This is a genomic window from Faecalibacterium hominis (ex Afrizal et al. 2022) (assembly GCF_049545105.1).
GTDB classification, from domain to species: Bacteria; Bacillota; Clostridia; order Oscillospirales; family Ruminococcaceae; genus Faecalibacterium; species Faecalibacterium duncaniae.
Map to the genome: position 1 here is coordinate 113,691 of NZ_CP186860.1, position 113,530 is coordinate 227,220.

General features: G+C 58.2%; 107 protein-coding genes, 1 tRNA gene and 2 pseudogenes (2 of these 110 only partly in view). 82 read left to right on the forward strand and 28 right to left on the reverse strand.

Translation table 11 applies throughout. The annotated features are described in order from the left end of the window. The 8 genes from ACKXGA_RS00570 to ACKXGA_RS00605 form a co-directional block, all read left to right on the forward strand. Positions 1–182, forward strand: partial view of an alcohol dehydrogenase gene (locus tag ACKXGA_RS00570; protein ID WP_423729839.1) — the final stretch only. The gene continues 853 nt to the left of window position 1, outside the view; 182 of the gene's 1,035 nt are visible here — the last part of the coding sequence; the start codon falls outside the window, past its left edge; the stop codon is at positions 180–182. A gap of 172 nt (positions 183–354) precedes the next feature. After that, positions 355–2,094 carry an adenine deaminase gene (gene ade / locus ACKXGA_RS00575; protein WP_423729840.1) on the forward strand — a complete coding sequence of 580 codons (1,740 nt, stop codon included), beginning with the start codon at positions 355–357 and terminating at the stop codon, positions 2,092–2,094. A 155-nt stretch (positions 2,095–2,249) separates the two neighbouring features. Continuing rightward, positions 2,250–2,522: a hypothetical protein gene (locus ACKXGA_RS00580; RefSeq protein ID WP_005946321.1), complete on the forward strand. Its 273-nt coding sequence runs from the start codon at positions 2,250–2,252 to the stop codon at positions 2,520–2,522. Positions 2,523–2,589: 67 nt separating this feature from the next. After that, positions 2,590–2,733, forward strand: coding sequence for a hypothetical protein (locus ACKXGA_RS00585; RefSeq protein WP_223385157.1), 144 nt, complete (start codon positions 2,590–2,592; stop codon positions 2,731–2,733). Positions 2,734–2,735: 2 nt separating this feature from the next. Beyond that, complete coding sequence (locus ACKXGA_RS00590; protein WP_005922551.1) at positions 2,736–3,248, forward strand: NAD(+) diphosphatase; 513 nt, start codon at positions 2,736–2,738, stop codon at positions 3,246–3,248. 138 nt (positions 3,249–3,386) lie between these two features. Continuing rightward, positions 3,387–4,580, forward strand: coding sequence for a Fic family protein (locus tag ACKXGA_RS00595; protein WP_423729841.1), 1,194 nt, complete (start codon positions 3,387–3,389; stop codon positions 4,578–4,580). Between the two features lie 468 nt (positions 4,581–5,048). Further along, a complete protein-coding gene (locus tag ACKXGA_RS00600; RefSeq protein ID WP_005922522.1) occupies positions 5,049–5,285 on the forward strand; it encodes a hypothetical protein in 237 nt (78 codons plus the stop codon). A gap of 323 nt (positions 5,286–5,608) precedes the next feature. Then, on the forward strand, positions 5,609–6,694 hold the full coding sequence (locus tag ACKXGA_RS00605; RefSeq protein WP_339395922.1) for a hypothetical protein: 1,086 nt from the start codon (positions 5,609–5,611) through the stop codon (positions 6,692–6,694). Between the two features lie 122 nt (positions 6,695–6,816). On the opposite strand, the gene ACKXGA_RS00610 is transcribed toward ACKXGA_RS00605, so the two are convergent. Then, on the reverse strand, positions 6,817–7,296 hold the full coding sequence (locus tag ACKXGA_RS00610) for a helix-turn-helix domain-containing protein (protein WP_242990280.1): 480 nt from the start codon (positions 7,294–7,296) through the stop codon (positions 6,817–6,819). Positions 7,297–7,486: 190 nt separating this feature from the next. On the opposite strand from ACKXGA_RS00610, the gene ACKXGA_RS00615 reads away from it, so the two are divergent. Beyond that, positions 7,487–7,843, forward strand: coding sequence for a sigma factor-like helix-turn-helix DNA-binding protein (locus ACKXGA_RS00615; protein ID WP_117477492.1), 357 nt, complete (start codon positions 7,487–7,489; stop codon positions 7,841–7,843). Positions 7,844–7,906: 63 nt separating this feature from the next. On the opposite strand, the gene ACKXGA_RS00620 is transcribed toward ACKXGA_RS00615, so the two are convergent. The 3 genes from ACKXGA_RS00620 to ACKXGA_RS00630 all read right to left on the reverse strand — a co-directional run bounded on the left by ACKXGA_RS00620 (position 7,907) and on the right by ACKXGA_RS00630 (position 10,940). Further along, positions 7,907–8,707: an SDR family oxidoreductase gene (locus tag ACKXGA_RS00620; protein ID WP_423729842.1), complete on the reverse strand. Its 801-nt coding sequence runs from the start codon at positions 8,705–8,707 to the stop codon at positions 7,907–7,909. Positions 8,708–8,918: 211 nt separating this feature from the next. After that, positions 8,919–10,151 (reverse strand): L-lactate MFS transporter, encoded by a 1,233-nt coding sequence (locus ACKXGA_RS00625; RefSeq protein ID WP_423729843.1) that lies wholly within the window; start codon positions 10,149–10,151, stop codon positions 8,919–8,921. Positions 10,152–10,163: 12 nt separating this feature from the next. Then, positions 10,164–10,940 carry an SDR family NAD(P)-dependent oxidoreductase gene (locus tag ACKXGA_RS00630; RefSeq protein WP_117477495.1) on the reverse strand — a complete coding sequence of 259 codons (777 nt, stop codon included), beginning with the start codon at positions 10,938–10,940 and terminating at the stop codon, positions 10,164–10,166. Positions 10,941–11,088: 148 nt separating this feature from the next. Here ACKXGA_RS00630 and ACKXGA_RS00635 point away from each other — a divergent pair, with 148 nt between their 5' ends. From ACKXGA_RS00635 to ACKXGA_RS00675, 9 genes are all read left to right on the forward strand, one after another. Beyond that, a complete protein-coding gene (locus ACKXGA_RS00635) occupies positions 11,089–11,973 on the forward strand; it encodes a LysR family transcriptional regulator (RefSeq protein ID WP_117477496.1) in 885 nt (294 codons plus the stop codon). Positions 11,974–12,311: 338 nt separating this feature from the next. Further along, positions 12,312–13,817: a DNA methylase gene (locus ACKXGA_RS00640; RefSeq protein WP_423729844.1), complete on the forward strand. Its 1,506-nt coding sequence runs from the start codon at positions 12,312–12,314 to the stop codon at positions 13,815–13,817. After that, entirely contained in the window at positions 13,798–14,295 is a 498-nt protein-coding gene (locus ACKXGA_RS00645; RefSeq protein WP_423729845.1) for a hypothetical protein, read from the forward strand. Before ACKXGA_RS00640 ends, ACKXGA_RS00645 begins: the two co-directional genes overlap by 20 nt. Positions 14,296–14,392: 97 nt before the next feature. Next, positions 14,393–14,623, forward strand: a complete 231-nt coding sequence (locus ACKXGA_RS00650) for a hypothetical protein (protein ID WP_423729846.1) — start codon at positions 14,393–14,395, stop codon at positions 14,621–14,623. Between the two features lie 25 nt (positions 14,624–14,648). Next, positions 14,649–15,374, forward strand: a complete 726-nt coding sequence (locus ACKXGA_RS00655) for a MerR family transcriptional regulator (protein ID WP_423729847.1) — start codon at positions 14,649–14,651, stop codon at positions 15,372–15,374. Further along, positions 15,365–15,439 (forward strand): desulfoferrodoxin family protein, encoded by a 75-nt coding sequence (locus ACKXGA_RS00660; RefSeq protein WP_423730376.1) that lies wholly within the window; start codon positions 15,365–15,367, stop codon positions 15,437–15,439. Before ACKXGA_RS00655 ends, ACKXGA_RS00660 begins: the two co-directional genes overlap by 10 nt. Before the next feature lie 269 nt (positions 15,440–15,708). Further along, on the forward strand, positions 15,709–16,374 hold the full coding sequence (gene sfsA / locus ACKXGA_RS00665; protein ID WP_423729848.1) for a DNA/RNA nuclease SfsA: 666 nt from the start codon (positions 15,709–15,711) through the stop codon (positions 16,372–16,374). Positions 16,375–16,399: 25 nt separating this feature from the next. Next, positions 16,400–16,672 carry a macro domain-containing protein gene (locus ACKXGA_RS00670; RefSeq protein WP_423729849.1) on the forward strand — a complete coding sequence of 91 codons (273 nt, stop codon included), beginning with the start codon at positions 16,400–16,402 and terminating at the stop codon, positions 16,670–16,672. Beyond that, complete coding sequence (locus tag ACKXGA_RS00675) at positions 16,623–17,135, forward strand: ADP-ribosylglycohydrolase family protein (RefSeq protein ID WP_347475184.1); 513 nt, start codon at positions 16,623–16,625, stop codon at positions 17,133–17,135. Before ACKXGA_RS00670 ends, ACKXGA_RS00675 begins: the two co-directional genes overlap by 50 nt. A 141-nt stretch (positions 17,136–17,276) precedes the next feature. On the opposite strand, the gene ACKXGA_RS00680 is transcribed toward ACKXGA_RS00675, so the two are convergent. The 5 genes from ACKXGA_RS00680 to ACKXGA_RS00700 form a co-directional block, all read right to left on the reverse strand. Beyond that, complete coding sequence (locus tag ACKXGA_RS00680) at positions 17,277–18,878, reverse strand: glycoside hydrolase family 36 protein (RefSeq protein ID WP_423729850.1); 1,602 nt, start codon at positions 18,876–18,878, stop codon at positions 17,277–17,279. After that, positions 18,871–20,256, reverse strand: a complete 1,386-nt coding sequence (locus tag ACKXGA_RS00685; protein WP_423729851.1) for a glycoside-pentoside-hexuronide (GPH):cation symporter — start codon at positions 20,254–20,256, stop codon at positions 18,871–18,873. The genes ACKXGA_RS00680 and ACKXGA_RS00685 overlap by 8 nt, the downstream gene beginning before the upstream one ends. Next, on the reverse strand, positions 20,247–22,628 hold the full coding sequence (locus ACKXGA_RS00690) for a glycoside hydrolase family 2 TIM barrel-domain containing protein (protein ID WP_423729852.1): 2,382 nt from the start codon (positions 22,626–22,628) through the stop codon (positions 20,247–20,249). Before ACKXGA_RS00690 ends, ACKXGA_RS00685 begins: the two co-directional genes overlap by 10 nt. Beyond that, on the reverse strand, positions 22,625–23,188 hold the full coding sequence (locus tag ACKXGA_RS00695) for a TetR/AcrR family transcriptional regulator (protein WP_097770693.1): 564 nt from the start codon (positions 23,186–23,188) through the stop codon (positions 22,625–22,627). Before ACKXGA_RS00695 ends, ACKXGA_RS00690 begins: the two co-directional genes overlap by 4 nt. Positions 23,189–23,397: 209 nt before the next feature. Next, the gene (locus ACKXGA_RS00700) at positions 23,398–24,051 is read right to left on the reverse strand and encodes an NAD(P)H-hydrate epimerase (RefSeq protein ID WP_223385171.1); all 654 of its coding nucleotides are present in this window, start codon (positions 24,049–24,051) and stop codon (positions 23,398–23,400) included. A 202-nt stretch (positions 24,052–24,253) separates the two neighbouring features. On the opposite strand from ACKXGA_RS00700, the gene ACKXGA_RS00705 reads away from it, so the two are divergent. The 7 genes and pseudogenes from ACKXGA_RS00705 to ACKXGA_RS00735 form a co-directional block, all read left to right on the forward strand. Next, positions 24,254–24,496: a hypothetical protein gene (locus ACKXGA_RS00705; protein ID WP_223385172.1), complete on the forward strand. Its 243-nt coding sequence runs from the start codon at positions 24,254–24,256 to the stop codon at positions 24,494–24,496. Between the two features lie 97 nt (positions 24,497–24,593). Beyond that, positions 24,594–24,803, forward strand: a complete 210-nt coding sequence (locus ACKXGA_RS00710) for a hypothetical protein (protein ID WP_097772305.1) — start codon at positions 24,594–24,596, stop codon at positions 24,801–24,803. A 377-nt stretch (positions 24,804–25,180) separates the two neighbouring features. Then, the gene (locus tag ACKXGA_RS00715) at positions 25,181–25,948 is read left to right on the forward strand and encodes an EFR1 family ferrodoxin (RefSeq protein ID WP_423729853.1); all 768 of its coding nucleotides are present in this window, start codon (positions 25,181–25,183) and stop codon (positions 25,946–25,948) included. Between the two features lie 17 nt (positions 25,949–25,965). Continuing rightward, a complete protein-coding gene (locus ACKXGA_RS00720) occupies positions 25,966–26,592 on the forward strand; it encodes an alpha/beta fold hydrolase (protein ID WP_423729854.1) in 627 nt (208 codons plus the stop codon). 32 nt (positions 26,593–26,624) lie between these two features. Then, positions 26,625–27,014 carry a C-GCAxxG-C-C family protein gene (locus tag ACKXGA_RS00725; protein WP_423729855.1) on the forward strand — a complete coding sequence of 130 codons (390 nt, stop codon included), beginning with the start codon at positions 26,625–26,627 and terminating at the stop codon, positions 27,012–27,014. Between the two features lie 212 nt (positions 27,015–27,226). After that, the gene (locus ACKXGA_RS00730; RefSeq protein WP_156057662.1) at positions 27,227–27,754 is read left to right on the forward strand and encodes an isochorismatase family protein; all 528 of its coding nucleotides are present in this window, start codon (positions 27,227–27,229) and stop codon (positions 27,752–27,754) included. 82 nt (positions 27,755–27,836) lie between these two features. After that, positions 27,837–28,013, forward strand: a pseudogene (locus tag ACKXGA_RS00735) (low molecular weight phosphotyrosine protein phosphatase); the annotation flags it as partial. A gap of 212 nt (positions 28,014–28,225) precedes the next feature. Here the strand turns inward: ACKXGA_RS00735 and ACKXGA_RS00740 are convergent. Next, positions 28,226–29,062, reverse strand: coding sequence for a hypothetical protein (locus tag ACKXGA_RS00740; RefSeq protein ID WP_423729856.1), 837 nt, complete (start codon positions 29,060–29,062; stop codon positions 28,226–28,228). Positions 29,063–29,352: 290 nt separating this feature from the next. Between ACKXGA_RS00740 and ACKXGA_RS00745 the strand changes: the two genes are divergently transcribed. The 4 genes and pseudogenes from ACKXGA_RS00745 to ACKXGA_RS00760 form a co-directional block, all read left to right on the forward strand. Then, positions 29,353–30,135: a ZIP family metal transporter gene (locus ACKXGA_RS00745; RefSeq protein WP_097770701.1), complete on the forward strand. Its 783-nt coding sequence runs from the start codon at positions 29,353–29,355 to the stop codon at positions 30,133–30,135. Between the two features lie 246 nt (positions 30,136–30,381). Further along, entirely contained in the window at positions 30,382–30,993 is a 612-nt protein-coding gene (locus tag ACKXGA_RS00750) for a class I SAM-dependent methyltransferase (RefSeq protein WP_117477513.1), read from the forward strand. Positions 30,994–31,081: 88 nt separating this feature from the next. Then, positions 31,082–31,924, forward strand: a complete 843-nt coding sequence (locus ACKXGA_RS00755; RefSeq protein ID WP_423729857.1) for a class I SAM-dependent methyltransferase — start codon at positions 31,082–31,084, stop codon at positions 31,922–31,924. Positions 31,925–31,944: 20 nt separating this feature from the next. Then, positions 31,945–32,121, forward strand: a pseudogene (locus tag ACKXGA_RS00760) (L-2-amino-thiazoline-4-carboxylic acid hydrolase); the annotation flags it as partial. 14 nt (positions 32,122–32,135) lie between these two features. On the opposite strand, the gene ACKXGA_RS00765 reads toward ACKXGA_RS00760, so the two are convergent. The 4 genes from ACKXGA_RS00765 to ACKXGA_RS00780 all read right to left on the reverse strand — a co-directional run bounded on the left by ACKXGA_RS00765 (position 32,136) and on the right by ACKXGA_RS00780 (position 35,355). Beyond that, the gene (locus ACKXGA_RS00765) at positions 32,136–33,266 is read right to left on the reverse strand and encodes an SLC13 family permease (RefSeq protein WP_423729858.1); all 1,131 of its coding nucleotides are present in this window, start codon (positions 33,264–33,266) and stop codon (positions 32,136–32,138) included. Positions 33,267–33,331: 65 nt separating this feature from the next. Next, positions 33,332–33,565, reverse strand: coding sequence for a hypothetical protein (locus tag ACKXGA_RS00770; RefSeq protein WP_423729859.1), 234 nt, complete (start codon positions 33,563–33,565; stop codon positions 33,332–33,334). Then, positions 33,541–33,696, reverse strand: coding sequence for a hypothetical protein (locus tag ACKXGA_RS00775; protein ID WP_243137916.1), 156 nt, complete (start codon positions 33,694–33,696; stop codon positions 33,541–33,543). The genes ACKXGA_RS00770 and ACKXGA_RS00775 overlap by 25 nt, the downstream gene beginning before the upstream one ends. A 267-nt stretch (positions 33,697–33,963) precedes the next feature. Further along, positions 33,964–35,355 (reverse strand): sodium-dependent transporter, encoded by a 1,392-nt coding sequence (locus ACKXGA_RS00780; protein ID WP_423729860.1) that lies wholly within the window; start codon positions 35,353–35,355, stop codon positions 33,964–33,966. 116 nt (positions 35,356–35,471) lie between these two features. Between ACKXGA_RS00780 and ACKXGA_RS00785 the strand changes: the two genes are divergently transcribed. Further along, complete coding sequence (locus ACKXGA_RS00785; protein ID WP_423729861.1) at positions 35,472–36,368, forward strand: LysR family transcriptional regulator; 897 nt, start codon at positions 35,472–35,474, stop codon at positions 36,366–36,368. A gap of 129 nt (positions 36,369–36,497) precedes the next feature. Beyond that, a complete protein-coding gene (locus tag ACKXGA_RS00790) occupies positions 36,498–36,686 on the forward strand; it encodes a sigma factor-like helix-turn-helix DNA-binding protein (RefSeq protein ID WP_423730377.1) in 189 nt (62 codons plus the stop codon). 32 nt (positions 36,687–36,718) lie between these two features. Here ACKXGA_RS00790 and ACKXGA_RS00795 read toward each other — a convergent pair whose 3' ends face one another. After that, the gene (locus ACKXGA_RS00795) at positions 36,719–37,384 is read right to left on the reverse strand and encodes a Crp/Fnr family transcriptional regulator (RefSeq protein WP_097770708.1); all 666 of its coding nucleotides are present in this window, start codon (positions 37,382–37,384) and stop codon (positions 36,719–36,721) included. Positions 37,385–37,483: 99 nt separating this feature from the next. On the opposite strand from ACKXGA_RS00795, the gene ACKXGA_RS00800 reads away from it, so the two are divergent. After that, positions 37,484–38,203, forward strand: coding sequence for an ATP-binding protein (locus ACKXGA_RS00800; RefSeq protein ID WP_423729862.1), 720 nt, complete (start codon positions 37,484–37,486; stop codon positions 38,201–38,203). Positions 38,204–38,243: 40 nt separating this feature from the next. Here ACKXGA_RS00800 and ACKXGA_RS00805 read toward each other — a convergent pair whose 3' ends face one another. Beyond that, positions 38,244–39,200, reverse strand: coding sequence for a pyruvate kinase (locus tag ACKXGA_RS00805; RefSeq protein WP_117477520.1), 957 nt, complete (start codon positions 39,198–39,200; stop codon positions 38,244–38,246). Positions 39,201–39,527: 327 nt separating this feature from the next. Here ACKXGA_RS00805 and ACKXGA_RS00810 point away from each other — a divergent pair, with 327 nt between their 5' ends. From ACKXGA_RS00810 to ACKXGA_RS00855, 10 genes are all read left to right on the forward strand, one after another. After that, positions 39,528–39,992: an Hsp20/alpha crystallin family protein gene (locus ACKXGA_RS00810; RefSeq protein ID WP_117503829.1), complete on the forward strand. Its 465-nt coding sequence runs from the start codon at positions 39,528–39,530 to the stop codon at positions 39,990–39,992. A gap of 170 nt (positions 39,993–40,162) precedes the next feature. After that, the gene (locus ACKXGA_RS00815; protein WP_117503832.1) at positions 40,163–40,360 is read left to right on the forward strand and encodes a DUF6019 family protein; all 198 of its coding nucleotides are present in this window, start codon (positions 40,163–40,165) and stop codon (positions 40,358–40,360) included. Between the two features lie 263 nt (positions 40,361–40,623). After that, entirely contained in the window at positions 40,624–41,436 is an 813-nt protein-coding gene (locus ACKXGA_RS00820; protein WP_423729863.1) for a M15 family metallopeptidase, read from the forward strand. Positions 41,437–41,455: 19 nt separating this feature from the next. Then, positions 41,456–42,739 carry a M16 family metallopeptidase gene (locus tag ACKXGA_RS00825; RefSeq protein WP_423729864.1) on the forward strand — a complete coding sequence of 428 codons (1,284 nt, stop codon included), beginning with the start codon at positions 41,456–41,458 and terminating at the stop codon, positions 42,737–42,739. Further along, the gene (yfmH, locus tag ACKXGA_RS00830; protein ID WP_117533037.1) at positions 42,732–44,051 is read left to right on the forward strand and encodes an EF-P 5-aminopentanol modification-associated protein YfmH; all 1,320 of its coding nucleotides are present in this window, start codon (positions 42,732–42,734) and stop codon (positions 44,049–44,051) included. The genes ACKXGA_RS00825 and yfmH overlap by 8 nt, the downstream gene beginning before the upstream one ends. Continuing rightward, positions 44,048–45,106, forward strand: a complete 1,059-nt coding sequence (gene lgt, locus ACKXGA_RS00835) for a prolipoprotein diacylglyceryl transferase (RefSeq protein ID WP_423729865.1) — start codon at positions 44,048–44,050, stop codon at positions 45,104–45,106. Before yfmH ends, lgt begins: the two co-directional genes overlap by 4 nt. A 131-nt stretch (positions 45,107–45,237) precedes the next feature. Then, a complete protein-coding gene (gene rplU, locus ACKXGA_RS00840; RefSeq protein WP_035394408.1) occupies positions 45,238–45,549 on the forward strand; it encodes a 50S ribosomal protein L21 in 312 nt (103 codons plus the stop codon). Between the two features lie 14 nt (positions 45,550–45,563). Continuing rightward, positions 45,564–45,815 (forward strand): 50S ribosomal protein L27, encoded by a 252-nt coding sequence (gene rpmA, locus ACKXGA_RS00845; RefSeq protein WP_005923362.1) that lies wholly within the window; start codon positions 45,564–45,566, stop codon positions 45,813–45,815. Positions 45,816–45,911: 96 nt separating this feature from the next. Further along, a complete protein-coding gene (gene obgE / locus ACKXGA_RS00850) occupies positions 45,912–47,195 on the forward strand; it encodes a GTPase ObgE (protein WP_117533039.1) in 1,284 nt (427 codons plus the stop codon). 173 nt (positions 47,196–47,368) lie between these two features. Next, positions 47,369–47,773, forward strand: coding sequence for a Mini-ribonuclease 3 (locus tag ACKXGA_RS00855; RefSeq protein WP_242885724.1), 405 nt, complete (start codon positions 47,369–47,371; stop codon positions 47,771–47,773). 70 nt (positions 47,774–47,843) lie between these two features. Here ACKXGA_RS00855 and ACKXGA_RS00860 read toward each other — a convergent pair whose 3' ends face one another. Then, a complete protein-coding gene (locus ACKXGA_RS00860; protein ID WP_005933941.1) occupies positions 47,844–47,999 on the reverse strand; it encodes a hypothetical protein in 156 nt (51 codons plus the stop codon). Positions 48,000–48,088: 89 nt separating this feature from the next. Here ACKXGA_RS00860 and ACKXGA_RS00865 point away from each other — a divergent pair, with 89 nt between their 5' ends. The 5 genes from ACKXGA_RS00865 to ACKXGA_RS00885 all read left to right on the forward strand — a co-directional run bounded on the left by ACKXGA_RS00865 (position 48,089) and on the right by ACKXGA_RS00885 (position 53,154). Then, positions 48,089–49,624 carry an RsmB/NOP family class I SAM-dependent RNA methyltransferase gene (locus tag ACKXGA_RS00865; RefSeq protein ID WP_423729866.1) on the forward strand — a complete coding sequence of 512 codons (1,536 nt, stop codon included), beginning with the start codon at positions 48,089–48,091 and terminating at the stop codon, positions 49,622–49,624. Between the two features lie 178 nt (positions 49,625–49,802). Then, positions 49,803–50,540 (forward strand): YebC/PmpR family DNA-binding transcriptional regulator, encoded by a 738-nt coding sequence (locus ACKXGA_RS00870; protein WP_097770719.1) that lies wholly within the window; start codon positions 49,803–49,805, stop codon positions 50,538–50,540. A gap of 217 nt (positions 50,541–50,757) precedes the next feature. Further along, on the forward strand, positions 50,758–51,024 hold the full coding sequence (locus ACKXGA_RS00875; RefSeq protein WP_154276333.1) for a hypothetical protein: 267 nt from the start codon (positions 50,758–50,760) through the stop codon (positions 51,022–51,024). Then, positions 51,017–51,295 carry a DUF4160 domain-containing protein gene (locus tag ACKXGA_RS00880; RefSeq protein ID WP_117503854.1) on the forward strand — a complete coding sequence of 93 codons (279 nt, stop codon included), beginning with the start codon at positions 51,017–51,019 and terminating at the stop codon, positions 51,293–51,295. Before ACKXGA_RS00875 ends, ACKXGA_RS00880 begins: the two co-directional genes overlap by 8 nt. A 134-nt stretch (positions 51,296–51,429) precedes the next feature. Then, complete coding sequence (locus tag ACKXGA_RS00885) at positions 51,430–53,154, forward strand: PASTA domain-containing protein (RefSeq protein WP_423729867.1); 1,725 nt, start codon at positions 51,430–51,432, stop codon at positions 53,152–53,154. Between the two features lie 153 nt (positions 53,155–53,307). Here ACKXGA_RS00885 and ACKXGA_RS00890 read toward each other — a convergent pair whose 3' ends face one another. From ACKXGA_RS00890 to ACKXGA_RS00920, 7 genes are all read right to left on the reverse strand, one after another. Next, the gene (locus tag ACKXGA_RS00890) at positions 53,308–54,786 is read right to left on the reverse strand and encodes a glutamate synthase subunit beta (protein ID WP_156070217.1); all 1,479 of its coding nucleotides are present in this window, start codon (positions 54,784–54,786) and stop codon (positions 53,308–53,310) included. Between the two features lie 13 nt (positions 54,787–54,799). Continuing rightward, positions 54,800–59,335: a glutamate synthase large subunit gene (gene gltB, locus ACKXGA_RS00895; RefSeq protein ID WP_156061380.1), complete on the reverse strand. Its 4,536-nt coding sequence runs from the start codon at positions 59,333–59,335 to the stop codon at positions 54,800–54,802. Between the two features lie 329 nt (positions 59,336–59,664). Next, the gene (locus ACKXGA_RS00900) at positions 59,665–62,376 is read right to left on the reverse strand and encodes a DUF7601 domain-containing protein (RefSeq protein ID WP_423729868.1); all 2,712 of its coding nucleotides are present in this window, start codon (positions 62,374–62,376) and stop codon (positions 59,665–59,667) included. A 298-nt stretch (positions 62,377–62,674) separates the two neighbouring features. Further along, the gene (hcp, locus tag ACKXGA_RS00905) at positions 62,675–64,252 is read right to left on the reverse strand and encodes a hydroxylamine reductase (RefSeq protein ID WP_423729869.1); all 1,578 of its coding nucleotides are present in this window, start codon (positions 64,250–64,252) and stop codon (positions 62,675–62,677) included. Positions 64,253–64,366: 114 nt separating this feature from the next. After that, positions 64,367–65,719 (reverse strand): NADP-specific glutamate dehydrogenase, encoded by a 1,353-nt coding sequence (gdhA, locus tag ACKXGA_RS00910; protein ID WP_097772279.1) that lies wholly within the window; start codon positions 65,717–65,719, stop codon positions 64,367–64,369. A 152-nt stretch (positions 65,720–65,871) separates the two neighbouring features. After that, positions 65,872–66,123: a DUF1653 domain-containing protein gene (locus ACKXGA_RS00915; RefSeq protein ID WP_097770725.1), complete on the reverse strand. Its 252-nt coding sequence runs from the start codon at positions 66,121–66,123 to the stop codon at positions 65,872–65,874. 77 nt (positions 66,124–66,200) lie between these two features. Continuing rightward, on the reverse strand, positions 66,201–67,034 hold the full coding sequence (locus ACKXGA_RS00920; protein WP_154276326.1) for an Mrp/NBP35 family ATP-binding protein: 834 nt from the start codon (positions 67,032–67,034) through the stop codon (positions 66,201–66,203). A gap of 177 nt (positions 67,035–67,211) precedes the next feature. On the opposite strand from ACKXGA_RS00920, the gene ACKXGA_RS00925 reads away from it, so the two are divergent. The 16 genes from ACKXGA_RS00925 to ACKXGA_RS01000 all read left to right on the forward strand — a co-directional run bounded on the left by ACKXGA_RS00925 (position 67,212) and on the right by ACKXGA_RS01000 (position 85,454). Further along, positions 67,212–68,822, forward strand: coding sequence for an oligosaccharide flippase family protein (locus ACKXGA_RS00925; protein ID WP_423729870.1), 1,611 nt, complete (start codon positions 67,212–67,214; stop codon positions 68,820–68,822). Between the two features lie 117 nt (positions 68,823–68,939). Then, a complete protein-coding gene (locus tag ACKXGA_RS00930; protein WP_097770727.1) occupies positions 68,940–70,838 on the forward strand; it encodes a polysaccharide biosynthesis protein in 1,899 nt (632 codons plus the stop codon). A gap of 174 nt (positions 70,839–71,012) precedes the next feature. Further along, on the forward strand, positions 71,013–72,308 hold the full coding sequence (locus tag ACKXGA_RS00935) for a diaminopimelate decarboxylase family protein (protein ID WP_423729871.1): 1,296 nt from the start codon (positions 71,013–71,015) through the stop codon (positions 72,306–72,308). A gap of 28 nt (positions 72,309–72,336) precedes the next feature. Then, entirely contained in the window at positions 72,337–72,735 is a 399-nt protein-coding gene (locus tag ACKXGA_RS00940; RefSeq protein WP_097770729.1) for a hypothetical protein, read from the forward strand. A 146-nt stretch (positions 72,736–72,881) separates the two neighbouring features. Then, positions 72,882–73,223 (forward strand): hypothetical protein, encoded by a 342-nt coding sequence (locus ACKXGA_RS00945; RefSeq protein WP_423729872.1) that lies wholly within the window; start codon positions 72,882–72,884, stop codon positions 73,221–73,223. A 52-nt stretch (positions 73,224–73,275) separates the two neighbouring features. Beyond that, positions 73,276–73,350: transfer RNA gene (locus ACKXGA_RS00950), tRNA-Gly, on the forward strand. Positions 73,351–73,476: 126 nt separating this feature from the next. Further along, entirely contained in the window at positions 73,477–73,836 is a 360-nt protein-coding gene (locus tag ACKXGA_RS00955) for a type II toxin-antitoxin system RelE/ParE family toxin (RefSeq protein WP_156057749.1), read from the forward strand. Beyond that, on the forward strand, positions 73,833–74,114 hold the full coding sequence (locus ACKXGA_RS00960; protein ID WP_035394514.1) for a helix-turn-helix domain-containing protein: 282 nt from the start codon (positions 73,833–73,835) through the stop codon (positions 74,112–74,114). The genes ACKXGA_RS00955 and ACKXGA_RS00960 overlap by 4 nt, the downstream gene beginning before the upstream one ends. A gap of 164 nt (positions 74,115–74,278) precedes the next feature. Beyond that, positions 74,279–74,989, forward strand: a complete 711-nt coding sequence (gene pyrH, locus ACKXGA_RS00965; RefSeq protein ID WP_005933880.1) for a UMP kinase — start codon at positions 74,279–74,281, stop codon at positions 74,987–74,989. An 87-nt stretch (positions 74,990–75,076) separates the two neighbouring features. After that, the gene (frr, locus tag ACKXGA_RS00970; RefSeq protein WP_097772273.1) at positions 75,077–75,631 is read left to right on the forward strand and encodes a ribosome recycling factor; all 555 of its coding nucleotides are present in this window, start codon (positions 75,077–75,079) and stop codon (positions 75,629–75,631) included. 112 nt (positions 75,632–75,743) lie between these two features. Next, positions 75,744–76,457: a polyprenyl diphosphate synthase gene (gene uppS / locus ACKXGA_RS00975; protein WP_423729873.1), complete on the forward strand. Its 714-nt coding sequence runs from the start codon at positions 75,744–75,746 to the stop codon at positions 76,455–76,457. Between the two features lie 30 nt (positions 76,458–76,487). Beyond that, positions 76,488–77,348, forward strand: a complete 861-nt coding sequence (locus ACKXGA_RS00980) for a phosphatidate cytidylyltransferase (RefSeq protein ID WP_317393483.1) — start codon at positions 76,488–76,490, stop codon at positions 77,346–77,348. A 16-nt stretch (positions 77,349–77,364) separates the two neighbouring features. Next, complete coding sequence (dxr, locus tag ACKXGA_RS00985) at positions 77,365–78,516, forward strand: 1-deoxy-D-xylulose-5-phosphate reductoisomerase (protein ID WP_423729874.1); 1,152 nt, start codon at positions 77,365–77,367, stop codon at positions 78,514–78,516. A gap of 9 nt (positions 78,517–78,525) precedes the next feature. Further along, a complete protein-coding gene (locus tag ACKXGA_RS00990) occupies positions 78,526–79,713 on the forward strand; it encodes a M50 family metallopeptidase (RefSeq protein ID WP_423729875.1) in 1,188 nt (395 codons plus the stop codon). Positions 79,714–79,732: 19 nt separating this feature from the next. Next, positions 79,733–80,779 (forward strand): flavodoxin-dependent (E)-4-hydroxy-3-methylbut-2-enyl-diphosphate synthase, encoded by a 1,047-nt coding sequence (ispG, locus tag ACKXGA_RS00995; protein WP_005933865.1) that lies wholly within the window; start codon positions 79,733–79,735, stop codon positions 80,777–80,779. 421 nt (positions 80,780–81,200) lie between these two features. Beyond that, the gene (locus ACKXGA_RS01000) at positions 81,201–85,454 is read left to right on the forward strand and encodes a PolC-type DNA polymerase III (RefSeq protein ID WP_423730378.1); all 4,254 of its coding nucleotides are present in this window, start codon (positions 81,201–81,203) and stop codon (positions 85,452–85,454) included. A 68-nt stretch (positions 85,455–85,522) separates the two neighbouring features. On the opposite strand, the gene ACKXGA_RS01005 is transcribed toward ACKXGA_RS01000, so the two are convergent. Further along, positions 85,523–87,307 (reverse strand): Na/Pi cotransporter family protein, encoded by a 1,785-nt coding sequence (locus tag ACKXGA_RS01005; RefSeq protein WP_423729876.1) that lies wholly within the window; start codon positions 87,305–87,307, stop codon positions 85,523–85,525. A gap of 268 nt (positions 87,308–87,575) precedes the next feature. Beyond that, complete coding sequence (locus tag ACKXGA_RS01010; RefSeq protein ID WP_255536694.1) at positions 87,576–87,698, reverse strand: hypothetical protein; 123 nt, start codon at positions 87,696–87,698, stop codon at positions 87,576–87,578. Positions 87,699–87,881: 183 nt separating this feature from the next. Between ACKXGA_RS01010 and ACKXGA_RS01015 the strand changes: the two genes are divergently transcribed. The 3 genes from ACKXGA_RS01015 to ACKXGA_RS01025 all read left to right on the forward strand — a co-directional run bounded on the left by ACKXGA_RS01015 (position 87,882) and on the right by ACKXGA_RS01025 (position 90,140). After that, positions 87,882–88,139 (forward strand): type II toxin-antitoxin system HicA family toxin, encoded by a 258-nt coding sequence (locus ACKXGA_RS01015; RefSeq protein WP_117476854.1) that lies wholly within the window; start codon positions 87,882–87,884, stop codon positions 88,137–88,139. Beyond that, a complete protein-coding gene (locus ACKXGA_RS01020; protein WP_117535192.1) occupies positions 88,123–88,485 on the forward strand; it encodes a type II toxin-antitoxin system HicB family antitoxin in 363 nt (120 codons plus the stop codon). The genes ACKXGA_RS01015 and ACKXGA_RS01020 overlap by 17 nt, the downstream gene beginning before the upstream one ends. Positions 88,486–88,664: 179 nt before the next feature. Beyond that, positions 88,665–90,140: an AAA family ATPase gene (locus ACKXGA_RS01025; protein WP_423729877.1), complete on the forward strand. Its 1,476-nt coding sequence runs from the start codon at positions 88,665–88,667 to the stop codon at positions 90,138–90,140. Between the two features lie 171 nt (positions 90,141–90,311). Here ACKXGA_RS01025 and ACKXGA_RS01030 read toward each other — a convergent pair whose 3' ends face one another. Then, a complete protein-coding gene (locus tag ACKXGA_RS01030) occupies positions 90,312–90,779 on the reverse strand; it encodes a CBS domain-containing protein (protein WP_215665843.1) in 468 nt (155 codons plus the stop codon). Between the two features lie 372 nt (positions 90,780–91,151). Here ACKXGA_RS01030 and ACKXGA_RS01035 point away from each other — a divergent pair, with 372 nt between their 5' ends. Together ACKXGA_RS01035 and ACKXGA_RS01040 are read left to right on the forward strand one after the other, a co-directional pair. Then, on the forward strand, positions 91,152–91,502 hold the full coding sequence (locus ACKXGA_RS01035) for an Asp23/Gls24 family envelope stress response protein (RefSeq protein WP_005933848.1): 351 nt from the start codon (positions 91,152–91,154) through the stop codon (positions 91,500–91,502). Between the two features lie 28 nt (positions 91,503–91,530). After that, entirely contained in the window at positions 91,531–93,225 is a 1,695-nt protein-coding gene (locus ACKXGA_RS01040) for a DAK2 domain-containing protein (protein WP_005933847.1), read from the forward strand. Between the two features lie 73 nt (positions 93,226–93,298). On the opposite strand, the gene ACKXGA_RS01045 is transcribed toward ACKXGA_RS01040, so the two are convergent. Then, positions 93,299–93,688, reverse strand: coding sequence for a hypothetical protein (locus ACKXGA_RS01045; RefSeq protein WP_423729878.1), 390 nt, complete (start codon positions 93,686–93,688; stop codon positions 93,299–93,301). Positions 93,689–94,130: 442 nt separating this feature from the next. On the opposite strand from ACKXGA_RS01045, the gene ACKXGA_RS01050 reads away from it, so the two are divergent. From ACKXGA_RS01050 to ACKXGA_RS01115, 14 genes are all read left to right on the forward strand, one after another. Beyond that, positions 94,131–96,581, forward strand: coding sequence for a transglycosylase domain-containing protein (locus tag ACKXGA_RS01050; protein ID WP_423729879.1), 2,451 nt, complete (start codon positions 94,131–94,133; stop codon positions 96,579–96,581). Positions 96,582–96,901: 320 nt separating this feature from the next. Continuing rightward, a complete protein-coding gene (locus ACKXGA_RS01055; protein ID WP_035394385.1) occupies positions 96,902–97,342 on the forward strand; it encodes an ACT domain-containing protein in 441 nt (146 codons plus the stop codon). Positions 97,343–97,383: 41 nt separating this feature from the next. Continuing rightward, positions 97,384–98,538 carry a homoserine dehydrogenase gene (locus tag ACKXGA_RS01060; RefSeq protein ID WP_423729880.1) on the forward strand — a complete coding sequence of 385 codons (1,155 nt, stop codon included), beginning with the start codon at positions 97,384–97,386 and terminating at the stop codon, positions 98,536–98,538. A 16-nt stretch (positions 98,539–98,554) separates the two neighbouring features. Further along, positions 98,555–99,460 carry a homoserine kinase gene (thrB, locus tag ACKXGA_RS01065; protein WP_005933837.1) on the forward strand — a complete coding sequence of 302 codons (906 nt, stop codon included), beginning with the start codon at positions 98,555–98,557 and terminating at the stop codon, positions 99,458–99,460. Between the two features lie 36 nt (positions 99,461–99,496). Further along, a complete protein-coding gene (locus tag ACKXGA_RS01070; protein WP_423729881.1) occupies positions 99,497–100,696 on the forward strand; it encodes an aspartate kinase in 1,200 nt (399 codons plus the stop codon). A gap of 318 nt (positions 100,697–101,014) precedes the next feature. Then, positions 101,015–103,291 carry a hydratase gene (locus ACKXGA_RS01075; RefSeq protein ID WP_423729882.1) on the forward strand — a complete coding sequence of 759 codons (2,277 nt, stop codon included), beginning with the start codon at positions 101,015–101,017 and terminating at the stop codon, positions 103,289–103,291. 393 nt (positions 103,292–103,684) lie between these two features. After that, positions 103,685–104,533: a PHP domain-containing protein gene (locus ACKXGA_RS01080; protein ID WP_423729883.1), complete on the forward strand. Its 849-nt coding sequence runs from the start codon at positions 103,685–103,687 to the stop codon at positions 104,531–104,533. Positions 104,534–104,778: 245 nt separating this feature from the next. Beyond that, entirely contained in the window at positions 104,779–105,039 is a 261-nt protein-coding gene (locus ACKXGA_RS01085) for a TIGR03905 family TSCPD domain-containing protein (RefSeq protein ID WP_154276315.1), read from the forward strand. A gap of 278 nt (positions 105,040–105,317) precedes the next feature. Continuing rightward, a complete protein-coding gene (locus tag ACKXGA_RS01090) occupies positions 105,318–107,621 on the forward strand; it encodes an ATP-dependent Clp protease ATP-binding subunit (RefSeq protein WP_423729884.1) in 2,304 nt (767 codons plus the stop codon). A 480-nt stretch (positions 107,622–108,101) separates the two neighbouring features. Beyond that, the gene (locus ACKXGA_RS01095) at positions 108,102–109,091 is read left to right on the forward strand and encodes a diacylglycerol/lipid kinase family protein (protein WP_423729885.1); all 990 of its coding nucleotides are present in this window, start codon (positions 108,102–108,104) and stop codon (positions 109,089–109,091) included. 256 nt (positions 109,092–109,347) lie between these two features. Then, on the forward strand, positions 109,348–109,632 hold the full coding sequence (locus ACKXGA_RS01100; protein WP_005932536.1) for a co-chaperone GroES: 285 nt from the start codon (positions 109,348–109,350) through the stop codon (positions 109,630–109,632). Positions 109,633–109,680: 48 nt separating this feature from the next. Beyond that, the gene (gene groL, locus ACKXGA_RS01105; RefSeq protein ID WP_215665834.1) at positions 109,681–111,321 is read left to right on the forward strand and encodes a chaperonin GroEL; all 1,641 of its coding nucleotides are present in this window, start codon (positions 109,681–109,683) and stop codon (positions 111,319–111,321) included. Positions 111,322–111,609: 288 nt separating this feature from the next. Beyond that, on the forward strand, positions 111,610–111,825 hold the full coding sequence (locus ACKXGA_RS01110; protein ID WP_192918718.1) for a hypothetical protein: 216 nt from the start codon (positions 111,610–111,612) through the stop codon (positions 111,823–111,825). Between the two features lie 67 nt (positions 111,826–111,892). Then, a protein-coding gene (locus ACKXGA_RS01115; RefSeq protein WP_129873121.1) for a P-loop NTPase fold protein crosses the window boundary here: on the forward strand, positions 111,893–113,530 show its 5' portion. 24 nt of this gene lie beyond the right edge of the window; 1,638 of the gene's 1,662 nt are visible here — the first part of the coding sequence; the start codon lies at positions 111,893–111,895; its stop codon lies beyond the right edge, outside the window.

Consider the following 113,530-nt stretch of genomic DNA (forward strand, 5'->3'; position numbering starts at 1 on the left):
CCTTTAAGACCGGCGGCGTGGACGGCTGCGATTGTGAAGAAACGCTGCGTCTCATCGCAGAAGGCAAGATCGATACCGAACCGCTCATCACCCACACCTACCCCCTGCGCCGGATCGCAGAGGGCTACGAGCTGTTTGAAAAGAAACGGGACGGCGTGATCAAGGTGGCAGTGGAGTGCTGACGGTGTGCGCCAAGTCACACACGCACATAAGGTGGCCCCGGAGAGCTGCAGCAAGCCCTCCGGGGCCATTTTTGTTCCTGGCATCTTTTCCGCAGCGGCAAGGCGTGGTAGAATAAGGGCAGAACCAATCCACAGGTGAGAAAATCGAACTTCAGAGAGAGGAGATGTTTCTATGCAGTCTGATGAGCTGAAACGCCGGATCTCGGCAGGCAGAGGAGATGCTTTGGCTGATCTGGTTTTGAAAAATGCCAGAATTGTCAATGTGTTTACCGATGAGATCGACACCGCTGATATTGCCATCAGCGGAAATTCGATCGTGGGCGTGGGCACGTATCATGGCCGGAAAGAAGTTGATTTGCACGGCAAATATGTCTGCCCGGGCCTGATCGATGGGCATATCCACATCGAAAGCTCCATGCTCTGTGGTCCGGCTTTCGAGCAGGCAGTGCTGCCCCACGGTACCACTGCGGTGGTCACAGACCCACACGAGATCTCGAACGTTGCGGGGCTGGAAGGCTTGGATTTTATGCTGGAAACGACAAAAAATCTGACCCTTTCGGTTTATTTCATGCTGCCCTCCTGTGTTCCGGCCACGGATCTGGATGAATCCGGTGCGGTGCTGAACGCAGAACAGCTCCGGCCTTACTACGGCGATCCCCGTGTGCTGGGGCTTGCAGAGCTGATGAATGCCTATGGGACGGTGCGCTGTGACCCGAAGATCCTGCAGAAGATCAGCGACTGTACCGAAGCAGGAAAGATTGTGGATGGACACGCACCGCTCTTGAGCGATAAGGACCTGAATGCTTATATTGCGGCAGGCGTTCAGTCCGATCACGAGTGCTCCAACATCGAGGAAGCTATGGAAAAACTCCGGCTCGGACAATACATCATGATCCGGGAAGGAACGGCTGCCAAAAATATGGAGGCCCTGATGCCGCTGTTCCGGGAGCCCTATTGCAGCCGCTGTATGCTGGTGACGGATGATAAGCACCCCGGTGACCTGCTGGACAACGGACACATCGATTCCAACATCCGTAAAGCGATCCGGTTGGGGGCGGACCCGGCAGTGGCCGTCAAAATGGCGACGCTGGTTCCGGCACAGTATTTTGGGTTCAAGCAGCGCGGTGCCGTAGCACCGGGGTACCGGGCAGATCTGGTTGTGGTTTCTGATCTGGAATCCTTTACGGTCGAACAGGTTTACAAGAACGGCACGCTGGTGGCCGAGCACGGAAAAACGCTGAAACCCGCACCGCTTGACATCGACCGTGTGAGATTTTCCCACGTTATGGATTCCTTTGATCTGGATGAGATCACACTGCAGGACCTGGAACTTCGGGAAAGCGGGGAGCAGGAGCGTGTCATCTGCCTGAACCGGGGCGAGCTGCTTACGGAGAAAAAAATCATCCCGTTCCAACGGCATCCGGGCAAAGCTCCCGGTGTGGACCCGGAACACAACGTCGTAAAACTGGCCGTTTTTGAGCGGCATCATCACTCCGGCCATGTGGGCATTGGCTTTTTAGAAAACTTCAGCCTGAAATGCGGAGCCGTTGCATCGAGCATCGCACATGATTCCCATAACCTGATTGTGGCAGGGGACAACGATACCGATATGATGTTGGCCGGCAACACTGTGCGGAAAAACAAAGGCGGACTTGCGTTTGTGGCAGATGGACAGGTCGTGGCAGAACTTGCGCTTCCGGTGGCCGGATTGATGAGCACCGAAAGCGCAGAGAGCGTTGCGGCGAAAATGCAGGCGCTGAACGATGCCCTCAAGGCACATGGTGTAGCGGAAGACATCGGCATTTTTATGACCCTCGCCTTCGTCAGCCTTCCGGTCATTCCCAAACTCAGACTGAATACATACGGCATCATCGATGTAGCGCAGCAGAAAGTCGTTCCGGCTGTTTTTTAATACGCGATAACAAAAATACTGCCGGAGATCGACCTGAATGGTCCGTCTCCGGCAACAGAACAGTTCGTTCCTACTCTTAGAAACGAGCCGCATCAAGAGAAAAATTGACGGAAATTCTTATTTGATAAATCGTAATTTAATGGAGGGATGTTTCTATGAAATCTTTTGTTTGCAGTTTGTGTCACAATGGCATACTTGGAGGAGGTCTGTACCTCGATAGTCAGTCGCTTACTTACAAGACAAACAAGCTTACAGTTGACAAAAAATACAGAAATTTAGTTTTGCCGATGCAGGAAATAAAAGAAATCTCTTGGAAGTGGATAGTCTTTCCAATTGCAACAGTTAATATGAAAAATGGAGAACTATATAAATTCATTATTTTCAATAAATCACGCTTTACAAAATGGTTTCAAGAGTATTCTCGATAAATACAAAGTGTCAAATTCGCGTTTATCAAGGTGAACATTTAAGTATTAAAAACGGGAGTGAAAACAAATGATGACCATTGCACAGATCATGGAAAAGATGATCGCCTTTTCCGAAGGGAATATCCATGACATCACGCACCTGAGCTGCGTGTGGACCTATGCCAAAACGGCAGCAGGTATCCGGCTGACGAAAACAGTGTTTGGAGTGTAAAAATGATTCAGAAGCATTGCTTTGAATGCGGTACGGCATTGATTGAAAAAGAACTGGAAGAAGAGGGCATTGTGCCTTATTGCCCGAAATGCCAGCAATACCGGTTCCCGATGTACAATGTGGCAGTCAGCATGATTGTTGTGGATGAGGAAACCGGGAAAATTCTGCTCATCCAGCAGTACGGCAAGCCCTCTTATATTCTGGTGGCTGGATATGTGAACCGCGGTGAGGCAGAAGAACACGCCGTGGTGCGGGAAGTCCGGGAAGAAACCGGGTTGGAAGTAGAGCACCTCCGGTTCAACCGTACCAAGTTTTTTGAGCCGTCTAACACGCTGATGTGCAACTTTACGGCTTTCGTCAGAACCGCAAAGGCGCTGCATATCAACCACGAAGTGGACCGCTGCAAGTGGTTCACCCCACAGGAAGCCAGAGAAAACATCCGTCCCAACAGCCTTGCAGCGGAATTTTTGAATGCGTATCTGGACGAAGTGGGGAATAAGCCGATGGAGATGTGATGCGTGGCTGTGCCGCGGGAATTTTGACGGAAAGTATGGAAAAAAGTTGGTTCGGCCTGTTTCGGTTGACTTTTTTATAAAGAATCGGTATATTGATACTATGTAGTATCAATAAGTATCAACTGCGAGGTGGACAGAATGGATGGGGCACAGTTTGCCAAAATGCTTTCAGATAAGCATTTGTTTGAACTCAATCGGATGGAATACAAGTACTCGACTGTCAGCGTCAAAGAATTTGCCGAATTGCTGCGGCAAAACTTTGCGCAGCCTCTGCCGTTGACTGATTTTTCTGGAAATAAGCTGTTTTACCTGCCGAACCTCGCGCAAATTTCAACAAATGGTATGAAGCAGTTGCTCTCTGTCCCTGTCAGTGGACAAAATTTCGGCTTGTCGGCGATGACCGAGGAAATTTATGCGACTTTTCAAATTGAAAGTATCCGCTCGACCCGCAGCAGTATCCGTTATATCCTCGATGGTTATGCCCCTCGTGATGAACAAGAAGCCCGCATCTATGGTATGAAGCGCGGACTGGAGTTTATCGCGGATCGTCAGAATATGATCACCGAGGAGAATCTGCATCACCTATATCAGATCAGCACAGGGGATTATCTCCCGGATGAAGATCGATTACTGCCAAACCACTTTTATCGGCATGGCGAGGTTTTTATTGTGGGCGGTGAAGAACCCAGACCGGGACTTCCGGCAGAGCGGCTTCCCGGTGCCATGAAATGTCTTGTCGATTTTGCGAATGCCAATGACGGCATCAATGAGCTGCATAAGGCTGCCATTCTGCACTTTGCCTTTGCGTACTACCACCCCTATTTTGACGGGAATGGACGCACTGCACGGCTATTTCACCTCTGGTATCTTGTTCAGCAGGGCTATCCTGCGGCACTGTTCACGCCGTTTTCCCGATACATCGCTGAAAACAAGGACGCATATTACAAAGCCTACGAACGCGTGGAGAGAAATGCTCTGATTTCCGGCTATACGGATGTGACTCCCTTTCTGTTCTACTTCTGCAATGAGGTCTATAACCGCCTGCAGGTGGATGCAGTCCCGCCGAAAACTGATCTTGAGGTATATCAAACTGCTCTTGCGGAAGGAAAAATCACAGAAAAAGAACGGCTGCTCTGGGAGTATGTTCTGTCTGCTTATGGTGCAGAGGAGTTTACCACAAAGCAGCTGGAAAAGGATTTCCGAAACGCTGCGTATGCAACCATTCGGACGTTTGTGATGAAATTCCATGAGATGGGGCTGCTTACTGCAAGAAAAGCAGGAAACAGGGTGTTCTATCATGTCGGTGGGACTTCTGACGGTCGGCCATTATAATGAATTCTCCTTTGTCATCATGCCTGCCGCATAAGAACGGCAAAAATTTTTCTGACAGGTTCAGTATAATCCTTAAAGTTGACTGCAGGTCAAGAGCTTTTTTGAATTTATAACAGTCGTGTCGAAAGACATCCCGTCTGAGGGCAAAGCGAAGGTTTTGCTTTTCAGGCGGGATTTTTTTGCTTTTTGGGACTGTTGTATACAATATATGGACTAAGAGGGTGGGTGACTTGGACTACGAGTCCATAAACTTTTGCTCGAAAGTACGATACACTATTGTCACGGCAGCGGCCCAGCTCCGAAAGGGAGCGGGAGCCGCAGCCGGGCGGACCTTGAAAATTGAATATTGATATGGCTTTGCTGGTCAGTCTGGCTCTGAATGTTCTGAGCGGAAACCGCAGCGAATAGCGGACAACCAGTAACCCGTAAAAATGAGGTGATAGCGATGTAACCGGAGGTGAGTGAGCCATGCGAAAGAGTGCCCCCATTGAAGTGGTGGTACATTACCCCAAAACGAAAGAGGGATGGGACGAACTCGGAAAACGGGTCGCAACCGCCCACGCCAACTATGTGATCGAAAAAATCGACCGTCTGAACTGCCCCACATGGCAGAAGCTCGAATTGCTGCAGGCGGTGATCGATACTACCAAAGGAACTTACAAACCCAAAGAACACCAAAAGCCCGGCTGGCAGCCGAGCCGATAAACAAAGCCCCACGCTCAACATATGCTTTTCTGCTCTGACCAGAGACGGTCAGATTCAGAGGCAGTGTTGAGCGTGGGGCTTTTTGTGTTATATAAGTTTTTTGAAATACGGCTGACACAACAAAACTGTTGATTGTTGGCAGCCAATATGGCATCCTGTGACATTGCGTAACACGCAAAACAGTTCCACTTTTTGCTGAAAGAGCGTATCGAAACCGTCCTGATGGAGCAGCAGAAAAAGCTTTTTGAAAAGTAAAAGCTCTTGCGTCCCGTGAAAAAAGAAGGTAATATAAATACAGAGCAAGACACAGAACGCAGGGAGGGATGAAGACCATGTTTTACGAGATCATGCACCGGGAAAGCTGTGTGGCACAACTCAGCACGACAGGGGAATGCAGGGTCTGCCTCGAGGATTTCATGCCCTATGATCTGGTTCTGGTGGAATCGGATGATTTTGACGAGCGCATCAATAATGTAACGAACTTTTACTATTGGTGCGCCTCCCGGATGTTGACGTTGGATCGCACCTACGCCAAGGAAATCCTGAACAGTATCGGTGCATCTCAGAGTGTTACGGACAGGGAACGAGCACAGATTGCATTATCCTACCATTGTCTGTCTTTGCTGGATGTGTTCTGGGTGAAAGAAGAAAACGAGAAGATTCGATTCGAGGATATCAACCTTTTTGCACACTCCTTAAGCAATGCGCTTGTGGATATTGCGCTGCGGGGGCACCAAATGACGGTGACAAACGCCCATCTTCTGGCAAATGACCTGTCTACGGGCGGCTTGTACCCCAAGGCGTGGGTGCGAAAAGAGGATGGCTTTTATCTTTACAAGGATGGTGGCAGGGAAGCGGTGGAACGTGAAGTGCTGGCAAGCAAAATCTGCCGGTGCTTTGACTGCCATCAGGTACTGTATGAGCAGGGGATGTTTGAAAATGAGCCGGTTTCCATCAGCAAAATCATGACATCCCAGCGATACAGTCTTGTGACCTATGCAGCCTATGACGTCTACTGCACGAACCGTGATTGGAACACGCTGGATAAGATCTTAGAGTTGGATGCTCCCAGCTACTATATGATGAACATTCTGGATTATCTGGTGGGCAATACCGACCGTCATTGGGAAAATTGGGGTCTGCTGGTAGACAACGAAACCAATCAGCCCATCCGTCTGCATGACCTAATGGACTTCAACCGGGCGTTTCAGCAGTACGACACGCCAGAAGGCGCAAACTGTCTGACCGTGGGAAAACGCCATCTGAGCCAAAAAGATGCTGCAGTGGAAGCGGTGCGGAACATCGGACTGAACCAAGTCCGTCAGGTGGAGCACACCGTATTCTCCGAGCATCCGGCATGGAAAGCAACGTTTGAAGAACGACTGCGTGTTTTACGGAACGCCATGTAAGTCAGAGCGAATATCAGAATAATTGAAACAGAATGATTCCATAACGAAAGCCCGTCTGCGCTGCCACATATCGTGGCTTGCAGACGAGCTTTTTCGTTTGGCCGGAGAAAAATTACCATACCTCACATGCGCAGCATAGAAAGAAAATCGGGCCCAAGATTTTCGGCCAGAAGCCGGAAACACTTTTGGCTGATGGTTTTCTGTCCGGTCTCCCAGCAGCGGATGCTTGTCCGGCTGACCTTTGCATGGTCGGCAAGCTGCTGACGGTTCCAGCCTTTTGCCTCCCGGTATCTGCGGAGGAAGTCTCCGCCGCCCCGGTGCAGAAACAGGGTGTAGTCGTCCAGAATGTCTTCCACCGGGATGCCGTAAAGGGCGGCGAGCTTGTCCGCCAGCTCCGGCGTGAAACTGCGGTGAAATGCGCCGCTTTCCAGATCCCGATAGAGCCATTCCTCCATGCCCACCATGGCAGCAACCTCTTTTTGCAGCAGGTCAAGACCATAGCGGCACCAACGCAGACGGTCCCATGGGTTCGGGATGTCGGCGTAAGAATGGTACATACGGTAGAACGCCTGCGCCTCTACGGTGGTGCGGGGACCTGCCAAAGTTACCTGCAAGATGTATAGAGGGGTTAGACCACAACCCTCACATGACACCCTCTGAAGCAGAAAAAAGGAACCGCTCTCTCGGCTCCAAAAAAATCCATTTTGACGTAGATGCGTCATTGCGCGAAAGAGGTGGATTCTCTTTTCCATCCCAAAGTGCGCTGGGGAGAGGATAGCAAATGAGCTGCGGATGCATTTTCGCAGGGAGCGCAGAAATGGTGTGGTCGTTTCCCTGCAGGAAACACTGGAAGCGGGAAAGGAGGACAGCGCACTGACCCTTTCCGATGTACTGCAGGACGGTTTCTGCATGGAGGATGCTTGTGAGCGGCAGGACGAGGCCCGGCGGCTGCGCAGGCTGATCGAGGGCCTGCCCGCCCGGGAGCGCAAGCTGATTCTGCTGCGGTACGGGCTGGCGGGTCAGCCGCCCCTGACCCAGCTGGAAACGGCACAGCTGCTCCAGATCAGCAGAAGTTATGTCTCAAGGCTCGAGCCCCACGCACTGGATCAGCTGCGCAAAGACTGGCTTCAGGAATCATCGGTGGAATAGAGCGTGCCGCCTGCGGGCGGCGTACATATCCTCTTCTAGCAGCTTTGCGGAGCAATGCGCCTGTTACCCGTATATTTTCCCCACGATCTTTCCGCGCGCTGCGGCGGGCAGGAGCTTGCACAAAAGGCTCAGGAATTTATACTGTGCGCCGGCAACATAAACGACTGCCGGGTTCTTTTTCTCCACAATACCGGCGATGTACCGTCCGATGCGTGCCGGGTCCATGCCGTTTTGCTCGTCACGCTCCATCTGACTGACGCTCCGGGAGATGCGCCCGCCGTATTCATCGTCGCCGAGAATGCTTTTCTGACGTGCTTTTGTAAATCCGGTGCAGATGTCACCCAATTCTACGACGGTAATATGGATGCCGTAGGGCTTGACTTCGTTTGCCAGAGCGTAAGAGTAAGAGGAAACGGCGGCTTTGCTTGCGGAGTAGAAGGTCTGGAACGGAATGTGTGCTACGGCGGCAACGGAGCTGATGTTCACAATATGCCCCTTCCCCTGACGGCGTAGGAAGGGGAGAACCGCTTTATTTACAGTGACTGTCCCGAAAAAGTTCACATCGAACTGTGCTTTGGCTTGCTCCATGGACGTAAACTCCACCGCACCGGAAATGCCAAAGCCTGCACAGTTGATCACTGCATCGATTTTAGTTTCTTTTTGGATGACCTGCTGCACAGCGGCGTTGACCGCATCTTCATTGGTCACATCGACGGATAGATGGGTGACGCCCTCCATAGGGATATTTCTGCGGCTGAACTCATAAACGATGCAGCCATTCTCTTTCAGAGCGGATGCCGTGCACCGTCCGATGCCGGAGCTTCCTCCGGTAACAATGACGACCTTGTTGGTTTCTCCTGCCATGACTTTCCTCCTGAAAATGTTGATCTGGTTCGAGTATACCGCATGGCAGAACGGCTGTCTATAGGGAAAGCGTCCCACCCGACTTACTTCAGGCCGACGAACAAAAAACACCGGCCACACATGCTGTGCAGCCGGTGTTCCTGTACGCGCAGCCGGTTACCAATAAAACCGGTGGAAAAGATAGAAAACCTATGGTAAAATGAAAGCGTTCTCAGGCTTTTTCATTTGCTGCCTGCATGGAAGCGGTGAGCTTCTTTGCGGCAAAGACGAGGAGAACGGCAGTAGCGGCCAGAATAGCGGAACCGATATAACCGGCCACATAAGAACCGGTGCTGTCGTAGAAGCTGGCACTGATCTTGGGGCCTACAAAGGCACCGATGCCGTAGCCGATAAAGATAAGGCCGTAGTTCCGGTTGTAGAACATGGAACCAAACACCGTCTTGACGATGGGGGCAAATACCACCAGCAGACCGCCAAAAGAGAAACCCACAAGGCAGATGCAGACGATGAAGTAGAGCAGGCTTTTTGCGACCGTCAGCATACACATGGACAGGCCGTTGAGCACCAGAACAAGGATTAGAGAATTCCAGCCCTTGAGCCTATCGTAGATAAAGCCGAAGCTGATGCGGCCGCACATATTGGCAAGGGTCATAATGCTGACGCACATGGCAGCTGTCATGGCAGACTGACCGATCTGATTCTGTGCAATGGGAGAGGTAGCACTGACCATCATGGTACCGGCGGCATTTGCAAAAATGAACATGATCAGCATTACCCAGAACACCGGGGTCTTGACCATTTCCGGAATGTTGTAGTTCTTGGCGTGGAGCTCCTTTGCCTGGGTTGCGGTGGGCTTCCAGCCTTCGGGGATCCAGCCCTCCGGGCAGGGGACGATCATCCATGCCACAGCACCTACGCCGATAAGGAAGATGACGGCCAGAATGCGGCAGGCCATCTGGGCACCGTAGGTGCTGATGAGCCACTGGGCAATCGGCGACATGATGAAGGGACCGCAGGAGGCACCAGCCTGCACAAGGCCGGAGATCGAGCCGCTCTTATCCGGGAACCATTTCAGCGCAGTGGGCAGGCAGGCGGGGTAAATGGTGCCTGCACCTGCACCTGCCATGACGCCGTAGAACAGATACAACTGCGGAATGGAAGAAGCAAAACCGGTGAGGAACCAGCCTGCTGCAAAGAAGGAGAGGCCCAGATAGATGGCCACCCGAGGCTGGAGTTTTTCTGCCAGCAGTCCGCCGACAAAGCCCATGGCGCAGTAGACGAACATATAAATGGTGTATGCCATGCTGAAGTCGGCGCTGCTCCATCCGAACTGGCTGGTAAGCGGCAGGGCGAACAGGCTGAAGAAGGCAGTGGCGGAGGTAAACAGGCTCTGAATCCAGACACCTGCAAACACACGCCAGCGTGTCATTTTTGTGATCTTCATTGGTATTCTCCCTTACTGCTGCAGCGTGCCGAGGTCCAGACCCAGATCACGACCACTGAACTTACCGGCAGCACGGCTGGTGCCCAGCCAGTAGACCATATCGGAGATGTCTTCCACCTCAAGGAAAGGCACGCCTTCGTACATTTCCTGCCAGTTTTTGAAGTCCTTGCCGGTCAGGTCGTTGATGAACTTGACGTAGCTCTCGGTCTCGCACATGGGGGTCTTGACCTTGGTGGGGCAGACATCGTTGACCACGATGCCGGTGCCCTTTAGCTCTTGTGCCAGCGTTTTGGTCAGACCACGCACGCCCCACTTTGCCATGCAGTAGGTGGCAAGCTGCGGCGTGCCGTACATGCCGGAGGTGGAAGAAATGTTGATGATGCGTCCAAAGCCCTGCTTGCGCATATAGAGTGCAGCGTACTTATCCGTGCGCCAGGTGCCGATCAGGTCGATGTTGATGACCTTTTCCACCTGTGCGTCGGTCAGCTCCCAAGTATAGCCAAAGTTGATGACGCCAGCGTTGGCAATGACCACATCCAAACGACCAAAGGTCTCCCATGCCTTTGCAAAAAGATTCTGCATATCCTCGTCCGAGCAGATATTGCACTTGACAGCCAGTGCCTTTGCACCGGCGGCTTCGATCTCTGCCACGGTCGCCTTGAAGGTTTCGCCTTCGGAATCCTGCATATCTGCCAGAACAACATCAAAACCGTTCTGTGCATACTTCAGGGCGTGTGCCTTGCCCTGACCCATTGCGCCGCCCGTGATCAAAACTACTTTTCGTTCCATTTGTATTTCCTCCAGTTTCCTTTTTTGTTCGTTATTTTTCAAACGAATTGTCGTTGCTCCTAGTATAGGGCTTTCGTTTGATGAAAACAAACGGAACGTATTTATGAAATTCATCAACATTTTTTATTGAATTGAGGAGTGTTACTTCGTGAATTTGGATCATCTGCGCTATTTTGAAGTTCTGGCTCAACTGGAACATTACGGCAAAGCAGCGGAAAAGCTTCATATCAGTCAGCCCAATCTGACCTATGCGGTCTCGCAGATCGAGCAGGAGCTGGGCGCTCCGCTGTTTGAAAAAGCCGGACGCAGCATCCGCCTGACACGCTATGGACACGAATTTCTTCGTGTCGTCAAAAGCTCGCTGGATGTTCTGGACAGCGGAACACGGGCTGTACGGGAAGCCAGTCAGAATGGGGGACTGATTCTGCTGGGAAGTATCCGCACCTTGGGAACAACGCTTGTTCCCGACCTGATGCGGAATTTTCAGGCGCAGACAGATCTTGATGTCCGCTTTCAGCTCCGCAGCGAGAACGGATTCAGCGCAAGTCTGCTCAAAGCCGTAGAGGAAAAACGGTTGGATTTTTGCTTCACGTCCTCACCGGGCAACGCCGCCGTTTTTGAGTCCTTTTCCTTTCATCGGAAGCCCTTTGTGGTGATCACCCCTTTGGGGCACCCACTGAGCAGCAGGCAGAGCGTGGCATTGCAGGACACCCTGCCATATCCGCAGATCTGTTTTGCATCCTGCTCCGGTCTGCGCAAAAATGTGGATGCGCTTTTCAGCCAGATCCATGCAGCACCAACGGTTGCTATGGAAACGGAGGAGGACGCTGTCATTGCAGGGCTGGTGGCATCCGGCTTTGGAATCGCCGTGCTGCCGGATGATCCGCTGTTCCAAAGCCTTCCATTGACGGTTTTGCCTCTTACTTCCCCGGACCCTGGGCGCATGGCCTATCTGTCCCGCCGCCGTGGAATCTGTCTGCCGGACGCTGCCGAACAATTCTGGCAGTTTTGTCAGAAGCAGCTTGTCCGGTGAGCCGGAGATGCTGAGCGAATGGAACGGTTTTCTACATCGCTGTATTCTTGCTATGAATGTCTTTTGTCGGTATATTGCAAAGAGGACCTCTGCAACACCGAAAACGGACGGATAATCGTGGAGCTGTATCTGGGTAAACAGGAACATCACGTTTCGAGGATCTTATATTAAACAGGGCAGCAGCCCTATAAAAAAAGTGACAGCGTTTCAACTTGAAATGCTGCCACTCTTTTTTGTTGTCTATATCACAGATAAAATAGCGTTCCATCTTGAAAACAGTGCAACTATTTATTATAATAAAATAAATAGTTGTGACTTTTGCAAAGGAGGGCTGAAGTATGGCAGCGCAGCGCACCTATCTGGCAATCGACCTGAAAAGTTTCTATGCCTCGGTGGAGTGCGTAGACCGCCATCTGGACCCCCTGACCACGAATCTGGTGGTGGCAGATGCCTCCCGCACCGAAAAGACCATCTGCCTTGCGGTGTCGCCGTCCTTAAAAGCTTACAGGATACCCGGAAGAGCACGGCTGTTTGAAGCCGTTCAGCGGGTGAAAGAGGTCAACGCCCAGCGGCTGCAAACTGCCATCCGGCAGAAAAAAGCAGTCCGGGGAGAGGACGGCAAGTACCACTTTGCCAGAACCTCTTTTGATGCCAACGCCCTGAACGCAGACCCTGCGCTGGGGTTGAGTTACATTGTTGCGCCGCCCCGGATGCAGCGGTATCTGGACGTTTCCACCCAAATCTACAAAACTTACCTCAAATATGTGTCCCCGGCAGATATCTACCCCTACTCTATCGACGAGGTTTTTATTGATGTGACGGGCTATCTGCCCTACTACCACATGAGCGCCCACGAGCTTGCCATGACCATGGTGCGGGAGGTGCTGTGCAACACCGGCATCACCGCAACGGCAGGCATCGGCACCAACCTCTACCTTGCAAAGCTGGCCATGGACATTGTGGCAAAACACATCCCGGCGGACAAGGACGGTGTGCGCATTGCAGAGCTGGACGAGCAGTCCTATCGGTATCTGCTGTGGAACCATCGCCCGCTGACGGATTTCTGGATGACCGGTCCCGGCACGGTCAAGCGGCTGGAAGCTCACGGTATCTACACCATGGGGGACCTGGCACGGTTTTCTATCCACGGGGAAGATCGTCTGTATGAGATTTTCGGCGTGGACGCGGAAATTCTCATCGACCACGCATGGGGTTATGAGCCCTGCGGCATGGCCGAGATCAAAAGCTACAAGCCCAGCACCAACAGCATCAGCGAGGGGCAGGTGCTGACCTGTCCCTACCCCAACGACAAGGCGAAGCTCATTGTCCGGGAGATGGCGGAGATTCTGATGTTCCGGCTCACCGAAAAGAAGCTGGTGACGGAATCCATCACTTTGGAGATAGGCTATGACCGGGAGAATGTGGACAAGGGCGGCTACCGTGGTCTGACCCAGACCGACCGCTACGGCAGGGTCATCCCCAAGGCAGCCCACGGAACTGTCCGGTTCGATGTCCCCACCAATCTGGGCAGCACCCTTATCAACGAAAGCGCAAAGCTGTTTGAGCGCATTACAAATCCGGCGCTGACGGTGCGGCGCATTACCATCAACGCCAATAAGGTCACGCCGGATGAGGGCATCTATCAGGTGGACTTCTTTACCGACACCAGGAAGCTGGAAAAGGAAAAAAAGCTCCAGCAAGCGATGCTGGGCATCAAGAATAAGTACGGCAAAAACGCCGTGCTGAAAGCCAGCAGCTACGAAGAAGGTGCCACCATGCGCCAACGCAATGCGCAAATCGGCGGGCATAGTGCGGGAGGTTCAGATGGAAAACTACAAAAATAGCAAGATCGGGCTGGAGACCGCCCAAAAGTACGGGGACATCCTAGAGATGGAACGCCCCCAGACCGAAGAATCCCTCCGCAAGCACCCCCGCATGACCCTTCAGAACCGTGCCAAAATATTTTCGCCCTTCTCTCCGCTGCGGGGCTACGACGAGCAGCTTGCCGCAGAAAAGCAGCGCACCGAGCGCGTGACCAAGCGCATTCTGACCGAGGAAGAAATGTCCGCCCTGTCCGATCGGCTGATGCAGGTCACGAAAGGCATGACCATTACGGTACGGTATTTCAAGGAGGACACTACCCACCCGGAGATCCCGGCGGTAGGCGATTACCTCACCCTGACCGGCAAAGCAGACCGCATCGACCCGGTGTTCCGCACCTTGCAGGTGGGCGACACCGTGGTGCCCTTTGAAGATCTGGTGGAGGTCAGCGGGGAAGGCATCATGGACATTGATGTGTATCTGGGCATCAGGGAAGAATGAGATGACAAAAAATGCTGAAAGAGATGTTTATGGGACAGCTCTTTCGATAAAATGACCTCAGAAGAAGCAAAACACACTTCGGATGGAGGAAAATACAATGGCAAACGGTGATTACGGCTATTTCGGCAAAGGTGACACGGGCTATGCCCAATACATGACGGCCTTCAACCGCAACTTCGGCGGTTCGTCCGGCGGCGGTGGTGGTCGTGCTGGTGCTTATTGCCATGGGAAGCTGAGGGTATCCCCACGGTGCAGAGCTGCTTGTGGGAAACGGCGGAAAAAACTAAAAAAGCACTTGACCCTGACGTTGCGTCATAGCGTATACTGAGCTTGTCGCAAGGGAGGAAAACAAAATGATGACTGTCAAGGAAGTGAGCAATCTGACCGAGGTGAGCATTCGGACGCTGCAATATTACGATAAAATCGGTCTGCTGCATCCGGCGCATCGGACGCAGGCGGGATATCGCCTGTATGATGATGCTGCACTGGAACGATTGCAACAGATCTTGCTGTTCCGCGAACTGGAATTTTCACTGGAGGATATCCGAAAAATTCTGAAAAACCCGGAGTTTGACCGGGAAAAGGCACTGGAACAGCAGATCACATTGCTGACCCTGAAAAAACAGCATCTGGAAAAGTTGATCGCTCTTGCGGAGAAGATTCGGACAACAGGAGGAAACGTTATGGACTTCAACGCATTTGACACACAGAAGATCAGGGAATACGCCGAACGTGCAAAGAAAGAGTGGGGCGAAACCACAGAGTATCAGGAATTTGAGGCAAAAAATGCCCGGCGGACGCAGAAGGAATCTGACAACATCAACGAGCAGTTGATGGGGCTCGTAGCGGCATTCGGAACGCTGCAAACCAGAGAACCGACAGACCCCGCAGTACAGGCGCAGGTGAAAAAGCTGCAGGACTTTATCACCGAGAATTACTATACCTGCACGAAGCCCATTCTGCATCAACTTGGACAGATGTACGGTGCCGGCGGCGAGTTTACGGAGAACATCAACGCTGCCGGGGGAGAGGGTGCGGCAGAATTTGCTCAGAAAGCCATTGAAATTTATTGCCGATAAGCCAAAAGTCGATGTTAATATACGCCTACTGCAACCTGCATGGTCTGTGGATGACGAAGCTGTAAGAAATAAACGGGCTCCTGCCAGTGGCTAAACGCTTGCAGGAGCCTGTTTTTTGCGTGCAGCCAGAGGATTGATGCAGCGCTGAAAATGTTCTGCTTGACCTTGTGCAGAGGATGAAGTAATATACTCGCAAGAAACCAACGTACGAGGATATTGTACCGTGGTGGATTGGCTGCAAAGCCACGCCGACTACGAGATGAAGGTCATCTTCTGCTGCTTTGATGCCCGGACGGCGCAGTCGTATCAGACAAAAATGAAAATGGAGTAAACATTGAAATACAGAGAGATCGCGGACGGCATTTTTCTTGACCGCCCCAACCGTTTTATTGCCCATGTAGATGTGAACGGCACGGTGGAAACCGTCCATGTCAAAAACACCGGACGGTGTAAGGAACTGCTGCTGTCCGGTGCGGCGGTGCGTCTGGAAGTGTCGGACAACCCGAAGCGCAAGACAAAATACGACCTTGTGGCGGTACACAAGCAGGAACTTGGTTGGGTCAATATGGACAGTCAGGCACCCAACAAGGTGGTAGGAGAATGGCTCTCAAAGCAGGAGTTTGACCTAGTCAGGCCGGAGTTTGCATACGGAAAATCCCGCATTGATTTTTACATGAAAAAGGGCGAACAGAAATACCTGCTGGAGGTCAAAGGATGCACACTGGAAGTGGGCGGCATCGGTTATTTTCCGGATGCACCCACCGAACGGGGCGTGAAGCACTTGCACGAGCTAGCCCAGGCACAGCGGGCAGGGTATCGGTGCGCAGTAGCCTTTGTGATCCAGATGGAAGGCATCACCGAGGTGAGGCCGAATGTTGGCACGCAACCGGAGTTTGGCACAGCGCTGGCCGAAGCGAAAGCCGCAGGTGTGAGCGTGCTGTTTCTGCTTTGCCATGTCGGGCGGGACAGTCTGGAAATCGTGGAGCAGCGGGAAATGTGAAAAACCACATGAGGGAGGAACCACCATGCCTTTTTTGATGATCCGCAACGACATCACCAAGGTAACAGCGGATGCCATCGTCAACTCGGCGAACCGGAACCTTTTGCAGGGCAGCGGCACCAGCCGTGCCATCTATCAGGCAGCAGGGGAGCAGGAGCTGACCGCCGCCTGTGAAGCCATCGGGCACTGCGAGCCGGGCAGGGAAGTGTGTACCCCGGCATTCGGGCTGCCCGCAAAGTATATCTTCCATGCGGTCTGTCCGGCGTGGCAGGGCGGCTGCGGCAGGCTGGCTGTTTGACACGCTGGACAAAACGCTGGAGATGGCAAAGGTGACTGCCGAGGTCACCCACAACCACCCGGAGGGCATCAAGGGCGCACAGGCCACGGCGGCGGCCATTTTTCTGGCACGTACCGGCCACAGCAAGCCGGAGATCCGGCAGTATGTGGAGCAGACCTTCGGCTACGATTTGAGCCGCACCTGCGATGAGATTCGTCCGGGCTATCGCCATGTGGAGACCTGTCAGCAGACCGTGCCGGAAGCTATCATCGCCTTTCTGGAAAGCACCGGCTTTGAAGATGCGCTCCGCAATGCTGTTTCCCTTGGCGGCGACAGCGACACCCTTGCCTGCATCACCGGCGGCATTGCCGAAGCCTTTTACGGGATGCCACAGGAACTGCGGGCAGAGACCTTGAAGCGTCTGCCGGAGGATCTGCGGGCGGCGTACGAGCTGTTCCGGCAGAACCTTGAGCGAAGGATGTGACACCGTCGGCGCTGCACAGACCCAAGCTGTATTTAAAAAATTGAGGATCGTACCGGAAGAACAGCAAAACACCCGCCTGCGTATTGTGTGCAAAGCACAGTACATGGGCGGGTGTGGTTTTGTTGTGGTTTGTTCGCACTGTCAGAACAGGTCGAAACATAATTTTTGTGGAGTTCCGTCCAGCAGATACCGGATATAGAGACGGTCGTTTTCCGCTTCTGCCTGCACCTGCGTGGCGTGCTCAAAGAGGGTGCGCAGACGGCGGTATTCTGCCCGCTGCGCCTCTGTATAGCGGGACGGCATATCCGAGGTAAGGAACACATTGCCCAGCAGGGCGTTGACCGTGGCAAGGGTGCGTTTTTGCTCTGCCGTCAACTTGCAGTTTTCTTCCCGGAGGAAGAACACATCCGGGTCGCTGCCATAGGCACGGCCATTGAGCTGCCGCCGGAATAGCGTGTTGTTGATGGCCTGCTTTGTGGACACCCGCTCCCGATGGAACAGGCGCATATACCACACATCGTCCCAGTCCAGCCCTACGTCACAGCTGACACGGCAGTAATCCACCAGCCCGAAAGCCGGCATCACCGGTACGCCGCAGCCGAGAATCTGCTTTTGCCCGCACCATGTGCGCAAAAGCTCCATAGCACGGTACATCCGGGCTGCCCGGCTCTCGCGGGCGTTGCCAAAGGGGGCAGCACCGTACAGAAAATCCAGCTTGACAAGGTCGAAGCCCCAGTCGTTCAGCACCCGGTCAAATACCCGGCGCAGATAATCCAGCACGGCCGGGTTGTCGATATCCAGCGCATAAAAGCTGCTCCAGTTGCAGCCGCAGCACCACGGTGCACCGTTCACCTTCAGCAGCCAGTCCGGGTGCTGCCGGAAAAGGGCAGAGTCCTTTTCGCACACAAAGGGTGCAAGCCATAGCCCAGCCTGAAATCCGGCGGCGTGAATTTCCTCCACCATGCCTTTCAGTCCGTGGGGGAATTTCTGTGCATCTGTTTCCAGCCAGTCGCCCACCTTGGGCTCCCAGCCATCGTCGATCTGGAACAGGTCTCCCAGACAAAGCAGGCTGCGGCATCCGGTCAGGTCCTCCCGGATGGTATCCTCGGTGATGTCCTGATAGCGGTTGTACCAACTGGAATAGCCTGCCAGCTTCTTTTCAGTCCGGGGCTTGATGCCCATAGCCTGAAACCAGCCGTCGAACACCTCGGTCTCGCCGCCCTCGGCAAAAAACAGGTCAAGGAGTGGGAAACTGCCGCCGGGATGCTCCACCCCGGCGCAGTCACGCTCCAGCGTCAGCAGGGCTTTGCCGCTGTCGTAGCGGAGGATGGTGTAGCCCGGCTTCTCGTCCAGCGATGCCACCAGCCGGAACTGCTTGCCCTTGCGGAAATAGCAGTAGGAAAAGCCGTGGCTCTGCCCCTTTTGATGCCCATAAGGCGCAAAATGATAATCGCCGTAGCGGTCAAAGGCATATTTTTTGCGCAGAAAGCCGGGGATGTGGTCGGTGCCGCGCAGCTTTCCGTTCCGGTCCAGCTCCGGGCTGTAGGTCCATGTCTGGTAGCCGTTCATGAACAGACGCTCGTCTGCTTCCATCGTCCACGGCATCTCGGCACGCACCGCCTTCAGCGTCCCGGCGGGCAGGTCTGCCGTCAGATGCAGCGCACCGCCATTCTCCGTGACCGTGCAGGTGCCTGTTTGCACGCCGCCGGAAGTTTCCGCGTACCAGTGCAGCGTTTCAGTCATGGTGCGTTTCCTCCCCGTGGAGCTGTGCGCTGATCTCGGCAGCGCGGGCATCGGTCAGAACAAACTTGCGGCGGAACAGCACCAGCGCACCAGCCAGCACCAGCATGGGCAGAACGGTCATCATCAGGCGCAGACCCAGCAAGGTTCCGGCACTTTGTAATGCCACCGGGCCGGTCTCCTCCGTGTTGCCCACAAGACCGATGAGGTCCAGCCCGATGCCGGTCAGGAATACCGCCACACCGGAGGCAGCCTTGACCACAAAGGTCTGCATGGAAAAGATGACGCTCTCCTCCCGGCGTCCGGTCTTAAGCTCGCCGTAATCCACGCTGTTGGAAAGGAACAGAGTGGTCAGCACGGTCAGCATTCCGTTGCAGGCGAACACCACCACGCCCGGAATGCACAGCAGGGCAAGGCTGTGGGACAGGCCGGTCAGGCAGAACACCAGCAACGTGCCGTAGCCGCACAGCGCCAGCAAAAGGCTCAGGTAAAATACCTGCGTACTGCTGAACTTTTTGCGCAGCAAGGGGTAAAGCACCATCATGCCAAGGATCTGCGCCGCACCGCCCACGGTGGAAAACAGGGTGTAGGTGGCTTTCCAGCCTGCACCGCCAAGGTCGTACTTGAAGAAATAGATGATGAAGTTGGAGGTAAGGTACAGTGCCGAGTTGATCAGCACGATGCTGCCTACCACTACCATAGCCTGATCGTTGCGGAACAGGGCGGAGAACATCTCCTTTACGGTGGCGGTCTTCATCTCACTGGGGGCGGTTTCTTTCATGGAAATGCAGCACACCAGCTCTGTCACTGCAAAAATTGCCGCTACGATCAATGCCACCCAGCGGAAGCCAGCGCGCTCGCTGTCGCCGCCAAGGGCTCCCACCAGCAGCATGGTGAACATAGCGATGAGGGCAGAGCCAACGCCTGCACAGGTACGCCCCACCATGGAAAGGTTCTCCCGGTCTTTTGGGGTGCGGGTCACGGCCGGGATCATGGACCAGTAGGGGATATCCATCATGGTATAGGTGACGCCCCACAGGATGTACATCACGCTGAAATAGACCATCAGCGCCGCTTCGTCCAGCACCGGGGCGGCAAACAGGGCGTAGAGCACCAGCGCATTGAGCAGCGTGCCGGAAAAGATCCACGGACGGAAACGTCCCCAGCGGGTGCGGGTCTTTGCCACCAGAACCCCCATAAAGGGGTCGTTGAAGGCATCAAAGAACCGGGCAGCCATGAGCACGACGCCCACAAAGCTGGCCGAAAGCCCCAGCACATCCTGATAATAATACATGACGTAAGAAGCCGACAGGGCATATACCATATCCTTGCCCACGGCACCAATACCAAATGCGGTTTTCTGTTTCAGGGTCAGTTCCATACAGCGTCCTCCTTTTCAATGGTGAACCGCAGCACAACGGGCTGGGTCTGCGGTGCAGAAACGGTCAGCAGGGCTTCTCCGGCAGTGCCCACGGTGCGCAGATAGGTTCCGGTCATGCCGCCCTCGGCAACGGAGGTCTGTGGACCCACAAGGGCGGCGCTGCCCTCCACCGCAAACTGCACCGGGAACTGTGCGTAGGGGGCTGGGGTGCCGTTCTCGTCCAGAATGCGCACCCGGACAGCGGCCATATCGTAAGTATCTTTTTCCCGAAGAGCCGTCCGGCTGACCTTGACTTCCAAGTGCAGCTTTGCACTGGGGCAAAGGGTCACGCTGCGCACCACGTTGCCGTCCTGCACGGCATCGAACCGCCAGCGGGTAGCTTCGCCGCCCCAGTTGCCCACATATTTGCCGTAAAGCGCCACGCCATCTTCAAAGCTCATTTTGTAGTGCAGCATACACCAGCCGAATTTGACCTTGTAGGCCAGCGGCAGTCCCGCCAAGCCGTATTTTCCGGCGGCCAGCAGGCAGTCCCGCACAGCGGCTGCCTTGGCGGGGGAAAAGTGCTCCTGCGTTTCCAGCAGCTCGCCAATGGGATCGTCCATCACAAAGGGAGGGTGGGGCAGCGCCGTCCACTCGCTTTGGCGCAGGGCGGTGACGAACACATCGTTTTTGTAAAGCCTTACCTGTTGGGCATTGCTGAAAACATAGGCCGTGCCCAGCTGCCCGGCGGGGTTATCGCCGATGTCCATGGAGGAGCTGACCGCCAGCACCGGGTCAGCGTCACCCTGACTGGCATAGACCGCTGCCGCCAATTTGGGGTTGCGGAAGCTGTCCAGCACCCCGTGGTAGCAGATGCGATCCCCGGAGCCAAAGTCCTTGTGGGTCTGGTAGTCGAACATGCACCAGCCAAAGCACCCGGCGTGCTCCTTGCTGGCATAGGCGGCGTTCTGCACCCGGACGTGCCGCAAGGCGTGCTCCTGTCGATGAGGGCCATCGTCAAAGGCTTTGGTGGGGTACATGTGACCGTTGCACTCCGAGATGAGCAGCGCCTTGCCCATATCCGGGGTCACGTCCTTTTTGGGCTTTGCGCCGGGCGTTGTGCCGTTGTGGGAAAAATCGTTGTAGGCATAGACATCCTCCAGCAGATGGCTTTTTTCCAGATACCGCACACCGGAGGTGGCGCGGCTGGGGTCCAGCTGATGGGCAATTTGATTGGTGCGGGTGTAGAAGGCATCGTCGTCCACGCTCTCGTTGATGCGCACGCCCCACAGGATGATGCTGGGGTGATTGCGGTTTTGCAAGATCATCTCCTGCAGCATCTCGCAGGCGGCATCCTTCCAGTTGTCGTCCCCGATGTGCTGCCAGCCCGGCAGCTCGGTGAACACCAACAGACCCCGCCGGTCGCACTCGTCCAGAAAATATGGACTTTGGGGGTAGTGGCTGGTGCGCACGGAGGTGCAGTGCAGCTCCTCCTGCAAAATGCGGGCATCCTCCCGCTGCAGGCTTTCCGGGGCGGCGTAGCCGATGTAAGGGTAGCTCTGGTGTCGGTTCAGACCCCGCAGGAAGGTCTTTCTTCCGTTGAGGTAAAAGCCATCCGCCCGGAACTCTGCGGTGCGGAAGCCAAAGGTCACCTGTTTGCGATCGATGGGTTGTCCGGCTGCGTTCAAAAGATCTGCCACGGCATGATGCAAAACCGGGTGCTCGGTATCCCACGGCTGTGCGTCCGGGACAGAAAGCTGCATCTTCCCGGTTTCTGCCGCCTGTGCGGTCTGCTCTGCCAGCAGGGTGCCGTCTGCGGTCTCCAGCCGGATGCGGACCGCCACGGCTGCGGGTGTGAGCTCTGCCGTCCACTGCACCACAGCCTCATGCAGGGTGGGTGTGTAGACGAACAGGTCGGTCAGGCGGCTCTCTGCCGTAGCTTCCAGCCAGACCTCCCGGTACAGCCCGCCGTAGGTCAGGTAGTCGATGACAAAGCCAAAGGGTGGAATGGCCGGGTCTTCACGGGTATCCAATTGCACGGTCAGCAGGTTTTCACCCTCCCGGTCCACAAGGCCGGTGATCTCCACCGCAAAGCCCGTATAACCGCCCCGGTGCTGCCCGGCAACCCTGCCGTTGACCCGCACCACCGCCTGATGAGCGGCTCCGTCAAAGCGGAGGAACAGCCGGGGCGCAGCCTGCACCGGCGGCACCCGGAACCGTTTGCGGTAGCCGCAGACCATCTCGTAATCGGCCGGAGAGGCATAGTGCAGCGGCACCTCCCGGCAGGTATGGGGCAAGCGGACGGCTTGTTGTTTTGGCACCGGCAGCCCCTTGCCAAAGGCTTCCGTCCAGTGGTGGGTAAACTCCCAATCATCGCAAAAACTGTGTTTCATCGCGGCAGCACTCCTTCCAGTAAGATCGAGATCATTTCTTCCAGTACAGCCACATACTGCACCCCGCTTTCTGCCAGACTGCGGTCTGCCAGAAAACTCTCAATGGATGCGGTGATCATCTGCCGCAGCACCGGCAGGGATACCGGACGCATGACCCCCTCTGCCACAGCCTGTTCCAGCAGCGCCATGGTGGGTTCCCACCCGTTTTCCAATTGACTGCGCACCCGCGCCGCCACCACCGGGTATTTCTCGTCCAGCTCCTTCATCTGCCGCAGGTCCAGCGCAGCATATTCCGTCGGCATGGCTATGATGACCGCCCGCAGCTTTTCCTGCAAAGTACCGCTGCCTGCCAGAATTTCCTGCTTGCAGTGGTGGATCTCCGCAAAGGCATGGTCTACCATGTCCAGCAGAAGGGCCTCCTTGGAGGGGTAAACGGTGTAGATAGTCTTTTTGCTGATGTGCAGCGGCTCTGCCACCTGCTGCATGGTGAAATGCAGCCCCTGTTGACGGAATAACTGCATGGCCTGTGTGCGCACAAGGGCATCGAGCTTTTCCTGCATGAGCGTCCTCCTTGTGGAAACTGTGCTTGCTTTTCTGGTTTCCATTCTAGTGCGGAAACCCACGCAAATCAAGTAGTTTCCGCATTTTCTGCGTTCTGCCAAGAAAGTGCAGACATTTTGCAGCAGAATGACAAAAAGAACCCCGGCGTGCCTTGAAAGCTGCCGGGGTCTTTTACGTGCAGGTGCTTTTCCGCAGTGGCAAGTCCTCGTCAAAACTCCGGGTGCCATTCATCCCGGATGCCAATGTCGGCACAGACGATTTTTCCGCACAGCGGCGCAGAGGTTTCTGCCATATGCAAAGGCTTATAGCTGTCGAAGGTTACGGTCAGATCCGCATGAGCAGCACCTTCGGCAACCTCGCCGGTATCCGTGGTGATGCCGCTGGGCAGGTCTACGGCAAGCACAAAGGCACCGCTCTTGTGCAGACGACGCAACAGCCCGCAGGCAGTAAGACCGGAAGGCCGCAGTTCACCATGGAACCCGGTGCCGTAGAGGGCATCCACAGCAGCGTCAAAACTCTGGGTTTCCAGTACGGAACCGTCGGCGCAGATGTGCACTGGCAGGGAGTGCAGACGCGCAAAATTGAGGATGGCATCAGCAGTTTTCGGCTCGCCCTCGGCCAGAAGAACGGTCACACTCCAGCCGTCTTTTGCTGCGGCGCGGGCAATCACAAACCCATCACCGCCATTGTTGCCCTTTCCGCAGACCACCAGCAGTCTGCCGGGATGCGGAAACTGCTTTTGCAGTTCGGCGTAAGCCGCCAGTCCGGCATTTTCCATCATTTGCAGGTAGGGCAGACCGTGGGCATCCCCGGCTCGTTCAATTTCCTTCATCTGCGCAGCCGTCACAATGCGATGTTTCATGTTGGCACCTTCTTTCTATCTCTATTATAATGGATGAGAATGTTTGGAACAAGATGAAAGATACCGATGCATAGGATCTGTCCCCGGAGAGTTGGAACAAGCCCTCCGGGGGCATTTTTGTTTTTCACTATCTTTTCCGTAGGGGAAAACCATGGTATACTGGACGCAACGAATCCAAAGTAATAAACCGGGAGGTACCGTTATGAAGTGGGGAATTTTAGCCACCGGCACTATGACGCTGGAAGTGGAGGGCAAAGAGTCGGAGGTCATCCGCTGCCCGGTGGACATCAACGGCTTTGAGTATGAGATCCGGGAAGCAAGCCGCTGCGTCAAGCTGGGACGTACCGGCAGCGACCGCTACACCCCGCAGGACAGCCTTGCCCTGACTCGCCTGATGTACGACACCCGCATGAGCTGGGGCATGAAGTTTGCGGGTGAGGTGTAAGCACACACCTTGCCGCAAAGGGCTTTTTTGGCGTGCGGAGACTATGGCATACGGAGAGCGGCAACTCGGAATTGATATAAAAAAGGAGGACACATAGATGAAAACAGTGGTTCTTTATAATATTATTTCTTTTATCATCCTCGTTGCTTTGATTTTTGTCTTAAGGATTGTTAGTAAGAGTAATTTAAGACAAAATCAACAACTTGTTATTAAAGTCATTGCAACTATTTTAATTGTTTGTGTGATAGCGTTCGTGCTTTTTATTGATGCAATAGCATTTGGCATTATAGGACCAGTTCAAGATTAACAATTCCAGTTTGACAAGGAAGTGCTTTGCATGAAAAAGCGTATATCAAGGATTCTCGGTTTAATAATGCTGATTATAGCTATTGCATTTATAGTGTTTGCATTGAACCATCCAGAAATGAGCTTTCCTTGGAACAATACTATTACTTGGTTACTGTATGGTTTATATATTCTTGTGACAGTCATGCTACTTATTGCGCCTAAGGCGAAGAAGTAAACAATTCGCGTTTGTGGAGCGAAGCGGAACAATGAAAGCCCCAGTGGGGCTTTCAAGCGACCGAACGGTCTTGCGGCAGCAAGATGGAGGGGCCTCGCCCCGACAAGTTCCAGCTTGTCGGGCAGACAGGTAACTGAAAAACACAAAATGAGGGAGCAGCCATGGTACTTTATTTTACGGGAACTGGCAACAGCCGGTATCTGGCACGGCGCATTGCCGAAGGGTTGGAGATGCCGCTTTACGACCTGAACGCCTGCATCAAGGCAGGGGATACTGCCCCGGTGCAGACCGGGCGTGACGTGGTGCTGGTCACACCTACCTACGCATGGCGCATCCCCCGGGTGGTGTCGGAGTGGCTGGACAAGACCGAGCTGACCGGGGCAGAGCGCATCTGGTTTGTGATGGACTGCGGCAGCGAAATTGGCAATGCAGCAGGCTATAACCGGCAGCTTGCGGCGCAAAAGCAGCTGAAGTATATGGGCACAGCCCAGATCATTATGCCGGAAAACTACATTGCCATGTTCAATGCGCCACAAAAAGAGCAGGCAAAGAGCATCGTGGAGCAGGCAGAGCCTGAACTTCAGAAGGTGCTGACCCAGCTCAGAGCCGGGCAGGAGTTTCCCCCGCCGAGAGAAAACCTCTATGACCGCTTTATGAGCGGCCCGGTAAACCCGGTGTTCTATCGCTTCTTTGTAAAAGCCGATGCCTTCCGGGCAACGGAAGCCTGCATCGGCTGCGGTAAGTGCGTGGAGCTGTGCCCCCTGAACAATATCCATCTGGAAAACGGAAAGCCGGTCTGGGGAAAAAAATGCACCCATTGCATGGCGTGCATCTGCTATTGCCCCAAAGAAGCCATCGAGTACGGCAAAAAGAGCAGGGAAAAGCCACGGTATCACTTTGAAGCGCTGGAAAGGAAGCGGGACGTGTGAAGGAGAGCGGAAATTAGATGAAGTATTTATACTTACATGGATTAGGACAAAAACCAGACAGTTGGGACAGAGTAATAAAAGAAACGAAGGTCTCGGACAGCAGCGTCTGCTTGAGTTTGGCAGAGATGCTGGAGGACAAAGCGGCCACTTATGGGGAACTGTATGCTGCATTTTCAGGAGAGTGTGATAGGGAAGATGATGAAATCGTCTTGTGCGGGCTCTCCTTGGGTGCTGTTCTGGCACTTAATTATGCGATAGACCATCCGAATAAAGTAAAGGCACTGGTGCTAATTGCAGCACAATATAAAATGCCTGAAAAGCTATTGAAGTTCCAGAATATGCTGTTTCGCTTTATGCCGAATACAATGTTCAAGCAATTTGGCCTCAAAAAAGCTGATGTGATCAGCTTGTGCGGTACGATGACGGAATTGGATTTCAGGGATTCATTATGTAAGGTGTCCTGTCCGGCATTGATCGTTTGTGGGGAAAAGGACAACGCAAACAAAAAAGCCTCAAAGGAACTTGCCAGTTATTTGAGTGATTCCCACTTCCATGAACTTCTGAAAGCAGGTCATGAAGCAAACATAGAATCTCCGGAGGAATTGGCAACAGTGTTACAGGAATTTTATGATAATGTCGAATAAACTACGATTCATCAAAGAAAGAGGACTGTAAAATGAACATCGAAGAACGGGCGGCACAGGCTGCCGCATGGAAAGCTACTGGACAGTGCAACTGTGCACAGGCGGTGCTGAAGGCATTTGAGGACAAGCTGCCGGTGGATGCCGACACCCTGATGAAGCTGGGCGCAGGCTATGCCGCCGGCATGGGCTGCATGGAGAGCACCTGCGGCGCACTGATCGGCGCTGTGATGGTGGCGGGCATCGTCACCGACGGCAAGGGCACACCCCGCATTTCCAAGAAACTGCTGCAAAACTTTCAGGAAAAGTGTGGTGCTACCATCTGCAAGGATCTGAAGGGGATAGAGAACGGCGCACCGCTGTGCCCGTGCCCGGAGTGCGTCCGCAACGCTGTTCTGGCACTGGGCGAGGTGCTGGGAGAGTAAGATGAAGAAGATCTTGTTTGTTTGCCACGGCATTATGTGATACATACTGTGGGACCGATATGGAATATCCGGGGCAGTTTGATTTAGTGGAATGGGTGCGATTTGATTCTCATACAGAATCGGTGTATGAAGCAGAAGTTACGCTCTATTATAATATACGAATTTAGTTTATTTTGAATCAAAGCAAAAAGCTCAAAAAGGAGAGATTATTCATGGTTTTATTGGTTGTAGATGCACAGAATGGTATCGTGGATGAACGCTTATATGAGTTCAGAAAGTTTGTTGGTAATATCAAAAAGCTGATTGGAGCAGCTCGAGAACAAGGCATAGAAGTTATTTATGTACAGCATGATGATGGACCTGATACCGGATTCTCTATCGGGGATGATGAGTTTGAGGTTTATTCCGAGTTTCAACCGATGCCTGATGAAAAACGGTTTATCAAGTCCGTATGCAGTGCGTTCAAAAAAGAGAGTGGTCTGCTTGAGTATCTGACTGCAAAGGAAGAAAAAGACGTGATGATTTGTGGCATTATGACTGATTTCTGTATCAATGCCACGGTAGAGGCTGGTTTTGAGCATGGCTTACACATGATTGTTCCTGCCTATGCAAATTCTACGCAGGACAATGAGTACATGACGAGGGAACAGGCTTACCATTACTATAATGAATTTCTCTGGCCTGAACGATATGCAGACTGCGTACCAATGGACAGGGCATTGGAATTACTCAAAAAATGATATAGCGTAAACGGTCTTTGCTGAATACCTTTGTTACCGAAATACATTACATAAACTTCAAGATCATGTTGCAGTAAATTCAATAAATCAGTATCATGTGAATATCTGCCGCAGCCCTATGGCGGAATTTGTGATGAAGGACTTAGTGGAAAAGGCGGGGATTTCCGCACAGTTTGAAATTGCCTCGGCGGCCACAAGCACCGAGGAAATCGGCAACCCGGTCTATCCGCCTGCCCGGCGCAAGCTGGCTGGGCGTGGAGCCTGCCAGCATTGCCAAAACGCTGTTGGATGGATCCTTTTGTGATTTGCAGAGTAATGCCGGCAATATTGATTCCGTATTGCAGACGTAAAAACTGTTGACCCTGCGATGGGGCTCCATCTGCAATGAAAAAAGGGCAAAGCCGCCTGCATTCAGGAGACCTTGCCCTTTTGTGTTATATTTTACAATAAATCAGGCAGTTTTCCGCAGCCTCACAGCGCCACGCTGACCGGCAGGACATACACGCCGTCGGCGGCGTAGAAGGTGATCTGAGTAATCGTCTTGCCGATGATGGATGCAAAGTAAGGATCATCGGCATTGAAGCCCAGCTTGGTACCATGCCAGATGTTGGTCACATGATGCAGGCCGTACTCACTGCCATCGGCGGTGGTCAGAACTACGCCGTAGACCTTGTTGGCCTTGTAGTCCAGATCAAAACCGGAGATTTTCATCTCGTAGGTGGCGTGGTGACCGTTGGTATTCAGCTCCACAGCGGCGCCCTCTACGGTGGTCTCGGTGGCGTTGACCTTGCCAAACTCCCACTTGCCGCTCAGCAGGTTATACCATGCGGTGATGTAGCAGGCAGGGGTCTCACTGAGCTTGTAGTAAGCGTAGCTCTCGTTCTCAAACAAGGCATCTGCGCCGGTGTAGGTGGTGGTGGATTCCTTGCCCTTCAGGGTAACGGTAATGTCGTAGCTGTCGGTATCGGTGACCTGCTTTGCGTTCTCCAGCGCCCACGGGGTCAGCACCTTGACCGGGAAGGAAACGCCGGTGATGTCGGTGCCATCTGCGTTGACGTGGTAGGAACCGGCGGCAAGCTTGCCCGCACGGGTCTTGTTCTTGGTGGCGCTGGTCACAGCGTCGATCTCAGATGCGTTGTCCACACCGGCAGCCTTGTAGAAGTCGGCGTAGGGGATGTTCATCTGGACATAGCTGGAGGTCAGGCAGTTTTCCTGTTCTACCTCTTCCGCAGCGAAGGCCGGGACTGCCACAGCGCATACCAGCATAGCGGCCGCAAGTGCACCTGCAAATACTTTTTTCAATCTCATGGTAACACACCTCTATCTCAGTTTTGAAAAAACAGTTAGCTTTGCCTAACAATTGATGCAAAAAAATGCAGAGGCAAAGCGCCTCAGATGGTTAGGCAAAACAAATTCACGAAACAAAAATAGCACTCCCACCGGGCGTTGTCAAGTAGAAACCGGCAAGTTTGCAGAGGTGAATTTTTCGATGCAGGAAACGACCTGCATCCTCTATACCGCAAAGCCCTTGACCTTTTTGCCGGAGCGCAGTATACTGCTTTCATAGTTAGTTATATTTAACCATAAGGAGGTACTACATGATACAAGACGCATTCTGGGGGATTTTGATCCCCTTTCTGGGCACAAGCCTTGGGGCGGGCTGTGTGTTCTTTTTGAAAAACTCTCTGCGTGACGGCATCCAGCGCGCCCTCACCGGCTTTGCCGCCGGAGTGATGGTGGCGGCATCGGTGTGGAGTTTGCTGATCCCGGCCATGGAGCAGGCCGCAGATCTGGGCAGGCTGGCGTTTTTCCCGGCGGCGGTGGGTTTCTGGCTGGGGATCCTGTTTTTGCTGCTGCTGGACCATCTCATCCCGCATCTGCACCAGAACAGTTTGCAGGCCGAAGGGCCAAAAAGCCAGCTCCAGCGCACCACCATGATGGTTCTGGCGGTGACGCTGCACAACATCCCGGAGGGTATGGCAGTGGGCGTAGTCTACGCCGGGTATCTTGCCGGAACTGCTCAGATCACCGCCGCCGGGGCGCTGGCACTTTCCCTTGGCATAGCCATCCAGAACTTCCCGGAGGGTGCCATCATCTCCATGCCCCTGCGGGCGGAAGGAATGAAAAAAGGCCGGGCGTTCTGGGGCGGCGTGTTGTCCGGCATCGTAGAGCCCATCGGGGCAGTGCTGACGATTCTGGCGGCAGGCATCGTGGTGCCCGCTTTGCCCTATCTGCTCAGCTTTGCCGCCGGAGCCATGCTGTATGTGGTGGTGGAGGAGCTGATCCCGGAAATGTCGCAGGGGCAGCACTCCAACGTTGGCACGGTATTTTTTGCAGTGGGCTTCAGCGTGATGATGGTGCTGGATGTGGCACTGGGGTGACGGCTGGGGGTCTTGAAAACGAAATCTCTTTTGGAATCTCCGAAAATGCCTGAACTTCTTGACAGCGACAACAGCAGGGCGTATTATTTTGGCAGAAGGGCCGCTGAGATGCGGCTTTTTATAGAACAGAAAGTTAGCCTTATTTAACTTACGGCACGAGGAATTGCTGGCCTGTCACCCGGAGCAGTGGGCGCATCTGGTAAAAAGCATTGCATTGTGAACGGTAAACAGAAAGAGGGGGGCATTATGTCTTTTTTTGAAAACACCCGAAAGCCCGTAGGCCTTGGCGGGAAGATCATGGTTGCTATGATGAACTTTGGACACAGCGCAATGGCAGAATGGGGGCTGTGCTTTTTACAGCCTGCCCCGGATGCCATGGTGCTGGACTGCGGCTGCGGCGGTGGAGCGAACATTAAAACGCTGTTGAAACTGTGCCCTAACGGCAAGGTGCAGGGCATCGACTACTCAGCCGTCAGCGTGGAAAAAGCGCGAAAAGTCAATGCCAGAGCCATTGCGGCAGGACGGTGTACCGTGCAACAGGCAAGTGTGGCAGAGCTGCCGTTTGAAGCGGAGCAGTTTGAGGTGGTGACCGCCTTTGAAACGGTCTATTTCTGGCCGGAGCTTGCGCAGAATTTCAGAGAGGTTTATCGAGTGCTGAAGCCCGGCGGGGTCTTTTTCATCTGTAACGAAGCGAACGGCGAAACAACAAAAGACGACAAATGGACACAGATCATCAATGGGATGACTATTTACACGGATACTGCACTGAAAGAGTATCTGGAACAAGCAGGATTCTGTAAGATTCAGAGCCACAAAAATAAAAAGAGCTGGCTTTGCGTTACGGCGCAAAAGCGGTGAAGTAGTGCAACCGTAACATTTGGAATAGTGAAGAGCATGGCATGGTTTGCCTGCCGGAAAGCAGAATAAGGAGAACAGGAAGGAACCTATGAAATACAAAATCGAGAAAAACACCGTGCAGGAGACGCTGATCCTCCCGTTGTATTCCCGGAAGCTGTGCACAGAGCTGTATCCGAACCTTTACCGGGACGAAACAGCGGTGCGCCTGATCGACCAGATCGACTACGACTTTTCAGAGGCAGAGAAAAATTCTCGCAGCCTGATGCAGCGCTTCGGTGCGCTGGAGGTCGCTATGCGGCAGAATGACCTTGCGTGGGAAGTACGGAATTATCTGAAAACCCATCCCAGCGCGGCAGTGGTCAATCTGGGCTGCGGGCTGGATAACACCGGCAGAGCCTGCGACAATGGCAGATGCAAGATCTACAATCTGGATTTCCCGGATGTGATCGCCTTGCGGCAGCAGCTGCTGCCCGCCGGGGAGCGGGAGCAAAACATCCCCCGCGACCTGAAAGACCCCGCATGGTTTGACAAGATCGATGCCTCCGGCGGGGCGGTGTTTTTTGCCTCCGGGGTGTTCTATTACTTCCTGACCCAGCAGGTCCGGGATCTGGTGCAGGGGATGGCGGAGGCTTTCCCCGGCGGAGTGCTGGTCTTTGATGCTGCCAACCGTACGGCGGTGAAGATGATCGCCAAAACGTGGCTCAGAACGGCGAAAATCAAGGATGTGGGAGCATATTTCGCGGTTTCGGATGCTCCCAAGGAGATTGGCGAGTGGGACAGCCGGTTACGGGTATCCAGCCGGGGCTATATGCTGGGGTACAACGATTTGAAAGATCCTTCTGTCAGCGGCTTTTTCCGGTTTCTTGCAAGGGTCGGGGACAACGGGATGAAAATGCAGATCGTGAAGATCGGATTTGGAGACAGACAATGAAATACGCAGGGATGCCCTTTGGGATGTGTGTGCTGATGAAGGAGCTGGGTCTGTACGACCTGGCCCCCGCCCTGTGCCGTCTGGACTACACCATGAGCGAAGCAGGCGGTGTGACGAACTTTGTGCGGCAGTACACCCTTGCCTCCGGCGGACCCTACTGCGACTGCGGGTACAAAAAGGGTATAGAAAATCCATAAGTCATCTGCCACGCTCAGCGGAGCAAAAACCACACACCCAGCAGGATCGCAAGGAAGATCAGGTTGGACAGGGTGAACAGCCCAAAATACTGCTTCTTTCCCTGTGGCAGCTCCCGTGTAATCTGCCGGTAGGAGATAAGACTGGCCATGGATGCGATCAAAGTACCAAGACCTCCCAGATTGGTGCCGATGATGAGGGCTTGTGTCTCTGCCGTGAACCCGGACAGCAGCAGGGCGGCGGGAACATTACTGGTGACCTGCGAAGCAAGAACCGCCACCAGCACTTCCCGACCGGTCAGAAACTCCTGCAGCCAGCCGGAAAAGGCCGGAATGCGCCCCAGATTGCCAATGAAGATGAAAAAAGCCACAAAGGTCAAAAGCAGGGAATAGTCCACTGCCCGTAAGGTGTGCGGGTCTGCAAAAAGAACGCAGACGAGTACAGCGGCAAAGGCGATGCCATAGGGCAGCACCCGGATCACGGACAGCAGGCAAACGGCAAACAGAACCAGATACAGCAGGATGATCTTCTGATCTCCCTGAGATGCAGAAGAAACAAGCTCATCCACGGAGAGGGTGGCAGAGGCTTTCCGGCAGACCATTGCTGCCCAAGCCAGCAGCAGGAGCAGAGAGACCAGTGTGTAAGGCAGCATAAGAAGCACAAATCCCCCGATGCTCATGCCGCTTTTTCCGTAAAGATAGAGGTTCTGCGGGTTGCCGATGGGGGTCAGCATGCTGCCAAGGTTTGCCGCAATGGTCTGCATACAGACCACCGGGACCGGAAGGGAGCGGCGGACATCCGCTCCCAGACGGCTCAGGACCACGAACGTAAAGGGAACGAAGGTCAGCAGGGAAACATCGTTGGTGATGAACATGCTTCCGAAAAAGCACAGCCCGACCAGTACCAGCGTCAGCTGAAGGGTGCTGTGGGTGCGGGACAGCAATGCCCGGCCCAGTCCATCAAAAAAGCCCTGCCGCCGCAGCCCGGCCATGACCGTCATCAGGGAAAACAGGATCGCCAGCGTGCGCAGGTCGATGTAGCCGATATACTGCACATCCGGCGGAACAAAGAAGGCGGAGATAACGGCCAGCACAGCGGCTGCGGTGAGGACCGTTTCCTGCTGAATGAATTGTTTGAGTAGTTTCATAGAGACACATCCTTGTAGTTGTAAAGGCTGCCCTGCTACGGTGCCGGACGGCCTTTTTTCGTATTTCAGAGCAACAGATCAAACAACCCGATCATCAGCGGCATGGTCAGGATGGAAAGCAGCGTGCTCAGGACATAGATCGCACTGGAATGAGAAGCATCCCGGTCATAGAGCTGTGCCATGGAGGTGACCGTTGCACAGGCGGCGGCATTGCTGTAAATGATATTGACCTGCTCCACGGCGTCCAGCTTGAGAGCTTTGCGGAACAGCGCATTCAGAAGCAGAAATACAACGTGCATTCCAACGGCGATGCCCATGGAATAAAGCAGCCCGGTGCCTTCAACAAGCCGGTTTTTACAACGGCATATCCCATCAGCAGAATCAGAAATAGCTGCGCGATCTGCTGCATCAATAAAAGGCTGATTTGCATTTGGATCTCCTCTTTTGCAATTCGTTTTTGCAGCACCATCCTACTCCATTGGCGGGACACCGTCAAGAGAAAACAGAAAAAATGCGATCTGAATAAGAAAAAACGGATGGCTCCGCAGAACCATCCGATAAAACTGCTATCATCAGTCTTTCCGATACTTATATGCACCCTCAATGGCGTGGATCAGATGATAACGGAACCAAGCGTGTCGGGGTAAATCCCTTTCTGCTCGTCCGGTTTCCCAAAAGTCCACGGGGGCTTTTCGGCTTAAGAAAGGATCCCGGTGGACTGCAAAAACAGCACCAGCATCATCACCGGAGCAACGTATCGGATCATCACCCGGTAGAGTTTCTTGCGGCGGAAGGTCTCGCCGTTGCGCTGCATCTCGTCAATGACGTAATCCGGTGTCATGACCCAGCCAATCAGGATGGTGGACAGCAGGGCAATGAAAGGCATCATAACACTGTTGCTGACATAGTCCATGATATCCAACAGCTGACCCACCGATCCGTTGGGGAGCTGTACTTCAAAATAGAAGATGCTGTAACCCAGTGCGATGACGGCAGAGGCGGCCAGATAGATGACCGCCAGCACAAGCACCGTCTTTTTGCGGCCCGAGTGGAAGATCTCCATGCAGTTGGCGGTGATGGATTCCAGCACCGAGATGCAGGAGGTCAGGGTGGCAAAAATGGCAGTGACAAAGAACAGGATGCCAACGAACACGCCCGCCTTGCCCATGGCGTTGAATACCTTGGGCAGCGAGACGAACATCAGGCTGGGGCCTGCGCTCATGCCCTCGGTGCCAGAGAAAACATACACGGCGGGGATGATCATGGCACCGGCCAGCAGGGCTACGCCGGTATCGAAGATCTCGATCTGATTCACCGCTTTGTTCAGGTCTACTTCCGGTTTGACGTAGGAACCGTAGGTGATCATAATGCCCATGGATACGCTGAGGGAGAAGAACAGCTGGCTCATGGCATCCAGCAAAATCTGCAAAAAGCGGCTGACGGTCAGCCCTTCCATGTGCGGGGTCAGGTAGTAGCGCAGACCTTCCAGACCGGTGCGCATCTGGCCGGAGGCGTCCTCGTGGCGCAGGGTGAGGGCGTAGCCCGCAATCACCACCACCAGAACCAGCAGAATGGGCATCATGTAGCGGGACACCCGCTCAATGCCTCCCTCCACGCCATTGTACACGATGAAAGCCGTCACGCCCATGAACAGCAGAGCGAACACCACAGGCGACACCGGCGAGGTGATGAAGCTGGTAAAATAACCGTCCTCAGCAGCGGCAGCAGACTGTCCGGTCAGGTAGACTGCCGCATATTTTGTGATCCACCCGCCGATGACGGCATAGTAGGTCATAATCAGAACTGGCACCAGAAAGGTCAGGATGCCGAGGAATTTCCACTTGGGGCGCATACTCTCGTAGGCGCGGATGGCACTCTGCTTGGTGCGGCGGCCAATGGCGATATCCGAGGTGAGCAGCGTGAAACCGAAGGTCAGCACCAGCACCAGATACACCAGCAAAAACAAACCGCCGCCATCTTTTGCGGCAAGGTACGGGAACCGCCACAGGTTGCCGACACCCACCGCACTTCCGGCGGCAGCAAGGACAAATCCGATTTGTCCGGAGAAACTGCTTGCTTTCTTTTCCATGATTCTGAAACTCCTATCCGTATTTCCTATTGTAATATAGGATAACATGGAGTATCATATCAGTAAACCGAATAAAATTACTACGACCTATAAATTTTACTTATGGAGTATTTGAGATGCGGGAACAGAAAGACCGATACGAGATATTCTTGAAAGTGTGCGAAACGGGCAGTTTTTCCAAAGCAGCGGAGGCACTGAACCATACCCAATCCGGCATCAGCCAGATGATGGCGGGGTTGGAAGAAGAACTGGGCGTGAAGCTGTTCGCCCGCATCAACCGGGGCGTGACCCTGACCGACAACGGGACACGTCTTTTGCCCTACGTCCGGGAACTGGCCAACCAGAAGAACCGGCTGCGGCAGGCTGCGTTCAATATCAACCACAAGGTGGAGGGCAAGCTGCGGGTGGGCAGCTTTTCCAGCATCACAACGCTCTGGATGCCGGAAGTGGTGCACTATTTCAAGGAGAACTACCCGAAGGTGAGGATAGAGATCCTGGACGGCAACTATGATGAGATCCGGGAATGGATCATCCATGGGCAGGTGGATTGCGGTTTTCTCTCATCCATTGTGGCAGACAACCTGAAATTCTACCCGCTCTGGGACGACCCGTTGTGTGCCGTGTTCCCGGAGGGGCATCCACTGGCTGCACGACCCAGCGTAACGCTGTCGCAGCTGTTTCAGTATCCGCTCATCATTGAAACGCCCGGCTGTGATAATGACATCCAGCACCTGATGCTCAAGTGCCCGGTGAAGCCGAATATTTCTTACAGCTTCCGGGACGATACCCTCATCATGGCGTTCGTGCGCAGCGGGCTGGGCGTGACCATCTCACAGGAGCTGGTGATGCAGGCATTCGGCTGCCCCGGTGTGGTGTCCCGTCCGCTGGAGCCTGCCTGTTGCCGGACGCTGGGGCTGGCGTTTTCCAAAACTGCCAGCTCGGTGGTGAGCCAGACGCTGCTGGAATATCTGAAATCCACCCGGCAGCGAAAGGATACACCGCAGATAAAATAAGAGCAAATAACGGAGAACGGTATAAAAGCCGCTCTCCGTTTTGCTGAATGGAGACGTGCAGTTGGAGCAGGATGGTGGTTCCTTGTTTTTCTGGTAAGAGCACAGGATTCATGCTATCATAGCAGTCATATTGAAAGACATCCCGCCCGGGAGCGCAAGCTGATCCTGCTGCGGTACGGGCTGGCGGGTCAGCCGCCCCTAACCCAGCTGGAAACGGTACAGCTGCTCCAGATCAGCAGAAGTTATGTCTCAAGGCTCGAGACCCACGCACTGGAACAGCTGCGCAAAGGCTGGCTTCAAGAATCACCGGGAGAATAAAGGGTGCCGCCTGCGGGTGGCGCATGGAGCGGTCAACGGGTCAACAGCTCAAAATGGTTCCGTTTGGTGACCAGCAGCCCTTCCTTTTGCAGCTTGGAAAGCTCCACCGACATGGCGGCACGCTCCACGCAGAGAAAATCCGCCAGCTGCTGACGGTCAAAGGGAATGTCAAAGGAAAGGGAGGACTGCCGGATGGATTCGGCAGACAGGTAGGACAGCAGTTTTTCCCGGGTGGTGCGCTTGCTGACATGGGTGATCTTATCGTTAAAAAGCAGTATTTTGTTTGCCAGAACGCTGACCAGATTGCGGATGAGTTTCTGGTGATGGTCGCAGGCGGTGGGGCAGGAGGTGAGCAGCCGCTTGACGTTCAGCAGCAGGATCTCGCAATCCTCCTCTGCCACCACGCTGATGTTCAGGATGGCACCGGGAGTGGCGGCGTAAGGCTCCCCGAAAAAATCTCCGGTATTGCACTTGGACAGGATGTTGCGGTGTCCCCAAAGATCCTCCTGAATCACAAGGGTGGAGCCGGACAGTACCAGCCCCATGACCTCCGTGGAATCTCCGGCACGGAAAATGTAGGAGCCCCGGGGCCGGGTGATTTTCGCTGCACTGACACAGTGCAGGATGGACAGGATCTCATCATCGGTAAGCCCGGTAAAAAAGGGGCAGTTCCGCAGAACAGGCAGATATTTTTGCATAAAAGCCCTCCTTGTTGGAATTCAAACATACAAGCTGCCTTTAGTATACTATAATAAGGATGCAAATGCAAAAAACACCCACAACAGGAGAGTATAGATATGATTCGGAAGATCATCCATATTGACGAAGAAAAATGCAACGGCTGCGGCTTGTGCGCAACCGCCTGCCACGAGGGAGCCATTGATATTATCAACGGCAAGGCAAAGCTGGTGCGGGAAAATTTCTGCGATGGCTTTGGCGATTGCCTGCCGGGCTGCCCCACCGGTGCTATCACCTTTGAGGAGCGGGAAGCCCCCGCTTACGACGAGGCAGCGGTGCAGGAGAACAAAAAGAAAAAAGAGCTGCAGGAGAAGATGAAGCATCTCCACGAGGGCGGCTGCCCCGGCTCCCGGATGCGGATGCTGGAACAGCCGGAGGCTGCCGAAAGCGCAGCTGCTGCCCCCGTGCAGCCAGTTTCCCGCCTGCGCAACTGGCCGGTGCAGATCAAGCTGGCACCCATCCATGCGCCCTACTTTGAGGGCGCAAAGCTACTGATTGCAGCGGACTGCACGGCCTATGCCTACGCCAATTTCCATCAGGAATTTATGCGCGGCAAGGTGACCCTCATCGGCTGCCCGAAGCTGGACGCTGTGGATTACAGCGAAAAGCTCACCGAGATCCTGCGCAGCAACGACATCCAGAGCGTGACCATCCTCCGCATGGAGGTGCCCTGCTGCGGCGGCTTGGAGATGGCAGCGAAAAAGGCACTGCAGACCAGCGGAAAGTTCATTCCGTGGCAGGTGGTCACCATTTCCATTGACGGAAAAATTCTAGACTAAATGCGGCAACACAGATCGACCGAGTGTCTTTGACTTTGGGTTATTCCAAGGCGGTGCGGGCAGTGCGCACAAGATACTCCATGGCCTCCACCGGGTACTGCCCGGCGGCGGTCTCCCCGGTGAGCATCACGCTGGAAGCGCCGTCTGCTACGGCGTTGTAGATGTCGCTGACCTCGGCGCGGGTGGGGACCGCCCGGCTGCACATACTGTCCAGCATCTGGGTCACCACCATAAAGGGCACCCCGGCAGACCGGCAGACCGCCGAAAGCTGTTTCTGGCACCGGGGCAGCTCCCACAGGGGCATGGCGTTGCCAAGGTCCCCGCGGGCAATGACCACTTCATCCACAAGGGGGAGGAACTCCGGCAGGGCCTGTACCCCCGCAAGGCTCTCGATCTTGGCAAAAATGCGGATCTGCCCGGCCCCGGCCTGTTCCAGCGCCCGGCGCAGGGTGCGGATGTCCTCAGCCCCCCGAACGAAGGGCAGCATCACCCCGGTAACGCCGCAGGCTCCCGCCAGCTGCAGGTTTTGCAGGTCCTCCTCCGTCAACGTGGGGGAGGCCACCGTCAGCCCCGGTGCCGCAAGGCTTTTGCGGCTTTGCAGGGTGCCGCCCCGTACCACAGTACACTGCAGGGCAGCGCCATCGGCTTCGGCCACCTGCACAAGGAGCCTGCCGTCGTCCAGCAGGAGGTTCTGGCCCGGCCGGGCTGCATGCACCAGCGCCGTCGGGCAGGGGACACCCCCTTGCCCCAGCCGGAGGCTCTGGCCTGGTTCCAGCACAAGGGGCTGGGGCAGCGTGCCAATGCGCAGCTCCGGCCCCTGCAGGTCGATGAGCAGCTGGGGGATGCCCACGGCGTGGATGATATCCAGCCAGTCTTTGTGGGCCGAAAGGGGCCCGTGGGAAAGGTTCATGCGGATGCCCGTCATGCCAGCTTCCACCATGCGCTGCAAGGTCTCCAGCTGGGCACAGGCGGGGCCGATGGTACCATAAAATTCCAAAAAATCACCCGGTTTCGTTTTTTCCTATTGTAACACGGAACGGGACCGTTGAAAAGTGCCAAACCGGGCGGCAGCGAAAAAAGGCGTGGCAGCCCGCCCCAAAGGGGAAAACGGAGAGAGCCAGAACCAAGAAATTGTTGCAGAAGTATTATTTTTTTGTGAATATTAGCACTCTGCTATTGACACTGCTAACGTATGGTGCTATAACAGTGGCGTGCTCAGGAGGAAGGGCAAAAGGAGAGCCGCTAGGCTCCCCGGAAAGCCCTTCTGAATGGACGCTTCAGATTTTTTGCCCCGACCCGAACGCCGGGATTGGAGGAATGATTTATGCTTATGCCGACTGTTTTCCATGAAAACCTGTTCGATGATTTCTTCGATCCGTTCTGGAATGACGCTGCACTGGAACGTATGATGAACCGTGAGGCTCGTGATACCTTTGGTAAGCGCGGTGCAAACATGATGAAGACCGATGTCAAACAGACGGACAACGGCTACGAAGTAGCTGTTGACCTGCCGGGCTGCAAGAAGGAAGACGTTCAGATGGATCTGAACGACGGCTACCTGACCATTCAGGCAGTGCGCAGCCACAGCAATGACGAAAAGGATAAGAAGGGCCGCTATCTGCGGCGCGAATCCTTCTCCGGCACCTGCGCACGCAGTTTCTACGTGGGCGATGTGAAGAAGGAGGACATCCATGCAAAGTTCGAGGATGGTGTCCTGTACGTCGAGCTGCCTGCTCCTCAGCAGACGAAGGCTTTGCCTGAGAACCCGAATTTGATTGCAATCGAGTAAAACGCCGGTCGTGTGCGCCAAGTCACACACGCACATAAAGTGGCCCCGGAGAGCTGCAACAAGCCCTCCGGGGCCGTTTTTGTTTCCTGGTATCTTTTCCGCAGAGAGAAATCATGGTATACTGAGAACGACAACTCGGAATTTATGAAATCGGAGGCATTGATATTATTATGTGGAATGAACTAGGAATCAGCGGTGGAACCGCAATCGTTGTTTTAATTGCGCTGTATTTTGTTATCAAGTGGGCAGTGAAAAATGGTATTAAAGAAGCATACAGTGCTATCACCGGAAAGAAAACTGATGAAGACATCAAAAACGAGAAAGAACTGAAAGAGCTTGGAGCAGATCTGAAGATCAAGCTGTCCTGAACGAGTCCTCTGCCACGGTAGCCGGTCACCCTCTCCATTGACGGGAAAATTCTGAATGGAGGAAAGCGCTTTAACGCGGGATTTTTATAAACCCCAAAGGGAGTTCTGTTCGGACGTTCGTCCGTAACGGAACTCCCTTTTTTGAAAGACACAATTTTTTAACATCCCTTTCCGTTTACACCCCGGCGAAAGAAGTGTATAATAAAATAATGTAATTGTGCGGCTGTGCATTGCGAAATGATGTGAGAAGGGAACCGATATCGATGAACCAAAACAAGCAAGCGCCCCGGCGGCGGATGACCCGGCGGGAGTGGAGGATCCGGCGCTGCCTGCGTCTGGCACGGAACTGGGCCGTGTTTCTGGCGGCCTGCGGCGCGGCTGTTGCCCTGATGACCAGCGGCATTTTATGGCTGCTGCCCAAGGCCCACGCCCTGATCGCGGGGCCGGAGGCCTTTGTGGCCAGAAATTACGATGGCACCGAATACCAGCTGAACCTTGCCGATGCCCGGCTGGTGCTGGTGAACGGCAATCTGCCGCTGGACGCAGAGCCTGCCCCGGCCCTTGCGGTGGCGGATGATGCCACGGGCCAGCAGCTGGAAGCGGAAGCCGCAGAGCAGTACCGCGCCATGGCGGCAGCTGCGGCGGCAGACGGTATCACGCTGGAACTGGTGACGGGCTATCAGGATGTTTTCGCACGGGAAGCGGCCTTTGATGCCCGGAAGCAGGTGTATCTGGAAAAGGGGCTTTCCGAAGAGGAGGCTGCGGCCTATGCCGCCTGCGTCTGCCCTCCGGCCAATGCCAGCGAGCAGGCCACCGGCTATGCGGCGGACATTCTCAGCCCGGACTGCACCGAAAAGACCACCCGCTTTGCCGATACCCGCGCCTACGAGTGGCTGACCGCCTACGCTGCGGAGTATGGTTTTATCCTCCGCTGGCCGGAGGAGCGGCAGGCCGCCACCGGCATGGTATACGAGCCCTGGCACTGGCGCTATGTGGGGGTGGAAAATGCCCTCGCCATCCGCGCGTCCGGACTCTCGCTGGAGGAGTTCCTTGCGCTGGAGCGCACAAAGCTGTAACAAAAAAGGAGAACGACTGTTGAGACGAACCGAGATCGCGCCCGGGGTCCATCTTTCCTGGGACCCGGCGCAGAAATTCAACCGCTGCCGGATCAGCATCCACTTTGCGTTTCCGGCACGGCGGGAGACGGCAACCGCCCACGCTCTGCTGCCTCTGTTGATGGAGCGGGGCTATGCGGATTGCCCGGATATGACCCAGATGACCAAAAAGCTTGCCCGGCTGTACGGCGCGGACCTGACCGTGGATGCCCGCCCGCTGGGTGCAAACCACAACCTCTGCGTCAGTGTGACCGGCATCAAGGACCGCTTTGCACTGGAGGGCGAGGCCCTGACCCGGGAGTATGCCGCGCTGGCACTGGGCACGGCGTTCCATCCCTATTTTGTGGGCGGTGTGTTTGACCCGGAGGCGGTCACCATCGAAAAGCAGATGCTGAAAAAGGCGCTGGAGGATGAGATCAACGAAAAGCGCATCTACTGCCAGCGGCAGGCCAACCGGGAGTTCTTTGGGAGCAGCCCCGCCGGTATCCGGCAGGAGGGTTATCTGGACGAGGTGGACGGCCTGACCCCGGAAACGCTGACCGAGGCTTATCGTGAGATGCTCCGCACCGCCAGCATCGAGCTGCTGGTGCTGGGCTGCGGGGAAGCGGAAACCGAGCAGGTGAAGCAGGCCCTGCTGGAAGAGCTTTCCCACATCGGGCGGGCCCCGCTGCCATTGTGCGAGAACCTTGCCATGCCCCGGCAGGATGCCGTGCGCAGGGTGGAATGCTTTGACACGGTGCAGGCCAAGCTCTGCATGCTGTTCACGCTGGGCGTGCCCATGCGCCCCGACCAGATGGCGGCGGTGCGGCTTGCCATGGCGCTGTATGGCGGCAGTGTGACCAGCCGCCTGTTCCTGAACGTGCGGGAACGGGATCATCTGTGCTATTACTGCTCATCCAGCTTCCAGAGCTTTACCGGGAGCATGGCTGTGAACAGCGGCGTGGAGCACGCCGACGCAGCCCGGGCCGAAAAAGCGATCCTGAAGGAGCTGGACGACCTGCGCAATGGCCCCATCACGGCTGAGGAGCTTGAGGACTGCCGCCGCTCCCTGCTGAGCGGGATGGCGGGCATTGAGGATACGCTGGGCGGCATTGAGACCTGGTATTACATGGAGGTGCTGCGGGGCGGCCCGGTGCAGACCCCGGACGATGCCCGCGCGGCCCTGCAGGCTGTGACCGAGGAGGATGTCCGCACCGTCCTGCGGCAGCTGACCCTTTCAGTCAGCTATCTTCTGACCCGAGAGGAGGAGAGCGCCCATGCCTGAACAGAACACGAACCGTGCCCTGACCGAGGCCGCCGCCGATGAGTGGAAGGTGCTGCCCTCGGGCCTGACGGTGCTGGTGCGGCCCATGCCGGGCTATTCCGGCACTCATGTCATCTATGCCACCCGCTTTGGCTCCATCGACCGGGATTTCCGGGTGGACGGCAGGGAAGTGCACCTGCCCGCCGGTGTGGCGCATTTTCTGGAACACAAGATGTTTGAGGATGAGGACGGCGATGCCTTTGCAAAGTTCGCCAAGACCGGTGCCAACGCCAATGCCTTTACCAGCTTTGACCGCACCTGTTACCTGTTTACCGCCACCGAGCAGCTGGACGAAAGCCTGGATGTGCTGCTGGGCATGGTGGGCCGCCCCTACTTTACCGAGCAGACCATCGCCAAGGAGCAGGGCATCATCGGGCAGGAGATCAAAATGTATGATGACAGCGCCGACTGGCGGCTCATCACCGGCCTGTGCGAGTGCCTGTATCACAGCCACCCCATCCGCAGCGATATTGCGGGCACGGTGGAAAGCATTGCAGAGATCACGCCGGAGATGCTGTACGACTGCTGTAAGGCGTTCTATGCCCCCAACAACATGGTGCTGGCCGCCGCAGGCAGCACCAGCATGGAACAGATCCTGGCGGCCTGTGCGCGCCACGGCCTGATGGAAGCACGCCCGGTGGAGCGGGTGCAGCGGCTCTGGACAGAGGAACCCATGACGCTGGCCGCTGCCGAAAAGACCATTACAATGCCGGTGTCCAAGCCCTGCTTTGGCATCGGCTTCAAGGAGCAGCCGCTGCAGCATGACGACCTGCGCAGCGAGATCCTGTATGACCTCATCCTCTGCTGCATCTCTGGCGGCATGTCGAGGCTCTACCGGAAGCTCTATGATGAGGGCTTGACCAACCCCGGCTTTGGCGGGGAGGTGCTCCGGGTGGACGGTTGCTGCTGCATCCTGTTCACCGGCGAGAGCGATGTGCCCGACACTGTGAAGCAGCTGCTGCTGGAGGAGATCCGGCGCATCCGTGCTGAGGGCGTGGACCGGGAGATCTTTACCCTGTGCAAGAATGAAAAATACGGCCAGCTGATCGAAAATCTGGAGAACGTGGAGGACTCGGCCAGCCAGATGGCAGATTTTGCCCTCAGCGGCCAGACCGTGGCCCAGCAGATCGCCACGCTGGCGGCGCTGACGGCAGAGGATGCCGACGCAGCGCTGCAGAAGATCCTGAGCGAAGAGCGGATGGCTGTGATGTACATCCAGCCCGACGGCACGGCCGGGGAAGAGCTGGACGATGAAGAGGAGATGGAAGAATGACGAATCTGGTGCAGTTTCCGGGGCTGGGGCTGAGCTTTGAGCTTGACCGCATAGCCTTTTCCATCGGAGGCATGAACATTTACTGGTACGGTGTCTGCATTGCCGTGGGCATGTGCCTGGCGCTGGTGTTCGCCTTCCGGCACAGCGTGGAGTTCGGCGTGGATGCCGATGCCATGGTGGATGTCATCCTCATCGGCGTGGTCATGGGCATTCTGTGTGCCCGGCTCTACTATGTGGCCCTTTCGCCCTATCAGTACCACAGCCTGAAAGATGTGCTGGCCATCCGGGATGGCGGTCTTGCCATTTACGGCGGCATCATCGGAGCCTTTCTGTTCGGCGGGTTGGCCTGCAAGTGGAGGAAGGTCCCCGTGCTGCCCATGTTCGATCTGGCGGCCATGGGCTTCCTCATCGGGCAGGGCTGCGGCCGCTGGGGCAACTTCTTCAATCAGGAGGCCTTTGGCTGCAACACCACCCTGCCCTGGGGCATGTACAGCCAGGCGACCCACGATTACCTGACGAGCAGCGTGGTCACGGTGCCCAAAGGTGTGACCATCGACCCGAACCTGCCGGTGCATCCTACCTTCTTATATGAGAGCATCTGGTGCTTTGTGGGCCTGTTTCTGCTGGTGCGCTACATCAAAAAGCGCAGGTTTGCAGGGGATATCGCCCTGCGGTACCTCGTCTGGTACGGCGCGGGCCGCTTCTGGATCGAAGCCCTCCGCACCGACAGCCTGCTGCTGGTGCCCAGCATCGGCCTGCGGGTGTCCCAGCTGGTGGCAGGCGTTGCCGTTGTGGGCGGTGTGATCGCTGAGATCCTTCTGACAAAAAAGTTCAGGGACAAGCCCCTGATGGTAGAGCTGCCCCTGAACAGCGAGAACCGGGCACGGATGAAAAAGCTGGACGGCCCCACTGCCTTTGCGGGGAAGGACACTGCTCTGCCGGCCTCTGCATCCCGCGCGGAGTTCGTTGAGAAAACGGCAGCATGGAATGAGGCCGTGAAGGAAGCGCTGGGCCGGCGCGAGCGCCCGGAAAAGAACGAAAAAAATCCGGAGTAAAGTGCAAAAAGCCCTTGCAAAGCGGACTTTTTTCTGCTATAATATTCTAGCCGCATGGTGTGGGCACCGGAAACGGCCCCGTGAGGGTCTGCCTTTACGACCAGCGAGTACAACGAAAAGGAATGAACAAAATGTACGCAATCATTGTTACCGGCGGTAAGCAGTACCGCGTGGAGCAGGGCGACATCGTCTACATCGAAAAGCTGGACGTTGAGGCCGACTCCGAAGTGAAGTTTGATCAGGTTCTCGCTATTGGCGAGGAGGGTTCTGTCAAGGTTGGCGCTCCCGTTGTTGAGGGCGCTTCCGTTTCTGCCAAGGTCATCAAGAATGGCAAGGGCAAGAAGCTGAACATCATCACCTATCGCGCAAAGAAGCACAGTGCTCGCCGCATGGGCCATCGTCAGCCCTACACCAAGGTTGAGATCACTGCGATCAACGGCTAAGGAGGTAAATTACAATGGCACATAAAAAGGGCGTAGGCAGCACCAAGAACGGCCGCGATTCCGCAGCACAGCGTCTGGGCACCAAGCGTGCAGACGGTCAGTTCGTTCTGGCCGGCAACATCCTGGTTCGTCAGCGTGGCACCCACATCATGCCGGGTGAGAACGTTGGCAAGGGCAGCGATGACACCCTGTTTGCTCTGGTTGACGGCACTGTCCGTTTTGAGCGCGTGGGCAAGAGCGGCAAGAAGTGCAGCGTGAAGCAGTAACTTCTGCCTGAAAAACTGCAACCCGAAGAGCCGGACCCTCGTGGCCCGGCTCTTTTTAGGTAACGAAAAAGCCTTTTTGAGAATAGGAGGGGCTGTATGGCAGCACAAACCAATTTTATCGATATCGCCACCATCTGGCTCCATGCGGGCAAGGGCGGCGATGGCGCAGTGAGCTTCCATCGTGAGAAGTTCGTGGCCGCTGGCGGCCCGGACGGCGGTGATGGCGGCCGCGGCGGTGACATCATCTTTGTGGCGGACGATCATCTTTCCACCCTGATGGACTTCCGCTACAAGCGCAAGTACACTGCCCCCGAGGGCGGCAAGGGCGGCGCAAGCCTCTGCCACGGCAAGAATGCCGAGAACCTCATCATCAAGGTGCCGCTGGGCACCGTGATCAAGGACGCGGAGAGTGGGCTGGTCATCGCGGACCTGTCCGACCACACCCCCGTCACCATCGCAAAGGGTGGCCGCGGCGGCTACGGCAACGCACATTTTGCAACGCCTACCCGCCAGATCCCCAAGTTTGCCAAGCCCGGTATGCCCGGTGAGGACATCCAGGTGACGCTGGAGCTGAAGCTGATCGCTGATGTGGGCCTGATCGGCTTCCCCAATGTGGGTAAGTCCACCCTCATCTCCACCATCAGCGCGGCCAAGCCCAAGATCGCGAACTATCACTTCACCACGCTGGTGCCCACCCTGGGTGTCGTGTCGGTGGGTGAGGGCGCAAGCTTTGTCTGCGCCGATATCCCCGGCCTGATCGAGGGTGCCAGCGAGGGCATTGGTCTGGGCCACGACTTCCTGCGCCATGTGGAGCGCTGCCGCCTGCTGCTGCATGTGGTGGATGTCTCCGGCAGCGAGTGCCGTGAGCCGGTGGAGGACTTTGAAAAGATCAACGAGGAGCTGGCAAAGTTCAGCCCCGAGCTGGCACAGCGCCCCCAGATCGTGGTGGGCAACAAGTGCGACCTGGCCACCGAGGAGCAGATCGAGAGCTTCCGCAGCTATGTGGAGGGCAAGGGCCTGACCTTTGTGCCCATCTCTGCCGCCACCATGCAGGGCGTGCGGGAGCTGCCGGGCCTGGTCTACAACCGCCTGAAGGATATCCCGCCGGTGCCCGTGTTCACCCCCGAGTACAAGAAGCCCGAGCCCAAGGCCAACGACCGTGCTTATACCATCCAGCGGATGGAGGCCCATGTGTGGAGCATCGACGCGCCCTGGCTGGAGTATATCCTGGCCGGCAGCAATGTGGATGACTACGAGAGCCTGCAGTATTTCCAGCGTCAGCTGGATGAGAGCGGCATCCTGACCGAACTGGTGGAAAAGGGCGTGCAGGAGAACGACACCATCCTCATTGGTGAATATCAGTTCGATTATATCTTCTAAGAGGTTAACTGGCTCGCCCTCTCAGGCCGCTTCGCGTCCAGCTCCCCCAAAGGGGGAGCCCTTGGCAAAAACAAGCTGTTTTGCGTGGATTGCCAAAGCCTCGCCCTTCGGGAGAGGTGGCAGTGCGAAGCACTGACGGAGAGGGTGAGGGCGCTGACAAAAGGGATTTTCTTATGAACGAATCGGAAACCATCGACCCCCGTGAGCTGAACCCGCTGGCGCTGGCCTTTGTGGGGGACAGCGTGCTGGAATTGCTGGTGCGCACCCGTTTGGCACGGCATCACCGGATGTCCGCAGGCAAGCTCAATGTGGAAAAGGTCAAGTATGTCTCGGCCCGGGCACAGTTCCGGGAGGAGCAGCTGCTGGAGCCGCTCTTCACAGAGGAGGAACTGTCCGTGTTCAAGCGGGGCCGCAACGCCAGCAAGGCCAGTGTGGCCAAGCACGCTTCCCCCGAGGAATACCGCGCTTCCACCGGCTTTGAGTGTCTGCTGGGCTGGCTTTACCTCACCGGGCAGATGGCCCGTGTGGAAGAGCTGTTCGATGCCCTGTGGCAGCAGTTTGACCCGAACCAGAAATAAAACGCGAAAGCCCGCTGCTTTCCGCACTGGAAAACAGTGCAGGGAAGGCAGCGGGCTTTCTTATGCGGTGTTACTTCTTGTTCTTGGCACCCTCGTCGTCAGCACCCTTGGTATACTGGTTGGGGTGCTTGTGCTCGTTGGTGGTCTGATTGGTGGTGCGGTTCTGGCTCTGGTTCTTGCAGTTGTTCGTGCGGTTTTCGGTGCGATTCTCGCTGTGGTCCTTCATGGTTCGTTACTCCTTTCGTGAGGGGGCTTTCCCTCACAGCCTTAGTTTTGCCGCGAACGGCGGCTTTATTCATGGGAGGATAAGCTTTCATGCCTACGGAATATTTTGAGCGCCGGGAGCGCGCTCTGCTGGGCGACCGGTTCGATGCTCTCTATGCCGCCCCGCAGGATACTGCTGCCCGGGGCGTGACGGTCTCGGCCCTGCGTGCTGCGCCGGAGCAGTTTGCCGCGCAGGCAGATTTTCCGGTGGAGCCCTCGCCCTTCTGCAAGGCGGGCTTTGTGGTGCAGGACCCCGCCTTCAAGCCCGGGCGGCACCCCTACCACCATGCGGGCGTGTTCTACTCGCAGGAGCCTTCCGCTTCCAGCGCCGCGCCCCTGCTGGGGGTCCGGCCCGGGATGCGGGTGCTGGATACCTGCGCGGCCCCCGGCGGCAAGAGCAGCCAGCTGGCGGCAGCGCTGGGCGGGCAGGGGCTGCTGGTGAGCAACGAGTTCGTTGCCGCCCGCGCCGAGGTACTCCGGAGCAATCTGGAGCGGATGGGCGTGCCCAACGCCGTGGTGCTGAACGAGGACACCGGCCGCATTGCCGCCGCTCTGCCGGAATTCTTTGACCGTGTTCTCGTGGATGCGCCCTGCTCCGGCGAGGGGATGTTCCGCAAGGAAGCCGTGGCTGTGACCCAGCATTGTGAAGCGCTGGTGAAGCAGTGCGCCGCGCTGGGGGCACAGATCCTGGACAACGCGGCGGCCTGCCTGGCCCCCGGCGGCGAGATGATCTTCTCCACCTGCACCTTTGCCCCGGAAGAGGACGAGGGACAGGTGGCGGCATTTTTGCAGCGCCACCCGGAGTTCACGCTGGCCGATGTGTTCGGCAATGTGGATTACAGCTTTGGCAGCCCGGGTGAGGCAAACCGCACCGGCGGCCTGCCGCTGGATGTGAGCAAGGTGCGCCGGATCTGGCCCTGTCAGGGCGGCGAGGGGCATTTTATTGCCCGGTTGGTCAAGGCTGGCACGCCGCGGGCGCTGGCTGCCCCCGGAACCTATACGGCAGAGGAAGAGCTCTGGCTGGCTGCTGCCGCAGAGCAGAGCAAAAAGCAGAAGGGCGGCAAGCCTGCCAAGGCCCCGGATGCCCGCAGCGCCCGCCGGGAGAGCAGCCGTGCCCTGCGGGAGGCGGTGCAGGGCCGCAGCGCCCGCAGCCGGGATGCCGGGGCAGGGGAGGCCACCCCGGCCCAGAGCCTTGCTGCATGGCAGGAGTTTGCCCGGCAGTATTTCCCGGCGCTGGCGGACCGCCCTGCCGTGGTGCATGGCGGCAGCGTTCTGCTGCCCGTGCCCTTCCCGCAGACGGGACTGCATGTCCTGCGGGCGGGGGTGTTCGTGGGCAGCGTGCAGAAGGGCCGTTTCGTGCCGGAGCACCACCTGTTCACGGCATTCGGCGCGCTCTGCACCAACCGCGAAGCACTGACCCTTGCCGACCCACGGGTAACGGAGTACCTTTCCGGCCGTGAGATCGCAGCGGACACTGCCGCCGATGGCTGGTGCTGCGTGACCGTGGACGGCTGCCCCATGGGCGGCGGCAAGGTGTCGGGCGGACGGGTCAAAAATCATTACCCCAAGGCCCTGCGGCTGCTGTAAATCGGCCTGAAAAGCCGGTTTTCCAACACAAACAGGCGAAAAACACGCCCGGAGCCCTTGAATGGGATTCGTGATTGTGCTACAATAATAGAGTTAGATTTTGTGTGCTGCCACAAGCGGGCGACCACAGCCCGTCTGCCCGCAGGCGGAGATTTCGATAAAACTTTAGGAGGTTCCCATGTCTGGACATAGCAAATGGAACAACATTAAGCGCAAGAAGGAAAAGACCGATGGCGCAAGAGCAAAGGTCTTTACCAAGATCGGCCGCGAGATCAGCGTTGCCGTCCGTGACGGCGGCCCCAACCCGGCTTCCAACAGCAAGCTGGCAGACCTGATCGCCAAGGCAAAGCGCATGAGCGTGCCCAACGATAACATCCAGCGCATCATCAAGAAGGCTGAGGGCGGTGACAAGACCGAGTTCGAGGCCATCACCTACGAGGGCTACGGCCCCGGCGGCGTTGCTGTCATGGTGGAGACCCTGACCGACAACCGCAACCGTACCGCTGCCGACCTGCGCCACTACTTCGACAAGAACGGTGGCAACCTGGGCGCTATGGGCTGTGTTGGCTTCCTGTTCAGCCAGAAGGGTGTCATTGACATCTCTCTGGAGGATAAGGATGCCGACGAGGCCATGATGGATGCTCTGGATGCCGGTGCCGAGGACTTTGATGCAGGCGAAGAGGCTGCTGAGATCACCACCGATCCCGAGAACTACTCCGCTGTGGTCAAGGCCATGGAAGAGAAGGGCTACGAGATCCTGAGCGATGACCTGGCCATGGTCCCCATGACCACCACCCGCCTGACCGACCCCGATCAGCTCAAGGCAATGGGCAAGCTGCTGGACTCTCTGGAGGACAACGACGATGTCCAGAACGTCTGGCACAGCCTGGAGAACGAAGAGGACCTGCCGGAATAATGCTCCGCAGGCCTGAATAAGGAACGTAATGAAGCCGCTTTTTGTGTTGCGATGCACAAAGAGCGGCTTTTTACATGGCGGAAGAAGCATCAGCAGGCAACCACGATCATCTCCTTCGCCCTTAAGTGTTTAGAACCAGCCTCGGCGATGATATTTATCGATAATTGAAACTTTCTGGATTTCATGGTATACTTCTTTTAAGAAAGAGGGTGTTCGGATGCTTTATCCTTTTATGACCTTGAATGATGGGACGGAAATCGTTTATTCCTCGCCAATTCAGAATGGCAATCAGGAGCAGGTAAAGGTACAGATTGAAACACCTGTAGAAAACGGCTTTAAGTCGGCGACCTGTATTCTGCCGGGGTATTTGTGGACCAATAATGGCTATTCTGAAATGGAGATGGCGAGCCTGAAAGAGCTGGTCAAATCAACGGCACATCTTCTGATCCGCTTCTCGCATGAGGGGGGGATCGAAAGTGCCTAGTCTGTTCCGGCTGTTCGGTTATGTGATTTTCTTCTGGAGCAATGAAGGTGCACCGCTGGAACCGGTTCATGTCCATGTTGCAAAGGGTGTTCCGAATGCCAGTGCAACAAAGATCTGGATTACGGAAGCGGGAGGCTGTATCGTGGCCAACAATAATTCGAAGATTCCTGCCAGAACGTTGAGCGCAATTGTAGATGTTCTGGAAAGCCGTTCAAGCTACATTGTGGCACAGTGGAACGATGTGTTTGGTGAATCGAAGTTCTACTGCTGATATTGGTGCGAATTGAGCGCTGCCCCCTGTGAAAAAACTCAGAGGGCGGCGCTTTTTTGCTTTGCGGATTGCGCGGCGGGGGTAAATATGGTACAATGATTTGAAACAGACCACGATGAAACGAGGTGGCGCACATGGAAGCAAAACGCATCTGCCCGTACTGCATGGGAGAACTGGAAAGCCGGGTGTCGGTGTGCCCGCACTGCGGCGGGGTACTGGCCGGGCGCAACCCGGCGGGCAGCCTGCCGGTGGGCACGCTGCTGGCCGGGCGGTATACCGTGGGCGAGATGCAGAGCATCGACGGCGAGGGCATCCTGTACCGGGGCGTGGAGAACGTCGGGCGGTTCCGGGTGACCATCAAGGAGTATATGCCCCTGACGCTGTCGGCGGAGCGGGGCACGGACGCGCTGCTCCGGCCCAAACTGGGCAGCGAGGTGCTGTTCAAGACCACCCGGATGGACTTTGCCGATCTCTACCGCTCTATCCAGCGCATCACGCCCGCAAACGGTCTGGAGGCCGTGCTGGACGTGTTCGAGGAGAACAACACCGTCTACGCCGTGATGGAGAATCCCGGCGGCATCCCGCTGCAGCAGTGGCTGGATGAGCGCCCCAGCCCGGTTTCGGCCGAGACGGCCCGCAATATGCTGCAGCCTGTGTTTGACGGCGTGGTGGCCATGCATCAGGTGGGGCTGGTGCACCGGGGCATCTGCCCGGAGAACATCCGGGTGCTGGAAAACGGCCGGGCACGCCTGACGGGCTACGCCACCGTGGGGCTGCGCACGGCGGGCAGCGGCCTGCACGAGCAGCTGTACGAGGGCTACTCGGCACCGGAGCAGTATTCCACCACCGAATTCGAGGGCCGTTACACCGACGAATACAGCCTTGCCGCCGTGGTCTATCGGATGGTCTGCGGGCAGAGCCCTGTTCCTGCGGCACAGCGGCTGGTGTCGGACTCCAACCCCCGTGCCCGCACGCTGGAACGGGCGGTGCCGGAGTATGTTTCGGATGTGCTCTGGATGGGCCTGCAGCTCAGGCCTGCCGAGCGCATCCAGACCGTGCCCCAGCTGTTCCGGGCACTGAGCAGCCAGGAGTATACCACGGAGCTCACCCAGACCCTGCAGCAGGCCGCGCCGCGCCCTCAGTCCACCGAGGAAGAGGAGCAGAAAAAGCATATCCTCAGCCTGCGCAACCTGCTGGCGGCCATCCTGATCCTGCTGGCTATCCTGACATTGCTCATCGTGTGGGGGCTGGTGAATCAGGGGCTGCACACCGCAAAGCCTGCGGAATCCACCCCGGTCTCCGAACCGGCCAGCTCGCTGGTGACAGAGCCGGTGGATCTGGCCCCGGACTTTGTGGGAATGGACTACGATTCGCAGGTGCGCAACAATAACAGCTATGCCGGGGATTACCTGTTCTATGTGACCATGGAATACAGTGATACCGTAGAAAAGGGCAAGATCATCCGTCAGACCCCCGAAGCCGGCGAGGTCATCGAAAAGGGCGGCACCATCGATCTGGTGGTCAGCCGCGGCCCACAGATGGTGGAGATGCCCAACGTGGCAGGCTTTACCCGGGATGGCGCGGAGCAGCAGCTGGCGCAGGTGGGGCTGAATGCGAGCTTCTATCCCATTTATAACGATGGCTCCTATGTTTCGGGCTGTGTGGCCTATTGCAGCGAGGAGCCCGGTGCCATGGTGGAGGTCGGCTCGACCATCATCGTCTATATGGCGGCAGAGGTCGAGGCCGAGGTGCCCGCCACCCCGCCCGAGACCACAACTCCTTCCGCCGGTGCCACACCGTCTGCCGGGCAGACGGAGCCGCCGACCGGTGGGGCCGGTACCGAATACGATACGGATTGACGCAAAGCGGCCTGCCGGAGAGGGCAGGCCGCTTTTTTGATGCAGGTCGATATCCACAGGAAAAGCCAGAGCGGAAGCCCCATGGAGGAAGCTTCCGCTCTGGCTTGTTTAGGATAGGAAAGGGAATGGTTCAGTAATGGCCGGGATGCGGGCTTACAGGTTGGTGTAGCCCATGAGGTAGCGGTCTACCTCGGCGGCGCAGTCGCGGCCCTCGCGCAGGCCCCAGACCACAAGGCTCTGGCCCCGGCGCATATCGCCGCAGGCGAACACCTTGTCCACGTTGGTGCGGAAGTGGTCGGTGTCTACACAGCCGCGGCCAGTCAGGCTGACACCGAAGGCATCGGCCACATAGCTCTCACAGCCCACGAAACCGGCGGCAATGAAGGCCAGTTCGCAGTTGTAGGTGAACTCCTCGCCGGTGGGCACCATGTTGGTGCGGCCGGTCTCGGGGTCACGCTCGGGCTTGAGGTAGGAGATGACGGCAGCGGTCAGGTTGCCTGCATCGTCCTTGAGGAATTCTTTGACCGTGGTCTGGTAGACACGGGGGTCCTTGCCGAACTTTGCCATGCACTCGGTCTGGCCGTAGTCCACCTTGAGCACCCGGGGCCACTCGGGCCAGGGGTTGCTGGCGGCACGCTCCTTGGGGGGCTGCGGCATCATTTCCAGAGCCACCAGATCAGTGCAGCCCTGCCGCAGGGCCGTGCCCTGGCAGTCGTTGCCGGTATCGCCGCCGCCGATGACCAGAACGTTCTTGCCCTTGGCATCAATGGCCCTGCCGTCGGCAAATTTGCTGTCCAGCAGGCTCTTTGTCACGCTGGTGAGGTAATCCACGGCAAAGTGCACGCCATTGGCATCCCGGCCCGGAACGTTCAGGTCACGGGCCTTTTTGGCACCGCAGCAGAGCACCACGGCATCGTAGCTGTTCAGGATGCTCTCGGCATCCACGGCACCGCCCACATCCATGCTGGTGCGGAACTCCACGCCCTCGGCCTGCATGATCTTGATGCGGCGCTCGATGACGGCTTTGTCCAGCTTCATGTTGGGGATGCCGTACATCAGCAGGCCGCCCACGCGGTCGGCGCGCTCAAACACGGTGACGGCGTGGCCCCGGATGTTCAGGTACTCGGCCACCGAAAGACCGGCCGGGCCGCTGCCGATGACGGCCACGCTCTTGCCGGTGCGGGCCGGGGGAGGGGCGGCGTGGAGCCAGCCCTTGGCGTAGCCCGTTTCCACGATGGCGTGCTCGTTTTCGCGCACGGTCACGCTGCTGCCGGTCACGTCACCGCAGGTGCAGGCGGCCTCGCACAGGGCGGGGCAGACCCGGCTGGTGAACTCCGGGAAGCGGTTGGTGGCGCGCAGGCGGTGAAGTGCCAGCTCCCACTTGCCCTGATAGACCAGGTCGTTCCACTCGGGGATCAGGTTGTTCAGCGGGCAGCCCGATGCCATGCCGCCGATCATCATGCCGGCCTGGCAGAAGGGCACGCCGCAGTCCATGCAGCGGGCGGCCTGGGTCTGCTGCTCCTCGCGGGAGAGCCAGACGTGAAACTCGTTGAAATTTTCAATGCGCTCCAGCGGCGGGACATCCGTGCTGGTCTTGCGCGTGTAATCCATAAATCCAGTGATCTTGCCCATGATCCAGCCCTCCTTACTTCTTCTTCTGCACAGCGTAGAATGCTTCGATCTGTGCCTGTTCGCCGTCCAGGCCGCGCTCCTCCATGGAAGCGATGACCCGGAGCATCCGGTCGTAATCGTAGGGGAGGACTTTCTTGAACTTGGGCAGGTACTCGCTGAAGTTGTCCAGGATCTCCTTGCCGCGGGGGGAGCCGGTGGCTTCCACATGCTCGCGGATGAGCTCCTTCAGGGCGGCAACATCGTACTTGTGCTCCACAGGCTCCAGGCTCACGGTCTCCTTGTTGACCCGCTGGTAGAAATCCCAGTTCTCGTCCAGAACGTAGGCCACGCCGCCGGTCATGCCGGCCGCGAAGTTCTTGCCGGTCTGGCCCAGGACCACGACAGTGCCGCCGGTCATGTACTCACAGCCGTGGTCACCCACGCCCTCGACAACGGCGGTCGCGCCGCTGTTGCGGACGCAGAAGCGCTCACCGGCCACGCCGGAGACGAAGGCCTTGCCGCTGGTGGCACCGTAAAGGGCCACATTGCCGGTGATGATGTTTTCCTCGGGCTTGTAGCCGATGCCCTCGGGCGGGCGGACGATGATCTTGCCGCCGGACAGGCCCTTGCCCATGTAGTCGTTGCAGTCGCCGGTCAGGCTGAGGGTCAGGCCCTTGGGGATGAACGCGCCAAAGCTCTGGCCGCCTGCGCCGATGCACTCGGCGGTGTAGACATCGTCTGGCAGGGAGCTGCCGTACTTGCGGGTGATCTCGCTGCCAAAGATGGCACCCAGGGCGCGGTCGGTGTTGGAGACCTCCAGCCGGACACTCTGGGGTGCCTTGCTGCCCAGCTTGAACTTCTTCATCAGCACCTTCATGTCGAGGGTGTTCTCAAGGTGGAAGTCATAGGTGTCGGCAGGCACAAAGTGGACGTTGCTGTTTGCAATGGCCGGGTTGTGCAGGATGCAGTCCAGATTCATCTTGGCGGCACGGCTGCCGGCAGCGCTGGGCTTGACATGGAGCAGGTCGGTGCGGCCCACCAGCTCGTCGATGGTGCGCACGCCAAGCTTGGCCATGTACTCCCGCAGCTCCTGCGCCACAAAGGTCAGGTAGTTGATGATATACTCGGGCTTGCCCTTGAACCGCTTGCGCAGCTCGGGGTTCTGGGTGCAGATGCCCATGGGGCAGGTGTCCAGGTTGCAGACACGCATCATCACGCAGCCCTCGCACATCAGCAGGGAGGTGCCGAAGCCGAACTCCTCAGCGCCCAGCATACAGCTGATGGCAACATCGCGGCCGGAGAGCAGCTTGGAATCGCTCTCAATGCGGACGCGGCTGCGCAGGCCGTTCAGGATCAGGGTCTGGTGGGTCTCGGCGATGCCCAGCTCCCAGGGCAGGCCCGCATTCTTGATGGAGGTGCGGGGGGCTGCACCGGTGCCGCCGTCGTAACCGGAGACAAGGATGACCTGTGCGCCGCCCTTGGCAACACCGGCGGCAATGGTGCCGACACCGGCCTCGCTGACCAGCTTCACGTTGATGTTGGCGTGGCGGTTGGCGTTTTTCAGGTCATAAATCAGCTCGGCCAGATCCTCGATGGAGTAGATGTCGTGGTGGGGCGGGGGAGAGATCAGGCCCACGCCGGTGGTGCTGTGGCGGGTCTTGGCGATCCAGGGGTAGACCTTGGCACCGGGCAGGTTGCCGCCCTCGCCGGGCTTTGCACCCTGTGCCAGCTTGATCTGGATCTCTTCGGCGGAGACCAGATATTTGCTGGTCACACCAAAGCGGGCCGAGGCCACCTGCTTGATCTTGGAATTGCTCTCGCTCTGGTAGCGCTCCTCGGGCTCACCGCCCTCGCCGGTGTTGCTCCGGCCGCCCAGACGATTCAGGGCGATGGCGATGGTCTCGTGTGCCTCGCTGCTCAGGGCACCGTAGCTCATGGCAGCGGCTTTGAACCGCTTGACGATGGAGCTGACAGGCTCCACCTCCTCAAGGGGGATGCCGCCGTTGGGGTCATAGCTGAAGTCCAGCAGGCTGCGCAGGTGCATGCCCTCGGCACCCATGTTGTCCACGGTGCGGGTGAAGTCCTTGAAGGCCTTGTAGTCGCCCGTGAAGCAGGCTTTCTGGAACAGATGGATGGTCTGCGGGGTGAAAAGGTGCTCTTCCTTGCCGCTGCGGAACTTGTGAGCACCGCCGTCGGCCAGCTCCATGTTGATGTCCAAACCCAGCGGGTCAAAGGCGGCGTTGTGGGCAGCTTCCACATCCGCCTGAATGTCCTCCAGACCGATGCCGCCCACACGGCTGACCGTGCCGGTGAAGTACTTGTCGATGACATCCTTGGAGATGCCGACCGCCTCAAAGATCTGGCTGCTCTGGTAGCTCTGGATGGTGGAGATGCCCATTTTGGAGGCAATCTTCACGATGCCGTTCAGCACAGCCTTGTTGTAGTCGTCCACGGCGGCGTAGTAATCCTTGTCCAGCAGACCCTCGTCGATGAGCTGGGCAATGGTGTCGTGGGCCAGATAGGGGTTGACGGCGCAGGCACCGTAGCCCAGCAGGGTGGCAAAGTGGTGCACCTCGTGGGGCTCGGCGCTCTCAAGGATGAGGGCCATGGCCGTGCTCTTCTTGGTGCGGATGAGGTACTGGGACACGGCAGAAACGGCCAGCAGGCTGGGGATGGAAACATGGTACTCGTCAATGTCGCGGTCAGAGAGGATGATGATGTTGGCACCGTCCTTGTAGGCGCGGTCCACCTCCAGGAATACGCGGTCGATGGCCTTTTCCAGGCTGGTGTTCTTATAGTAATTGATGGACACCGTGGCGGTCTTGAAGCCGGGCACGTTCATGTGCTTGATCTTGAGCAGATCGGTGCTGGTCAGGATGGGGTTCTGCACCTTGAGCACCTTGCAGTTCTCGGGCTTGTCCTCCAGCAGGTTGCCGTGGGCACCCACATAGACGCTGGTGGAGGTGACCACCTTCTCACGGATGGCATCGATGGGCGGGTTGGTGACCTGTGCGAACCGCTGCTTGAAGTAGTTGAACAGCGGGGGGTGCTGGTCACTCAGGACAGCCAGCGGGGTGTCGGTGCCCATGGCTCCGGAAGGCTCGGCACCGGCCCGGGCCATGGGCAGGATCAGCTCCTTGATTTCCTCGTATTTGTAGCCAAAGACCTTCTGCAGGCGGGTCAGCTCCTCGCCGGTGTAGCTGGGGACCTTGATGTTGGGGATCTTCAGGTCCTTCAGCCGGACCAGATTCCGGTCGATCCACTCGCCGTAGGGCTCGCGGCTGGCGTAGTATTCCTTCAGCTTCTCGTCATCCACGACCTCGCCCTTGACGGTATCCACCAGCAGCATCTTGCCGGGGCGCAGGCGGTCTTTCATCAGGATGTTGTCCGGGGCGCAGGGCAGCACGCCCACCTCGGAGGACAGGATCATCCGGCCATCCTTGGTGATATAGTAGCGGCTGGGGCGCAGACCGTTGCGGTCCAGCACCGCGCCCACCACGTCGCCGTCGGAGAAGAGGATGGCGGCGGGGCCGTCCCAGGGCTCCAGCATGGTGGCGTAATACTGGTAGAAATCGCGCTTTTTCTGGCTGATGTTCTTGTTGTTCTCCCAGGGCTCGGGGATGGTGATCATCACCGCCAGGGGCAGGTCCATGCCGTTCATCACCATGAACTCCAGCGCGTTGTCCAGCATGGCGGAGTCCGAGCCGGAGGTGTTGATGATGGGCAGGATCTTGTTCATGTCGTCCTGCAGGATGGGGCTCTCGATGCTCTCCTCACGGGCCAGCATGGCATCGGTGTTGCCCTTGATGGTGTTGATCTCGCCGTTGTGCAGGATGAACCGGTTGGGGTGGGCACGCATCCAGCTGGGGTTGGTGTTGGTAGAAAAGCGGCTGTGCACCATGCCGATGGCGGATTCATAATCCTCGTCCTGCAGGTCAAGGTAGAACAGGCGCAGATCGTGCACCAGGAACATGCCCTTGTAGACGATGGTGCGGCTGGACAGGCTGGGCACATAGGTGCCGTTGCTGGCCTGCTCGAACACCCGGCGGATGATGTAGAGCCTGCGGTCAAAATCAATGCCCTTGCTCACACGGGCAGGCTTTTTGATGAAGCACTGCCAGATGGAGGGCATGCAGTCCCGGGCCTTCTGGCCCACGGCATCGGGGTCTACCGGCACCCTGCGCCATGCCAGAAACTCAAGCCCCTCCTTGCGGGTGACCAGCTCAAACAGCTTCATGGCCTGTGCCCGCAGGTGCTCGTTCTGGGGGAAGAAGAACATGCCGACACCGTATTCCCGCTCGTTGCCCAGGCTGATGTTCAGCTCGTCGGCCACCTTGGAGAAGAACTTGTGGCTGATCTGCAGCATGATGCCCACGCCGTCGCCGGTCTTGCCCTCGGCATCCTTACCGGCGCGGTGCTCCAGACGCTCCACGATGCTCAGGGCATCGCTGACCGTCTGATGGCTCTTGCGGCCCTTGATGTCCACCACAGCGCCGATGCCGCAGGCATCGTGCTCGAACTGAGGGTCATACAGGCCAAGAGGCGTGGCGTTTTCCGTAAATTGATCCATTGCCTTTCCCATCCTTATCTCTCAAAATATCCTCTGGGCCGCGGCACATTCCGCAGCCGATCTTGCACAGAAAACAAAAAAGCGCCCCAGAAGGGTATAGAATACCCCTCTGGAACGCCTTTGTTCCGATGATTCTATTATAGCGGATGGTGAGAGATGTTCAAGTGACAGCTGCGCCAAACTTGATGCCCTGAAGTCCGGTCATCTTGTGCGGTTTGATGGAATGATGAACGCATTTCATCAAAACCTTGAAAAAACCGCCGCATCCGGCTGCCGGTCTGGGGCAGGGGATGCGGCGGTTTGCGTATGATTGCAGGGCGTTTCTGTCCTTAGTGCTTTGCGGCGCGCTGTTTGCGGTCGAAGAACCACCCGCATACCAACAGACCGATGCCAAAGATCAGAAGCACGGCAGCCAGCCAATCGGTGGTACCGGTCTGGATCAGGGTCACGGTCGTGGTGTTCTGCGTGGGCGTTTCCTCCGGCTGGGCCAACGACGCGGACGTGTCAGTCTGAGCCGGTTTCTCCGCAGGCAGCTCGCCGGGGGCCTCGGTTTCCTCGGTTTCCTCGGGGATCTCGGGTTCCTCAGGCTCCTCGGGGGTCTCGGGGGTCTCCGGCCCCTCAGGCTCCTCGGGGATCTCGGGGGTCTCCGGGTCTACGGGAACGACCGGAACATAGGGGGTGTCCGGGCTGTTCTTCAGGTTGGTAAAGACGACCTTGGCGGTGTCGTTCTGGGGCACAACGCCGGTCTCTGCAGGGTTGAGATTCAGCAGGGTCCAGCCGTCCTGAGCGGTTTCGGTGATGGTATAGCCGATGCCTGCGGGCAGGTTCGAGAGCGTGATGCTCTCGCCGCTTTTCAGGGTGAAGGATGCCTTGCCGTTTTTGAACGGGACACCGCACCATTTGTCGTCGATCGTGGTGATGGTATCATCGTCCAGCGTGAGCTCAAAGGTGAACGCGGTGTCATAGTCGCTCGGCAGCAGTTCCCCGAGCGTCTCTTTGCAGACGGTCAGGCTGCCGATGCTGCCGTGTGCGGCCTTGAGGGACAGGGGGCCGGTGTAAGAATTGACGGGTGCGACGAGAACCATGTGCAGATCCGCTTCGTCCCCGTGGGCGTTCCAGCGGGTGGTTTCATAGTCGTCGTACCAGCCGGTAATGAAATCATAGCAGTCCGGTTCGCCGTCCAGCGCCCAGCCTTTGCCGGTATCGCCAAAGGTGATGGTGGCACCGTCTGCGTTGTAGATGTCGTCACCAGAAAGCCTTGCGTGATTGTTGTACAGCTCTACATCGTCTGAAAGAATCGCAGTGCCAGAGTTCACAAGTCCGCCGCCTACAGAACCGGCATGGTTATAGCGTACACTGCCGGCCAGCAGGTTCAGCGTCGCATGCTCATCGTTTTGGATACCGCAGTTGCTGTTGTATTCCACCTGCAGATTGGCACCCTTTTCCACGGTGAAGAGATTGCAGTTGACGATACCGGACACCGTATTGTAGTTGGCAGTGACATTTGCACCGCTTTCTATCAGAAAAGCACCCTGCTTCAGATCACCCATCACTTGATTGTAGATGCCATGGGCACCGTTGTGGTTGGCGGTGACATTTGCACCGGACTCAATCGTCAGATAGGAATCGTAACTGTTGTAGATACCGAGCTTAGCATTGTTGTCCACTGAAACATTGGCACCATTCTGGATGTGCAGCTTACAGCTGTTCACGATGGCAGCCAGGCCCTTGTTCTGACATACGGAGACGTTTGCACCACTTTCAATGGTCAGGTCGGCGCCTGCATACACATACAAACCGCCAGAGCCGTAGCCCGGGTCATTTGTGCCGTTGCCGTCGCAGATGACCTGCGAACCGCCTTGGATCACGCCAATGCCGCCGACACCAAGGCCGGAACCGCCATTGTCGCGGATATCAAGGGTAGAACCGGAATCCACGTCAAGGCCATCAACGAAAACAGCGTAGCCATACCATGCGCCGGTGTTTCCGGTGGCGGTCAGGGTCGAGGATTCCATGGTCAGCTTACCGCCATAGCAGCCAATGCCGAAGCCGTAGCCATCAGGATCGGATTTGCCGTTGTCCATCACCACGACATTTGAACTGGACAGTGTGATGTCGATCGGATCGATCGTCATGGCCGCATGGGCACAGCCTGTGATCTCAAGATAAGAGTTGTTGATCTTGATCTCACGGTTAGGTTGTCCTTTAAATTCCGAGTCATCGGCGTAGATACCACTTGCACGATAATTAGAGACACCACGGATCACGGCGTATGATCCATCCAGATACAGGTTGCTCTTCTGATACAGATAGATGCCGCTGCCGCAGCTTCCATCCGGGATCAACGTAAAGTTGACGTTGTTCAGTCTCAGATTCGAGTTGCTGATCAGGTTGGCCGTTCCTCCTGCGCCACCTTCATGGGTATGAGTATGCGCATAGATATTCAGCGTAAGATCTTTAAACGTGATATCACTGTGCGATGCATACATACCGTTCTGGTTCAGCGTCAGCGTGCGGGTACCGCCGCCGGAAATGGTCAGGGTCTTGTTATCGAACGTAAGACCTTCATACAGCTCAATGTTCGCCAGCAGGTCGATCTGATCACCATCCGTCGCGGCAGTGATTGCATCGTCCAGTGTGGAGTAGTAGTACGTATCGTCGATCTTGTCGATCTTGCACACAGCCTGGGTTGTGGGGCTTGTGGTGCTGTCGTCGTCGTCCGCAGGGTCATCGCCACCCGATTCCTCGTCAGGAGTTTTGGGGGTGAGATTCACTGTGGGCCGGTCATCCGCTGCTTCTTCATCGTTGTCCGCATCCGCAAGACTTTTCTCCGAGCCCGTCTCCGAAAGGTCGGGAACAGGAAGTTCCTGTTCCTGCGAATCATCAAGGGAGTAGGGGACGGTGGAAAGGTCACTCCAGTCCAGAATGGTGCCGTCCGAATCCGTGATGGTGGGGTCGGGGCTCAGTGCAAGTACACTCAGCGGCAGAACATGAAGCAGCAATCCGATGGTAAGTATCACTACGAACCATCTCTTTTTCATAATTTTTTCTCCTCCTCTTTCTAAAATATAGTACATTTTGTGTACTGCTAATATAGTAGCATCGGATGTTCGGAAATACAAGAGGTTCAAACGAATTTGAAACCGAAAGATCCAAATTTTTGAAGCGGCGGGGAACCGCGCCGGAGTTTCTCCGGAAAATGATTCCTGCACAGGAGTGAAAGCTTATCCATGCGCCGGAAATTCCCAGAAATTATGAAAAAGTTTCGACACAAGAAAAACTCCCGGGAAATCCCGGGAGCATAGCAGAAACGAAGCAAGAAATTCCCTGCGGCGGCAGTCAGTGTCCCAGAATGGCCCGCAGGTCCTCTTCCGGGGTCGTAATGGCTTTCAGGTCATAGCGCCGCTGAAGCTCCTGCACGACCCCCGGAGAGAGAAAGGCCGGGAGGGTGGGGCCGAGGCGGATGTTCCGGATGCCCAAAGCCAGCAGTGCGATCAGGATGCAGACTGCCTTCTGCTCGAACCAGCAGAGCACCAGCGAGAGCGGCAGGTCGTTGACGGTGCAGCCGAAGGCATCGGCCAGAGCCAGTGCGATCCGGATGGCGCTGTATGCGTCGTTGCACTGGCCCACATCGAGGATGCGGGGCAGGCCAGTGCCGGGCACTGTGCCCAGAGGCAGATCGTTCAGCCGGAATTTTCCGCAGGCAAGGGTCAGAATGACCGTATCCGGCGGTGTCAGCCGGGCGAACTCGGTGTAGTAGCGGCGGGAAGGCCGGGTGCCGTCACAGCCGCCCACCAGAAAGAAGTGACGGATCTGCCCGCTTTTCACGGCCTCCACGATCTCTTCGGCGTGTTCCAGAACGGCGTGACGGGCAAAGCCGGTGGTGACCGTTTTGCCGCCGTTCATGCCCGGGATGATGGTATCCTCCGGGTAACCGCCCAGTTCCAGCGCTTTCCGGATGACGGGGGTGAAGTCCCGGTCCTCCCCGATGTGCGGCACCCCGGGATAGGAGACCACCGAGGTGGTAAAGACCCGGTCGGCGTAGCTGGGGCGCAGCGGCATGATACAGTTTGTGGTGAAGAGGATGGGGGCGGGGATGTCCTCAAACTCCGACTGCTGGTTCTGCCAGGCGGTGCCGAAATTTCCCTTGAGGTGCGAATAGCGCTTTTTCAGCTCCGGATAACCGTGGGCGGGCAGGAGTTCCGAGTGGGTATAAACGTTGATGCCCTTGCCCTCGGTCTGGGCCAAAAGCTGCTGGGTGTCGTAAAGGTCGTGGCCGGAAATGACGATGAAAGGCCCTTTCTCGATGGTCAGAGGGACTTCTGTCGGTTCCGGTTCGCCAAAAGCACCGGTGTTGGCATGATCCAGCAGTTCCATGGTGCGGAAGCTGGCTTCTCCGGTCTTTTGCACCAGGAGCCAAAGCTCCTCCATGGATAGCCCCGAGGTGCCCACTGCCTTCAGGGCGGTACAGTAAAATTTGTCCAGCTCCGGGTCGATGCGGCCCAGCACCCGAGCATGATAGTTATAAGCGGCCATTCCCCGCAGGCTGAACAGCACAAAGCATTTCAGGCTTCGCACATCCGGGTCAGGCTCCTGCCAGAGCTGCTGCATATCATAGTCCTCGGCAATGCCCGGACAGGCGGCGTGGATCTTCTCGATCAGCTGCCCGACGGTGTGCTCGTCAAAATTTACATTGGTGATGGTGGTGAACAGCCCCTGCATCAGCAGCAAAGCCTGCTCCGGAGCCGGAGCACGGCCTTCGCCAATGAGCTGCTCCGCATACCGGATCAGGGCACCGGTCAGCCGGTCCTGCGCCGCTGCGGTCGGAGCCGATTTCCCGCACACGCCTGCCCGACCGGTACAGGCAGTCCCGTTGGCCGCCTGCTCACATTGGAAACAAAACATCTGCTCATCCATAAAAATACTCCCTTCGCTTTCTGGCAAAGGGAGTATGGACAACGGACAGAGGAAATATGCAGGGAAAAAAAGGGGGCCGCACCCCTTCGGATGCAGCCCTCTGAAAAGGAATGCTTAGTAGGTGATGCCCTGTGCCATCATGGCGGTGGCCACCTTCAGGAAACCGGCGCAGTTTGCACCGACCATCAGGTTGCCCTCGGAACCAGCGGCAACGGAAGCGTCATAGGAAGCGTGGAAGATGCCCTCCATGATGCCCTTCAGCTTTGCATCGACCTCTTCGAAGGTCCAGCTCAGACGCTCGGAGTTCTGGCTCATCTCCAGGCCGGAGGTGGCCACGCCGCCGGCGTTTGCTGCCTTTGCGGGTCCGTACAGGACACCGTTGGACAGGTAGACCTCGATGGCCTCGGGCGTGCTGGGCATGTTTGCGCCCTCGCAGACAACGGTGCAGCCGTTCTTGACCAGAGCCTCAGCGGACTCCTTGTTGATCTCGTTCTGGGTCGCGCAGGGCAGGGCGATGTCGCAGGGGACAGTCCAGACCTTGGAGCAGTCGGCAACGTAGGTTACACCGGCGTGGGTCTCGGCATACTCCTTGATGCGGCCGCGGCGGACTTCCTTCAGCTCCTTGACGTAAGCCAGATCAATGCCGTTGGGGTCGTAGACGTAGCCGTTGGAATCGGACATGGTAACGACCTTTGCGCCCAGAGACTGAGCCTTCTGGCAGGCATAGATGGCAACATTGCCGGAGCCGGAGATGACCACGGTCTTGCCCTCAAAGCTGTCGTTGCGCATACACTTCAGAGCCTCGGCGGTGAAGTAGCACAGGCCGTAGCCGGTGGCCTCGGTACGGGCCAGAGAGCCGCCGAAGGTCAGGCCCTTGCCGGTGAGCATACCGCCCTGGAAGCTGTTGGTCAGGCGCTTGTACTGGCCGAACATGTAGCCAACCTCGCGGCCGCCGACACCGATATCACCGGCGGGGCAGTCCACGAACTGGCCGATGTGGCGGTACAGCTCGGTCATAAAGCTCTGGCAGAAACGCATGACTTCCATGTCGCTCTTGCCATGGGGGTCAAAGTCAGAGCCGCCCTTGCCGCCGCCCATGGGCAGGGTGGTCAGGCTGTTCTTGAAGGTCTGCTCAAAGCCCAGGAACTTCAGGATGCCCTGGTTGACAGAGGGATGGAAGCGCAGACCGCCCTTGTAGGGGCCGATGGCGCTGTTGAACTGGACGCGGTAGCCGCGGTTCACCTGGACCTTGCCCTGATCATCGACCCAGGGCACACGGAAGGTGATGATGCGCTCGGGCTCGACCAGACGCTCGATCAGGCCGGCCTTCTCGTACTCGGGATGCTTCTCCACCACGGGCTGGATGCTCTCCAGCACCTCGCGGACAGCCTGCAGGAACTCAGGCTCATTGGCATTGCGCTGTGCAAGGCCATCGTAAACGCGCTTCAGGTATTCATTCGTCAGCATAATAGAATACTCCTTTTCCCATAATTTACACTCGCTCTGCCCACTATCACAGAGCGCTTTATCATTATAAAGCTTTGTGCAGCGATTTACAATAGAGGAAATCGGAAAATGTTTCAGTGAAACCAAAATAAAAATGAATCCGCTTCACAGCGTCAGTGCCCGGCGGCGCTGGGGATCTCCTGCAATTCAAAGCGATATTCCTGCGCGGCATCGGGGTATTTTGCCCTGTCCACGGGGCTGAGGAACATGGCAAGGGGCCGCAGCCAGAGCCCGCCGTCCCCGTAGAGCTTGCGGTAGACCACAAAAGGCTCCCCCGTTTCGGAATCGTTGGCAACGGCCTCTACCAGATAAAAGTCGCCCTTGAAGTGCCGGTACACCCGGCCGATCCTGAGTTCGTTCGGCATTTGCGTTCTCCTTTCTGCAGGGATATTCAAAAAATCCCCCGCAGGCGGCTGGCGCTGGCGGGGGACAGGTGCATGATTTACTTCTTCAGCAGCTTCTCGCAGGCATCGGCGGCACCCTCAAGGTACTGGCCGGGGTAGGCCTCGATCATGCCGGCATCGGAGCAGGCAGCCAGCTGGGGATCGATGGGGCACTTGGCCAGCACGGGCAGGCCGTGCTTTGCAGCCACCTCATCCACATGGCTCTCGCCGAACACGCTGATCTTCTTGCCGCAGTCGGGGCAGACGATGTAGCTCATGTTCTCCACGATGCCCAGCATGGGCACCTTCATCATCTCGGCCATGTTCACGGCCTTGGCCACAATCATGCTGACCAGCTCCTGGGGGCTGGCAACGACCACGATGCCGTCCACGGGCAGGCTCTGGAACACAGTCAGGGGCACGTCACCGGTTCCCGGAGGCATGTCCACAAACAGGAAGTCTACGTCCTTCCAGACCACATCGGTCCAGAACTGCTTGACCGCACCGGCGATCACGGGGCCGCGCCACACAACGGGGTCCTCCTCGTTCTCGACCAGCAGGTTGATGCTCATCACATCAATGCCCATCCGGCTCTGGATGGGCCAGCAGCCCTTTTCATCGGCCATGGCACGGCCATGGATGCCGAACAGCTTGGGAATGGACGGGCCGGTGATGTCGGCATCCAGGATGCCGCAGTGGTAGCCCCGGCGGGCCATGGCGCAGGCCAGCAGGGCACTGGTCATGCTCTTGCCGACACCGCCTTTGCCCGAAACAACGCCGATGACCTTTTTCACGCTGCTGTTGGGGTTGGGGGCATCGTGCTCAGGTGCGGCGGTGCGGGAAGAACATGCTGCCCCGCAGGTGGAACAGTCATGGGTACATTCTTCGCTCATACTCTAACCTTTTCTCCTTTATCTTAATTAGACAGATCGTCTTGACCAACCCATATCATACCATAAAACCGGGTGGGAAACAACCCACAGAGGCGCTCATCTTCACAAGAGTGCATATTGCCCGGGAAAGGCCGCATACACTGAACCGAACGCCTGTGCGGGGGAAGGAGGAAGACCATGGGGCAGAGCTACCTGAAAAACGCCGCCCTCCTGACCGGGGCGGATGTCCTGCTGCGGCTGGCCGGGATGGGCCTGCGCATCTATCTGGCCAACGCCCTGGGCGGCGAGGGGATGGGGCTGTACCAGCTGGTGCTGGCGGTCTACTCGCTCTTTGTCACGCTGGCAACGGCGGGGGTCTCGGTGGCGGCCACCCGGCTGATGGCCGAGGAGCTGGCCCGGAGCCGGGCACAGGCGCGGGGGATGCTGGTGCGTCTGGCGGGCACGGGGCTGCTGCTGGGCGCGGCGGCCATGGCGGCGCAGTATGGGCTGGCCGGGGCTGCTGCCCGGTGGTGGCTGGGAGACGTGCGGGCAGCGGGCGCGCTGCGGGTGTCGGCCTTCGGGATGCCCTGGATGGCTCTCTCGGCTGTGCTGCGGGGGTTCTTTATCGCCCGGCGGCGGGTGGAGCCCAACGTGCTGAGCCAGCTGGTGGAGCAGAGCGTGCGGATCGGGATCATCTGGTACGCGTTGGAAGGGGGGAGCGCGCCGGACGTGAGCGCCCGCTGCACGGCGGTGCTGGCCGCCACGGCAGTGAGCGAGGCGGTGTCGGCCTGCATCCTGCTGCTGTTTTACCGTGGGGAGGCGGTGCGTGCGTTCGGCGCAGAAAAGGCCCGACGGCCTGCCGACCCTGCCCGGCGGCTCTGGGAGATCCTGTGGCCGGTGGAGGGCGGGCGGTGCCTTGCCAGCGCCCTGCACACGGCGGAGAACATGCTGGTGCCCGCCTGCCTGACGGTCTGCCTGCTGGATGCCGGGGGCCGCAGTGCCGCGGTGGCCCAGTACGGCAGCCTGAAGGGGATGGCCCTGCCTCTGCTCACCTTTCCCTTTGGGCTGCTGGGGAGCCTTTCGGTGCTGCTGATGCCTGAGATCACCCAGGCCCACATCCGGGGCGAACGCGCCCGGCTGGACTGTCTGCTGGACCGGATGCTCCGGCTGACGGGCTGCTTCTCGGCGCTGGCGGGGGCGCTGTTCTGGGTGTGGGGCGAGCCGCTGGCCCTGCTGCTCTACCACAGCCAGGAGGCCGGGTTCTATCTGCGGGTGCTGGGCCCGGCCATGCCGCTGATGTATCTGGAAAGCATGGTGGACGGTGCCATGAAGGGGATGGGGGAGCAGAAGGCCGTGTTCCGGTACAGCCTGTGGGACGCGGTGCTCCGCATTGCGGGGGTGCTGTTCCTCCTGCCCAGATGGGGGATGAAGGGCTTTTTATGGGTGATCCTGCTGTCCAGTGCCTATACCTGCCAGATGAATACGGCCCGTCTGCTGCACGTCAGCGGGCTGCAGCCCAGGCTCTGGCGGTGGCTGGGGGCTCCGGCGCTGGCGGCACTGGTCTCGGCGGGGGCGGGCGAGGGCCTGCGCGCCTTGCTGGCGGGGTGGCTGGGCAGCGGGAGCACGCCCATCCGGCTGGCGGCGCTCTGCGCGGGCGGCTTTGGCATGGCGGCAGTCTGCCTTGCCGTGCAGTGGCCGCTGGGGCTGGGCGAAGAGGTGCGGGCCATCCTGCGGACAGAAAAATCCCGCAGGGAGCGGCAGAAAAGCCCGGAGAATCGGAATTGTTCTGGACACAGGGGGGAGAATTGAGTATAATACAATGGATATTATGGCGGAACAGGCGCATGGGGCTTTGGACCCTGTGGCCGGCAACGCCGGGAAAAACGGGTGCGGACAGATCCCGCCCCGATGCAAAAGAGGATTTTTGTGAAGAAAACAGAGAAGCTTGTGCCGCAGGTGCTGCTGCGCCGGATGATCCTGGTGCTGCTGGACGCGGCCATCGTGATATTCAGCTTTTACTTTGCCCTGCTGCTCCGGGCCGACGGCGCGGTGGAGGCCAGCTGGTGGCCCCACAACCGTGCCCTGCTCTACCAGAATCTGCCCTGGATCGTGGCGCTCTACCTGCTCAGCTTTCTGGCGGGCGGGCTGTACCATGTGCTCTGGAAGTATGCCGGGGAGCGTGACCTCATCCGTCTGGGCGGCATGATCGCCGTGCCCACGGGGGTGGTCTATTTCGTGAACCATTTCTGCGTCCACGGCGTGCTGTTCGATTCTGCCAACGCCATGGCCGCTGTCCTCATCTTCCTGCTGGTGGGGGGCAGCCGTCTGGCATGGCGGCTCTTCCTGAACCATCCCATCGGCGAGCGGCTGCGGGGCGTGCCCAACAAGGACCCCAACCGCCCCGTGATGATCGTGGGCGCGGGCGAGGCCGGTGCCTGGGCCATCAATGTCTGCAAATCCAACAGCAGCTACGGCCACCCCGTTGTGGCGGTGGACGATGACCTGGTCAAGCAGGGACAGACCATCCACGGCGTGCCGGTCAAGGGCACGCTGGAGCAGATCCCCCAGCTCTGCACCCAGTACAACATCCACAACATCATCATTGCCATCCCCACCCTGCGGGGCAGCAGGCTGAACCATGTCATCGACCTCTGCGTTTCCACCCACTGCCCGGTGCAGATCCTGAGCGACCCCCAGCTGGTGGGCAGCAACGGCCCCCAGCAGGGCGCGTTCCGTGAGCTGAACACCGCCGATTTCCTCTCCCGTGACGAGGTCACGCTGGACAACGAGAAGATCTCCGGCTACCTCACCGGCAAGACCGTGCTGGTGACGGGCGGCGGCGGCTCCATTGGCAGCGAGCTCTGCCGCCAGGTGATGCGCTTCCGGCCCGGCAAGCTGCTGATCTTTGATATCTATGAGAACTGCGCCTACGAGCTGCTGATGGAACTGCAGCAGAAGTACGGCCGCGACATCCCTGTGACCGTGCTGATCGGCTCCATTCGGGATAAAAAGCGGCTGGACGAGGTATTTGAGACCTACCACCCCACCGTGGTGTTCCATGCAGCGGCCCACAAGCATGTGCCGCTGATGGAGATCAGCCCCGCTGAAGCCGTGAAGAACAATGTGCTGGGCACCAAGAACCTGCTCACCAGCGCCAGCGAGCACGACGTGGAGCGGTTCGTCCAGCTTTCCACCGACAAGGCGGTCAATCCCACCAGCGTGATGGGCTGCACCAAGCGGATCTGTGAGATGCTCATCCAGACCTTTGCGGGCAACACCGACATGAAGTGCGTGGCGGTCCGCTTTGGCAACGTTCTGGGCAGCCACGGCAGCGTGATCCCGCTGTTCGAGGCTCAGATCAAGAAGGGCGGCCCCGTCACCCTGACCGACCCCAACATCGAGCGCTACTTTATGACCATTCCTGAGGCGGCCCAGCTGGTGCTGCAGGCGGGCGCACTGGCCGAGGGCGGCAGCATCTATGTGCTGGACATGGGCGAGCCGGTCAAGATCATGGATCTGGCCAAGCAGCTCATCCGCTTTTACGGCTACGAGCCGGGCGTGAATATGGAGATCAAGATCGTGGGCCTGCGCCCGGGCGAGAAGCTCTACGAGGAGCTGATGATGGACGAGGAGCAGGGCAAGATGCGCCGCACCGAGCACAACAAGATCTTTGTGGCATCGCCCCGGGACATCGACCTGGCCGTGTTCTACCAGCAGCTGCAGGATCTTGCCGCTGCCGCCCAGCACAACGACGAGGGCGTGGTGGATCAGCTGGAAAAGATGATCCCTACCTTTACCCCCACCCGGAAAAATCTAAAGGTGTAAACTCCTTCCGTCATCGCTGGCGCGATGCCACCTCCCTCAGGGAGGGAGGCTTTGCCGTGCGGTCAGGCTCCCTCTCCGAGGGAGCTGTCTGCGAAGCAGACTGAGGGAGTAAACTACGTTCGCAACTGCGGCTCCAAAGCCGTATGCGCTATAAAAACGAGAGGGAAGTATATTATGGAAAAGAGACCGTTTCTGACCGAAGAGCAGGCCCAGGAGATCATCCAGGACGTGCCCACCCCGTTCCACGTCTACGACGAAAAGGGCATCCGTGAGAACGCCCGCCGCATCAACAAGGCCTTCAGCTGGAACAAGGGCTTCCGGGAGTATTTTGCCGTCAAGGCGCTGCCCAACCCCATCATCCTGCAGATCCTGAAGGAAGAGGGCTGCGGTGTGGACTGCTCCTCCCTGACCGAGCTGATGCTGAGCGAGGCCTGCGGCTTTACCGGCAGCGATATCATGTTCTCCTCCAACCAGACCCCTGTGGAGGACATGAAGAAGGCATACGAGCTGGGCGCATACATCAACCTGGACGATGCCACCATGGTGGACTTCCTGGACCGCGTGGCCGGGACCCCCGAGAACATCTTCTGCCGCTACAACCCGGGCGGGACTTTCCAGCTGGGTGAGAGCGAGGAGGGCTTCCAGGTCATGGACAAGCCCGGCGATGCCAAGTACGGCATGACCGAGGAGCAGATGATCGACAGCTACAAGAAGCTGATGGCAAAGGGTGCAAAGAACTTCGGCATCCATGCCTTCCTGGCCTCCAACACCATCTCCGATGCCTATTACCCCGAGCTGGCAGGCATCCTGTTCCAGCTGGCGGTCCGTGTGCAGAAGGCCACCGGTGCCCACATCGGCTACATCAACCTGTCCGGCGGCGTGGGCATCCCCTACCGCCCCGACCAGACCGAGAACGACATCATGGCCATTGGCGAGGGCGTGCGCCGGAAGTTTGAGGAGATCCTTGTGCCCGCAGGGATGGGCGATGTGGCCATCTTCACCGAGATGGGCCGCTTTACCACCGGCCCCTACGGTGCGCTGGTGGCAACTGCCATCCACGAAAAGCACATCTACAAGGAGTACATCGGTCTGGATGCCTGCGCTGCCAACCTGATGCGCCCCGCCATGTACGGCGCTTACCACCACATCACCGTGCTGGGCAAGGAGAACGCCCCCTGCGACCACAAATACGATGTGGTCGGCGGCCTGTGCGAGAACAACGACAAGTTCGCCATTGACCGGATGCTGCCCAAGATCGACATCGGCGACCTGATCTACATCCACGACACCGGTGCCCACGGCTCCGCCATGGGCTACAACTACAACGGCAAGCTCCGCAGCGCCGAGGTCCTGCTCTGCGAGGACGGCTCTCACCGCCTCATCCGCCGCGCCGAGACCCCCCGTGACTACTTTGCAACGCTGGACTTCCTGCCCGCCATGAAGCCCCTGTTCGAGGGCTACGACGACTGAGTCCCCCTGAAAACCTGCGAGGTGTGATATGTTTTTTGGATTCCAGCTTACCTGCGGCCTGATGATGGTCTTTTACGGCTACTCGGTGATGAAGAACCCCCGTGTGTGGGGAGATCAGGGCCGTCAGGCGGTCAAGGCGGAGAATTTCCCGGAATACTGCCGCCAGAACGGCCTGTTCTTCCTGAAGGCGGGCCTGATCATGGCGCTCATCGGCGCGCTGGACGCACTGGTGAGCCTTTCCGGCGCGCTCTACGTCCTGCTGTATCTGTTCGGGCTGGCGTTCTCGTTCTATCCGCTGGTCAAATGGTGCCGCGAGAACGAGGGCTTCTCCTGGCCCTGGCCCCATGTGGAAAGCGAGAAGAAGCGGATCAAAAAGCTGCGCAGGGAGCAGGAACAGGAGCAGCAGAACGGCTCTGAGAAAAAATAAGAGAAAACCGGAATGCGGCGCTCTCCCTGAAGAAGGGAGGGCGCTGCTTTTGTCTGCTGAAGTTTCGACCCTTGACAGCCGGAGCCGCAGAACCTATAATGAAACCACGATGACCCCTCTTGAAACACATTTGGAGGTACAAAACCATGATTAACTATCCCAAGAATTATGCTCCTCTGGCGGAAGAGGAAATGGAGTACATCAGCGGCGGCCTGTCCATCAACTGGATGGCACTGGGCTCCACCGTTATGGGCCTGGCCACCAGCATGCTGGCCTACCTGAATGTCTCCAACATTGCCGGTGTGGCGGTCCAGCTGCAGAAGAAGGACCCCGAGAAGTACCCTGAGCCGGAAGGCACCATCAACGGCAACCTCATCATTGATTCCACCCTGACCTACTTCTCCAGCGTGGCAGGCATCGGCATGGGCCTGCTGAACATCGCTGCGGGCGTGGGCACCGTCTATCTGGGCATGAAGTCCGGTTCTTAAAAATTAGCACTGGACATTTGAGCCAAAACGTGGTATAATTTATCCTGCATTCGCGGGCATCGTACATCGGCTAGTATATCAGCCTTCCAAGCTGAGGAGGTGGGTTCGATTCCCATTGCCCGCTCCATGCAGAAAAGGCGCTGATTCGTTCAGAATCGGCGCTTTTTATTTTGCCTGTAACCCACTTGACAATGGCAGCCTGATCCGCTATACTGAATATAGGATAAAACCACTATTTCATGGAGGCGGCGGCGTGCAGGAATACGAGATCGAATTTTATGACAAAGCCGATGGCTCCGAACCGGCGAAAGAGTTTATTCTGGCTCTGGATGCGAAAATGCGGGCCAAGGTCGTGCGCACGGTCGGGCTTCTCCGGGAGGAAGGGCCTTCATTGCGGGAGCCGTACTCCAAGCATCTGGAGGATGGCATTTTTGAGATCCGCACCAAGTTCGGCTCCGACATTACCCGTGTGCTGTACTTTTTTGTGATCGGCAGAAGGATCATCCTTACGAACGGCTTTGTCAAAAAGACGCAGAAGACACCTGCTTCCGAGATCGCACTTGCAAAGCAGTACCGTGCCGATTATCTCAGCCGAAAGGAGTGCTCCAAATGACCAATTTCAATGATTTTCTCAACGAACAGATGAAAGACCCTGAGTTTAAGGCAGAGTGGGATGCCCTTGACCCCGAATTTGCTGTGATCGAGGCGATCCTTGCCGCCCGGAAGGAAAGCGGACTGACCCAGCAACAGCTTTCCGAGCGCACCGGCATTGCCCAGACAGACATCAGCAAGCTGGAGCGCGGCAACGGAAATCCTTCGCTTCGCACCCTGCAGCGGCTGGCTGCCGGTATGGGGATGCGGGTCAAGATCGAATTTGTTCCGGCAAAGTGAACCTCCAAGCAGATGGCCTGCGGGCTGTCTGCTTTTTTGATGGGGAGAGCTTGTTCACTTTACCTGTTTACTTTGAAGCGATTTTATAGTAAAATAAGGTGAATAAATCAGGGGCAGGGGAAACTCCGGCCTGATGAGAGAAATGATTTAGGTGGTGTATTGATATGGCATTGAAATATCAGCGGATCCTTCTGAAGATCAGCGGCGAGGCCCTGGGCGGCGAAAAGGGCACCGGCTTTGACGAGCCGACCATGGACGCGATCTGCGGCGGCGTGAAAAAAGCCCACGACCTGGGCGTGCAGATCGGCATCGTGGTGGGCGGCGGCAACTTCTGGCGCGGCCGTTCCAGCGGCAAGATGGAGCGCACCCTGGCCGACAAGATCGGAATGCTGGCGACCGTGATGAACGCGCTGGCTGTCTCCGACAAGCTGGAGCAGCTGGGCGTGGAGACCGAGGTGTTCACCTCCATCACCATGCCGCAGGTGGCCCCCGCCTTTACCCGCAAGGATGCCCTGAAGGCCATGGCAGACGGCAAGATCGCCATCTTCGGCGGCGGCACCGGCAACCCCTTCTTCTCTACCGACACCACCACGGCTCTGCGTGCTGTTGAGGTGAGTGCGGACATCATGTTCAAGGCCACCATGGTGGACGGCGTGTATGACAAGGACCCCCACAAGTACCCCGATGCCAAAAAGTACGACACCCTGACCTTTACCAAGGTGCTGGAGGATCGCCTGGCTGTGATGGACGGCACTGCCGCCACCCTCTGCCGCGACAACAAGCTCCCCATCCTGGTTTTTGACCTGGCCGACCCGGACAACATTGCAAAGGCCGTGCAGGGCGAGAATGTGGGCACCCTGGTCTACGAGGGCTGAGCATAGCCCGCATCCCCGTACCATAGAATGGAACAGGCAGCAATCACAGCGCCTGTGCAGAACAATATATAACAGGAGAAAAGGACAATGAGCAGCAACACCAAGGCATTTGAAGAAAAGATGAAGAGCTCCGTGGAGCATCTGGACCGCGAGCTGGCCGCTGTGCGTGCAGGCCGCGCCAACCCCGCCGTTCTGGACAAGGTGAGCGTGGACTACTACGGTGCCCCCACTCCCATCCAGCAGGTGGCCTCTGTGGCCGTGAGCGAGGCCCGCACCCTGACCATCACCCCCTGGGACCGCACCCTGCTGCGCGCCATCACCAAGGCCATCATGGCCAGCGACGTGGGCATCACCCCCATTGATGACGGCTCCACCATCCGCCTGAACTTCCCAGCCCCCACCGAGGAGCGCCGCAAGCAGCTGGCAAAGGAAGTTGCCAAGCTGGGCGAGGAGGCCAAGGTGGCCGTGCGCAATGTCCGCCGCGACGCTATGGACAAGGCCAAGGCCATGAAGAAGGCCGGTGAGCTGACCGAGGACACCCAGAAGACCATGGAAGAAGAGGTCCAGAAGCTGACCGACAAGTATATCAAGAACATCGACGCAGCCGTTGAGGAAAAGCAGAAGGAGATCATGTCCGTCTGATCGCCGCGGCGAAACGAAACGTGTGAGGTGCCGTGCGCTGGAACGAGTGCGCGGCACTTTTTGCCGAAACCGGGGCAGGGAACCCCCGCCCCGCAAACGCAGGAGAATGATTATGAACCATCCCAAAGAATTTGCCGAGGGCCTTTCCATCGGCATCATCATGGACGGCAACGGCCGCTGGGCCAAGCTGCGGGGCCTGCCCCGCACCGCGGGCCACAAAAAGGGTGCCGCCGTGTTTCAGGATATCGCCAACTACTGCGAGGAGCTGGGCGTTTCGTCCGTGACCTTCTACGCCTTCTCCACCGAGAACTGGAAGCGCCCGCTGGAAGAGGTCTCCGCCATTATGAAGCTGTTCGGCGAGTATCTGCTCAAGGGCTTCAACTATAAGGACCGCAACATTCGCATCAAGTTCCTGGGCGACCGGGCCGCGCTGGATGCAAAGCTCCAGAAGCTGATGAACGAGCTGGAGGAGGACTCTGCCGCCAAGACCGGCATGACCCTGAACATTGCCGTGAACTACGGCGGCCGCCCCGAGATCGTGCGGGCCGCCCGGCAGCTGGCCCAGCAGGTGGCAGAGGGCACCCTCAAGCCCGAGGACATCACCGAAGAGATGATGAGCGACCACATGTATACCGCCGGCCAGAAGGACCCGGATTTCATCCTGCGTCCCTCGGGCGAGAAGCGCCTTTCCAACTTCATGCTCTGGCAGGCCGCTTACGCCGAACTGGTGGAGATGGATGTGCTCTGGCCCGATTTCACCCGTGATGACCTGGATGCCGCCATCACGGAGTTCAACAAGCGCTCCCGCCGGTTTGGCGGCATCTGACCCTTGCAATTCCCAAAAGGAGAAATTTGAATGAAAACTCGTATCATAACCGCAGTTGTGGGCATCCTCGTCCTGATCGGGGTGCTGTTCACTTTTGACACGCTGGTGTTCAATTTTGTCATTGCCGCCATTACCCTGATCGCCATCCACGAGGTCTTCAAGGCCCTGGGCTTTGGCAGAAAGGAATGGCCCATGTACGCCGTGTTCGTGCCCTACACCCTGCTGATCATGCTGTCCAGCTATCAGGTGTGGCGGCGGCTGGTCATGCCGGCCTCCTTTTTGATGGTGCTGTTCTTCGGCATCTATCTGGTGGTGCGCAACGCACAGGTGGATTTTGCAAAAGCCAGCGGTCTGGTGATGTTTTCCGGCATCGTGATCTTCTGCTTCTACTCTTTTATCCGTTTGAAGGAGCTGCTGCCGGTGGAGACCTACGGCTATGACGCGATGTTCTTTATTCTGCTCATCCTCTGCTTTGCCTGGGGCGGCGATACCTGCGCCTACTTTGCAGGCAGAGCCTTTGGCAAGCACAAACTCTGCCCCGTGGTCAGCCCCAAAAAGACCGTGGAGGGAGCCATTGGCGGCGTGCTGGGCACCATGGTGTTCGGCGTGATCGCCACTGTCATCTACTCCATTGCGGCCAACCGGATGGAGGCGTTCACCCGCACCAACATCGGCGTTTCGATGTACGTGATCATTGCCCTGCTGGCCTGCGTGGCCGCTGTGCTGGGCATCTACGGCGACCTGTTCGCCAGCGTGGTCAAGCGCCAGTGCGGCATCAAGGATTATGGCACCATCTTCCCGGGCCACGGCGGCATTCTGGACCGCTTCGACAGCGTCATGTTCATTGCGCCGTTCGTCACCATGGTGGTCATCGCTGTTTTCTATCACTGAATGCAGGAGGTAGCTTATGTCTAAAAAAATCACGCTGCTGGGTTCTACCGGTTCCATCGGCACCCAGAGCCTGGATGTCATCCGTGCCCAGGGGTATGAGGTGTTCGGCCTTTCCGCCCACAGCCATGTGGAGAAGATCCTGGAGCAGATCGAGGAGTTTCACCCCCGGTATGTCTGCATGACCGACCCCGATGCCGCCGCCCGGCTGGACGCGGCTCTGGCGGGCCGTGCCAACGCCCCCCGGCTGCTGATCGGCCCCGAGGGCCTGAAGGAGCTGGCCGCCATGGACGGTCCCGATGTGGTGCTGAACAGTGTGGTGGGCATCGCCGGTCTGGGTGCCAGCCTGACCGCCATTGAGAGCGGTCACGATCTGGCCCTTGCCAACAAGGAGAGCCTTGTCACGGGCGGTCACCTGGTGACCCAGGCTGTGGCAAAGCACGGCGTGAAGCTGCTGCCTGTGGACAGCGAGCACTCCGCCATCTTCCAGTGCCTGCAGGACAAGGAGAGCGCCAAGAGCCTGACCAAGATCCTGCTCACGGCCTCCGGCGGCCCCTTCTTCGGCATGAAGACCGAGGAGCTGCGGGGCAAGACCAAGGCCGATGCCCTCAAGCACCCCAACTGGAACATGGGTGCCAAGATCACCATCGACTCTGCCACCCTGATGAACAAGGGCCTGGAGCTGATCGAGGCGGTCTGGCTGTTCGGCCTGCCCCCCGAGAAGATCCAGATCGTGGTGCAGCGCCAGAGCATTGTCCACTCTGCCGTGCAGTACAGCGATAACTCCATCATTGCCCAGCTGGGCGTGCCCGATATGCGCATCCCCATCCAGTACGCCCTGACCTACCCGGCCCGTGTGCCCGGTGTGGTGCCCGAGCTGGACTTTACCACCCTGAAGCTGCTGACCTTCGATGTGGCCGACGAGGAGACCTTCCGCTGCCTGGCTGCCTGCAAAAAGGCCATCAAGAAGGGCGGTCTGGGCCCCTGCGCCGCCAACGGTGCCAACGAGGAGGCAGTCAAGCTCTTCCTCGAGGATAAGATCGGCTTCCTCGATATCGGCCGACTGGTGGAAGCTGTTGTGGACAGCGACAGCTTTGGCGGCGATTACACCCTGGCCGATGTGTATGAGTGCGACAAGATGGCCCGCGCCTTTGTGAGAGCGCACCTGTAAGGAGAACTGATGTCTTTTATTGTCACCTTTATTGCTGCGGTGTTCGTGTTCAGCGCCGTGATCGCCATCCACGAGTTCGGCCACTTCATGGTGGCAAAGCTCTGCGGTGTGCAGGTCAACGAGTTCTCCATCGGCATGGGGCCGGTGCTGTGCAAGCGGGTGCGCAAGGGCACCCAGTACAGCATCCGCGCCCTGCCCGTGGGCGGCTTTGTGGCGCTGGAAGGGGAGGAAAGCCCCGAGAGCAAGCAGGCGGAGGAGAACCTCTCAGTCGTCTCCGACGACAGCTCCCCTAGTAGGGGAGCCAAGGTGGATGCCGGGAAGCCTGACTTGCCTCCCCTATCAGGGGAGGTGGCAGAGCCGACAGGCTCTGACGGAGAGGTTTCTCCCTCGGGCATCCCGCTGAATAAGGCCCCTGTCTGGCAGCGGGCCCTCATCATGCTGGCGGGTGCCGGGATGAACTTTGTGCTGGGCTTTGTGGTCATGGCCATCCTCATCACCGCCCAGAACGAACCCATCACCAGCAAGGTCCTCTATCAGGTGGAGGAGAACGCCCTCTGCGGCCAGACCGGCCTGCAGGCAGGGGATAAGATCCTTGCGGTGAATGGCCGCCGCTGCTTTGTGGCAAACGATATCCTCTATGAGCTGATGCGCACGGAGGACTACACCGCCGATTTCACCGTTCTGCGGGACGGCAAAAAGGTGGAGCTGCCCGGTGTGCAGTTCGACACCTGGCAGGATGACAGGGGCGAGACCCACATGAGCCTGGGCTTTACAGTCTACGGCATCAAAAAAACACCGCTGAACGTGCTGAAAGAGGCGGGCAACAGTGTGCTCTACTACGGGCGCATCATCTTTGCCTCCCTCTCCGACCTGCTGCGGGGGCGGGAGAGCATCAACGACCTCTCCGGCCCGGTGGGCATCGTAACGGCCATCGGGCAGGCCGCCAGCTACGGCTGGCAGGACCTGCTGGAGATGCTTGCGCTCATCACCGTGAATGTGGGCATCTTCAACCTGCTGCCCTTCCCGGCGCTGGACGGCGGCAAGGTGGTGTTCCTGCTCATTGAGGGCGTGACCGGCCATGCCGTGCCCGAAAAGATCCAGAGCGGCCTGATCGTGGCAGCCTTTGCGCTGCTGTTCGGGCTGATGATTTTTGCAACTTACAACGATATCCTCCGGCTCATTACCGGGGCAATGTGATACGGAAAGGAAAACGACCATGCGGCAGCTGAAACGAGAAGTGAAGATCGGCAATGTGACCATTGGCGGCAACAACCCCATTGCGGTGCAGACCATGCTGAATGTCCCCGTGGAGGACATTGAGGGCAACGTTGCCCAGGCAAAGCGCTGTGAGGCGGCGGGCTGCCAGATCCTGCGTGTGACCTGCCCCAGCGCGGCGGATGCCAAGTGCATCGAGGCTGTGAAGAACGCGGTGAACATCCCCATCGTGGCGGATATCCACTTTGACTACAAGGCAGCGCTGGCCTGCGCCGACGTTGGTGTGGACAAGATCCGCATCAACCCCGGCAACATCGGCGATGACGACCGGGTCAAGGCCGTGGTGCAGGCCTGCCAGCAGAAGAACATCCCCATCCGCATCGGCGTGAACGGCGGCAGCCTGGAAAAGCACATCCTGGCAAAGTACGGCGCACCCGTGCCCGAGGCCATGGTGGAAAGTGCCCTGTACCATGTCCGCCTGCTGGAGAAGTTCGATTTCAACAACATCGTCATCTCCATCAAGAACTCCAACGTGCCCCGCATGATGGAGGCCTACCGCCAGCTGAGCGCCGTGACCGATTACCCCCTGCATGTGGGCGTGACGGAGGCCGGTACTTACCAGATGGGTCTGCTCAAGAGCGGCATGGGCATCGGCGGGATGCTGCTGGAGGGCATCGGCGATACCATCCGCGTCTCGCTGGCCGCCGAACCTGAGAAGGAAGTGGAAGCAGGCTACAACATCCTGCGCGCCGTGGGCTTCCCCGTGGCTGGCCCCGAGGTCATCACCTGCCCCACCTGCGGCCGCACCCAATACCCCTGCACCGAGATCGCCAACGAGGTGGAAAAGCGCCTGCAGGGCTATAAGAAATCCATCAAGGTGGCCGTCATGGGCTGCGTGGTCAACGGCCCCGGCGAGGCCCGCGAAGCCGATATCGGCATTGCAGGCGGCAAGGGCGAGGCTGTCCTCTTCATCCACGGCCAGCCCATCAAGAAGCTGACCGGCGATAATATCCTCGACCAGTTCATGGAGGAAATCTATAAGATCTGAGAGAAATAAACCCCACCGTCATTGCTTCGCAATGCCACCTGTCCGGGTTGCGGCACCCAGCGTCCACTTCGTGCAGAGCACTCGTGTCCTGCTGGCCGCGGCCCCAACAACTCCTCCCTGTTTCCGCCACTGGCGGCGGTCGTCGTTGTTGCCTAATAGGGGCGGCCTTGGCAAAAAGATGAAGCTTTACGAGATGCCAAAGGCCCCCCTATTAGCGGGGGCTGTCGCCGCAGGCGACTGGGGGGTTAAATTCAGCACCCCCAAAAGGTCATGCTGCAATTGCCTCTCCCTTTGGGAGAGGTGGCATCCCGCAGGGATGACGGAGAGGGCGCAGGAGCGAAGCGCCTGAGAGGTTCAGAAATAACATCAAAAGGAGTAACCCATCGTGACACCACTTGTATCTCAGCTATGGCCGCAGTTCATGGCGGACCCGGATTTCGCGGCCAGCTTCGGGCGCGTGATCGTGGAGCATGCCCGGATGCTGCGGCAGGAGCGGCAGGTCGTTTTTACCCTGCGCAGTGCCGCCCCGCTGGACAAGGGGCTGTGCGCCCGGCTGCTGGCCTCCCTGCAGCCGGATTATGAGGGCTTTGAACTGAAGATCAACAACCTCTTTGGCTATGCCACGCTGGACGAAGCCGCCCTGCGGGAGCTGATGGAGGAGATGAAGCGGGACGGCATCCCCATCAACGGCTTTCTGGACCGGTGCCGGATCACCATCACCGGCCAGAACATCACGGTGGGGGTCTGCCACGGCACCAAGTTTTTGCAGGAGATGGAGTTTGAGCGCCTGCTGGCGGACCGCGTTGCCGCCCACACCGGTGTCAGGCCAAAAGTCACCCTGACAAGCGCGGTGGGCGAGGCCGAACAGCGCCAGATGGAGGAAAAGCTGGAGCGCAAGATCGCCCCGCCAGTGGTCAAGTTCGAGAAAAAGAACACCGCCCCCTCCATCAAGGTGGAGGGCCTTGACCTGACCGACAAGCCCGTGACCATTTTCCACGGCAAGATGTTCACCCCCAAGAACCTCACCCCCCTCAAGGACCTGGGCGGCGAGGGCGGCAAGTGCGTGATCTGGGGCGACGTGTTCTTCACCGAGGTCAAGGGCAACTACCGCAAGATCTACACGGTGTCCATCACCGATTACACCGGCTCCATCAACCTGAAGATCCGCGCGCAGGAAGGGGAGGACTGCTCCAAGTGGGAGAACATCGCCAAGGGCACCACCCTGCTGGTGCGCGGCGACTGCACCTACGACAAGTACGAGCACGACTACATCGTTTACCCCTACGATGTCCTGTTCGTGGAGCGGAAAAAGCGGGAGGACAACGCCCCGGAAAAGCGGGTGGAGCTTCACCTGCATACCAAGCTGTCCAGCATGGATGCCTTCTGCGACCCGGGCGGCATCGTCAAGCTGGCCCACCGGATGGGCCACCCTGCCATTGCCATCACCGACCACGGTGTCTGTCAGGGCTACCCGGAGGCCATGCTGGCCACCGACGAGATCCACAAGAGCGACCCGGATTTCAAGCTGATCTACGGCTGCGAGGCCTACTTTGTGGATGATATGGTGCCCTGCGTCTACGGCGTGAAGGACCAGCCGCTGGACGGCGAGTTCTGCGTGTTCGACACCGAGACCACCGGCCTGGACCCCGGCGTGGAGTACCTGACCGAGATCGGCGCGGTGATCGTGCGGAACGGGGAAGTGGTGGAGGAGTTCGACACCTTTGTCAAGCCGGGCAAGCCCATCACCCCCAAGATCACCGAGCTGACCGGCATCACCAACGAGATGGTGGCCGATGCCCCCGGGGAAAAGGAAGCGCTGGAAGCCTTTCTCCGGTTCGCGGATGGCCGCATCCTGGTGGCCCACAATGCCCATGCGTTCGATATCCGCTTCCTGAAAGCCGCCGCCAAGCGCAGCGGCATTTCCTTTGAGCCGACCTATATCGACACCCTGACCATGGCGCAGGCCATGTACCCGGGCCTGCACAACTACAAGCAGGGGACCATCAACAAGCATCTGGAGCTGCCCAGCTACGAGGCCCACCGCGCCTGCGAGGATTCCGCCGCGCTGGGCCGCATCTTCTGCGTCATGCTCAGTGACCTTGCCGAGAAAGAGGTCACCACCGTGGAGGGCATCAACACCGGTCTGGGCGGCAACCGGGAGGTGCTGAAAAAGAAGTACTTCCACCTCATCATTCTGGTCAAGAACCAGATGGGCCTGAAGAACCTGTACAAGATCGTGAGCGAGGCCCACGTCAACTACTTCTTCAAGAAGCCCCGTGTGCCCCGCAGCCTGCTGAACAAGTACCGCGACGGCCTGATCCTGACCAGCGCCTGCGAGGCGGGCGAGCTTTACCGTGCCGTTGTGGAGGGGCGCTCCTACGAGGAACTGAAGAAGATCGCCTCCTACTACGACGTGCTGGAGATCCAGCCCCTGGGCAACAACGAGTATATGGTGCGGGACGGCAAGGTGGAGAGCGAGGAGGTCATCAAGGACTTCAACCGCACCATCATCCGGCTGGGCGAGGACCTGCACAAACCGGTCATCGCCACCGGCGACGTGCACTTTACCGAGCCGGAGGATGCCATCTACCGCACGGTGCTGCAGGCGGGCAACGGCTTCAAGGATGCGGACACCCAGCCCCCGCTGTTCTACCGCACCACTGAGGATATGCTGAAGCAGTTCAGCTACCTGCCCAAGGAAAAGGCCTACGAGATCGTGGTGACCAACCCCCGCAAGATCGCGGCCACCATCGACAACAACGTGCGGGCCATCCCGCGCGGCACCTACCCGCCCAGCATCGAGGGTGCGGAGCAGCAGCTGCGCGATGCCACCTGGGAACACGCCAGGCGGGATTACGGCGACCCCCTGCCCAAGATCGTGGAGGACCGCCTGAAAAAGGAGCTGGACTCCATCTGCGGCCACGGCTACGCGGTTCTGTACGTCATTGCCGTCAAGCTGGTGGCCTACTCCAACGCGGGCGGCTATCAGGTGGGCAGCCGTGGCTCGGTGGGCTCCTCTGCCGTGGCCCACTTCTCCGGCATTTCGGAGGTCAACAGCCTGCCGCCCCACTATCGCTGCCCCAAGTGCAAGTACAGCGAGTTCATCACCGACGGCAGCGTGGACGACGGCTTTGACCTGCCCGATAAGGACTGCCCCCACTGCGGTACCCGGATGCTGGTGGACGGCCACGACATCCCCTTTGAGACCTTCCTGGGCTTCTACGGCGACAAGGAGCCTGATATCGATCTGAACTTCTCAGGCGAGTATCAGTCCAACGTCCACCGCTACACCGAGGAGCTGTTCGGCAAGGCCAATGTGTTCAAGGCGGGCACGGTGTCCGGCATTCAGGACAAGACCGCCTACGGCTACGTCAAAAAGTATCTGGAGGCCCGCGGAAAAACCGTCAACCACGCCGAGGAGAACCGCCTGACCCTGGGCTGCACCGGTGTCAAGCGCACCACCGGCCAGCACCCCGGCGGCATGGTGGTTGTGCCCGATACCTACGAGATCTACGATTTCTGCCCCATCCAGCACCCGGCGGATGATGTGGCGGGCGGCCTGCTCACAACGCATTTCGAGTTCAAGTACCTCCACGACACCCTGCTCAAGCTGGACGAGCTGGGCCACGATATGCCCACCTTCTACAAGTATTTTGAGGAATACACCGGCATCCCCGTGGACAGCATCCCCATGAACGACCCCCGGGTGTACAGCCTGCTCACCAGCCCGGAGGAGCTGGGCGTGACCCCGGAGCAGATCGACAGCCAGACCGGCACCTTCGGTATCCCGGAAATGGGCACCAACTTCGTGCGCGGAATGCTGGTGGAGGCCCGGCCCCGGAACTTCTCGGAGCTGATCCAGATCTCGGGCCTGTCCCACGGCACCGATGTCTGGACCGGCAACGCCGACGAGCTGATCCGCAGCGGCACCTGCACCATCGCGGAGGTCATCGGCTGCCGTGACAGCATCATGCTCTACCTGCTGCGCAAGGGGCTGGAGCCCAAGATGGCCTTTGATATCATGGAGGCGGTCCGTAAGGGCAAGGTGGCCAAGGGCGGCTTCAAGCCCGGCTGGGAGGAAGCCATGCGGGAGCACGAGGTGCCGGACTGGTACATCGAGTCCTGCCGCAAGATCAAGTATATGTTCCCCAAGGCCCACGCTGTGGCCTACCTGATGAGCGCCATCCGGCTGATGTGGTTCAAGCTCTACCGCCCGGCAGAGTTCTATGCCGTTTACTTCACCGTGCGCGGCGATGATATCGACTATGAGGCCGCTGTGGGCGGTGCGGCTGTGGCCCGCGCCCACATGGAAGCGGTGAAGCGCCGCCTGAAAGAGGAGAAGAACGCCAAGGACGAGGACGTGCTGGTCAGCCTGCAGCTGGTCAACGAAATGCTCTCCCGCGGGTATGAGTTCCTGCCCATCGAGCTGGGCAAGAGCCGCGGCAACAAGTATATCGTGGAGGATGGCAAGGTGCGCCTGCCCTTCTGTGCCCTGAAAGGCGTGGGCGGCACTGCCGCCGCCTCGCTGGAGCGTGCCACCATCGACGGGCAGGAGTATATCTCCGTGGAGGAGCTCCAGCAGGCCACCGGCGTGACCAGCGCCGTTCTGGAAAGCCTGCGCACCGCCGGTGTGCTGGCAGACCTGCCCGAGAGCAGCCAGGTGAGCTTCTTCTGACCCCTTATGCAACAAAAAATCCCCTGCCAATATCCGGCAGGGGATTTTTGTGTTGTGTGGTTCAGCCTTTACGCTTCCTTTTCCATAGCGGCCAGCGGGGTCAGGTACTCCTTGCAGCACTCCTCGTACATGAGGGAGTATTCCTTGCTGGGGTTGTGGTGCATCAGGCTCTTGAGGGTGTGGGAATCGTAGTCGTCGCCCTCGCTGGTGCCCACCAGACGGGCCGCCACGTTGGAGCAGTGGTCGGAGATGCGCTCCACATTGTTCAGCACATCCAGGAACACCACGCCGGTATCAATGGAGCAGATGCCATCCTTCAGGCGCTTGATGTGGCCGTCGCGGAGCTTCTCCACCAGAATGTCGATGACCTCTTCCAGCGGCTCCACCTGACGGGCCAGCGCGATGTCATCGTTCTCAAAGGCATCGTTGGTGCGGGTCAGGATCTGCTCCAGCGCGGAATCCAGCAGCTTCAGCTCGTTCTTGGCAATGTCGCTGAAGGAGGCCTCTTTCTCGCAGAGCTCCACGGCCTTTTCCTGAATGTTCACGGCGTAGTCGCCGATGCGCTCGAACTCGGTGACAAAATTCAGCAGCTCGGTCACGGCATGGCTCTCGTCGTCGCCCAGCTCCTGGTCAGTCATCTTGATGAGGTAGTTGGAGATCTCCACCTCCATCCGGTCGATAAGGTTCTCCCGCACATTGATGGCGCTCACCACGTCCTCATCCATCTTGAGCAGCAGGGGAGTGGAGAGGCTGACGTTGCGGGCGGCACGGCGGGACATCTTGACCACGGCGCTCTTGGCCTGCTGCAGGGCCACGGCCGGGCTCTTGAACAGGCGCTCGTCCAGCACGGGCATACTCATTTCCTGCGCTTCCTCAGCACTGTTGGGCACGGTGAGCATGGCCAGCTTGGATAGTACACTGCTGAAAGGCAGGAACAGCAGCATGGCCGCCACACTGGAAAGGGTGTGGATGTTTGCAATGGTGCTCTTGTTCATCACGTCGCCCCACACCGGGATGCCGATGGTGTACCGCACGGCGTAGATGGCACCCAGCAGCACAAAGCTGCCGATGATGTTGAAATACAGGTGGATCAGGGCGGCGCGCTTGCCGTCCTTGGAGGAGCCGCCGATGGTCAGCAGCGGGGTAAAGGCGGTGCCGATGTGGGCACCCAGAATGATGGGGATGGCGCTGCCAAAGGTGACAAGGCCGGTGCTGGACAAGGCCTGCAGGATACCCACCGAGGCCGAGGAGGACTGGATGATGACGGTGACGACCATGCCCACCAGCACGCCCAGCACGGGGTTGGTCATGCTGACGAACAGCTCCTGAAAGGCTGCGCTCTCCCGCAGGGGGGACACGCCGGTGTCCATCAGGCTCATGCCCGTGAACAGGATGCCGAAGCCCAGCATGATCTGGCCGATGTTCTTCTTTTTGGCGTTGCGCAGGAACACATAAAAAATGCAGCCGACAAATGCCACCACCGGCGCAAACGTCTTGGGCTGGATGAGGGTCAGCAGAAGGCTTTCACCCGAGATATCCGCCATGCGGATGAGCTGACCGGTGACCGTGGTACCAATGTTTGCACCCATGATGACACCAACCGACTGCGTCAGGGTCATAATGCCAGAGTTGACAAGGCCGACACAGATGACGACTGTGCCCGCGGAGGACTGGATCACGCCGGTGATGAGGGTGCCGAAAATGACACCCTTGATGGTGGAGGAGGTCAGCTTTTGCAGCACGCCCTGCATCTTGCCGCCCGCCAGCTTTTCCAGGCCGGCACCCATGATCGACATACCATAGAGGAACAGCGCAATACCGCCCAACAATGAGGTGATGTGTGTGATATCCATCTCGATACTCCTAAAAACTTCCTTTTGCTCTTCAAACAAACCAAGGACGGCCGCCCGGGGCTTCCTGCCCTGAACGCCGTCCTTTTTATTATAGCATTGAACTCCCCCGGACAACAAGCGTTATTTTACATGTTTTTTGCATTTTTACTGCATTTCCGCGCCGTTTTGTCCTTTTGTCAACTGTTCTTTTCTTATATTTTACAGGTATTTTACATTTGAGCTTTCCCCGCGCGCTCCTGACATGCTTCCGGGAACTGCCGGGAATATGTCATGCGGCCTCGTCCAGCTCCTCCATGGCCTCCCGCACCGTGTCCGCCGAGAAGAGGAACACCCCGCCCCGGGTATAAACCTCCACATGGCCGCCTACAGATCGGATCTCGTACTCACTCATGGTGTTCCCTCCTGTTCCTGCAGCCCGCCTCCGGGCCGCTCCTGTTTTGTTCGACAAGAGAAGTATACCAGATACAGGGTACGATAAGGGGGACTTTCAAACGCTCCGCTTGACTTTTTTCATAAGTCCGCATATAATGAAGATGACACCACATACGACACCACATGGACGGAGGAATATAGGATGTCTCAATGGGATAAGCTGCTGGCACGCATTTGTGCGCTTTCCAAGGACCTGCGGTTTGATGAGCTGCGCAAGGTGCTGGAAAGCTGCGGCTATGAGATGACAGCTCCCCGGAGCGGGAGCAGCCACTATACCTTCCGCAAAGCAGGCTGTATGCCCATTACGATACCAAAGCACGAACCGATCAAGAAAGTATATGTGGAAATGGTGCGTCAGATCGTAGAGAGTGAGGCGAAAAACGATGAAAACGCTGAATGAATATCTGGCCCTTCCGTATCGGATGGAGATTGTAGAGGATAGGGAAGAGGGCGGCTATGTTGTCTCCTATCCCGATCTTCCGGGGTGCCTGACCTGCGGCGAGACCATTGAAAGCGCTGTGGAGAATGCCCGGGATGCTAAGAGGGTCTGGCTGGAGGCCGCACTGGAAGAGGGCGTATCCATTCCGAAGCCGGACAGTCTGGAGGATTACTCCGGGCAGTTCAAGCTCCGCCTGCCCCGCAGCCTGCACCGCGCTCTGGCGGAGCATTCCCAGCGGGAGGGCATCAGCATGAATCAGTACTGCGTTTACCTGCTGGCAAAAAATGATGCCCTGCACGCAGGGTAAAAGGAAAGGTTTCCGGCCCTTCGCTCTGGTGAGCGGGGGCTTTTCTTATTTTCTCCCTCTTTTTTCGCATTTTTCGCGCGAAAAATCGCCGGAACATACTCGTTGACGATACAACCAAAAGATGTTACACTTTGGGTAACAAAACAACGCTGTGTAATGCAAAAGAAAGAGGTGTTTCCATGAACGAAATGAAGGAAGCAGTGGGGAACTGGCGGGAGGCAAAGCAGTTCAGCCCGGCGGACGAGAACGATTTCCTGCGGTGGCTGGACAAGGCCGACACTGAGGAGAAGCTCTTTTCCCGGCTGACCTTCTGGTTTACCTTCCGGGGCCTGCCTGCGGACCAGAACCAGCGGTATCATCTGGTGCAGGAGCGGGCCCGGGAACTGCGGCTCTGGAACGGGCTGGAGCTCAAGCTCCGGCGCTGGCAGGACCGTGTGGCCGACGAGTACGAGCAGATCGGAAAGGAGGCGTTCGCGGCCCGCATCGGGGAGGACTACGCCGATTACATCAACAGCCTGACCGACCCGGAGGCCGCCCCGCAGCAGGCTGCCCCGGAGCCGGAGACCGCAAAGCCTGCCGGGGTGCAGGCGTGGTCGGCCCGGGAGCTGTCTGAGATGGAGCTGCCGCCCATCCGCCATGTGGTGGAGGGCCTGCTGCCCATGGGCATGGGGGTGCTGGTGGCAAAGCCCAAGCTGGGCAAGAGCTGGATGGTGCTGGACCTCTGCCTTGCCGTGGCACAGGGGGAGCCGTTTCTGGGGTTCCCCACCCGGCAGCACGGCACGCTCTACCTCGCCCTGGAGGACGGCAAGAGCCGGATGCAGACCCGCCTGCGCCGCTTGCTGGAGGGCAGGCCCGCCCCCGCCAACATGCACGTTATGTTTCAGGCCCAGCGGCTGGGCGAGGGCCTGCTGGAAATGCTGGGGGAGTATCTGGATGCCAACCCGGACATCCATCTGGTCTGCATCGATACCTTATCCAAGATCAAGCCCAAGGCAAAGCCCTTTGAAAATGCCTACGATGCCGACTACGACTACATGGGCAGGCTGAAGGCCTTTGCCGACAGCCGGGGCATCTGCGTGCTGCTGGTGCACCACACCCGCAAGAGCAAGAACCCCGAGGACAGCTTTGACAACATCAACGGCTCCACCGGCATCCTGGGTGCGGCGGATTTCACCATCGTGCTGGACAAGCAGAGCCGGATGGACGATGAAGCAGGCTTTCTGCTCACCGGCCGCGACATCGAGCAGTGCGAGCGGGTCATCCGCTTCGATAAGGCCCGCTGCCGCTGGGTCATGCAGGGCACGGCGGCCCAGCTGGCCGCGCAGCGCCGGGTGGCCGAGTATGAGGCAGAGCCCATCGTCAAGACCCTGCGGGTGCTCCTGCAGCAGGGGGATGGAACGTGGAGCGGCTACTCCAAGAACCTGATGGAGATGGGCCAGCGGTACGCCCATACCGAGCTGGCACCAAATCTGCAAATGCTTTCAAAGCGTATTCAGGAGCTGCAACCTATGCTTTGGGAACGAGATACCATTAGATATTGGTATAACAGCAATGGAAACGCTGGGAGAAAGCATAACTTTCGACAGGAACAAATCGATCACAATGCTTCGGTTCCAGTGTCTGCACAGTTATCGTTAAGACATAATGATCATTGATATCATTGGTTATCATTGATTGTCATTGACTGGTGGCAATGAAGAGCAATGATTTCAATGACTTCAATGATGAATGTTAGTATAACGAGAAAAAGCCCTGCGCAATGCCAAGGGCTCCCCCTTCGGGGGAGCTGGCAAAGCCGCAAGGCTTTGACTGAGAGGGTGAGGGCCTTACCCTCCCGCCGCAAGGCTGCCTTTGGGGCAGGCATCCGGGGCGCTCTGGGCCTTCCGGGCCTCCGCCCGGGCCTTGTCGTAGCAGTAGCGGATGATGGCCTGCCGCCGCACGATGCCGATAAAGATGCCCCGGTCGTCCACCACGGGCACAAAGTTCTGGTTCATGGCCGCTTCGATCAGCTGGTCCATGCTGGTGGTGACGGTCACGGCCTTGTAATCCCGCTTGTGGGCAAAGCTCGAGATGGGCACATCCTCGGCGGCTTCAATGTCCAGCCCGTGCTGCTGTTTCAGCCCCCAGAGGATATCCCCCTCGGTCAGGGTGCCCACATACTCGCCCTTGCGGTTGAGCACCGGGATGGATGCGTAGCGGTTGTTCTCCCATTTTTCCAGCGTCTGCCGCAGGGTGAAGTCATCGTAGACATACATCAGGTCCTGCTTGGGGGAAAGGAAAAACAAAATGTTCATCAAACAGCTCTCCAATCGTTATCCTATCGTAAACAGTGGTTCTGCCGTAAGGGCGCAGCTCCCGTTTCTCTGCTTTGATTTTAGCACTTTTCCACAGGCGGATAAAGTCAAAAATCATACTTTTTAGAATTTATTCACAGTCGCGCCCGGCCTTTTTGCAAAACATGCAGGAAAACCGTGCACAAGGCAGGGTTTTGTGGTATAATAGGAACACGAATCGGCTCACATTGCCCGCCCTTTGGAAATTGTGCTGTACACAGGGCGTGGGAAGTTGTATAATAAGGATACCGATTCCTTTCCCGGTATGCGGCGGGTTTGCCGCGGCAAGCCGGGCCACCCCAACAAGATTTCAAATAAAGGAGCAGAGCGACTATGATCACTTCCCGTTTCCCGCTGGGAGATGTCAGCTTTTCCGCCGAGTACTTCTCTACGCTGGTAGGCGAAGCAACCAAACAATGCTACGGCGTGGCCGCAATGACCCCCCGCGACCTGACCGACGTGGTCAAGAGCGTGGTGCGCGGCAACGATTACTCTGAAAAGGGCGTTCGTGTCACACAGGAAGAGGGCCGTCTCGTGATCGAGCTGCACATTGCCGTCAGCTACGGGCTCAACATCTCCACCGCCGCGCGCAGCATCTCGCACCGCGTCAAGGACGAAGTGGAGCAGGCCACCGGCCTGAAGGTTGCCCGCGTGATCGTGTCGGTGGACGACGTGATCGCCTGATGGAACTGTATATTAAGGAGTAAGGACAATGATTTCTGGTAAGATCCTGCGCGACGCGATCATCTCCGGCGCGAACAACATCAACAACCAGCGCTCCCGCGTGGACGAGCTGAACGTTTTCCCCGTGCCCGATGGCGACACCGGCACCAACATGGGCATGACGGTGGGTGCCTCCGTGGCAGAGCTGAACGCGCTGGACGACGGCTGCACCGTGGGTGAGGCCGCCAAGACCGCTGCCTCCGCCATGCTGCGCGGTGCGCGCGGCAACTCCGGCGTGATCACCAGCCTGCTGTTCCGCGGCTTCTCCAAGGCGCTGGAAGGCAAGAAGGAAGCCGACACCGCCGACATCATCGCCGCCCTGAAAAAGGGCGTGGAGGGTGCCTACAAGGCCGTGATGAAGCCCACCGAGGGCACCATCCTGACCGTTGCCCGGGTGGCCAGCGAGGAAGCTGCCGCCTGCGGTGCCGAGGAGATCCCCGCCCTGTGGGACGTGGTGATGACCGCAGGCCAGAAGGCGCTGGAGGATACCCCCAACCTGCTGCCCGTGCTGAAAAAGGCCGGCGTTGTGGACGCAGGCGGCCAGGGCATCATGATCATCTTTGAGGGCATGGGCAAGGTGTTCCACGGCGAGCCCATGGTGGCCGGCGGCGAGGGCACCCCCAACAAGGCCAAGCTCTCCACCGAGAACGCAGGCAAGGGTGTGTTCACCGACGACCTGATGAAGGTGGAGGACATCAAGAACGGCTACTGCACCCAGTTCCTCATCAACAAGTACGAGGGCGCAAGCGCCGCAAAGATGCGCGCCTTTGCCGAATCCAACGGCGACAGCGTGGTCTGCATCGAGGATGACGATGTCATCAACCTGCATGTCCACACCGCTGACCCCGGCAAGATCCTGAGCGAGGCCATCAAGTACGGTTACCTGACCAACTTCAAGATCGAGAACATGCACGAGCAGTTCCTGGCCCGCCAGAAGCAGGGCAAGAGCCTGGAAAAGCAGGCCTCCGCTGAAAAGGCTCCCGCACAGGCCAGCGAGTTCGTTTACGCCGCAGTGGACCCCAGCCGTGACTATGGCTTTGTGGCCGTTGCCGCCGGTGAGGGCCTGAAGGCTGTGTTCACCGATCTGGCTGCGGACGCTGTCGTCTCCGGCGGCCAGACCATGAACCCCGCCACCGAGGACATCCTTGCCGCCATCCAGAGCGTGCCCGCCAAGACCGTGTTCGTGCTGCCCAACAACAAGAACATCATCATGGCAGCGGAGCAGGCCCAGAAGCTGGCTGACCGTCAGGTGATCGTTCTGCCCACCCGCACCGTGCCCATGGGCATCACCGCGCTGCTCAACTTCGACCCCTCCGCCAACGCTGAGACCAACACCATCAACATGATGGCCGCCGCCGACAAGGTCAGCACCGGCCTCATCACCTACGCCGCCCGCGACAGCGAGTTTGACGGCAAGCGGATCCGGAAGGGCGAGATCATGGCTCTGGAGAACGGCAAGATCGTTGCCACCTCCACCGACCTGACCAAGGCCACCTACCGCCTGGCCCGCAGCATGTGCAAGAAGGACTCCAGCTTTGTCACCATCATCTCCGGCTGCGATGTCTCCGACGAGGAGGCCGAGAAGCTGACCGAGATCGTTAAGGCAAAGTGCCCCAACCACGTTGAGGTCAGCCACATCCGCGGCGGCCAGCCCGTATACTATTATATGATCAGCGTGGAGTAAAATTGCACTCCGGCTGAAACAGAACCGCAAAACAAACCCCCTGTGCCATGGTCTGGTACAGGGGGTTTTTGATTCACCCGCCCAGGTCCTCCAGCACCTCCTGCAGGGCGGAGTCTCCCGTCACTGCCATTCCCTGCTTGACACGCAGTGCGTCGTTTTCTGGCAGGAGGTTGACGTAAATATCCGTCTGCCGGGCAAGGCGGGTGGGGGAGCCGTCCGGCCCGCAGGTGTAGACGGCCACCATGCCGCCCTCGTCCCGGAGCAGGTACTGGGTGGGCTGGCCGGTGTCGGGCAGAGTCTGGGCCGCAAGGCTCGGCTCGGAGGGCACCGGCGCTTCGGCGGCGCTGTCCGCTCCCGGTGCAGGGGAGGGAAGCGCCAGCCGGGGCAGGGCCATCCAGAACAGGCTGAAGGCGATGGCAAAGGCGCACAGGGCGTAAAACAGGCAGAGAACTACTTTCCGCATGGAGAAAATCACTCCTTTCCAGCGGGTCTTTCCAGCGGTAGTATGCGCAAAAACGCCGCCCCTGAGACAGAAGTGCACAATTTTCACACCGGAATGCTGTACTTTACGGGGGGAAGTGTGCTATACTAGCAGTATCTGATTAGAAATAGGGGCTCATCCCCGGTAGCGGGCTCGCCCTCTCCGTCAATGCTGGCGCATTGCCACCTCTCCCAAAGGGAGAGGCCTTGGCAGTACCCGGCAAAGTTTCCGATTTCGTCAGAAGCTCCCACTTTGGGGGAGCTGTCGAGCGAAGCGAGACTGAGAGGGTGAGGATGGAAGAGAGGATGAACTTGTCAGGAATAACCGTTTAAGTAGGTAGGAGGCGATCCTTATCTCAAACGAATCGAGAAAGATCCACCGCGGCGCTGCACGCACGGACGTGCAGCCCACGGGGGGACGTAAAGTGAATGTGAGCAACAGCCGCAGGGAAGAGCCGCCCAAGCGCGGGCGTGCCCCCAGGGAGCCAAAGGAGCCCCGGGAAAAGGCGAAGCACCCCATCCTCAGGGCGCTGGGCCGCACGCTGGCTACCCTCATCTGCCTGGGCATCATGGTGTGCAGCCTGGCGGCAGTGGCGGCGGTGTACTACGCCGTGCAGGCCACGGCCAACGATGGCAACCTGCTGGACCTGGACAACATCGAGCTGAGCCAGTCCAGCACCGTGGTGGCCACCGACCCCGACACCGGCGCGCAGGTGGAGTATGCCACCCTGCGCTCCTCCAACAGCCACCGGGTCTGGGCAGACCTGGAACAGATCCCCACCAACCTGCAGTATGCGTTCATCTGCACCGAGGACAAGGATTTCTACAACGAGCCGGGCGTGAACTTCAAGCGCACCATCGGTGCCATGGTCAACGAGTATCTGCTGCCCATTTACAGCTCCAAGCAGGGCGCTTCCACGCTGGAGCAGCAGCTCATCAAGAACCTGACCAGCGACAAGAGCGCCAGCGGCGTGGAGGGTGCGCTGCGCAAGCTGCGCGAGATCTACCGCGCCCTCTGCCTGAGCCGCGCTTACTCCAAGGAGACCATTCTGGAGGCCTACCTGAACACCATCAGCTTCACCGGCACCATTCAGGGCGTTCAGACAGCGGCCAACGAGTATTTCAACAAGGACGTGAGCCAGCTCACCCTCTGGGAGTGCGCCACCATCGCGTCCATCACCAAGAACCCCACCAACTACAACCCCTACACCAACCCCGAGAACCTGATCCACCGCCGCAACTTCATCATGTATAATATGTGGCAGCAGGGCATCATCTCGGAGGAGGATTACCGCAACGGCGCGGCCCAGCCCCTTGTGCTGGCCGAGGAGGACACCAACAAGAAGACCTCCTCCGTGACCAGCTACTTCACCGATGCCCTCTTCACCGAGGTGGTCCACGACATCATGGACAAGGAGGGCGTGGACGAATCCACGGCCCAGTCCATGCTCTACACCGGCGGCTATACCATCGAGGCCACCGTCAACCCCAAGATGCAGACGGCCATGGAGAACCTGATGCTCAACGAGGGCGACGCTTACTTCCCGGCCGGCTGGCATGAGGAAGAGGTGACCAGCATCTCGGACGATGACGTGCAGGTGATGAACGCCGACGGCACCCCCAAGACCCGCACCGGCGACGACGGCACCGTGTACTACTACCGCAATGTCCGCACCCAGGCGGCCATGGTCACGCTGGACTATGACGGCAACGTGCTGGCCATGGTGGGCGGTCTGGGCGAAAAGACCAAGAGCCTTTCCCTGAACCGTGCTTACAGTGTGACCCGGCAGACCGGCTCCACCATCAAGCCCATCGGCGCGTACGCGCTGGGCGTGGAGTACGGGCTGGTGAACTGGTCCACCATGCTCAACAACTCGCCCCTGTACCAGAAGCAGGACATGGTCATCCGGGATGAGGACTACTGCCGCAAAAACGGCCTGATGGGCCTTTCCGACAGTCAGCTCAAGGCCTACCCCAACGCATGGCGCAGCTGGCCCCGCAACTACGGCGGCGATTATGGTGACGGCAGCGACCTGCCCCTGTGGAACGGTCTGGCCCGCTCCCTGAACACCATCGCCATCCGGGTGGGCGACCTGGTGGGCGCAAGCAACATCTTCAACTTTGTCTACAACACCCTGCAGCTGACCACCCTGGACCCCGCCAACGACGTGGGCCTTGCCCAGCTGGTCATGGGCAGCCAGACCCACGGCGTGACCCCCACGGCGCTGGCCGCTGCCTTCCAGATCTTCTATGACGGCGAGTACACCACCCCGCACCTGTACACCCGTGTGCTGGACCGGGACGGCAACATCTACCTGGAGAACAACGCCACCAGCTATCAGGCCCTGACCCCGCAGACAGCCTATATTATGAACCGTCTGCTCAAGAACGTGCTCTACTCCAACGTGGGCACCGCCAGCGGCCGCTACCCCAACTCCAACGGCATGGAGTCCTTTGGTAAGACCGGTACCGCCAGCGACGAAAAGGATCTGTGGTTCGTGGGCGGCACGCCCTACTACGTCACCGCTGTCTGGTGGGGCTACGACGCGCCTTACGATATGACCAACACCCTGGGCAAGAATCAGGCCAAGACCCGCACCTGTGTCACGGCGTGGAAGGCCTATATGGAGCAGGTGCAGGCAAACCTGCCCTATAAGGCATTCCCCACCAGCGACGGCGTGGTGGAACGCGCCTACTGCACCCAGAGCGGCCTGCTGGCCGGGGCCAACTGCCCCAGCCGCGCCACCGGCTACTACCGTGCCGATGACCTGCCCGATACCTGCAACTACTCCCACAGCAGCGGCGTGGCCGCAGCACAGAGCGCGGACACCGCCCCCGTTGTGGGTCAGGATACCACCGGGCTGGATACGGATTGAACCTTTTAGGCGGCCCTTCCAGACGGCCCTCTCAGTCTCGCTGCGCTCGACAGCTCTCCCAAAGGGAGAGCCCTTGGCATGGCGTAAAGCTCATCCTCTTTGCCAAAGCCTCTCCCTTTGGGAGAGGTGGCATCCCGCAGGGATGACGGAGAGGGTGCAAGGCCAACCTCTGTTAAAAGTCACACTTTCTCAATTCCGGTGCGACAGCTTGCCACTTCACGCTCCAAAACTGGATAATCTGACAAAAAAGCATCCGGTCTCTTGCAATGCAGGGGGCCGGATGCTATTATATTCCCTATAAGAACACTTGTGTTTGTGAGGTGAACAAGTTGGAACGCCGTTTTTATCTGGTGGACGCGGAGGTCCTGCCCGAGGTCTTCCTGAAAGTGGTCAAGGCCAAGGAGCTTCTGGCAAGCGGGGAAGTGCGCAGCATCTCGGCTGCCACCCGCAGCGTGGATCTTTCGCGCAGTGCTTTTTATAAATATAAGGACTGCATCTTTGATTCTGAAAACGGCCGCGAGGTCGTGACCGTAATGGCAACGCTCCGGGATGAAACAGGCGCGCTGCAAAGCCTGCTGGCGGGCATCAGCGCCGCCGGGGCAAGCATCGTTACCATCAACCAGTCCACGCCGGAAAACGGCGCAGCGCTGGTTGCCGTTACCATCCGCACCGATACCATGCAGATGACCCCTGAGGAGCTGACGGAGCGGTTGAGCCGCCAGCGCATGGTGGTGGGCGTGCACTGCGGGTATAACCTGTAAGAGCACCAGAACAGTTAGGAAATAGGAACGAGGGTTGAACTATGGCAAAGATCGCGATTTTAGGCTTTGGCACGGTGGGCAGCGGCGTGTACGAGGTGCTGTGCCGCAACGCCGCCGGTGTTTCCCGCCGGGCCGGTGAGCCGGTGGAGGTCAAGTACATCCTTGACCCCAAGGATTTCTCCGCTCATCCGGCGGCAAACCTCTTCATCAAGAACTTCGATACCATTCTGGAAGACCCGGAGATCCGGGTGGTGGTGGAGACCATCGGCGGCACCCGCTTTGCATACCCCTATGTCAAGGCCTGCCTCGAGAGCGGCCGCAGCGTGTGCACCTCCAACAAGGAGATGGTGGCCACCTACGGCGCGGAGCTGCTGGCGCTGGCCAAGGCACACAACTGTGCCTTCCTGTTCGAGGCCTCCGTGGGCGGCGGCACCCCCATCATCACCCCCATGCACCAGTGCCTGGCCGCCAACGTCATCACCGAGGTGGAGGGCATCGTGAACGGCACCACCAACTTCATGCTGACCAAGATGGTGCGGGAGAACCTGGGCTTTGACGAGGCCCTGAAGATCGCGCAGGAGCTGGGCTATGCCGAGACCAAAGACCCCGGCGACGATGTGGACGGCCGGGATGCCTGCCGCAAGATCGCCATCCTGTCCTCCCTGGTCTGCGGCCACCAGATCTACCCCCAGAACATCCCCACCCGGGGCATCCGGGACATCACCGTGGCCGCCGGTGTGGAGCCCTGTCTGGTGCCCAAGAGCCACCAGCTGGCCGGTGTGGACGATGTGTTCAACGCCGTGCTGGTCAAGGGCGATATGCTGGGCGACGTGGTGTTCTACGGCAAGGGCGCGGGCAAGCTGCCCACCGCCAGTGCCGTGGTGGCTGATGTGGTGGATGCCCTCAAGAACGGCTCCAAGGTCCACGACAGCCTGTTCTGGCAGCCTGCGGAGCCGGTGGAGGGGATGCTCACCGACCCGGCTCCCGCCGCATATTATGTGCGTGCAGCGGGCGTTGCTCCCGCCGTGGTGGAAGCCATCTACGGCAGGGGCCGTGTGGTGGATGAGCACTTTGACGGCTGCTCCTATCTGGTGGAGCAGGCCGATGCAAAGGCCATGGCCGAGGCAGCCCGCAAGGTGGAGACCGTGGGCGGCAGCGTGAAGCTGGTGCTGAAAAAGCTGCCCGAGGATGCATGAGAAAAGGGGACGGACGATGAAGATCAAAGTTTCTGTTCCGGCCACCAGCGCCAATGTAGGCTCCGGCTTCGACGCGCTGGGTCTGGCCGTGACCCTGTACAACACCGTGACCTTTGAGGAGAGCGATAAGCTGGACATCTCGGCGGCGGACGGCACCCGCATCCCCCGCAACGAGAGCAATCTGGTGTACCGCTCGGCCAAGGGCCTGTTCGACAAGGTGGGCAAGAAGATCCCGCCCCTGAAGATCGTGCAGACCAACCCTATCCCGATGGCCCGGGGCCTGGGTTCTTCCTCGGCCTGCATCATCGCGGGCCTGCTGGGCGCGAACCGGATGCTGGGCGATGTGCTCAACACCCAGGAGCTGCTGACGCTGGCCACGGCCATTGAGGGCCACCCCGACAACGTGGCCCCGGCCCTGCTGGGCGGTTTGACCAGCAGTGTCTTTGAGGACGGCGTGGTCTACTCCGTCAAACGGGATGTGGACCAGAGCCTCTGCTTTGCGGCCATCGTGCCGGACTACAAGCTGCTGACGGAGGCCGCCCGCGCGGCCCTGCCCAAGCAGGTGGCCCACAAGGATGCCGTGTATAACCTTTCCCGGGCCGCGCTGGTGCCTGCCGCCTTCTGTGAGGGCCGGCATGACCTGCTGGGCATTGCCACCGAGGATAAGCTCCACCAGCCCTACCGGATGCCCCTGATGCCCGGTTCCCGGGAGGTGTTCGCGCTGGCAAAGCAGTGCGGGGCAAAGGCCGTGTATGTATCGGGTGCCGGTTCCACCGTGATGGCGGTGGCCGAGCGCGCGGAGGCTGAACGCTTTTATGCCGGGCTGCGTGCCGGGCTGGAAACGCTGGAAGGCCTGGACGGATGTGAAGCATTTACACTGTTAGAGCTGGATGCAGATAATACCGGCGCAACTGTGGAATGATATAAATTGGGAGAAACTAGAGGAGAGTGACAAACTATGGCGTTGATCGTACAGAAGTTCGGCGGTTCTTCGGTGAAGGACCGGAACCGTATCTTCAACGTGGCCCGCATCGTGGCCAACACCCACAAGGCGGGCAATGATGTGGTGGTGGTGGTGTCTGCACAGGGCGACACCACCGACGACCTGATCGCAAAGGCTGCTGAGATCACCCACAACCCTTCGGCCCGTGAGATGGATATGCTGCTGGCTACCGGTGAGGAGATCAGCATCGCGCTGCTGGCCATGGCCCTGAACGAGCTGGGCTGCCACGCCACCAGCCTGACAGGCTGGCAGGCGGGCTTCCGCACCGACCGTGCCTACACCAAGGCACGCATCACCCGCATGGAGACCGAGCGCATTTCCTCCGAGCTGGAGCGCAACCGCGTGGTGGTCGTGGCAGGCTTCCAGGGCCTGAACAAGCTGGATGATATCACCACCCTGGGCCGCGGCGGCTCTGATACCAGTGCCGTGGCCATTGCAGCGGCCCTGCACGCAGACCGCTGCCAGATCTACACCGATGTGGAAGGCGTTTACACCGCAGACCCCCGCAAGGTGCGCAACACCCGCAAGCTGGAAGAGATCACCTTTGACGAGATGCTGGAGCTGGCCTCTCTGGGTGCGCAGGTGCTGAACAACCGCAGCGTGGAGCTGGCAAAGAAGTATAATGTGGAGCTGGAAGTGCTGTCCAGCCTGAATCCCGTGCCCGGTACGGTGGTCAAGGAGGTTACAAAAGACATGGAAGGTATGCTGATCAAGGGTGTTGCAAAGGACACCGATGTTGCCGTTATCACGATCCTGAACGTTCCCGATGAGCCGGGCACCAGCTTCAAGATCTTTGGCCTGCTGGCCCAGAAGAACATCAACGTGGATATCATCCTGCAGTCCACCGGCCGTGACGGCAAGAAGGATATCTCCTTCACCTGCGCCGAGGGCGAGGCTGAGACCGCCATGCGCGTGCTCAAGGAGAGCGGCAAGTTCAAGGATGCCACCTGCGACGAGACCTGCGCAAAGGTCTCCATCGTGGGTGCCGGTATGCAGAGCCACAGCGGCGTTGCTTCCAAGATGTTCGAGGCACTCTCCAACAACAACATCAACATCAAGATGATCTCCACCAGTGAGATCAAGATCTCCTGCATCATTGCCCGTGACGACGCTGACAAGGCGGTCAGCGCCATCCACGATATGCTGTTTGACTGATTGACAGGACTGCTGGTGCTCTGGAAAACCCCACCGTCATTGCTTCGCAATGCCACCGTACGGGTTGCGGCTCCCCGCGTCCGCTTCGTGCAAAGTTTTGCACTTGCGTCCTGCTGGCCGCTGCCCCAACAACTCCTCCCTGCTTCCGCCACTGGCGGCGGTCGTCGTTGTTGCCTACTAGGGGCGGCCTTGGCAAAATGGCAAAGCTTTACGCCATGCCAAGGGCCCCACTACTAGGGGGGCTGTCGATCAAAGCGAGACTGGGGGGTTGCCCCCGGAGCGCCGCAGTCCTTTTTTGCAAAAGCGAGGGGAAGTATTATGTTGGAATCGATCAAATGCAGCGCCTCGGGTGCATACTACCTGCGGGGGCAGTGGGTGCCCGCCGACGCGCAGGCTCCTGCGGCACTGGCAGCCGCGGGCGTGACTGCGGAGCAGGCCGGCCAGGCCTACAAGGGCACCATGGCCTACGGCATCCTCACCGCCCACAACACCAGCGGCAGCGACCGGGATCTCCGGATCAAGTTCGATGCCATGGCAAGCCACGACATCACCTTTGTGGGCATCATCCAGACGGCCCGTGCCTCGGGGCTGGAAAAGTTCCCCATCCCCTATGTGCTGACCAACTGCCACAACAGCCTGTGCGCTGTGGGCGGCACCATCAACGAGGATGACCACCGCTTCGGCCTGTCCGCTGCCAAAAAGTACGGCGGCATCTTTGTGCCGCCCCACATGGCGGTCATCCACCAGTACATGCGCGAGCGCTTTGCGGGCTGCGGCAAAATGATCCTTGGCTCCGATTCCCACACCCGCTACGGCGCGCTGGGCACCATGGCCATCGGCGAGGGCGGCGGCGAGCTGGCAAAGCAGTTGCTGGGCCGCACTTACGATGTGGCCCGCCCCGGCGTGGTGGCCATCTGCCTGACCGGCGCTCTGCCCGCAGGCTGCGGCCCCCACGATGTGGCCATTGCACTGGTGGGCGAGCTGTTCAAGAGCGGCTATGTCAAGAACAAGGTCATGGAGTTTGTGGGCCCCGGCATCGCCTCCCTGCGGCAGGACACCCGCAACGCCATTGATGCCATGACCACCGAGACCACCTGCCTTTCCTCCATCTGGGAGACCGATGAAAAGACCCGGCAGTACCTCACGGTCCATGGCAGGGCAGGGGACTACAAGCCCCTGCACCCGGCAGAGCTGGCCTATTACGACGGCGTGGTGAGCGTGGACCTTTCCAAGATCCGGCCCATGATCGCCCTGCCCATGCACCCCTCCAACGCCTTTCCCATCGAGGAGCTGAACGCCAACCTCAAGGACATCCTCCACGAATGTGAGGAGAACGTCCAGAAGCTGGTGGGCCGCTCTGACGTGAAGCTGGACCTGTGCAGCAAGATCGAAAACGGCAGGCTCCGGGTGGATCAGGGAGTCATCGCGGGCTGCGCGGGCGGCCTGTTTGACAGCATCTACGAGGCCGCTTCCATCCTCAAGGGTCATACCGGCGGCTGCGGGGATTACGCCCTCAGCGTCTACCCCGGCAGCCAGCCCATTATGATGGAGCTGAACCGCACCGGCGTGCTCACCGACCTGATGGCCAGCGGTGCCACCATCCGCACGGCCTTCTGCGGCCCCTGCTTCGGCGCGGGCGATGTGCCCGCCAACGGGGCGCTGTCCATCCGCCACACCACCCGCAACTTCCCCAGCCGCGAGGGCTCCAAGCCCGGCAGCGGCCAGCTGGCAGGCGTGGCCCTGATGGATGCCCGCAGCATTGCCGCCACCACGGCAAACGGCGGCATCCTGACCCCCGCAACAGAGGTGGATTACGACCCCACCGTGCCCGAATATCACTACGACCCCTCCAGCTACGAGGCCCGGGTGTATCAGGGCTTTGGCCACGGCGATTACGATGCCCTGCTCAAGCTGGGCCCCAACATCAAGGACTGGCCCGAGATCGCCCCGCTGGGCGACAACCTGCTGCTGAAGGTGGCCTCCTACATCACCGACCCCGTCACCACCACGGACGAGCTCATCCCCTCGGGTGAGACCTCTTCCTACCGCTCCAACCCCCTGGGTCTGGCTGAGTTCACCCTCAGCCGCAAGGACCCCGCCTATGTGGGGCGTGCCAAGGCCGTGCAGGCCGAGGAAGCCGCCCGCCGGGCAGGGCAGGGGGATGCCGCCCTGCTGGCAAAGATCCGCGCCGTGCCCGGCTGCGAGGCCCTGACCTGGGACGATGTGCAGCTGGCCTCCACCATTTTTGCCGTCAAGCCCGGCGACGGCTCTGCCCGTGAGCAGGCCGCCAGCTGCCAGCGCGTGCTGGGGGCCGGGGCCAACATCGTCAACGAGTACGCCACCAAGCGTTACCGCTCCAACCTCATCAACTGGGGCATGCTGCCCTTCCAGCTCAACGGCGCGGCTCCCTTTGGCCTGGGGGATTACATCCTCATCCCCCATGTCCGGGAAGCCCTCAAGGGCGATCTGCAGAACATCCCTGCCTATGTGCTGGGGGAGGAAGTGAAGCCCTTTGCCCTCTATATGGCACCGCTGACCTCCGATGAGCGGGAGATTTTGGCAGACGGGTGTTTGATCAATTATTATAAGCATTAAACCTCTCAGCCGTCGCTGACGCTCGGCAGCTCCCCCAAAGGGAGAGCCAACGCATCTATGGGGGCAGGCTGTCCTTCGTACAACCTCTCAGCCGTCGCTGACGCTCGGCAGCTCCCCTAGTAGGGGAGCCCTTGGCAGAAGATTCATTTTTCGCTATCATCGCCTGCGGCTCCAAAACCAGCATCTGCCGCAAGGCAAAATCTGGCGGTAGCAGTGCAAAAAGTAGCGAAGCGCTTGTGCTCGAAAACGCAACGGAATGCCAAGGCCTCCCCTACTAGGGGAGGTGGCATCGAGCAAAGCGATGATGACGGAGAGGTTGTACAGAGCAGCCGCTCTCCGTGAGACGAAATGACGGTGGGGTTTATCCGTTACATTCTCAGGAGGTTCCATTCCATGCCCGGCGATCTACACAACCACACCACCTATTCCGACGGCTCCGTGCCCGTGGCCCGGCTGCCCCTGATGGCAGCCCGGGTGGGGCTGGATGCCATGGCCATCTCTGACCACGATACACTGCGCAGCGTGCAGTATGCCTACGACCACCCGGTGCAGGATGGGGTAAAGCTCATCCCGGCCACCGAGCTCACCGGCTACGATTACGAGCGCCAGCACCGGGTCCACCTGCTGGCCTACTGGCCCGACCCCGAGAGCGAGGCCCTGCGCCGTCACTGCGATATCATGCGCCAGCGCCGCAACGAGTGCTGTTTGCAGAGCGCCCGGGAGTTGGAAGCCATCTTCCCCCAGTTCCGCACCGAGCAGGCGCTGGAATACGCCAGAGACAGCGGCGTGCTCTATAAGAGCGGCATCATGCAGGCGCTGCGGGAGCTGGGCCTTGCCGACAGCATCTACGGCGAGCGCTACCATGAGCTGTTCGGCTGGAACCCGCGGGGCAGGGTGCTCCACTCGCCCGAGTATATCCCGGTGCGGGAGGTTCTGGCCACAGCCAGAGCCGCCGGTGCCGTGGTGGTGTTCGCCCACCCCACCGTGTACAAGAGTATGCCCCTGCTCCGGGAGCTGGTCATGGAGGGGATGGTGGACGGCATCGAGATCGATCACCCCAGCAACAGCCCCGAGGACAAGGCCGAGTGTGCCGCCCTCTGTGGGCAGTATCACCTCATCCACACCGGCGGCACCGACTTCCACGGGGCCAACCACAAAAAGGTCTACCCCGTGGGCACCTGCACCACCCCCGATGACCAGATCGCGCGGATCGAGGAGCTGGCCCGGAAGCGGAAAAAGTAAACCGATTTGAGCATTCTTATGAGAACTGCCAAGGCCTCGCCCTTCGGGAGAGGTGGCATTGCGTCAGCAATGACTGAGAGGGTGAGTTCGGTAAAGTCCGTGAGCATCCTCACCCTCTCAGTCTCGCTTTGCTCGACAGCTCCCCCGAAGGGGGAGCCCTTGGCAAAGAGGGCAGGTTCCGCCTCTTGCAGGAACGTTGTTTTTGTAGTATACTGTGGGCAAGTCAAAAAGAGAGGATGTTTTCCATGAGCAAATCTTTCAGCTTCCCCAATGTGGGCACCTGTTCCAGGCAGACCAACATCGTGCTGAACGATGACCACACCATCGAGTCCGTTGAGGTTATCGGCGGCTGCAACGGCAACCTCAAGGGCATCAGCCGCCTGCTCAAGGGCATGAAGGCTGAGGATGCCATCGCCCGCATGGAGGGTACCACCTGCGGCCCCCGCCCCACCAGCTGCCCCGACCAGATCGCCAAGAACCTGAAAAAGGCTCTGGCAGAGATGTAACCATCAACGCAGAGAAAGCGTCGTGCATTGCACGGCGCTTTTTTGCTGTGCAGCGCCCTCTCAGTCTCGCTTTGCTCGACAGCTCTCCCAAAGGGAGAGCCAACGCATCGTCTCAATTCAGCAGCCACTAGAGGCCAGGCCGCAATTGGCTCCCCCCTCGGGGGAGCTGGCAAAGCCGATAGGCTTTGACTGAGAGGGTTGACACAAATTGCTGTTTTTTTCGTGGAGGTTGAGCCTATACTTTGCTGTGTATGAAACAATACAGCAAGGAGCAGAGCATGAGCATTTGGGAAGCATTCGGCATGGGCAGACACAAGGGGTTTTCGCGGGAGGCAGGGCTGCTGCTGGACGAAGCCGTGGAGCTTGCGGGCAGCATGGGCTGTGCCCGGGCGGATACCGGGCACCTGCTGCTTGCCATGCTGCAGACCGACCGTGGCCCGGCGGGGCGGTTTCTGGCGGGCAAGAACATCACCGAGCCCGCCGTGCGCCGCCAGCTGGCCGAGGGCCGCACCAGCCCGGCCCGGCAGCTGGACAGAAAGGCGTTGGCCCCTGACCTGCGCCGGGCCATGGATTATGCCCTCATCGGGGCACAGAACGCCCACCTGCCCAAGGCGGAGCCGGAGCACCTGCTCTGTGCCATGCTGGAGGATACCGACTGCGCGGCGGGGGTGCTGCTGGCCTCCATGGGGGTGCAGCTGGCCGAGGCCGTGCGGGAGTGCCGCCAGCTCTCGGGGCAGTTCATCCTGCCCGGCACGCCCCGGGCCAGCGCCATGCCCCGGGGCAGCCGTGCCAGCGATAAGTATTGCCGCGACCTGACCCGCCGCGCGGTGGACGGTGAGCTGGACCCGGTGTTCTGCCGGGATGCGGAGCTGGACCGGATGGTGGAGATCCTGTGCCGCCGCCAGAAGAATAACCCCTGTCTGGTGGGGGAGCCGGGCGTGGGCAAAACGGCCCTTGCCGAGGGCCTTGCCCAGCGCATCGCCAGCCGGAACGTGCCCCGGATGCTGCAGGGGCGGCGGCTGCTGGCGCTGGATATGGCCAGCCTTGTGGCGGGCACCAAGTACCGGGGCGACTTTGAGGAGCGGTTCAAGACCCTTCTGGAGGAGCTTGTGCGGGACGGCAGCGCCATCCTGTTTGTGGACGAGTTCCACACCATCGTAGGAGCCGGCGCGGCAGAGGGAGCCATTGATGCGGCCAGCATCCTGAAGCCCGTGCTGGCCCGGGGGGAGCTGCAGCTCATCGGGGCCACCACCGATCAGGAGTTCCGCACCCATATCCAGAAAGATGCCGCACTGGAGCGCCGCTTTGGCCGGGTGCAGATCGAGGAGCCTACCCCGGCGCAGGCCGCGGCGATCCTGGAGGGCCTTGCCCCCCGCTACGAGCGCTACCACAGCGTGCATCTGCCGCCTGAGACACTGCGGGAGGCCGTGGAGCTCTCGGTGCGGTACCTGCCGGGGCGCTTCCTGCCCGATAAGGCCATCGACCTTGTGGACGAGGCCTGTGCCGCTGCCCGCATCCGCGCCGAGCGGGAGGGGAAAGCAGATCCCACCCTCACCCGGGAGGACATTGCCCGGGTGGTGGCGCAGGCCAGCGGCGTGCCCGTGGAGCGGGTGGGGGAGAAGGAACGGGAACGGCTGGACAAGCTGGAATCCCGCCTCAACGCCGAGATCGTGGGCCAGCAGAAGGCCGTGGCGGCGGTGGCCGGGGCCATCCGGCGCAGCCGCACCGGGCTGGGGGAGCCGGGCCGCCCCATGGGGGCCATGCTCTTTCTGGGGCCCACCGGCGTGGGCAAGACCGCCCTTGCCAAGGCCCTTGCCGCCAGCTGGTTCGGCAGCGAGAAGGCCCTGCTCAAGTTCGATATGTCGGAGTATCAAGAGCAGCACACCACGGCCCGCCTGCTGGGCGCGCCTCCGGGCTACCTTGGCCACGATGAGGGCGGCCAGCTCACCGAAGCCGTCCGCCGCCGCCCCTACAGCGTGGTGCTCTTTGACGAGATCGAAAAGGCCCACCCGGACATCCAGAATATCCTGCTGCAGATCCTGGAGGACGGCCAGCTCACCGATGCCATGGGCCGCAAGGCAGATTTCCGCAATACCATCGTCCTGCTCACCTCCAACCTGGGGGCACGCTTTCTGGCGGGGCAGAGCGCCCCGCTGGGTTTTGCGGCGGGCAGCGAGGCCGTGTTCGAGAAGCAGTCGGCCCAGGCCATTGAGGAAGCCAAGAAGTGGTTCCGGCCCGAGCTGGTGGGGCGGCTGGATGAGCTCATCGTGTTCCGTCCCCTTGCGGAGGACAGCCTGTGTGCCATCGCCGAGAAGCTGCTGGGCCAGCTGGAAGCCCGTGCCGCCCGCAATGGGTATCAGCTGACCCATACGCCCCGGGTGGGGGCGGTGCTGGCCGCAAGGGCGCGCTCGCCCTATGGGGCCCGGGAGCTGCGGCGGCAGGTGGACCGCGCCGTGGAACAGGCCCTCGCCAACCAGATCGCCTCCGGCACGGCCCACACCGGCCAGCACTGGACCGCCGACTGTACGGTGGATGGGGAGGTGACCTTGATGGAGGAATCGACCCTCTCTGTTAAAGCATGACGGTTTTGCCACCTGTCCGGGTTGCGGCACCCAGCGTCCACTTCGTGCAGAGCACTCGTGTCCTGCTGGCCGCGGCCCCAACAACTCCTCCCTGTTTCCGCCGCTGGCGGCGGTCGTCGTTGTTGCCTAGTAGGGGAGGCCTTGGCATAGGGTTCATTTTTCGCAATGATCGCTGACGCTCCAAAACGTACTCCTGCCGCAAGGATAAGGCTTTGCGCCAGCAGGGCAAACAGGAGCGAAGCGCCAGACCCCGAAAACGCGACGGCCTGCCAAGGGCTCCCCTACCAGGGGAGCTGCCGAGCGTCAGCGACGGCTGAGAGGTTTAGCCGTAAGCACCCTCTCCCCTTACAGATGCATTGGCTCCCCCTTTGGGAGAGCTGGCGAGCAAAGCGAGACTGAGAGGGTGAGCCCGTTTCCCCCTTGCATCCTCCGGCGTTTTCGTTTATCATAGAGAAAGTGAAACGCCTCAAGGAGGAAATCATGCGCTATTTGTTTTTACTGAATCCCGCTGCGGGTAAGCAGGACTGCACTGTCCAGCTCATCCCGCAGATCAGAGCCGCTGCCGCCCGGGCCGGGTGGAGCGCGGCGGATTATACCATCCACACCACCGAATATGCGGGCCACGCCCGGGAGCTGGCCCGTGCCGCAGCCCAGGAGGCAGCGCAGGCCGGGGACAGCCTGCGCATCTGGACAGCGGGCGGCGACGGCACCTTCATGGAAGCCATGACCGGCGTGCAGGGCTTTGTCAACGCCGCCGTGGGCTGCCTGCCCTACGGCAGCGGCAACGACTTCCTGCGCACCTACGGCACCCGGGCAGAGTTCACCGACCTCGATGCCCAGCTGGCGGGCGGGGAAGTGACCATCGACCTGTTGGAGACCAGTCTGGGCCTGTCCGCCACCATCTGCGCGGCGGGTCTGGACGCGCAGGTGGCCTACGGCATCCCCAAGTTCCGGCGGATCCCCCTGTGCGGCGGCGAGGTGTCCTACCTGCTCTCCATCGTGGAGCAGCTCTGCGGCCACATCGGCCGCAGGGTCACCTTTACCATTGATGACGAGGAGCTGACCGTGGACTGCCTGATGTGCGCCATCTGCAATGGCCGGGCCTATGGCGGCGGCTTCCTTGCCGCTCCCGAGGCCGACCCCGCCGACGGCTGGCTGGACGTGATGATCGTCCGCAGGGTGGGGCGGCTGACCATTGCCAAGCTGCTGGGGATGTACAAGAGCGGCCGGCACTTTGTGAACGGCCAGCTCACCGAGGAGGCAAAGCCCTACTTCCTCTACCGCCGTGCCCGGCGGGTGGCGCTGCGCCCCGCCGATGGCCGCGGTCCCATCATTGCCACTGCCGACGGCGAGTGCGCCCCCTGTGATGCGGTGGAGGCTGTTCTGCGCCCCCTGAGCGGCCGTATCCTCCTGCCCGTCCCGGCGTATGAGCGGTTTGTGGCGAAAAGAAGCAGTGCGGACGTAAAATAAGAAGATGTTTGGATGAAAAAGAGCAGTCTCTCCGGAAAAGAGAGCTGCTCTTTTTTCGATGTAAGGATACTTTTTCGAGTGGTCACAAATTGTTCAAAAAGAAAAATCAAAAAGGTCTTGATTTTTCAGTTCAAGATGAGTACAATACACTTAGCACTCAGAGAAAAGGAGTGCTAAACAACCGGAGGCCCAGCAGGAACGGGCCGAAGGTGCCAAAAAAGTTTTCATTATATTTTATTATAGGAGGGCAAGAACTATGAAGATCATTCCTCTTGCAGACCGTGTTGTTATCAAGGCCGTTGAAGTTGAGGAGACCACCAAGGGCGGCCTCATCCTGACCGGCAGCGCCAAGGAGAAGCCCCAGGTGGCTGAGGTCGTGGCTGTTGGCCCCGGCGGCATCGTGGACGGCAACGAAGTCAAGATGACCGTGAAGGTTGGCGATAAGGTCCTGACCAGCAAGTACTCCGGTACTGAGGTCAAGGTGGACGGCGAGGAGTGCACCATCGTGCGTCAGGGCGATATCCTGGCCATCGTGGAGTAAGTTTCCCCTCTGAAATTGAAATTTGAGCTTTGAAGGAGCGATTTGATTATGGCAAAACAGATCAAGCAGGGCGAGGATGCCCGCAAGGCACTGTGTGCCGGTATTGATACCCTGGCAAATACCGTGAAGATCACCCTGGGCCCCAAGGGCCGCAATGTGGTGCTGGGCAAGAAGTTCGGCGCACCCGTCATCACCAACGATGGCGTGACCATTGCCAAGGAGATCGAGCTGAAGGACGAGTTCGAGAACATGGGCGCACAGCTGGTGCGTGAGGTCGCAACCAAGACCAACGATGCCGCAGGCGACGGCACCACCACCGCAACCGTTCTGGCACAGGCCATGGTCACCGAGGGAATGAAGAACGTTACCGCCGGTGCCAACCCCATGGATATCCGCCGCGGCATGAGCAAGGCTGTTGCCAAGGCCGTTGAGACCATCAAGGCCCACAGCCAGAAGGTTAAGGACAGCAACGATATCGCCCGCGTCGGCACCATTTCTGCCGGTGACCCCGAGATCGGCCGCCTGATCGCCGAGGCCATGGAGAAGGTCACCTCCGACGGTGTCATCACCATCGAGGAGAACAAGACCACCGCCGAGACCTACAACGAGATCGTGGAAGGTATGCAGTTTGACCGCGGCTACCTGACCCCCTATATGGTCACCGATACCGACAAGATGGAGGCTGTTCTGGACAACGCCGCCATCCTGATCACCGATAAGAAGATCAGCGTCATCCAGGATCTGGTCCCCCTGCTGGAGCAGGTCATGCAGAACGGCATGAAGCTGTTGATCGTGGCTGAGGACATCGAGGGCGAGGCTCTGTCCACCCTGATCGTCAACCGCCTGCGCGGCACCCTGAACGTCTGCGCTGTTAAGGCTCCCGGCTTTGGCGACCGCCGCAAGGAGATGCTGCAGGATATCGCTATCCTGACCGGCGGCACCGTTGTGTCCGCTGATCTGGGCTATGAGCTGAAGGACGCTACCGTCCAGATGCTGGGCCATGCCCGTCAGGTCAAGGTCACCAAGGAGAACACCACCATCGTGGGCGGCGCAGGCGATAAGGATGCCATTGCAGCCCGCATTGCACAGATCCGCAACCAGATCGAGGCTTCCACCAGCGATTTCGACCGCGAGAAGCTGCAGGAGCGCCTGGCAAAGCTGGCCGGCGGCGTTGCAGTCATCAAAGTCGGTGCTGCTACCGAGGTCGAGATGAAGGATAAGAAGCTGCGCATCGAGGACGCTCTGAACGCAACCAAGGCTGCCGTTCAGGAAGGCGTTGTCGCTGGCGGCGGCACTGCTCCCATCAACGCCATCCCCGCTGTGCGCGCCCTGTGCGACACGCTGGAAGGCGACGAGCGCACCGGTGCCAAGATCGTCCTGAAGGCTCTGGAGGCACCTCTGCGCCAGATCGCCAAGAACGCCGGTCTGGAAGGCAGCGTCATCATCGACAAGATCGTTTCTGCCAACAAGCCCAACTACGGCTTCGACGCTCAGAACGAGGTCTTTGTTGAGGATATGATCGCCGCCGGTATCGTTGACCCCACCAAGGTCACCCGTTCCGCTCTGGAGAACGCAGCATCCGTCGCTGAGATGGTGCTGACCACCGAGAGCCTGGTCGCTGACCTGCCCGAACCCCCCGCTGCTCCCGCAGCCGGTGGTGACATGGGCGGCATGGGCGGCATGTACTAATAACTGCCTAAAAACCGCATGAATCCTTGATTTTTGGAGCGCGCAAAAGCGGATTTACGCCAAACTTACGCCACTTACGCCAAAAATCAAAGCGCACTATAGGGTAACAAAATCGGCACTCGCTGAAAAGCGGGTGCCGATTTTTTGCGTCTAGGGGATTTGAAGACTTATGAAACCCACTGATGGATTCTGCGAGCGGCAGACTGTCAGCGGTTTTTTATTGACGAAGAATAGAGATAGGAATACAATAATAGAAAGGGATGTAAAGACGGAAGGGAGTGTGCCGCCTTGGAGAATCAAAAGGACTTCTGCACAGAATGCCGCAGAGAAACGAGCTACACCTTGAAGAAAATCAAAATCAACCGGACCATCCGGGAAAAGGAGTATACTTTTGAAATCACGGCTGCTTTCTGCAACGAATGTGGCGGCGAAATGGGGATTCCCGGCCTGATGGACTATAACATAAAGGAGATCGACGAGCAGTATCGTAACATCAGAACGTGAGATGGGCTAAAGAAGCATACGGCAACAATGATATAAAAGTAGTTTCTTTTCGTGTGAGGTAGAATTAATGAATGCTGACTATGTTGAAAATATCATCAGGAATATTGATAAGCAATCTTATAAATGTATCTTAGTTGATGGCGCTTGGGGAATTGGTAAGTCCTACATGGTAAGAAAAGCGCTGGAGGATATGAAGGACAGAACGTGCTTTATCTCACTTTTTGGAATGGATGACGTTCAAAAAATATACCATGAAGCATTTTTTCAGTTGGCATTGCGTACTTCTCATGGAGGGAAAATCGCAAGCAGGGCAAAAGGATTTGCCAAAGCGGCCGGTAATTTCTGCGCAGAAGTTGCAAACTTGAATAGTGCACTTGCACAAACGGTATCTGAGCGAGAGTTGTTTGCAGTTACGGCAAGCAAATTTAAAAAGAACAGAATTATCGTCATTGACGATTTGGAACGCCGAAAGGCTGGATTGGATTTGGAGGAACTCTTTGGAGTGATTGAGGAACTAAAGCAGTCCAACTATATTAAGGTTATTCTTATTGCCAATTCAAATGAAATTCATGAAAATGAAAGAACTACGTTCAATAAGTATAAAGAAAAAACTATTGATCGTATCTTTGAGGTAACGGAACACTCGGCATCGATTAAGTGGGGAGTGTATGGAATAGATGGAGAATTTATTGATGTCTTTTTGATGCATCATAAAGCAAAAAATTTGAGAACATTGCAAAAGGCTCAAAATTTTTATAATGATGTGAAACAGTATTGCCTGAAAATAGAAAACGAACAATTTATGAACGAAGTAAAGATGCTCTGCTTTGCTGTTGTTGTAGAAGATGTAGATAAGTTATACTATAAAAACGATTCAATAGAGAAAGAAAATACTAACAGCAGATACCGGAAAGATGGGCATATCTTGAGCAATCATTTAAATGTCCGACTTGCAAACTATGTATGTCTTCAATCTAGTGGCGCATTATTGGATGATATCTATAACTATTTTAAAAGCTCTAAGATGCTTAGTGAAGAAACCCTTCAAAAACATTATCAAAAATTCAAGGAAGCCGGTGATAAAGCAAATTATTACAAAACTGATGAGGAGATAGAAACTTACATTCAAAGTTGGAAAGCAAAATTACATGAAGCATCAAATAGTGTAGAATTGACGCAGCTGGCAGGGGAATATGATTATTGGTTTCAGGTGTTGGAAAAAGATGATGACGAACTTATTGAATATTACAGAGATGTTTTAAAAAACATGTTTTTATGTGAGAACAGAAGCGATAAAAGAAGTCCATTGGACTATTACAATAGCAATGAATTCCATGGCGCAACAGAAAAAATTCGTAATATATATGATGAAGTGCTTATACATACGAAAAAAGAGATTATAAGAACATACATCGAGAAACTTGGGGATAGTCTAGATGAAGAAATTGCATATGAGTATTCGTACTGGCTTAAGGACTGGTATACAGGAACGCTAGAGATGCATCGCTATATTGATGAAGAAATTGATCCCTTGTATCAAAGAAATTCGTTCCCTGTTGATAATATGTCAAAAACCAAAAAAATGGTTTGTTATAATGTTATGACCTTGTTATATCTACATGATAAAGAAAAACTTGAAAAATGCTATAATAGTTTGAAATCTGACTTTAGTAAAATGGGAATAAAACGAACAGAGGACATTTTG

Coding starts and splice junctions, on each gene's coding strand:
- ade (WP_423729840.1), top strand. CDS start 355: ATGCAGTCTGATGAGCTGAAACGCCGGATCTCGGCAGGCAGAGGAGAT.
- ACKXGA_RS00580 (WP_005946321.1), top strand. CDS start 2,250: ATGAAATCTTTTGTTTGCAGTTTGTGTCACAATGGCATACTTGGAGGA.
- ACKXGA_RS00585 (WP_223385157.1), top strand. CDS start 2,590: ATGATGACCATTGCACAGATCATGGAAAAGATGATCGCCTTTTCCGAA.
- ACKXGA_RS00590 (WP_005922551.1), top strand. CDS start 2,736: ATGATTCAGAAGCATTGCTTTGAATGCGGTACGGCATTGATTGAAAAA.
- ACKXGA_RS00595 (WP_423729841.1), top strand. CDS start 3,387: ATGGATGGGGCACAGTTTGCCAAAATGCTTTCAGATAAGCATTTGTTT.
- ACKXGA_RS00600 (WP_005922522.1), top strand. CDS start 5,049: ATGCGAAAGAGTGCCCCCATTGAAGTGGTGGTACATTACCCCAAAACG.
- ACKXGA_RS00605 (WP_339395922.1), top strand. CDS start 5,609: ATGAAGACCATGTTTTACGAGATCATGCACCGGGAAAGCTGTGTGGCA.
- ACKXGA_RS00615 (WP_117477492.1), top strand. CDS start 7,487: ATGCATTTTCGCAGGGAGCGCAGAAATGGTGTGGTCGTTTCCCTGCAG.
- ACKXGA_RS00620 (WP_423729842.1), bottom strand. CDS start 8,707: ATGGCAGGAGAAACCAACAAGGTCGTCATTGTTACCGGAGGAAGCTCC.
- ACKXGA_RS00625 (WP_423729843.1), bottom strand. CDS start 10,151: ATGAAGATCACAAAAATGACACGCTGGCGTGTGTTTGCAGGTGTCTGG.
- ACKXGA_RS00630 (WP_117477495.1), bottom strand. CDS start 10,940: ATGGAACGAAAAGTAGTTTTGATCACGGGCGGCGCAATGGGTCAGGGC.
- ACKXGA_RS00640 (WP_423729844.1), top strand. CDS start 12,312: ATGGCAGCGCAGCGCACCTATCTGGCAATCGACCTGAAAAGTTTCTAT.
- ACKXGA_RS00645 (WP_423729845.1), top strand. CDS start 13,798: ATGGAAAACTACAAAAATAGCAAGATCGGGCTGGAGACCGCCCAAAAG.
- ACKXGA_RS00650 (WP_423729846.1), top strand. CDS start 14,393: ATGGCAAACGGTGATTACGGCTATTTCGGCAAAGGTGACACGGGCTAT.
- ACKXGA_RS00655 (WP_423729847.1), top strand. CDS start 14,649: ATGATGACTGTCAAGGAAGTGAGCAATCTGACCGAGGTGAGCATTCGG.
- ACKXGA_RS00670 (WP_423729849.1), top strand. CDS start 16,400: ATGCCTTTTTTGATGATCCGCAACGACATCACCAAGGTAACAGCGGAT.
- ACKXGA_RS00675 (WP_347475184.1), top strand. CDS start 16,623: ATGCGGTCTGTCCGGCGTGGCAGGGCGGCTGCGGCAGGCTGGCTGTTT.
- ACKXGA_RS00680 (WP_423729850.1), bottom strand. CDS start 18,878: ATGACTGAAACGCTGCACTGGTACGCGGAAACTTCCGGCGGCGTGCAA.
- ACKXGA_RS00685 (WP_423729851.1), bottom strand. CDS start 20,256: ATGGAACTGACCCTGAAACAGAAAACCGCATTTGGTATTGGTGCCGTG.
- ACKXGA_RS00690 (WP_423729852.1), bottom strand. CDS start 22,628: ATGAAACACAGTTTTTGCGATGATTGGGAGTTTACCCACCACTGGACG.
- ACKXGA_RS00695 (WP_097770693.1), bottom strand. CDS start 23,188: ATGCAGGAAAAGCTCGATGCCCTTGTGCGCACACAGGCCATGCAGTTA.
- ACKXGA_RS00700 (WP_223385171.1), bottom strand. CDS start 24,051: ATGAAACATCGCATTGTGACGGCTGCGCAGATGAAGGAAATTGAACGA.
- ACKXGA_RS00705 (WP_223385172.1), top strand. CDS start 24,254: ATGAAGTGGGGAATTTTAGCCACCGGCACTATGACGCTGGAAGTGGAG.
- ACKXGA_RS00710 (WP_097772305.1), top strand. CDS start 24,594: ATGAAAACAGTGGTTCTTTATAATATTATTTCTTTTATCATCCTCGTT.
- ACKXGA_RS00715 (WP_423729853.1), top strand. CDS start 25,181: ATGGTACTTTATTTTACGGGAACTGGCAACAGCCGGTATCTGGCACGG.
- ACKXGA_RS00720 (WP_423729854.1), top strand. CDS start 25,966: ATGAAGTATTTATACTTACATGGATTAGGACAAAAACCAGACAGTTGG.
- ACKXGA_RS00725 (WP_423729855.1), top strand. CDS start 26,625: ATGAACATCGAAGAACGGGCGGCACAGGCTGCCGCATGGAAAGCTACT.
- ACKXGA_RS00730 (WP_156057662.1), top strand. CDS start 27,227: ATGGTTTTATTGGTTGTAGATGCACAGAATGGTATCGTGGATGAACGC.
- ACKXGA_RS00740 (WP_423729856.1), bottom strand. CDS start 29,062: ATGAGATTGAAAAAAGTATTTGCAGGTGCACTTGCGGCCGCTATGCTG.
- ACKXGA_RS00745 (WP_097770701.1), top strand. CDS start 29,353: ATGATACAAGACGCATTCTGGGGGATTTTGATCCCCTTTCTGGGCACA.
- ACKXGA_RS00750 (WP_117477513.1), top strand. CDS start 30,382: ATGTCTTTTTTTGAAAACACCCGAAAGCCCGTAGGCCTTGGCGGGAAG.
- ACKXGA_RS00755 (WP_423729857.1), top strand. CDS start 31,082: ATGAAATACAAAATCGAGAAAAACACCGTGCAGGAGACGCTGATCCTC.
- ACKXGA_RS00765 (WP_423729858.1), bottom strand. CDS start 33,266: ATGAAACTACTCAAACAATTCATTCAGCAGGAAACGGTCCTCACCGCA.
- ACKXGA_RS00770 (WP_423729859.1), bottom strand. CDS start 33,565: ATGCACGTTGTATTTCTGCTTCTGAATGCGCTGTTCCGCAAAGCTCTC.
- ACKXGA_RS00775 (WP_243137916.1), bottom strand. CDS start 33,696: ATGCAAATCAGCCTTTTATTGATGCAGCAGATCGCGCAGCTATTTCTG.
- ACKXGA_RS00780 (WP_423729860.1), bottom strand. CDS start 35,355: ATGGAAAAGAAAGCAAGCAGTTTCTCCGGACAAATCGGATTTGTCCTT.
- ACKXGA_RS00785 (WP_423729861.1), top strand. CDS start 35,472: ATGCGGGAACAGAAAGACCGATACGAGATATTCTTGAAAGTGTGCGAA.
- ACKXGA_RS00795 (WP_097770708.1), bottom strand. CDS start 37,384: ATGCAAAAATATCTGCCTGTTCTGCGGAACTGCCCCTTTTTTACCGGG.
- ACKXGA_RS00800 (WP_423729862.1), top strand. CDS start 37,484: ATGATTCGGAAGATCATCCATATTGACGAAGAAAAATGCAACGGCTGC.
- ACKXGA_RS00810 (WP_117503829.1), top strand. CDS start 39,528: ATGCTTATGCCGACTGTTTTCCATGAAAACCTGTTCGATGATTTCTTC.
- ACKXGA_RS00815 (WP_117503832.1), top strand. CDS start 40,163: ATGTGGAATGAACTAGGAATCAGCGGTGGAACCGCAATCGTTGTTTTA.
- ACKXGA_RS00820 (WP_423729863.1), top strand. CDS start 40,624: ATGAACCAAAACAAGCAAGCGCCCCGGCGGCGGATGACCCGGCGGGAG.
- yfmH (WP_117533037.1), top strand. CDS start 42,732: ATGCCTGAACAGAACACGAACCGTGCCCTGACCGAGGCCGCCGCCGAT.
- lgt (WP_423729865.1), top strand. CDS start 44,048: ATGACGAATCTGGTGCAGTTTCCGGGGCTGGGGCTGAGCTTTGAGCTT.
- rplU (WP_035394408.1), top strand. CDS start 45,238: ATGTACGCAATCATTGTTACCGGCGGTAAGCAGTACCGCGTGGAGCAG.
- rpmA (WP_005923362.1), top strand. CDS start 45,564: ATGGCACATAAAAAGGGCGTAGGCAGCACCAAGAACGGCCGCGATTCC.
- obgE (WP_117533039.1), top strand. CDS start 45,912: ATGGCAGCACAAACCAATTTTATCGATATCGCCACCATCTGGCTCCAT.
- ACKXGA_RS00855 (WP_242885724.1), top strand. CDS start 47,369: ATGAACGAATCGGAAACCATCGACCCCCGTGAGCTGAACCCGCTGGCG.
- ACKXGA_RS00860 (WP_005933941.1), bottom strand. CDS start 47,999: ATGAAGGACCACAGCGAGAATCGCACCGAAAACCGCACGAACAACTGC.
- ACKXGA_RS00865 (WP_423729866.1), top strand. CDS start 48,089: ATGCCTACGGAATATTTTGAGCGCCGGGAGCGCGCTCTGCTGGGCGAC.
- ACKXGA_RS00870 (WP_097770719.1), top strand. CDS start 49,803: ATGTCTGGACATAGCAAATGGAACAACATTAAGCGCAAGAAGGAAAAG.
- ACKXGA_RS00875 (WP_154276333.1), top strand. CDS start 50,758: ATGCTTTATCCTTTTATGACCTTGAATGATGGGACGGAAATCGTTTAT.
- ACKXGA_RS00885 (WP_423729867.1), top strand. CDS start 51,430: ATGGAAGCAAAACGCATCTGCCCGTACTGCATGGGAGAACTGGAAAGC.
- ACKXGA_RS00890 (WP_156070217.1), bottom strand. CDS start 54,786: ATGGGCAAGATCACTGGATTTATGGATTACACGCGCAAGACCAGCACG.
- gltB (WP_156061380.1), bottom strand. CDS start 59,335: ATGGATCAATTTACGGAAAACGCCACGCCTCTTGGCCTGTATGACCCT.
- ACKXGA_RS00900 (WP_423729868.1), bottom strand. CDS start 62,376: ATGAAAAAGAGATGGTTCGTAGTGATACTTACCATCGGATTGCTGCTT.
- hcp (WP_423729869.1), bottom strand. CDS start 64,252: ATGGATGAGCAGATGTTTTGTTTCCAATGTGAGCAGGCGGCCAACGGG.
- gdhA (WP_097772279.1), bottom strand. CDS start 65,719: ATGCTGACGAATGAATACCTGAAGCGCGTTTACGATGGCCTTGCACAG.
- ACKXGA_RS00915 (WP_097770725.1), bottom strand. CDS start 66,123: ATGCCGAACGAACTCAGGATCGGCCGGGTGTACCGGCACTTCAAGGGC.
- ACKXGA_RS00920 (WP_154276326.1), bottom strand. CDS start 67,034: ATGAGCGAAGAATGTACCCATGACTGTTCCACCTGCGGGGCAGCATGT.
- ACKXGA_RS00925 (WP_423729870.1), top strand. CDS start 67,212: ATGGGGCAGAGCTACCTGAAAAACGCCGCCCTCCTGACCGGGGCGGAT.
- ACKXGA_RS00935 (WP_423729871.1), top strand. CDS start 71,013: ATGGAAAAGAGACCGTTTCTGACCGAAGAGCAGGCCCAGGAGATCATC.
- ACKXGA_RS00940 (WP_097770729.1), top strand. CDS start 72,337: ATGTTTTTTGGATTCCAGCTTACCTGCGGCCTGATGATGGTCTTTTAC.
- ACKXGA_RS00945 (WP_423729872.1), top strand. CDS start 72,882: ATGATTAACTATCCCAAGAATTATGCTCCTCTGGCGGAAGAGGAAATG.
- ACKXGA_RS00960 (WP_035394514.1), top strand. CDS start 73,833: ATGACCAATTTCAATGATTTTCTCAACGAACAGATGAAAGACCCTGAG.
- pyrH (WP_005933880.1), top strand. CDS start 74,279: ATGGCATTGAAATATCAGCGGATCCTTCTGAAGATCAGCGGCGAGGCC.
- frr (WP_097772273.1), top strand. CDS start 75,077: ATGAGCAGCAACACCAAGGCATTTGAAGAAAAGATGAAGAGCTCCGTG.
- uppS (WP_423729873.1), top strand. CDS start 75,744: ATGAACCATCCCAAAGAATTTGCCGAGGGCCTTTCCATCGGCATCATC.
- ACKXGA_RS00980 (WP_317393483.1), top strand. CDS start 76,488: ATGAAAACTCGTATCATAACCGCAGTTGTGGGCATCCTCGTCCTGATC.
- dxr (WP_423729874.1), top strand. CDS start 77,365: ATGTCTAAAAAAATCACGCTGCTGGGTTCTACCGGTTCCATCGGCACC.
- ACKXGA_RS00990 (WP_423729875.1), top strand. CDS start 78,526: ATGTCTTTTATTGTCACCTTTATTGCTGCGGTGTTCGTGTTCAGCGCC.
- ispG (WP_005933865.1), top strand. CDS start 79,733: ATGCGGCAGCTGAAACGAGAAGTGAAGATCGGCAATGTGACCATTGGC.
- ACKXGA_RS01000 (WP_423730378.1), top strand. CDS start 81,201: ATGGCGGACCCGGATTTCGCGGCCAGCTTCGGGCGCGTGATCGTGGAG.
- ACKXGA_RS01005 (WP_423729876.1), bottom strand. CDS start 87,307: ATGGATATCACACACATCACCTCATTGTTGGGCGGTATTGCGCTGTTC.
- ACKXGA_RS01010 (WP_255536694.1), bottom strand. CDS start 87,698: ATGAGTGAGTACGAGATCCGATCTGTAGGCGGCCATGTGGAGGTTTAT.
- ACKXGA_RS01015 (WP_117476854.1), top strand. CDS start 87,882: ATGTCTCAATGGGATAAGCTGCTGGCACGCATTTGTGCGCTTTCCAAG.
- ACKXGA_RS01020 (WP_117535192.1), top strand. CDS start 88,123: ATGAAAACGCTGAATGAATATCTGGCCCTTCCGTATCGGATGGAGATT.
- ACKXGA_RS01025 (WP_423729877.1), top strand. CDS start 88,665: ATGAACGAAATGAAGGAAGCAGTGGGGAACTGGCGGGAGGCAAAGCAG.
- ACKXGA_RS01030 (WP_215665843.1), bottom strand. CDS start 90,779: ATGAACATTTTGTTTTTCCTTTCCCCCAAGCAGGACCTGATGTATGTC.
- ACKXGA_RS01035 (WP_005933848.1), top strand. CDS start 91,152: ATGATCACTTCCCGTTTCCCGCTGGGAGATGTCAGCTTTTCCGCCGAG.
- ACKXGA_RS01040 (WP_005933847.1), top strand. CDS start 91,531: ATGATTTCTGGTAAGATCCTGCGCGACGCGATCATCTCCGGCGCGAAC.
- ACKXGA_RS01045 (WP_423729878.1), bottom strand. CDS start 93,688: ATGCGGAAAGTAGTTCTCTGCCTGTTTTACGCCCTGTGCGCCTTTGCC.
- ACKXGA_RS01060 (WP_423729880.1), top strand. CDS start 97,384: ATGGCAAAGATCGCGATTTTAGGCTTTGGCACGGTGGGCAGCGGCGTG.
- thrB (WP_005933837.1), top strand. CDS start 98,555: ATGAAGATCAAAGTTTCTGTTCCGGCCACCAGCGCCAATGTAGGCTCC.
- ACKXGA_RS01070 (WP_423729881.1), top strand. CDS start 99,497: ATGGCGTTGATCGTACAGAAGTTCGGCGGTTCTTCGGTGAAGGACCGG.
- ACKXGA_RS01075 (WP_423729882.1), top strand. CDS start 101,015: ATGTTGGAATCGATCAAATGCAGCGCCTCGGGTGCATACTACCTGCGG.
- ACKXGA_RS01080 (WP_423729883.1), top strand. CDS start 103,685: ATGCCCGGCGATCTACACAACCACACCACCTATTCCGACGGCTCCGTG.
- ACKXGA_RS01085 (WP_154276315.1), top strand. CDS start 104,779: ATGAGCAAATCTTTCAGCTTCCCCAATGTGGGCACCTGTTCCAGGCAG.
- ACKXGA_RS01090 (WP_423729884.1), top strand. CDS start 105,318: ATGAGCATTTGGGAAGCATTCGGCATGGGCAGACACAAGGGGTTTTCG.
- ACKXGA_RS01095 (WP_423729885.1), top strand. CDS start 108,102: ATGCGCTATTTGTTTTTACTGAATCCCGCTGCGGGTAAGCAGGACTGC.
- ACKXGA_RS01100 (WP_005932536.1), top strand. CDS start 109,348: ATGAAGATCATTCCTCTTGCAGACCGTGTTGTTATCAAGGCCGTTGAA.
- groL (WP_215665834.1), top strand. CDS start 109,681: ATGGCAAAACAGATCAAGCAGGGCGAGGATGCCCGCAAGGCACTGTGT.